This window comes from Streptomyces sp. NPDC014907 (assembly GCF_055562975.1).
In genome coordinates this window covers 517,825-633,167 of record NZ_JBVHEG010000002.1, presented here as the reverse complement: position 1 = coordinate 633,167, position 115,343 = coordinate 517,825, and the positions used below count along the sequence as shown (strand labels likewise).

Annotated in this window: 86 protein-coding genes, 1 tRNA gene, 1 pseudogene and 1 CRISPR repeat array (1 of these 89 running past the window's edge); of the genes and pseudogenes, 47 read left to right on the top strand and 41 right to left on the bottom strand. The window is 74.7% G+C overall.

Features of this window, described 5'->3' with window-relative positions:
- On the top strand, nucleotides 1-46 hold the end of the coding sequence (locus tag ACZ3IL_RS08215; protein ID WP_467387818.1) for a type II toxin-antitoxin system VapB family antitoxin. 164 nt of this gene lie to the left of the window's left edge; only the last 46 of its 210 coding nucleotides appear in the window; its start codon lies beyond the left edge, outside the window; the stop codon is at nucleotides 44-46.
- The gene (locus tag ACZ3IL_RS08210) at nucleotides 43-465 is read left to right on the top strand and encodes a PIN domain-containing protein (protein ID WP_467387816.1); all 423 of its coding nucleotides are present in this window, start codon (nucleotides 43-45) and stop codon (nucleotides 463-465) included. The genes ACZ3IL_RS08215 and ACZ3IL_RS08210 overlap by 4 nt, the downstream gene beginning before the upstream one ends.
- A 47-nt stretch (nucleotides 466-512) precedes the next feature.
- On the opposite strand, the gene ACZ3IL_RS08205 is transcribed toward ACZ3IL_RS08210, so the two are convergent.
- Entirely contained in the window at nucleotides 513-884 is a 372-nt protein-coding gene (locus ACZ3IL_RS08205) for a hypothetical protein (RefSeq protein ID WP_467387814.1), read from the bottom strand.
- A 212-nt stretch (nucleotides 885-1,096) separates the two neighbouring features.
- Between ACZ3IL_RS08205 and ACZ3IL_RS08200 the strand changes: the two genes are divergently transcribed.
- From ACZ3IL_RS08200 to ACZ3IL_RS08190, 3 genes are all read left to right on the top strand, one after another.
- Entirely contained in the window at nucleotides 1,097-4,870 is a 3,774-nt protein-coding gene (locus tag ACZ3IL_RS08200) for an ABC transporter ATP-binding protein (RefSeq protein WP_467387811.1), read from the top strand.
- Nucleotides 4,871-5,127: 257 nt separating this feature from the next.
- A complete protein-coding gene (locus tag ACZ3IL_RS08195) occupies nucleotides 5,128-5,538 on the top strand; it encodes a hypothetical protein (RefSeq protein ID WP_467388216.1) in 411 nt (136 codons plus the stop codon).
- A gap of 99 nt (nucleotides 5,539-5,637) precedes the next feature.
- Nucleotides 5,638-7,095: an aminopeptidase gene (locus tag ACZ3IL_RS08190; protein ID WP_467387809.1), complete on the top strand. Its 1,458-nt coding sequence runs from the start codon at nucleotides 5,638-5,640 to the stop codon at nucleotides 7,093-7,095.
- 60 nt (nucleotides 7,096-7,155) lie between these two features.
- Here the strand turns inward: ACZ3IL_RS08190 and ACZ3IL_RS08185 are convergent, their stop codons facing one another.
- Nucleotides 7,156-8,982 (bottom strand): glycoside hydrolase family 3 protein, encoded by a 1,827-nt coding sequence (locus ACZ3IL_RS08185; RefSeq protein ID WP_467387807.1) that lies wholly within the window; start codon nucleotides 8,980-8,982, stop codon nucleotides 7,156-7,158.
- Between the two features lie 187 nt (nucleotides 8,983-9,169).
- Nucleotides 9,170-10,084 carry a LysR family transcriptional regulator gene (locus tag ACZ3IL_RS08180; RefSeq protein WP_467388214.1) on the bottom strand — a complete coding sequence of 305 codons (915 nt, stop codon included), beginning with the start codon at nucleotides 10,082-10,084 and terminating at the stop codon, nucleotides 9,170-9,172.
- 102 nt (nucleotides 10,085-10,186) lie between these two features.
- Between ACZ3IL_RS08180 and ACZ3IL_RS08175 the strand changes: the two genes are divergently transcribed.
- Complete coding sequence (locus ACZ3IL_RS08175) at nucleotides 10,187-11,146, top strand: EamA family transporter (protein ID WP_467387805.1); 960 nt, start codon at nucleotides 10,187-10,189, stop codon at nucleotides 11,144-11,146.
- A 95-nt stretch (nucleotides 11,147-11,241) separates the two neighbouring features.
- Here the strand turns inward: ACZ3IL_RS08175 and ACZ3IL_RS08170 are convergent, their stop codons facing one another.
- On the bottom strand, nucleotides 11,242-11,433 hold the full coding sequence (locus ACZ3IL_RS08170) for a hypothetical protein (RefSeq protein ID WP_467387803.1): 192 nt from the start codon (nucleotides 11,431-11,433) through the stop codon (nucleotides 11,242-11,244).
- 18 nt (nucleotides 11,434-11,451) lie between these two features.
- On the opposite strand from ACZ3IL_RS08170, the gene ACZ3IL_RS08165 reads away from it, so the two are divergent.
- Complete coding sequence (locus ACZ3IL_RS08165; protein ID WP_467387801.1) at nucleotides 11,452-11,991, top strand: LppU/SCO3897 family protein; 540 nt, start codon at nucleotides 11,452-11,454, stop codon at nucleotides 11,989-11,991.
- A gap of 28 nt (nucleotides 11,992-12,019) precedes the next feature.
- A complete protein-coding gene (locus ACZ3IL_RS08160; RefSeq protein WP_467387799.1) occupies nucleotides 12,020-12,601 on the top strand; it encodes an AAA family ATPase in 582 nt (193 codons plus the stop codon).
- A gap of 256 nt (nucleotides 12,602-12,857) precedes the next feature.
- Here ACZ3IL_RS08160 and ACZ3IL_RS08155 read toward each other — a convergent pair whose 3' ends face one another.
- Nucleotides 12,858-13,904 (bottom strand): LacI family DNA-binding transcriptional regulator, encoded by a 1,047-nt coding sequence (locus ACZ3IL_RS08155; RefSeq protein ID WP_467387797.1) that lies wholly within the window; start codon nucleotides 13,902-13,904, stop codon nucleotides 12,858-12,860.
- Between the two features lie 120 nt (nucleotides 13,905-14,024).
- On the opposite strand from ACZ3IL_RS08155, the gene ACZ3IL_RS08150 reads away from it, so the two are divergent.
- Genes ACZ3IL_RS08150 through ACZ3IL_RS08140 form a run of 3 tightly spaced genes read left to right on the top strand, consistent with a single transcriptional unit; the run spans nucleotide 14,025 to nucleotide 17,124 of the window.
- Nucleotides 14,025-15,176, top strand: coding sequence for a Gfo/Idh/MocA family protein (locus ACZ3IL_RS08150; RefSeq protein WP_467387795.1), 1,152 nt, complete (start codon nucleotides 14,025-14,027; stop codon nucleotides 15,174-15,176).
- A gap of 26 nt (nucleotides 15,177-15,202) precedes the next feature.
- Complete coding sequence (locus tag ACZ3IL_RS08145) at nucleotides 15,203-16,324, top strand: dihydrodipicolinate synthase family protein (protein ID WP_467388212.1); 1,122 nt, start codon at nucleotides 15,203-15,205, stop codon at nucleotides 16,322-16,324.
- The gene (locus ACZ3IL_RS08140; protein ID WP_467387793.1) at nucleotides 16,321-17,124 is read left to right on the top strand and encodes a sugar phosphate isomerase/epimerase family protein; all 804 of its coding nucleotides are present in this window, start codon (nucleotides 16,321-16,323) and stop codon (nucleotides 17,122-17,124) included. Before ACZ3IL_RS08145 ends, ACZ3IL_RS08140 begins: the two co-directional genes overlap by 4 nt.
- Nucleotides 17,125-17,312: 188 nt before the next feature.
- Here the strand turns inward: ACZ3IL_RS08140 and ACZ3IL_RS08135 are convergent, their stop codons facing one another.
- Nucleotides 17,313-17,819, bottom strand: coding sequence for a DUF937 domain-containing protein (locus tag ACZ3IL_RS08135; RefSeq protein ID WP_467387791.1), 507 nt, complete (start codon nucleotides 17,817-17,819; stop codon nucleotides 17,313-17,315).
- A gap of 168 nt (nucleotides 17,820-17,987) precedes the next feature.
- On the opposite strand from ACZ3IL_RS08135, the gene ACZ3IL_RS08130 reads away from it, so the two are divergent.
- The 4 genes from ACZ3IL_RS08130 (at nucleotide 17,988) to ACZ3IL_RS08115 (ending at nucleotide 23,898) form a co-directional block, all read left to right on the top strand.
- Nucleotides 17,988-19,376, top strand: a complete 1,389-nt coding sequence (locus ACZ3IL_RS08130; RefSeq protein WP_467387789.1) for an AAA family ATPase — start codon at nucleotides 17,988-17,990, stop codon at nucleotides 19,374-19,376.
- A complete protein-coding gene (locus ACZ3IL_RS08125) occupies nucleotides 19,373-20,122 on the top strand; it encodes an HNH endonuclease (RefSeq protein ID WP_467387787.1) in 750 nt (249 codons plus the stop codon). Before ACZ3IL_RS08130 ends, ACZ3IL_RS08125 begins: the two co-directional genes overlap by 4 nt.
- Nucleotides 20,123-20,203: 81 nt before the next feature.
- Nucleotides 20,204-22,429, top strand: a complete 2,226-nt coding sequence (recD2, locus tag ACZ3IL_RS08120) for an SF1B family DNA helicase RecD2 (RefSeq protein WP_467387785.1) — start codon at nucleotides 20,204-20,206, stop codon at nucleotides 22,427-22,429.
- A gap of 179 nt (nucleotides 22,430-22,608) precedes the next feature.
- Complete coding sequence (locus ACZ3IL_RS08115) at nucleotides 22,609-23,898, top strand: citrate synthase (protein ID WP_388692963.1); 1,290 nt, start codon at nucleotides 22,609-22,611, stop codon at nucleotides 23,896-23,898.
- 586 nt (nucleotides 23,899-24,484) lie between these two features.
- Here ACZ3IL_RS08115 and ACZ3IL_RS08110 read toward each other — a convergent pair.
- Both ACZ3IL_RS08110 and ACZ3IL_RS08105 read right to left on the bottom strand, forming a co-directional pair.
- Complete coding sequence (locus ACZ3IL_RS08110; protein WP_467387783.1) at nucleotides 24,485-24,709, bottom strand: heavy-metal-associated domain-containing protein; 225 nt, start codon at nucleotides 24,707-24,709, stop codon at nucleotides 24,485-24,487.
- Nucleotides 24,710-24,868: 159 nt separating this feature from the next.
- Nucleotides 24,869-25,066 (bottom strand): helix-turn-helix transcriptional regulator, encoded by a 198-nt coding sequence (locus ACZ3IL_RS08105; RefSeq protein WP_467387781.1) that lies wholly within the window; start codon nucleotides 25,064-25,066, stop codon nucleotides 24,869-24,871.
- 457 nt (nucleotides 25,067-25,523) lie between these two features.
- Between ACZ3IL_RS08105 and iolC the strand changes: the two genes are divergently transcribed.
- The 6 genes from iolC (at nucleotide 25,524) to ACZ3IL_RS08075 (ending at nucleotide 34,715) form a co-directional block, all read left to right on the top strand.
- Complete coding sequence (gene iolC / locus ACZ3IL_RS08100; protein WP_467388209.1) at nucleotides 25,524-26,477, top strand: 5-dehydro-2-deoxygluconokinase; 954 nt, start codon at nucleotides 25,524-25,526, stop codon at nucleotides 26,475-26,477.
- A gap of 11 nt (nucleotides 26,478-26,488) precedes the next feature.
- Nucleotides 26,489-27,454, top strand: a complete 966-nt coding sequence (iolB, locus tag ACZ3IL_RS08095) for a 5-deoxy-glucuronate isomerase (protein WP_467387779.1) — start codon at nucleotides 26,489-26,491, stop codon at nucleotides 27,452-27,454.
- Nucleotides 27,451-29,304, top strand: a complete 1,854-nt coding sequence (gene iolD, locus ACZ3IL_RS08090; protein WP_467387777.1) for a 3D-(3,5/4)-trihydroxycyclohexane-1,2-dione acylhydrolase (decyclizing) — start codon at nucleotides 27,451-27,453, stop codon at nucleotides 29,302-29,304. Before iolB ends, iolD begins: the two co-directional genes overlap by 4 nt.
- Nucleotides 29,305-29,318: 14 nt before the next feature.
- Nucleotides 29,319-30,821 carry a CoA-acylating methylmalonate-semialdehyde dehydrogenase gene (mmsA, locus tag ACZ3IL_RS08085; RefSeq protein WP_467387775.1) on the top strand — a complete coding sequence of 501 codons (1,503 nt, stop codon included), beginning with the start codon at nucleotides 29,319-29,321 and terminating at the stop codon, nucleotides 30,819-30,821.
- A gap of 181 nt (nucleotides 30,822-31,002) precedes the next feature.
- A complete protein-coding gene (locus ACZ3IL_RS08080; protein WP_467387773.1) occupies nucleotides 31,003-33,822 on the top strand; it encodes an alpha/beta fold hydrolase in 2,820 nt (939 codons plus the stop codon).
- Entirely contained in the window at nucleotides 33,819-34,715 is an 897-nt protein-coding gene (locus ACZ3IL_RS08075) for an ABC transporter permease (RefSeq protein WP_467387771.1), read from the top strand. The genes ACZ3IL_RS08080 and ACZ3IL_RS08075 overlap by 4 nt, the downstream gene beginning before the upstream one ends.
- Before the next feature lie 51 nt (nucleotides 34,716-34,766).
- Here the strand turns inward: ACZ3IL_RS08075 and ACZ3IL_RS08070 are convergent, their stop codons facing one another.
- The gene (locus ACZ3IL_RS08070; RefSeq protein ID WP_467387769.1) at nucleotides 34,767-35,489 is read right to left on the bottom strand and encodes a helix-turn-helix domain-containing protein; all 723 of its coding nucleotides are present in this window, start codon (nucleotides 35,487-35,489) and stop codon (nucleotides 34,767-34,769) included.
- Nucleotides 35,490-36,012: 523 nt separating this feature from the next.
- Between ACZ3IL_RS08070 and ACZ3IL_RS08065 the strand changes: the two genes are divergently transcribed.
- The 5 genes from ACZ3IL_RS08065 (at nucleotide 36,013) to ACZ3IL_RS08045 (ending at nucleotide 41,252) form a co-directional block, all read left to right on the top strand.
- The gene (locus ACZ3IL_RS08065) at nucleotides 36,013-36,495 is read left to right on the top strand and encodes an anthrone oxygenase family protein (protein ID WP_467387767.1); all 483 of its coding nucleotides are present in this window, start codon (nucleotides 36,013-36,015) and stop codon (nucleotides 36,493-36,495) included.
- A gap of 334 nt (nucleotides 36,496-36,829) precedes the next feature.
- Nucleotides 36,830-37,711, top strand: coding sequence for an AfsR/SARP family transcriptional regulator (locus tag ACZ3IL_RS08060; protein ID WP_467387765.1), 882 nt, complete (start codon nucleotides 36,830-36,832; stop codon nucleotides 37,709-37,711).
- A gap of 256 nt (nucleotides 37,712-37,967) precedes the next feature.
- Entirely contained in the window at nucleotides 37,968-39,995 is a 2,028-nt protein-coding gene (locus tag ACZ3IL_RS08055; RefSeq protein ID WP_467387763.1) for a helix-turn-helix domain-containing protein, read from the top strand.
- 235 nt (nucleotides 39,996-40,230) lie between these two features.
- Nucleotides 40,231-40,962, top strand: a complete 732-nt coding sequence (locus ACZ3IL_RS08050) for a dienelactone hydrolase family protein (RefSeq protein ID WP_467387761.1) — start codon at nucleotides 40,231-40,233, stop codon at nucleotides 40,960-40,962.
- 164 nt (nucleotides 40,963-41,126) lie between these two features.
- Nucleotides 41,127-41,252, top strand: a complete 126-nt coding sequence (locus tag ACZ3IL_RS08045; protein WP_467387759.1) for a hypothetical protein — start codon at nucleotides 41,127-41,129, stop codon at nucleotides 41,250-41,252.
- Here the strand turns inward: ACZ3IL_RS08045 and ACZ3IL_RS08040 are convergent.
- Both ACZ3IL_RS08040 and ACZ3IL_RS08035 read right to left on the bottom strand, forming a co-directional pair.
- Entirely contained in the window at nucleotides 41,249-42,547 is a 1,299-nt protein-coding gene (locus ACZ3IL_RS08040) for an IS701 family transposase (RefSeq protein ID WP_467387757.1), read from the bottom strand. The genes ACZ3IL_RS08045 and ACZ3IL_RS08040 overlap by 4 nt on opposite strands.
- A gap of 503 nt (nucleotides 42,548-43,050) precedes the next feature.
- Nucleotides 43,051-44,199, bottom strand: coding sequence for a winged helix DNA-binding domain-containing protein (locus ACZ3IL_RS08035; protein WP_467387755.1), 1,149 nt, complete (start codon nucleotides 44,197-44,199; stop codon nucleotides 43,051-43,053).
- A gap of 54 nt (nucleotides 44,200-44,253) precedes the next feature.
- Between ACZ3IL_RS08035 and ACZ3IL_RS08030 the strand changes: the two genes are divergently transcribed.
- Both ACZ3IL_RS08030 and ACZ3IL_RS08025 read left to right on the top strand, forming a co-directional pair.
- On the top strand, nucleotides 44,254-46,257 hold the full coding sequence (locus ACZ3IL_RS08030) for a DUF2079 domain-containing protein (protein ID WP_467387753.1): 2,004 nt from the start codon (nucleotides 44,254-44,256) through the stop codon (nucleotides 46,255-46,257).
- 157 nt (nucleotides 46,258-46,414) lie between these two features.
- On the top strand, nucleotides 46,415-47,275 hold the full coding sequence (locus ACZ3IL_RS08025; RefSeq protein ID WP_467387751.1) for a hypothetical protein: 861 nt from the start codon (nucleotides 46,415-46,417) through the stop codon (nucleotides 47,273-47,275).
- A gap of 305 nt (nucleotides 47,276-47,580) precedes the next feature.
- Here the strand turns inward: ACZ3IL_RS08025 and ACZ3IL_RS08020 are convergent, their stop codons facing one another.
- Nucleotides 47,581-48,201 (bottom strand): TetR/AcrR family transcriptional regulator, encoded by a 621-nt coding sequence (locus tag ACZ3IL_RS08020; protein WP_467387749.1) that lies wholly within the window; start codon nucleotides 48,199-48,201, stop codon nucleotides 47,581-47,583.
- A 102-nt stretch (nucleotides 48,202-48,303) separates the two neighbouring features.
- Between ACZ3IL_RS08020 and ACZ3IL_RS08015 the strand changes: the two genes are divergently transcribed.
- From ACZ3IL_RS08015 to ACZ3IL_RS07990, 6 genes are all read left to right on the top strand, one after another.
- Nucleotides 48,304-48,891, top strand: a complete 588-nt coding sequence (locus ACZ3IL_RS08015) for an NADPH-dependent FMN reductase (protein ID WP_467387747.1) — start codon at nucleotides 48,304-48,306, stop codon at nucleotides 48,889-48,891.
- Nucleotides 48,888-50,453: a serine hydrolase domain-containing protein gene (locus ACZ3IL_RS08010; RefSeq protein WP_467387745.1), complete on the top strand. Its 1,566-nt coding sequence runs from the start codon at nucleotides 48,888-48,890 to the stop codon at nucleotides 50,451-50,453. Before ACZ3IL_RS08015 ends, ACZ3IL_RS08010 begins: the two co-directional genes overlap by 4 nt.
- Nucleotides 50,454-50,494: 41 nt before the next feature.
- Complete coding sequence (locus ACZ3IL_RS08005; RefSeq protein ID WP_467387743.1) at nucleotides 50,495-50,737, top strand: hypothetical protein; 243 nt, start codon at nucleotides 50,495-50,497, stop codon at nucleotides 50,735-50,737.
- Between the two features lie 256 nt (nucleotides 50,738-50,993).
- Complete coding sequence (locus ACZ3IL_RS08000) at nucleotides 50,994-51,188, top strand: hypothetical protein (RefSeq protein WP_467387741.1); 195 nt, start codon at nucleotides 50,994-50,996, stop codon at nucleotides 51,186-51,188.
- A 64-nt stretch (nucleotides 51,189-51,252) separates the two neighbouring features.
- Nucleotides 51,253-51,609: a transposase gene (locus tag ACZ3IL_RS07995; protein ID WP_467387739.1), complete on the top strand. Its 357-nt coding sequence runs from the start codon at nucleotides 51,253-51,255 to the stop codon at nucleotides 51,607-51,609.
- A 195-nt stretch (nucleotides 51,610-51,804) separates the two neighbouring features.
- Nucleotides 51,805-53,151 (top strand): esterase-like activity of phytase family protein, encoded by a 1,347-nt coding sequence (locus tag ACZ3IL_RS07990; RefSeq protein WP_467387737.1) that lies wholly within the window; start codon nucleotides 51,805-51,807, stop codon nucleotides 53,149-53,151.
- Between the two features lie 119 nt (nucleotides 53,152-53,270).
- On the opposite strand, the gene ACZ3IL_RS07985 is transcribed toward ACZ3IL_RS07990, so the two are convergent.
- Nucleotides 53,271-54,929, bottom strand: coding sequence for an IucA/IucC family protein (locus ACZ3IL_RS07985; protein WP_467387735.1), 1,659 nt, complete (start codon nucleotides 54,927-54,929; stop codon nucleotides 53,271-53,273).
- Nucleotides 54,930-55,006: 77 nt separating this feature from the next.
- On the opposite strand from ACZ3IL_RS07985, the gene ACZ3IL_RS07980 reads away from it, so the two are divergent.
- Nucleotides 55,007-56,797 carry an IucA/IucC family protein gene (locus tag ACZ3IL_RS07980; protein ID WP_467387733.1) on the top strand — a complete coding sequence of 597 codons (1,791 nt, stop codon included), beginning with the start codon at nucleotides 55,007-55,009 and terminating at the stop codon, nucleotides 56,795-56,797.
- 113 nt (nucleotides 56,798-56,910) lie between these two features.
- Nucleotides 56,911-57,306: direct repeats of the CRISPR family, unit length 30 nt; unit sequence GGGACCATCCCCGCATGCGCGGGGACCACA.
- A gap of 269 nt (nucleotides 57,307-57,575) precedes the next feature.
- Here ACZ3IL_RS07980 and ACZ3IL_RS07975 read toward each other — a convergent pair.
- The 5 genes from ACZ3IL_RS07975 to ACZ3IL_RS07955 form a co-directional block, all read right to left on the bottom strand.
- Nucleotides 57,576-58,559 (bottom strand): RNA polymerase sigma-70 factor, encoded by a 984-nt coding sequence (locus ACZ3IL_RS07975; protein ID WP_467388207.1) that lies wholly within the window; start codon nucleotides 58,557-58,559, stop codon nucleotides 57,576-57,578.
- A 200-nt stretch (nucleotides 58,560-58,759) separates the two neighbouring features.
- Nucleotides 58,760-60,001 (bottom strand): NAD(P)/FAD-dependent oxidoreductase, encoded by a 1,242-nt coding sequence (locus tag ACZ3IL_RS07970; RefSeq protein WP_467388205.1) that lies wholly within the window; start codon nucleotides 59,999-60,001, stop codon nucleotides 58,760-58,762.
- 974 nt (nucleotides 60,002-60,975) lie between these two features.
- Nucleotides 60,976-62,085, bottom strand: coding sequence for a hypothetical protein (locus ACZ3IL_RS07965; RefSeq protein WP_467387731.1), 1,110 nt, complete (start codon nucleotides 62,083-62,085; stop codon nucleotides 60,976-60,978).
- 460 nt (nucleotides 62,086-62,545) lie between these two features.
- On the bottom strand, nucleotides 62,546-64,393 hold the full coding sequence (locus tag ACZ3IL_RS07960) for a TerD family protein (RefSeq protein WP_467387729.1): 1,848 nt from the start codon (nucleotides 64,391-64,393) through the stop codon (nucleotides 62,546-62,548).
- A gap of 248 nt (nucleotides 64,394-64,641) precedes the next feature.
- Nucleotides 64,642-64,714: transfer RNA gene (locus ACZ3IL_RS07955), tRNA-Arg, on the bottom strand.
- Nucleotides 64,715-65,006: 292 nt separating this feature from the next.
- Between ACZ3IL_RS07955 and ACZ3IL_RS07950 the strand changes: the two genes are divergently transcribed.
- The 7 genes and pseudogenes from ACZ3IL_RS07950 to ACZ3IL_RS07920 all read left to right on the top strand — a co-directional run bounded on the left by ACZ3IL_RS07950 (nucleotide 65,007) and on the right by ACZ3IL_RS07920 (nucleotide 74,207).
- Nucleotides 65,007-66,626: a dynamin family protein gene (locus ACZ3IL_RS07950; protein ID WP_467387728.1), complete on the top strand. Its 1,620-nt coding sequence runs from the start codon at nucleotides 65,007-65,009 to the stop codon at nucleotides 66,624-66,626.
- A 1-nt stretch (nucleotide 66,627) separates the two neighbouring features.
- Nucleotides 66,628-68,655: a GTPase gene (locus tag ACZ3IL_RS07945; RefSeq protein WP_467387726.1), complete on the top strand. Its 2,028-nt coding sequence runs from the start codon at nucleotides 66,628-66,630 to the stop codon at nucleotides 68,653-68,655.
- A gap of 195 nt (nucleotides 68,656-68,850) precedes the next feature.
- Nucleotides 68,851-69,213: pseudogene (locus ACZ3IL_RS07940) on the top strand (single-stranded DNA-binding protein); the annotation flags it as partial.
- A 456-nt stretch (nucleotides 69,214-69,669) separates the two neighbouring features.
- The gene (locus tag ACZ3IL_RS07935; RefSeq protein WP_467387724.1) at nucleotides 69,670-71,175 is read left to right on the top strand and encodes a Cys-Gln thioester bond-forming surface protein; all 1,506 of its coding nucleotides are present in this window, start codon (nucleotides 69,670-69,672) and stop codon (nucleotides 71,173-71,175) included.
- Between the two features lie 265 nt (nucleotides 71,176-71,440).
- The gene (gene ettA, locus ACZ3IL_RS07930; RefSeq protein ID WP_467387722.1) at nucleotides 71,441-73,105 is read left to right on the top strand and encodes an energy-dependent translational throttle protein EttA; all 1,665 of its coding nucleotides are present in this window, start codon (nucleotides 71,441-71,443) and stop codon (nucleotides 73,103-73,105) included.
- Nucleotides 73,106-73,110: 5 nt separating this feature from the next.
- On the top strand, nucleotides 73,111-73,536 hold the full coding sequence (locus tag ACZ3IL_RS07925; protein ID WP_467387720.1) for an acyl-CoA thioesterase: 426 nt from the start codon (nucleotides 73,111-73,113) through the stop codon (nucleotides 73,534-73,536).
- A complete protein-coding gene (locus ACZ3IL_RS07920; RefSeq protein WP_467387718.1) occupies nucleotides 73,533-74,207 on the top strand; it encodes a DUF8010 domain-containing protein in 675 nt (224 codons plus the stop codon). Before ACZ3IL_RS07925 ends, ACZ3IL_RS07920 begins: the two co-directional genes overlap by 4 nt.
- A gap of 13 nt (nucleotides 74,208-74,220) precedes the next feature.
- On the opposite strand, the gene ACZ3IL_RS07915 is transcribed toward ACZ3IL_RS07920, so the two are convergent.
- The 19 genes from ACZ3IL_RS07915 to ACZ3IL_RS07825 all read right to left on the bottom strand — a co-directional run bounded on the left by ACZ3IL_RS07915 (nucleotide 74,221) and on the right by ACZ3IL_RS07825 (nucleotide 102,416).
- Entirely contained in the window at nucleotides 74,221-74,772 is a 552-nt protein-coding gene (locus tag ACZ3IL_RS07915) for a hypothetical protein (protein WP_467387716.1), read from the bottom strand.
- A gap of 166 nt (nucleotides 74,773-74,938) precedes the next feature.
- Complete coding sequence (locus tag ACZ3IL_RS07910) at nucleotides 74,939-75,919, bottom strand: ABC transporter ATP-binding protein (RefSeq protein ID WP_467387714.1); 981 nt, start codon at nucleotides 75,917-75,919, stop codon at nucleotides 74,939-74,941.
- Nucleotides 75,916-78,756, bottom strand: coding sequence for an FtsX-like permease family protein (locus ACZ3IL_RS07905; RefSeq protein WP_467388203.1), 2,841 nt, complete (start codon nucleotides 78,754-78,756; stop codon nucleotides 75,916-75,918). The genes ACZ3IL_RS07910 and ACZ3IL_RS07905 overlap by 4 nt, the downstream gene beginning before the upstream one ends.
- Nucleotides 78,757-79,082: 326 nt before the next feature.
- Nucleotides 79,083-82,448, bottom strand: a complete 3,366-nt coding sequence (locus tag ACZ3IL_RS07900) for an FtsX-like permease family protein (protein WP_467387712.1) — start codon at nucleotides 82,446-82,448, stop codon at nucleotides 79,083-79,085.
- Nucleotides 82,449-82,796: 348 nt separating this feature from the next.
- Nucleotides 82,797-83,201 carry a globin gene (locus ACZ3IL_RS07895; RefSeq protein WP_467387710.1) on the bottom strand — a complete coding sequence of 135 codons (405 nt, stop codon included), beginning with the start codon at nucleotides 83,199-83,201 and terminating at the stop codon, nucleotides 82,797-82,799.
- Nucleotides 83,202-83,275: 74 nt separating this feature from the next.
- Complete coding sequence (locus ACZ3IL_RS07890; protein ID WP_467387708.1) at nucleotides 83,276-84,592, bottom strand: FHA domain-containing protein; 1,317 nt, start codon at nucleotides 84,590-84,592, stop codon at nucleotides 83,276-83,278.
- A gap of 41 nt (nucleotides 84,593-84,633) precedes the next feature.
- Nucleotides 84,634-85,959, bottom strand: a complete 1,326-nt coding sequence (locus tag ACZ3IL_RS07885) for a vWA domain-containing protein (protein WP_467387706.1) — start codon at nucleotides 85,957-85,959, stop codon at nucleotides 84,634-84,636.
- Between the two features lie 59 nt (nucleotides 85,960-86,018).
- Nucleotides 86,019-87,503 carry a PP2C family serine/threonine-protein phosphatase gene (locus tag ACZ3IL_RS07880; protein ID WP_467387704.1) on the bottom strand — a complete coding sequence of 495 codons (1,485 nt, stop codon included), beginning with the start codon at nucleotides 87,501-87,503 and terminating at the stop codon, nucleotides 86,019-86,021.
- A gap of 2 nt (nucleotides 87,504-87,505) precedes the next feature.
- Nucleotides 87,506-90,031, bottom strand: coding sequence for a serine/threonine-protein kinase (locus ACZ3IL_RS07875; RefSeq protein ID WP_467387702.1), 2,526 nt, complete (start codon nucleotides 90,029-90,031; stop codon nucleotides 87,506-87,508).
- The gene (locus tag ACZ3IL_RS07870; RefSeq protein WP_467387700.1) at nucleotides 90,028-91,332 is read right to left on the bottom strand and encodes a coiled-coil domain-containing protein; all 1,305 of its coding nucleotides are present in this window, start codon (nucleotides 91,330-91,332) and stop codon (nucleotides 90,028-90,030) included. Before ACZ3IL_RS07870 ends, ACZ3IL_RS07875 begins: the two co-directional genes overlap by 4 nt.
- A gap of 84 nt (nucleotides 91,333-91,416) precedes the next feature.
- Entirely contained in the window at nucleotides 91,417-92,466 is a 1,050-nt protein-coding gene (locus ACZ3IL_RS07865; RefSeq protein WP_467387698.1) for a glutamate ABC transporter substrate-binding protein, read from the bottom strand.
- Nucleotides 92,463-93,890 carry a hypothetical protein gene (locus ACZ3IL_RS07860; protein ID WP_467387696.1) on the bottom strand — a complete coding sequence of 476 codons (1,428 nt, stop codon included), beginning with the start codon at nucleotides 93,888-93,890 and terminating at the stop codon, nucleotides 92,463-92,465. The genes ACZ3IL_RS07865 and ACZ3IL_RS07860 overlap by 4 nt, the downstream gene beginning before the upstream one ends.
- A gap of 421 nt (nucleotides 93,891-94,311) precedes the next feature.
- Complete coding sequence (locus tag ACZ3IL_RS07855) at nucleotides 94,312-95,286, bottom strand: N-acetylglucosamine kinase (protein ID WP_467387694.1); 975 nt, start codon at nucleotides 95,284-95,286, stop codon at nucleotides 94,312-94,314.
- Nucleotides 95,277-96,542, bottom strand: coding sequence for a 6-phospho-beta-glucosidase (locus ACZ3IL_RS07850; RefSeq protein WP_467387692.1), 1,266 nt, complete (start codon nucleotides 96,540-96,542; stop codon nucleotides 95,277-95,279). Before ACZ3IL_RS07850 ends, ACZ3IL_RS07855 begins: the two co-directional genes overlap by 10 nt.
- Nucleotides 96,543-96,549: 7 nt before the next feature.
- Nucleotides 96,550-97,422, bottom strand: coding sequence for a carbohydrate ABC transporter permease (locus ACZ3IL_RS07845; protein ID WP_467387690.1), 873 nt, complete (start codon nucleotides 97,420-97,422; stop codon nucleotides 96,550-96,552).
- Complete coding sequence (locus ACZ3IL_RS07840) at nucleotides 97,419-98,423, bottom strand: carbohydrate ABC transporter permease (protein WP_467387688.1); 1,005 nt, start codon at nucleotides 98,421-98,423, stop codon at nucleotides 97,419-97,421. Before ACZ3IL_RS07840 ends, ACZ3IL_RS07845 begins: the two co-directional genes overlap by 4 nt.
- A gap of 16 nt (nucleotides 98,424-98,439) precedes the next feature.
- Nucleotides 98,440-99,783, bottom strand: coding sequence for an ABC transporter substrate-binding protein (locus ACZ3IL_RS07835; RefSeq protein WP_467387686.1), 1,344 nt, complete (start codon nucleotides 99,781-99,783; stop codon nucleotides 98,440-98,442).
- An 87-nt stretch (nucleotides 99,784-99,870) separates the two neighbouring features.
- A complete protein-coding gene (locus ACZ3IL_RS07830; protein ID WP_467387684.1) occupies nucleotides 99,871-101,112 on the bottom strand; it encodes an ROK family transcriptional regulator in 1,242 nt (413 codons plus the stop codon).
- Nucleotides 101,113-101,336: 224 nt separating this feature from the next.
- Nucleotides 101,337-102,416 carry a mechanosensitive ion channel family protein gene (locus ACZ3IL_RS07825; RefSeq protein ID WP_467387682.1) on the bottom strand — a complete coding sequence of 360 codons (1,080 nt, stop codon included), beginning with the start codon at nucleotides 102,414-102,416 and terminating at the stop codon, nucleotides 101,337-101,339.
- A gap of 236 nt (nucleotides 102,417-102,652) precedes the next feature.
- Between ACZ3IL_RS07825 and ACZ3IL_RS07820 the strand changes: the two genes are divergently transcribed.
- Nucleotides 102,653-103,216 carry an HNH endonuclease gene (locus ACZ3IL_RS07820; RefSeq protein ID WP_467387680.1) on the top strand — a complete coding sequence of 188 codons (564 nt, stop codon included), beginning with the start codon at nucleotides 102,653-102,655 and terminating at the stop codon, nucleotides 103,214-103,216.
- Nucleotides 103,217-103,266: 50 nt separating this feature from the next.
- Here the strand turns inward: ACZ3IL_RS07820 and ACZ3IL_RS07815 are convergent, their stop codons facing one another.
- A complete protein-coding gene (locus ACZ3IL_RS07815; protein ID WP_467387678.1) occupies nucleotides 103,267-106,614 on the bottom strand; it encodes a beta-N-acetylglucosaminidase domain-containing protein in 3,348 nt (1,115 codons plus the stop codon).
- Between the two features lie 249 nt (nucleotides 106,615-106,863).
- Between ACZ3IL_RS07815 and ACZ3IL_RS07810 the strand changes: the two genes are divergently transcribed.
- From ACZ3IL_RS07810 to ACZ3IL_RS07800, 3 genes are read left to right on the top strand one after another with little or no spacing between them, the layout of a single operon-like run.
- The gene (locus ACZ3IL_RS07810; RefSeq protein WP_467387676.1) at nucleotides 106,864-107,109 is read left to right on the top strand and encodes a hypothetical protein; all 246 of its coding nucleotides are present in this window, start codon (nucleotides 106,864-106,866) and stop codon (nucleotides 107,107-107,109) included.
- Nucleotide 107,110: 1 nt separating this feature from the next.
- The gene (malQ, locus tag ACZ3IL_RS07805; protein ID WP_467387674.1) at nucleotides 107,111-109,411 is read left to right on the top strand and encodes a 4-alpha-glucanotransferase; all 2,301 of its coding nucleotides are present in this window, start codon (nucleotides 107,111-107,113) and stop codon (nucleotides 109,409-109,411) included.
- Nucleotides 109,357-109,584 carry a hypothetical protein gene (locus ACZ3IL_RS07800; RefSeq protein ID WP_467387673.1) on the top strand — a complete coding sequence of 76 codons (228 nt, stop codon included), beginning with the start codon at nucleotides 109,357-109,359 and terminating at the stop codon, nucleotides 109,582-109,584. The genes malQ and ACZ3IL_RS07800 overlap by 55 nt, the downstream gene beginning before the upstream one ends.
- Before the next feature lie 78 nt (nucleotides 109,585-109,662).
- On the opposite strand, the gene ACZ3IL_RS07795 is transcribed toward ACZ3IL_RS07800, so the two are convergent.
- Nucleotides 109,663-110,181 carry a MarR family winged helix-turn-helix transcriptional regulator gene (locus ACZ3IL_RS07795; protein ID WP_467387671.1) on the bottom strand — a complete coding sequence of 173 codons (519 nt, stop codon included), beginning with the start codon at nucleotides 110,179-110,181 and terminating at the stop codon, nucleotides 109,663-109,665.
- A 170-nt stretch (nucleotides 110,182-110,351) separates the two neighbouring features.
- Between ACZ3IL_RS07795 and ACZ3IL_RS07790 the strand changes: the two genes are divergently transcribed.
- Nucleotides 110,352-111,287: an EamA family transporter gene (locus tag ACZ3IL_RS07790; RefSeq protein ID WP_467387669.1), complete on the top strand. Its 936-nt coding sequence runs from the start codon at nucleotides 110,352-110,354 to the stop codon at nucleotides 111,285-111,287.
- Between the two features lie 81 nt (nucleotides 111,288-111,368).
- Here the strand turns inward: ACZ3IL_RS07790 and pepN are convergent, their stop codons facing one another.
- Together pepN and ACZ3IL_RS07780 are read right to left on the bottom strand one after the other, a co-directional pair.
- The gene (pepN, locus tag ACZ3IL_RS07785) at nucleotides 111,369-113,948 is read right to left on the bottom strand and encodes an aminopeptidase N (RefSeq protein ID WP_467387667.1); all 2,580 of its coding nucleotides are present in this window, start codon (nucleotides 113,946-113,948) and stop codon (nucleotides 111,369-111,371) included.
- A 53-nt stretch (nucleotides 113,949-114,001) separates the two neighbouring features.
- Nucleotides 114,002-115,189: a TerD family protein gene (locus ACZ3IL_RS07780; RefSeq protein WP_467387665.1), complete on the bottom strand. Its 1,188-nt coding sequence runs from the start codon at nucleotides 115,187-115,189 to the stop codon at nucleotides 114,002-114,004.
- Nucleotides 115,190-115,343 lie beyond the last annotated feature (154 nt).

The window sequence follows — 115,343 nt, the reverse complement described above, 5'->3', positions numbered from 1 at the left end:
CGGGGACTTCGACATCCTCATGGACAAGAAGAACTACCGCCGGTGAGCCCGGTCACCCATCTCGTGGACACGTCCGCCGCCGTCAGAATCCTGGCCAGGAAGCACGTCCAGGAGGAGTGGGTCAAGCACCTGACGGAAGGCACCGTCGGCCTCTGCGACCTCACCGAGCTGGAGATCCTCCACTCGGCCCGGTCCGCCAACGACCGGCTCGCGAAGGAAGACCTCCTCGCCCAGCTCTTCAACTGGACCCCCGTCCCCGACGGCGTCTACACCCGTGCCCGCCGCGTCCAGCAGATGCTGACCAACCGGGGCGAGCACCGCAGCGCCGGCCCGGTCGACCTCCTCGTGGCCGCCACCGCCGAACTGACCGGCCTCACGCTCCTCCACTACGACAAGGACTTCGAGACCGTCGCCCGCGTCACGGGCCAGCCGACCCAGTGGGTCGCCCCACCGGGGACGGCCTGATCCGGACGGCCTGATCCGGGCGGCCCGCCGCCCGCCGCGACGCGCCCTCAGAGCACCAGCGCGCCCCACTTCTCGCGGTACAGGCCGAGCTGGTGCGCGTACCCCTGGTGGAACTCGGCGACCTCCCGCTGCTTCAGGCCGTCGCGGGACATCCGCTCCGGGGCCACCAGCCTGGCCACGTCCCCGAAGACCACCGCGGCGGCCTCGGCATGGGGGCCGCCCCTCTCCCGGGCGAGGAGGAGATGCCGCCCCGCTTTTTGCAGGAGGAGCTCGAAGTTGTTCCTGGGGGTGTTCGTCGTCTTCTTCAGCTCCGGGGGCAGGCCCAGGGCCGTCCGCCCCTCCCCCAGCCCCTCCAGGACCCGGAGCGCCGCGTGCAGCCGCCCCCATCCGTACGGCCTGCCGTCCTCGACCCGTCCCACGTGCTCCCCTCCGGTCCGTCCGCGAGGCCGCCGGTCGGCGGCTCCGGGCCTCCCTACCCATCCCGCGCCGCCGCCACCCGTCCGTCCGGAGGGACCGGGACCGGAGACCGAGTCCTCCTCCGACTTCCGTCCCGGCTTCGTGACGGCGGGATGAAATCGCACGTCGGCCGCGTTGGGCCTTCCGGCAGAACAGGACGAACGGGAGGCACCACGTGGCGGCGGTCGGCGAGAAACAACAGGGCTGGGCCCGGCGGCTCGCGGGCTACGCCTGGCGGTACAGGACGAACGTGATCCTCGCGCTCGGGTCGTCTCTCCTCGGCATGGCCGTGCTCGCCCTCGTGCCGCTCGTCACCAAGGTGATCATCGACGACGTCATCGGGACGAGGACCCGGTCCCTCACCACCTGGACCGGGCTCCTGATCGGCGCCGCCGTCCTCGTCTACCTCCTCACCTACGTCCGCCGCTACTACGGCGGACGGCTCGCCCTCGACGTCCAGCACGACCTGCGCACCGACATGTACGCCACCATCACCCGGCTCGACGGGCGGCGGCAGGACGAACTGTCCACCGGGCAGGTCGTCGGGCGGGCCACCAGCGACCTCCAGCTCATCCAGGGCCTCCTCTTCATGCTCCCGATGACCGTCGGGAACGTGCTGCTCTTCCTCATCTCGCTGGCCGTCATGGCCTGGCTGTCGGTCCCGCTCACCCTCGTCGCGCTCGCCGTCGCCCCCGCGCTCTGGTACATCGCCAAGCGCAGCCGTGCCCGCCTCCACCCCGCCACCTGGCACGCGCAGCAGCAGGCCGGCGCCGTCGCCGGCGTCGTCGACGGGGCCGTGACCGGCGTCCGCGTCGTCAAGGGCTTCGGCCAGGAGGAGCAGGAGACCGGCAAGATCCGGGAGGCAGGGCGGAAACTGTTCGCCGGCCGGCTGCGGACGATCCGGCTGAACGCGCGGTACACCCCGGCCCTCCAGGCCGTGCCCGCCCTCGGCCAGGTCGCCGTCCTCGCCCTCGGCGGCTGGCTCGCCTACCGCGGCGAGATCACCCTCGGCACCTTCGTCGCCTTCTCCGCCTACCTGGCCTCCCTCGTCGGCCCGGTCCGCATGCTCGCCATGGTCCTCACCGTCGGCCAGCAGGCCCGCGCCGGCGTGGACCGGGTCCTCGACCTCATCGACACCGAGCCGGTCATCCGGGACGGCACCGAGGAGCTGCCGGCCGACGCCCCCGCCACCGTCGCGTTCGACGACGTGTCCTTCGCGTACGAGGGCGGCACCCCCGTCCTCGACGGCTTCTCCCTGGAGATCCGCTCCGGCGAGACCGTCGCCGTCGTCGGCGCCTCCGGCTCCGGCAAGTCCACCCTCTCGCTCCTCCTGCCCCGCTTCTACGACGTCTCCCGGGGCGCCGTCCTCGTCGGCGGCCACGACGTCCGCGACCTCACCCTGGAGTCCCTGCGCGCCGCCGTCGGACTCGTCCCCGAGGACTCCTTCCTCTTCTCCGACACCGTCCGCGCCAACATCGCGTACGGATTCCCGGAGGCCACCCAGGAGCAGGTCGAGGCCGCCGCCCGCGCCGCCCGCGCCGACCGGTTCATCGCCGAGCTGCCCCAGGGGTACGACACCAAGGTCGGCGAGCACGGCCTCACCCTCTCCGGCGGCCAGCGCCAGCGCGTCGCCCTCGCCCGCGCGATCCTCACCGACCCCCGGCTGCTCCTCCTCGACGACGCCACCTCGGCCGTCGACGCCAAGGTCGAGCACGAGATCCACGAGGCCCTGAAGTCGGTGATGGCGGGCCGCACCACCCTGCTGATCGCGCACCGCCGCTCCACCCTCCACCTCGCGGACCGCATCGCCGTCCTCGACGGCGGGCGCCTCGCGGACATCGGCACCCAGGCCGAGCTGGAGGAGCGCTCCCCGCTCTTCCGCCGCCTGCTCACCGACCCCGAGGAGCTGGGCGCCGCCTCGCCCGGCCACCCCGCGCCGACCGGGCCCGCCGAGGACGACCACGCGCTGCGGGACGAGCTGGACGCCGAGTTCGACGCCGAGCGGGGCATCACCCCCGCCCTGTGGGAGCGGGACGGGGCCGCGGACCGGGAGAGCGCCCCGCCCGGGGCCACCCCCGAACTGCTCGCCGCCGTCGAGGCCCTGCCGCCCGCCACCGACACCCCGGACGTGGACGAGGCGCGGGCCGTGGCCCCCGAGGACTCGTACGGACTGCGCCGGCTGCTCCGGGGCTTCGGGCTCCCGCTGCTCGTCAGCCTCGGCCTGGTCGCCCTCGACGCCGGTGCGGGACTGCTGCTGCCCGTCCTCATCCGGCACGGCATCGACGAGGGCGTGAACCGGCTCGCGATCGGCGCCGTCTGGGCGGCGTCCGCGCTCGCCCTGGTCACCGTGCTCGTGCAGTGGGCCGCGCAGACCGCCGAGATCCGGATGACCGGCCGCACCGGCGAGCGGGTGCTCTACGCGCTGCGCCTGAAGCTCTTCGCCCAGCTCCAGCGGCTCGGCCTGGACTACTACGAGCGCGAGCTCACCGGCCGGATCATGACCCGGATGACGACGGACGTGGACGCCCTGTCCACCTTCCTCCAGACGGGCCTGGTCACCGCCTTCGTCTCCGTCGTGACCTTCTTCGGGATCATGGTCGCGCTGCTCGTGCTCGACCTCCAGCTCGCCCTGGTCGTCTTCGCGACCCTGCCGGTCCTCGCCGTCGCCACGTACTTCTTCCGCCGCTCCAGCGTGAAGGCGTACGAGCTGGCGCGCGAGCGGATCAGCGTCGTCAACGGCGACCTCCAGGAATCGGTCTCCGGGCTCCGGATCGTGCAGGCGTTCCGCCGCGAACGGTCGGGCGCGGCCCGCTTCGCCGGACGCAGCGACTCCTACCGCGAGGCCCGCGTCCGGGGCCAGTGGCTCATCTCGGTCTACTTCCCGTTCGTGACGCTGCTGTCCTCGGTCGCCGCCGCCGCCGTCATGATCGTCGGCGCGCACCGGATCGAGGCGGGCACGCTCACCACCGGCGCGCTCGTCGCCTACCTCCTCTACATCGACCTGTTCTTCGCCCCCGTGCAGCAGCTCTCGCAGGTCTTCGACGGCTACCAGCAGGCCACCGTCTCGCTCGGCCGGATGCGGGAACTCCTCCAGGAGCCGACCTCGACGGCCGCCGCCGACGCGCCCCTGGAGGTGCCGCCGCTGCGCGGCGAGATCGCCTTCGAGGACGTCTCCTTCGCGTACGGGGGAGAGGACGGGACCGCGAAGAAGGAGACCGCCCTCACCGGCGTCGACCTCCGCGTCCCCGCCGGGCAGACCGTCGCCTTCGTCGGCGAGACCGGCGCCGGGAAGTCCACCCTGGTCAAGCTGGTCGCGCGGTTCTACGACCCGACGGCCGGCCGGGTCACCGTCGACGGCACCGACCTGCGGGACCTCGACCTCACCGGGTACCGGCACCGGCTCGGCGTCGTCCCCCAGGAGGCGTACCTCTTCGCCGGGACGGTCCGCGACGCCATCGCCTACGGGCGTCCCGGGGCGACCGACGCCGAGGTGGAGGCGGCGGCCCGCGCGGTCGGCGCGCACGACATGATCGCCACGCTGGACGGCGGCTACCTCCACGAGGTGGCCGAGCGCGGCCGGAACCTCTCCGCCGGGCAGCGCCAGCTCATCGCCCTCGCCCGCGCCGAACTGGTCGATCCGGACATCCTGCTCCTGGACGAGGCCACGGCGGCCCTGGACCTGGCGACCGAGGCCCAGGTCAACCGGGCCACCGACCGGCTCGCGGGCCGCCGGGCCTCCGGTTCCGCGCCGGGCGGGGGGCCGCGCACGACCCTCGTCGTCGCCCACCGCCTGACCACGGCGGCCCGCGCGGACCGGGTGGTCGTCATGGACCACGGCCGGGTCGTGGAGGACGGCACCCACGGCGAACTCCTCGCCCGGGGCGGGCGGTACGCGGAACTCTGGAGCACCTTCGCCGGGGAGGCGGAGCCGGAGCGGGTCCGGGCCTGACGGCGGGCGGGTCCGGGGCCGACGGCGGGCGGGCCGGGGTCCGACGGTGGACGGGGCCGGCCCCGACGGCGGGCGGATCGGGGCCCGACTACGGGCGGGCCGAGGACCCACGACGGACGGATCGGGGCCCGACGGCGGGCGGGCCCGCCCGGTCCCGGGGCCGGGCGGCAGGCCCCGGGGCAACCGTCCGGGTCCCCGGCGCGTCGTAGATCCGTACGCCTGTACGGCGTTTCACACGGGAGGGGACCCGCATGGCCATGGACGACGCGACCGCACCGACCGGTCGGCGGGGGCCCGCCAGGGCCCTCGTGACCCTCCTCGCGGCGCTCGCGCTCCTCCTGCTCCCCCTGCCCTGGACCGGCTCCGGCACCGCCGGGGCCGTCCCCGTCTGCCAGGGGCGGCCCAGCCGGACGGTCGCCTTCCCCACGGGGGAGCTGCGCCTCTACCGGACCCGGCAGTACGTGTGCGCCGTCACCGTCGCCCGGCGCCCCGGGGCCCGGGTGCCGATGGCCGTCTCGCTCCAGCCGCGCGGCGGGCGCCCCGCCGTCCGGAGCGGCCGGTTCGACCGGCAGGCCGGTCCCGTCACCGTCCACGCCCTGCACCGCTGCGTCCGGGCGTCGGGTTCGGTGGCCGGGAAGGGGACGTCCACCGGGTGGATTCTGTGCTGATGTGCGGGAACGTCCCGCCGTAAGGACCAACTGGGGCTGGCGGTCCCCACGTTGCCCCCGCTAGGTTCACGTCACCGTTGTGAACCAAGGGGAGGGTGCATGCGCAAGTCGCTCAGGTTGCTGCTGTCGCTTTCGGTGCTCATAGGCACCGTGGGCTCGGCCGGCGTGGCCACCGCCGCGGACACGGACACCGACAGCACGTCCGTCGCCGGCTCGCAGAACAAGGACACCGCCGAGGACATCAAGGACCGCATCCTGGCGATCCCCGGGATGACCCTGATCGAGGAGAAGCCGTACGCCGGGTACCGCTTCTTCGTCCTGAACTACGAACAGCCGGTCGATCACGCGCGCCCGTGGGCGGGCACGTTCCAGCAGCGGATCTCGGTCCTCCACAAGGACACGGACCGCCCCACCGTCTTCCGCACCAGCGGCTACGGGCTGAGCACCACGCCGAGCCGGTCCGAGCCGACGCGGATCGTCGACGGCAACCAGATCTCCATGGAGTACCGCTTCTTCACCCCGTCCCGGCCGCAGCCGGCCGACTGGTCGAAGCTGACCATCTGGCAGGCCGCCAGCGACCAGCACCGGATCTTCACCGCCCTGAAGAAGATCTACGGCAAGAAGTGGCTCTCCACCGGCGCCTCCAAGGGCGGCATGACCGCCACCTACTACGAGCGCTTCTACCCGCGCGACATGGACGGCGTCGTCGCCTACGTCGCCCCGAACGACGTGGTGGAGAAGGAGGACTCGGCCTACGACCGGTTCTTCGCGAACGTCGGCACCAAGGAGTGCCGCGACCGCCTGAACGCCCTGCAGCGCGAGGCCCTCGTCCGCCGCGCCCCGCTGCAGAAGAAGTACAAGGAGTGGGCCGAGACCGAGGGCGCCACCTTCAACACGGTCGGCACCCTCGACAAGGCGTACGAGGCCGTCGTCCTCGACTTCGTCTGGGGCTTCTGGCAGTACTACGGCGAGGACGTCTGCGACCAGATCCCGGACGCGAGGACCGCGAGCGACGACGCCGTCTACGACACGATCGACGCCTACTCCGGCTGGGCGGCCTACACCGACCAGGGCCTGGAGGGCTACACGCCGTACTACTACCAGGCGGCGACCCAGCTCGGCTCGCCCAGCATCCGGCAGCCGCACCTCGACGGCCTCAGCCGCTACGGCTACCAGCCGGCCCGCAACTTCGTGCCGCGCGAGATCCCGATGAAGTTCCAGCCGCAGGCCATGCGGGACGTCGACAACTGGGTCCGCAACAACGCGCACCAGATGCTGTTCGTCTACGGCGGCAACGACCCGTGGGGCTCCGAGCCGTTCCACCTCGGCAAGGGCGCGCGCGACAGCTACGTCTACACCGCGCCGGGCGCCAACCACGGCGCGAACGTGGCCGGGCTCGTCGACGCCGAGCGCGAGAACGCCACCGCCCGCATCCTGGCCTGGGCCGGCGTCCCCGCCCCGGCCGTCCGGGCGGCGCAGCCGCTGGCGCGCTTCGACGCCCGTCTCGACAGGGCGGTCGACGAGGAGGCGACGCGGGAGCACGGCCTGAGGCCCTGATCCCCACCGGTACGGAGTGAGGGGGTGCGCCCGGCCCGGGCGCACCCCCTCACCCGTCCGTCAGCGGTACGAGAGGCCGTGGCCGACCGGGTACAGCGTCCGGTCCGGGTCGTCCGCGCTCCGCACCGGCACCGGGAGCCGGCCCCGGGGCTCCGCCCGCCCGGCCAGGACCCGCGCGGCGGCCCGGAGTTCGACGTCGGTCCAGGAGTACGTGGCGAGGGCCGCCCGCTGGCCCGTCAGGCGGGCGACGTCGTACGGGTTGCGGATCGCGATCGTCACCACGGGCACCCCGGTCGCCGCCAGCCGTGCCACCAGGGTGCGCTGGCCGCTGGTCGCGGTGACGTTGTACGTGCCGACGACCACCACGTCCCGGCCGGCCGCGGCGGCCACGGCCTCCTCGATGCGCGCGGCCGTCGGCGCGGTCCCGGTGGAGAGCGCGGTCGCGTCGAAGCCCAGCTCGCGCAGGGCCGTCGCCAGGGTGGTGGTGGGCGGCCCGGTGGTGCCGGAGGGCGAGGCGGGGTCGGCGCCGACGACCAGGACCGAGCCGTGGCGGGAGGGCCGGAGGGGCAGGAGGCCGCCCTCGTTGAGGAGCAGGGTCGTGGTCGTCTCGGCGATCCGGTCGGCCCGTGCCCGGTGGGAACGGGTGCCGACGGCCCGGTCGACGCCCTCCGGGGACACGTACGCCTGCCGGAACAGGCCCAGCCTCTCCTTCAGGCGCAGGATGCGCAGAATCGATTCGTCGAGCCGGGCCTCCGTCAGCTCGCCGTCCCGCACGGCCTTCAGGACCGCGTTCAGGGCCACGTCGAGCCTCGGCGGGTTGAGGAGCTGGTCCACCCCGGCCCGCAGGGCGAGCACCGGGACCCGCTCGTCGCCGTACTTGGTGCGCACGCCCTCCATGCCGAGCGCGTCGGTCACCACCACGCCGTCGTAGCCCAGCCGCTCGCGCAGGATGCCGGTCAGGACGGGCCGGGACAGGGTCGCCGGGTCCTCGCGGGGATCGAGGGCGGGGACCACGATGTGGGCGGTCATGATCGCGTCGACGCCGGCCGCGATCGCGGCCCGGAACGGCGGGGCGTCCAGCTCCTCCCACTGCTCCCGGGTGTGGGTGATGGTCGGCAGCCCGTAGTGGCTGTCCACGGCGGTGTCGCCGTGGCCCGGGAAGTGCTTGGCCGTGGCCGCGACCCCGGCGCTCCGGTACCCCCCGACCTGGGCGGCGACGAGACCGGAGACCGCGCCGGGGTCGGAGCCGAAGGAACGGACGCCGATGACCGGGTTGGCCGGGTTGACGTTCACGTCGGCGTCCGGGGCGTAGTTCTGGCGGATGCCGAGGGCGGCGAGTTCGGTGCCCGCGATCCGGGCCGCCTCGCGGGCGCGGGCGCGCGACCCGCCGGCGCCGAGGGCCATCGCGCCGGGCAGCAGGGTGGCCGGCTCGCCCACCCGGCAGACGATGCCGTGCTCCTGGTCGGTTGAGATGAGCACCGGCACGGGGTTGCGCCGGGCGAGGGCGGCCCGCTGGATGCCGTTGGACAGCTCGGCGATCTGGTGCGGGTCGCGGGTGTTGTGGGCCCAGGAGAAGTAGATGATCCCGCCGACGTGGTAGCGCTCGACCAGCTCGGCGGCCGTACGGACCCCGATCTCGGCGAGGTTGGCGTCGACGTCGGCCTGGTCGGGGTCGGTCGCGGAGTGCCCGTACACCCGCATCACGAAGAGCTGGCCGGCCTTCTCCTCCAGCGACATCCGGTCGATGATCCGCCGGAGCCGGCGGTCGTCCGTCTCCGCGTGGGCCGCGGGGACGGTGGCGCCGGTGACGGCAGCCGCGGCGGCTGCGGCGGTCACCGTGAGGAGGGTGCGTCGGGAGGGGGAGGGTGCGGGGGCGCGGTGGTGCACTGGTGCTCCTTCCGGCCGTGCGAGGTTGAAGGAAACTTCCAAGGAGTCACGGATAGCCCGAAAGTAACTGCCAGGTCAAGGACCCGCGCAGGAATCGCCCGCGCGCACCTCACCCGGCGGACGCCCGGCCCGCGCGGAGGGCACCCGGCGCGGGCCGGACTCACCCGGCGGAAGAGGCGATCACGACTCACCCGGCGGAGGAGGCGATCACGGGCCAGAGCTCCCGGAGCGTGCGGACCGTCTCCCGGATCGCCGGGCGCCGCGCCGCGCCCGTCCGCCACACGGCGTGCAGCCGGCGCGTCGGCACCGGGTCGAGCCGCACCGGCACCACCTCCGGCGGCAGCGCCCCCCGGCCCAGACGGGGGACCAGGGCGATGCCCAGACCGGCCGCCACCAGGGCCACCTGTGTGTGGTTCTCCTCCGCCCGATGGACGATCAGCGGCTCGTACCCCGTCGCCCGCAGCGTCCGCACCAGCCAGTCGTGGCAGACCGTCCCCGGCGGCTGCGAGATCCACCGCTCCGCCGCCAGCTCCTCCCGGCGCACCGACTCCCGCACCGCCAGCCGATGGTCCCGGTGGACGAGGACGTCGCACGGGTCGTCGCCGATGACGGCCTGCTCGACCCCCGGGGGCGCCGGGAGCGGCGCGATGTCCCAGTCGTGCGCCACCGCCAGGTCGATCGCGCCCCGCGCCACCAGGTCGACCGAGAGGTGCGGTTCCACCTCCGACAGGCGGGCGTCCAGCCCGGGGTGGCGCCGGGCCAGTTCGGCGAGCGCCCGGGGCATCAGGCCGCGCGCCGCGCTCGCGAAGCAGCCGATCGAGAGCCGCCCGGACGGCTGCCCGCGCCGTTCTTCGAGCCGTACCTCCGCCTCCTCGACGAGGGCGAGCAACTGACGTGCGGTGGAAGCCAGTTGATGGGCCTCGTCGGTGAGCCGGACGCCGCGCCCGCTGCGTTCGAGCAGGGTCGTGCGGGTCTCCCGTTCCAGCTTCGCGATCTGCTGCGAGACCGCGGACGGGGTGTAGCCGAGGGCGGTCGCGGCGGCGCCGACGCTGCCGTGGACGGCGACGGCGTGCAGGGCGCGAAGGCGGCCGAGGTCCAGCACGGGCATCTCCCGGGTGGAGGAGGATGATGAAGGAACGCTTCATCCCACCATGAAGGAACCCGTGCTGGTGCTGCACGGTCGGCGGCGGCCATGCTCGACCGCATGCACCCCGCACGTACCGCTCCGGCCGGTTCCGGCCCGGGCCGCCTCGCCCCCGCCCACCTCGCCCTCGCCGCCCTGGTCGCCGCCGTCTGGGGCGTCAACTTCGTCGTCATCGAGATCGGCCTCGACCACTTCCCGCCGCTGCTCTTCTCCGCCCTCCGCTTCCTCGTCGCCGCCCTGCCGGCGGTCTTCCTCGTCGGCCGCCCGAAGGTCGCCTGGAAGTGGATCGTGGGCGTCGGACTCGTCCTGGGCGTCGCCAAGTTCGGGCTGCTCTTCACCGGCATGGACCTCGGCGCCCCGGCCGGGCTCTCCTCCCTCGTCCTCCAGGTCCAGGCCGTCTTCACCGCCCTCTTCGCCTTCGCCGCCCTCGGCGAACGCCCGGGACGGCTCCAGGTCGCCGGGATGGCGGTCGCCCTCGCCGGCATCGGCGTCGCCGCCGTCGACGAGGGCGCGGCGGGCTCCGCGACCGGCTTCGCCCTGGTGATCGCCGCGGCGGCCTGCTGGGGCGTCTCCAACGTCCTGACCCGCAGGGCCGCCCCGCCCGACGCGCTCAACTTCATGGTCTGGGTCAGCACGGTGCCGGTCCTGCCGCTGCTGCTCCTCTCCCTCCTCCTGGAGGGTCCCGAGCGGGACCTCGAAGCCCTGCGGGCCCTGGACCCGGCCGGCGTGGGCGTCGTCGTCTACGTCGCCTGGATCACGACCGTCTTCGGCTTCGGCGCCTGGGGCTGGCTCCTCCGCCGCCACCCGGCCTCCTCCGTCGCCCCCTTCTCCCTCCTCGTCCCCGTCTTCGGCATGTCGTCGGCGGCGCTGTTCCTGGGGGAGGGCGTGAGCCCGCTCCGCTGGTGCGCGGCCGTGCTGCTCGTGGGAGGGGTGGCGCTGACGTCCGTACGGGGGAGGGCCGTTCGCGAGCCGGAGGTTAAGGTGCCGGTGCCGATGTCGAACGGGGGAGCGAGACCATGACCCATCCGCAGCCACAGCCGTACGGGCAGCCACAGCCGTACGGACAGCCGCAGCCGCAGCCGCAGTCACAGCCGTACGGGCAGCCGCAGCCGCAGTCACAGCCGTACGGGCAGCCACATCCCCAGTCGTACGGGCAGCCGCACCCGCAGCCGTACGGGCAGGGGCAGCCGCAGGGAGGGCCGGGGAACCCGTACGGGCAGCCGTATCCGCCCCACGGCGCGGCCGCCCCGCAGGGATGCGAGGTGTGCGGTGCGGGGCCCGCGGCGGCGGCGACCGTCCGCGCGCACCAGGGCATGATCCTCCTCATGCGCACGGTCACCCGGCGCGGCGTCTTCTGCCGCACCTGCGGCCTCGCCGTCTACCGGCGGATGACCTCGAACACCCTGGTGACCGGCTGGTGGGGCCTCCTGTCGTTCTTCTTCACGCCGTTCGTCGTCCTCGGGAACGTCTTCGGCGCCCGCGCCGCGTTCCGGCGCCTGCCCGAACCGCACGGCGCCTGGGGACCGCCCCTCGACCCGGGCCGGAGGGTGCTGCTCCGCGCGCCCGCCCTGCTGGTGCTCGTCCCGCTCGCGCTCCTCGCGGCCGCCGTCCCGGTGCTCTTCCTCATCGGACTGCTCGTGGGCTCCGAGGGCGACGGCGACGGGCCGGGGCTCTCCGTCGGCGACTGCGTGGAGAACACGGTCGACTGGCCCGACCAGGCGCTCCGGAAGGTGGACTGCGGTTCGGCGTCCGCCGAGTACCGCGTCGAGGACGGACCCTCCTGCGGACCGGGGGACTACCTCCTGCGCCCCGAGTACGTGACCGGCTCCCCGGGGAGGCCGGGCCACTGCGTCAAGCCCCTGTGACCGTGCCCCGCCGGGAGGGGCACCCCGCATGACCTTCGAGAACGTCACCGTCGACAGCGCGGCGCCCGCCCCCGGCGCCGTCCTGCTGTCCGGCATCCCCGGGAGCGGGAAGACCACCGTCGCGGCGGCCCTGGCGGCCCGTTTCGCCCGCGCCGCGCACATCGAGGTGGACCGTCTCCAGGAGCTGATCGTCCGGGGCTGCCACTGGCCGGTCCCGGACGGCGACCCGGAGGCGGACCGCCAGATCCTGCTGCGCGCCCGCCACGCCTGTCTGCTCGCGGGCAGCTTCGCCTCGGCGGGCTTCCTGCCGGTCCTCGACGACGTGGTCGTGCGCCGTTCCCACCTGGACTTCTACCGTGCCCACGCCGGGGCGCTCCCGCTCCACGCGGTGATCCTGGCCCCGGGCCCGGACAAGGCCTGGGAACGCAACAACGCCCGCCACAAGAAGCTCACGACGAACTGGGCCTTCCTGGACGGGGCCATGCGCGCCGAACTCGCCGGCGAGGGCGTCTGGATCGACAACGCGGACCGGACGGTCGAGGAGACGGTCGACGCGGTCCTCGCGGCGACGGGCCTGATGCCGGACGGACGCCCCGGCCCGGACGCGTAGCCCACGGCCCGGGGCCGTACGCTCCGGGTCGGTACCTTCCGGGGCCGTACGCTCCGGGTCCGTGTCCTCCAGGGCCGTACGCTCCGGGTCCGTGCCCTCCGGCGCGCCCGGTTCCGACCGGTGGACCGGCCCCGCCGTCCCCGGCCGCGCCCTCCCGGCCCCGGCCCCACCGCCCCCGGCCCCGCCGGAACCGGGGCGCCCTCCCGGCTGAGCCGTCCCCGGCCCCACCGGAACCGAGCCGTCCCCGGCCGCCCGTTCAGCCGCGCGGGCGGGCCGTCGAGCCCCGCACCACCAGTTCCCCCGGGACGGTCTCCCCGCCCCCCGCCGGCGGCTCCTCCGCGCCCACCGCCAGACGGCCCGCGCGGGCGCCCGCCTCGTGCAGGGGCAGCCGTACGGTCGTCAGGGCCGGGACGGCGTCCACCGCGCAGGGGAGGTCGTCGAAGCCCGCGACCGACACGTCGCCGGGGACGGACAGGCCCCGCTCCCGCAGGGCCGCGCAGACGCCGAGCGCCACCGTGTCGTTGGCCGCGACGACGGCCGTGAGGTCCGGGTCGCGGGCGAGGAGCCCGGCGACCGCCTCGTGGCCGGAGCGGCGGTCGTACGGCCCGTGGACCGTCGGCCCCCCGGCGATCCCGGCCGCCGCGAGCGCCTCCCGGTGGCCCTCCAGGCGGTGCCGGGTGGTGGTGCGGTCGGCCGGGCCCGCCACGTAGCCGATCCGCCGGTGGCCGAGCCCGATCAGGTGCTCGGTGAGCCGCCGCGCCCCGGCCCGGTTGCCGAAGACGAGCGCCGCCGCGCTGGCGTCGCCCTGCACCGGGGGCCGCCCGCACAGCACGACCCGCGTCCCGGCCTCCGCCAGCTTCGCCAGCTTTCCGGCCGTCGCCGCGAGGTGGCCGGGGTCCTCCAGGGAGCCGCCCATGAGGATCACGGCCGCGGCCCGCTGCCGCTGGAGCAGGGTGAGGTAGGTCAGCTCGCGCTCGGGGGAGCCGCCGGTGTTGCAGACGACGGCGAGCTTCTCGCCCCCGCCGCGCCCGGTGGAGCCCTCCCCGATCGCGCCCTGCGCCGCACTGGCCATGATCCCGAAGAACGGGTCGGCGATGTCGTTGACGAGCACGCCGACCAGGTCGGAGGTGGCGGCGGCGAGGGAGCTGGCGGGGCCGTTGAGGACGTAGTCCAGCTCGTCCACGGCCCGCAGCACCCGCTCGCGGGTCGAGGCGGCGACCGGGTAGTTGCCGTTGAGGACGCGGGAGACGGTGGCGGGGGAGACCCGCGCGCGGGCGGCCACGTCCGCCAGGGTGACGGTCATCGCGTGCGTACCTCCGGGGCCCTTGTCGACGGCGATGTCGGCAGGCTAGCGTCATCGCCGACAGAAAGCGCTTTCTATCCGAGGATCGGAGGCGCGGAGCACCCCGGAGAGGAACGTTTCGTGACACGCAGGACAGTCCGCATCGCCATGAACGGCGTCACCGGGCGCATGGGCCACCGCCAGCACCTCGTGCGCTCGATCCTCGCCCTGCGCGAACAGGGCGGCCTCGACCTCGGCGGCGGGGACATCCTGTGGCCCGAACCCGTCCTCGTCGGCCGCCGGGAACACGCCCTGCGCGCCCTCGCCGAACGCCACGGCCTCACCGAGTGGTCCACCGACCTCGACGCCGTCCTCGCGGACGGGACGATCGACGTCTACTTCGACGCCCAGGTCACCTCCGCCCGCGTCGACGCGCTCACCAGGGCCGTCGCCGCCGGAAAGCACGTCTACACCGAGAAGCCCACCGCCACCGACCTCGCCGGCGCCCTCGAACTCGCCCGCCTGGCCCGGGAGAAGGGCGTCAAGCACGGCGTCGTCCAGGACAAGCTCTTCCTCCCCGGCCTGCTCAAGCTCAAGCGCCTGATCGACGGCGGGTTCTTCGGCGAGATCCTGTCCGTGCGCGGCGAGTTCGGCTACTGGGTCTTCGAGGGCGACTGGCAGGACGCCCAGCGCCCCAGCTGGAACTACCGCGCCGAGGACGGCGGCGGCATCGTCGTCGACATGTTCCCGCACTGGGAGTACGTGCTCCACGAGCTCTTCGGCCGGGTCACCTCCGTCACCGCCCACGTCACCACCCACGTCCCGCGCCGCTGGGACGAGCACGGCGAGCCCTACGAGGCCACCGCCGACGACGCCGCGTACGGCATCTTCGAGCTGGAGGGCGGCGCCGTCGCCCAGATCAACTCCTCCTGGGCCGTCCGCGTCCACCGCGACGAACTGGTGGAGTTCCAGGTGGACGGCACCCACGGCTCCGCCGTCGCCGGACTGCGCGGCTGCCGCGTCCAGCACCGCTCGGCCACCCCGAAGCCGGTCTGGAACCCCGACGTCCCCGTCACCGAACCCTTCCGCGACCAGTGGCAGGAGGTCCCCGACAACACCGGGTTCGACAACGGCTTCAAGGCCCAGTGGGAACTCTTCCTGCGCCACGTCGTGCTCGACGAGCCGTACCGCTGGGACCTCCTCGCGGGCGCCCGGGGCGTCCAGCTCGCCGAACTGGGCCTGCGCTCCGCCGCCGAGGGCCGCCGCCTGGACGTCCCGGAGGTGACCCTGTGATCCGGCTCCCCGGCCCCGGCGGCGGCATGCGGGAGTACGTGCCCCGCGCCGACCCGCTCGTGTTCGCCCCGGCCGCCCCGCCCGCCTCCCGCACGGTCTTCTCCGCCGCGCACGTCGTCGCCGACCCGTACGCCGACACCACCCCCGACGGCCCCGCCGCCGTCGACTGGGACGCCACCCTCGCCTTCCGCCGCCACCTCTGGTCCCACGGCCTCGGGGTCGCGGAGGCCATGGACACCGCCCAGCGCGGCATGGGCCTCGACTGGGCGGGCGCGGCGGAGCTGATCCGCCGGTCGGCGGCGGAGGCGCGCGACGTGGGCGGCCGCATCGCCTGCGGCGTGGGCACCGACCAGCTGACCGGCCCGGCCGGCCTCCCGGAGATCCGCGCGGCGTACGAGGAACAGCTCGCGGTCGCCGAGGAGTCGGGCGCGCAGACCATCCTCATGGCCTCCCGCGCCCTCGCCGCCGCCGCGACGGGCCCGGACGACTACCTCGACCTGTACGGGCACCTCCTCCGGCAGGCGGGCGAGCCGGTGATCCTGCACTGGCTCGGCCCGATGTTCGACCCGCCCCTGGAGGGGTACTGGGGCTCGGCCGACCTCGACGGGGCGACGGAGACCTTCCTCGACGTGATCGCGGCCCACCCCGACAAGGTCGACGGCGTCAAGGTCTCCCTCCTCGACGCCCGGCGCGAGGTCGCGCTGCGCCGCCGCCTCCCGGAGGGCGTCCGCTGCTACACGGGCGACGACTTCCACTACCCGGAGCTGATCGCGGGCGACGAACAGGGCTTCAGCCACGCCCTGCTCGGCGTCTTCGACCCGCTGGGCCCGCTGGCCGCCGAGGCGGTCCGCCTCCTCGACACCGGCGACGTGGCGGCCTTCCGCGCGACGCTCGACCCGACGGTCGCGCTCTCCCGGCACCTCTTCCGGGCCCCCACCCGCTTCTACAAGACGGGCGTGGTGTTCCTCGCCTGGCTCGCCGGCCACCAGGACCACTTCACGATGGTCGGCGGCCTGCAGTCCGCGCGCTCCCTCCCGCACCTCGCCCGCGCGTACGAACTGGCCGACGGACTCGGCCTGTTCCCGGACCCGGCGCTCGCCGAGTCCCGGATGCGCTCGCTCCTCACCGTGTACGGAGTCCCGCGATGAACCCCGACCGCTTCAGCATCAACCAGATGACGGTGAGGCAGCTCCCCCTGCCCGACCTCGTACGGGAGTGCGTCCGGCTCGGAATCCCGGGCGTCGGCCTGTGGCGCGAACCGGTCCGGGAGTACGGGGTGGAGGCGGCGGCCGGCCTCGTGCGGGACGCGGGCCTCACCGTCACCACCCTCTGCCGGGGCGGCTTCTTCACCTCGGACGGCTGGGAGGCGGACAACCGCGCGGCGGTCGACGAGGCGGTGGCGCTCGGCACCGACACCCTGGTCCTGGTCTCCGGCGGCCTCACCCCCGCCTTCCCCGACCTGCCCTCCGCCCGGGCCCGCATCACCGAGGCGATCGGCGCGCTGGCCCCGTACGCGGGAGAACGGGGCGTCCGCCTGGCGATCGAGCCCCTGCACCCGATGTACGCCTCCGACCGCTGCGCGGTCTCGACGCTGGACCAGGCCCTGGAGATCGCGGAGCGCTTCCCCGCCTCCCAGGTCGGCGTCACGGTCGACACCTACCACCTCTGGTGGGACGACCGGGCGCCGGCGGCGGTGGAACGGGCGGGCGCGGCCGGCCGCCTCCACGCCTTCCAGCTCGCGGACTGGACGACCCCGCTCCCCGCCGGGGTCCTCAACGGCCGGGGCCGGCCGGGCACGGGCGCGATCGACCTCCGGGCCTGGGCCGGCCTGATGGAGGGGGCCGGATACACGGGCCCGGTGGAGGTGGAACTCTTCAACGACGCGCTGTGGGCCCGGGACGGCGTGGAGGTCCTGGAGGAGGCCCTGGAGGACTTCCTGGCGGTGTGAGCGCCCCTCCTCCGGCCCCGGCGGGAGGGACCGCGTCTCCCGGCCCCGGCGGGACGGGCCACGCTTCCCGGCCCGGGGGCCCGCGCCGCTCGGCCCCGACGGGACGGGCCACGCCTCCCGGCCCCGGTGGCCCGCGCCTCCCGGGGCCGTCGATCCCAGCCGCCCCGGCCCCGCCCAGGGTCGGCCGTTCACCCCGACCCCGACTCCGACCCCGATCCCGCTCCTACCTTCCTCGTCCCGCCGTCCTCCAGGAGACCGGCGATCCCGTCCGGCGCGCCGCCCCTCTCCGCCGCGCGCCGGGCGAGGGCCGCGAGGACGGCGGGGACGAGGAGTTCGACCGCGCGGTGCGCCGTGGCCCGCGGGATGCCGGTGCGCCGCGCGACGGCGTCCGCCGCCGGCTTCGCCAGCCCGGAGAGCACCCCGGCCATCAGGCCGCCGCTCATCAGCGCGCCGAGCGGGGCGACGCCCCGCGGGGGCGGCCCGGACGGGGCCACCTCCCGCACGGCGGCGCGCACCTCGTCCGCGCTGCCGGGCCCGGCGGCGGCCCGCCGCAGTCCGCCGGACAGCTCCGCGACCGAACCGCCCACGACCTCCTGCGCCCCGGCGGCGTCCGTACCGAGCAGCCCGGCGATCTCGTGGAGCCGGTCGGCGCCGAGTTCGTCCAGGACGTCGTCCCGCAGAGATCCGTCGCTCATGCGGACCACGCTAGGACGGGCGCCGCGCGTCGGCACGCCGGGGGCGTGACGCGGACGCGCGGGTCCAGGTCGTTCGTACGGTCTTCCGTAGAATCGGCCGTCCGGGTCGGCAGGTCGTCTCCTGCCCTGGTTCCGCCCCCAGGACCGAGCGAACGGACAGCGACTCCCATGTACGTCAGCAGGATCCACGTCGAGAACGTCAAGTCGTTCCACGGTCCCCGCACGGTCGATCTGTCGCTGACCCGGCCCGACGGCGGTCATGCCGGCTGGACGGTGCTCGCAGGCCGTAACGGATCGGGCAAGACGACGCTGCTGCGTGCGCTGGCGCTGGCGCTGAGCGGACCGGTGGCGGCGCGCGGACTCGTCCAGAGCTTCGAGAACTGGATCGCACGGGGAGCGGAGGTCGGCCGGGCCGAGGTCGGCATCGTGAGGGACAGGAACTTCGACAGGTTCGGCGCCGGGGGAAGGACCGTGGACGAGTTCTGGGCCGGACTCAAGTGGACCGCGCCGGACGAGGCGAGCGGCAGCCGCCGGGGCGCGCAGCCCGCGCTGGAGGAGGTCCGGTACCCGAGGGGACGGGCGACCAGCGCCACCCCGGCCCGGCGCGGCCCGTGGGCCGACAACCCGGCGGGTTGGTTCTGTGCCGCGTACGGGCCGTTCCGGCGCATGGCGGGCGGCTCCGGAGACGTGCAGCGGCTGATGCTGGCCGCCGGCCCGGTCGCCCGTCAGGCCAGTCTCTTCCACGAGGATGCCTCCCTCGCGGAGGGCGTCGCCTGGCTGATCGAGCAGCACCTGCGCGCGCTGGAGGGCAAGGAGGGCGCTGCGGCGCTGAAGAAGGCGGCCCTGTCCGTTCTGGGCGACGGGCTCCTGCCGGACGGATACCGCGTGGACGACGTGGACTCCGAGGGACTCTGGGTCACCCGTGACGGACACCGCTTCCCCCTGCGGGAGATGAGCGACGGCTTCCGTACGGTCGCCTCCCTCGTCGTGGACCTGCTCAAGCAGATCCACGACGCGTTCGGTGACGCGGCGTTCCCCGGAGACGGGGAGGGCCTCCGGGCGATCCGCGTGCCCGGAGTGGTGATCATCGACGAAATCGACGCCCACCTCCACATCACCTGGCAGCGTCGTATCGGGCCGTGGCTGACCTCGCGCTTCCCTCTGATCCAGTTCGTCGTCACCACCCACAGCCCGTACATCTGCCAGGCGGCCGATCCCGGAGGCCTGATCCGCCTTCCCGGAGTGGACGAGGAGGCCGCGCCGGAAGTGGTGACACAGGACCTGTACGAGCGCGTGGTCTTCGGCAGCGGGGACGACGCGGTCCTCTCCGAGCTGTTCGGCCTGGACACTCCCTACTCCGCACGGGCCGAGCGGCTCCGCGCGGAGTTCGTGGACCTGGAAGCGAGCGTCTACGACGGCGACGCGTCAGCGGAGACGCTCTCCCGCTACAAGGAGCTGAAGAGCCGGCTCACCAGTTCGCCCACGGCCCGTCTCGACGAGATGTCCGCCCGTCTCCGGCGCCTCTCCAGCGAGATCGCCGAGGGCGAGGCGGAATGATCCGGCTCCGGCGTGTCGCGCTGCCGCCGGGGACGGCGGCGCGGCTGGAGGAATACACCGGGGAGATCGCGCGGGAGACCACGGAGAAGGCCCGGAAGAACAGGGCCAAGGACCTCTGGGGCGCCCGGCGGAGCGTACGCCCCGCGCTCCTCGCCGCACTCGCGGAGATGGCGCCCGGTCACGAGCGGTGCATGTACTGCGGTGACAGCCAGGGCACGGACATCGACCACTTCGACCCGAAGAGTCGCACCCCTCTCCGGACCTTCGACTGGCTCAACCACCTGCTCGCCTGTTCGTACTGCAACAGCAACCGGAAGCGGAGCCTGTTCCCGACCGACGGTGACGGCGCTCCGCTCCTGGTCGACCCGACCCTGTGGGACCCGCTGGACCACCTGCGCCTGGTGCTCCCCCTCGGGGAGTACCGGGCGAGGACGCCGCAGGGCCGGGCGTGCATCGACGTGTTCGGCCTGAACAGCAGGCCGGTCCTGGTCAAAGGGCGTGTGGACGCCTACGCGACGGCCCGGCATTCCCTGGAACTGTGGCGCATCGCCACGGACAGGGGACAGCACGACAAAGCGGGGGAGATCGTCCGGGTCTCCTGGAACCGTCCCCTCGTCGACGTACTCGTCGCGATGTTCCACCAGTCCGAGCACCCCGCGGCGGCGGCGCTCTTCGCCGGCGAGGAGGATGTCCTGGCCCTCCTGGAGGACCCGGAGCTCCGGAGGGGCTTCCTGCGGGAGGAGTGAATCCGCCCGCGCCCCGGCGGGCCCCCGCCCGGCCTCCCCGCCGGCGCCCGCGTTGTCCGTCCCCTTCGCTACGGTCGGTGCATGTCCAACGAAGGCCGCGGTCCGGCAGTGGTCGAAGGGGTCCTGGAGCGGATCACCTACGCCAACGAGGAGACGGGGTACACGGTCGCCCGGGTCGACACCGGGCGCGGTGCCGGGGACCTCCTCACGGTCGTCGGCGCGCTGCTCGGCGCCCAGCCGGGGGAGTCGCTGCGGCTGGAGGGCCGCTGGGGGTCCCATCCGCAGTACGGGAAGCAGTTCACCGTCGAGAACTACACGACCGTCCTGCCCGCCACGATCCAGGGCATCCGCCGCTACCTCGGCTCCGGCCTGGTCAAGGGCATCGGTCCCGTCTTCGCCGACCGGATCACCCGGCACTTCGGGCTCGACACCCTCGACGTCCTCGAACGGGACCCCGGCCGCCTGATCGAGGTCCCGGGGCTCGGCCCCAAGCGCACCAGGAACATCACCGCCGCCTGGGAGGAGCAGAAGGCGATCAAGGAGGTGATGGTCTTCCTCCAGGAGGTCGGCGTCTCCACCTCCATCGCGGTGCGGATCTACAAGCAGTACGGGGACGCCTCGATCTCCGTCGTGAAGAACCAGCCGTACCGGCTCGCCGCCGACGTGTGGGGCATCGGCTTCCTCACGGCCGACCGGATCGCGCAGTCCGTCGGCATCCCGCACGACAGCCCCGACCGGGTGAAGGCCGGCCTCCAGTACGCCCTGTCGCAGTCCAGTGACCAGGGGCACTGCTTCCTGCCCGAGGAGCGGCTGATCTCGGAGGCCGTGAAGCTCCTCCAGGTGGACACCGGGCTCGTCATCGAGTGCCTGGGCGAGCTGGCCGAGGACCCCGAGGGGGTCGTGCGCGAGACGGTGCCGGGGCCGGAGGGGACGCCCGTCATCGCCGTGTACCTGATCCCGTTCCACCGGGCCGAGCTGTCCCTCGCCGGGCAGCTCCGGCGGCTGCTGCGGGCCGAGGAGGACCGGATGCCCGCCTTCCGGGACGTGCCCTGGGACAAGGCCCTGGCCTGGCTCGCCACCCGCACCGGGGCGTCGCTCGCGCCCGAGCAGGAGGAGGCCGTGAAGCTCGCCCTCACCCGCAAGGTCGCCGTGCTCACCGGCGGCCCCGGCTGCGGCAAGTCCTTCACGGTCCGCTCCATCGTGGAGCTGGCCCGCGCGAAGAAGGCCACGGTGGTGCTCGCCGCGCCCACCGGCCGGGCCGCCAAGCGGCTCGCGGAGCTGACCGGCGCCGAGGCGTCCACCGTCCACCGGCTCCTGGAGCTCAAGCCCGGCGGGGACGCGGCCTACGACCGGGACCGGCCCCTGGACGCGGACCTGGTCGTCGTGGACGAGGCCTCCATGCTCGACCTGCTCCTGGCGAACAAGCTGGTCAAGGCGGTGGCCCCGGGCGCCCACCTGCTGCTCGTGGGGGACGTGGACCAGCTCCCCTCGGTCGGCGCGGGCGAGGTCCTCGGTGACCTCCTCGCCCCCGGCAGCCCGGTGCCGGCGGTCCGGCTGACCCGGATCTTCCGGCAGGCCCAGCAGTCCGGCGTGGTCACCAACGCGCACCGGATCAACGCCGGGACGCCCCCGCGCACCGACGGCCTGCCCGACTTCTTCCTCTTCGCCGAGGAGGAGACCGAGGACGCGGCCCGGGTCGCCGTGGAGGTCGCGGCCCGCCGCATCCCGGCCAGGTTCGGTCTCGACCCGCGCCGGGACGTGCAGGTCCTCGCCCCCATGCACCGGGGCCCGGCGGGCGCGGGCGCGCTCAACGGCCTCCTCCAGCAGGCCATCACCCCGGCCCGTCCCGACCTCCCGGAGAAGCGGTTCGGCGGCCGTGTCTTCCGCGTCGGCGACAAGGTCACCCAGATCCGCAACAACTACGACAAGGGGGCCAACGGCGTCTTCAACGGCACGGTCGGCGTCGTCACCGCCCTGGACACGGTCGAGCAGCGCCTGACCGTGCGGACGGACGAGGACGAGGAGGTGCCGTACGACTTCGACGAGCTGGACGAACTGGCCCACGCGTACGCGGTGACCATCCACCGTTCGCAGGGCAGCGAGTACCCGGCGGTGGTGATCCCCGTCACCATGAGCGCCTGGATGATGCTGCAGCGGAACCTGCTCTACACGGCCGTCACCCGGGCCCGGAAGCTGGTCGTCCTGGTCGGGTCCCGGCGGGCGATCGCCCAGGCGGTGCGCACGGTCTCGGCGGGCCGCCGCTTTACCGCACTCGCCCACCGGCTCGCGGGACCCGCTCTCGTGTGAAAGATCACGGAGGGGTACCGGAACCGGGGCGAACGGGGCAGGATATGAAGGTTGGCGGCACTGAGTGCCGCCGATTGGCCCAATGGTCGACCCCGAGTGCACTCTCCTGAGCCAAATGGGGGATGGTAGAGACAGTCAGGGCACCTCGAAGAAGAGGCACTACGTCGGTGAGGGATGACGTGAGCGACAACTCTGTAGTACTGCGGTACGCGGACGGTGAATACACCTACCCGGTGGTCGAGAGCACCGTCGGCGACAAGGGCTTCGACATCGGAAAACTCCGGGCCCAGACCGGGCTGGTCACCCTCGACAGCGGATACGGCAACACCGCCGCCTACAAATCCGCGATCACCTACCTCGACGGTGAGCAGGGCATCCTGCGGTACCGCGGCTACCCCATCGAGCAGCTGGCCGAGCGCTCCACCTTCCTCGAGGTGGCGTACCTGCTGATCAACGGTGAGCTGCCCAAGGTCGACGAGCTCGCGACCTTCAAGAACGAGATCACGCAGCACACGCTGGTCCACGAGGACGTCAAGAACTTCTTCCGCGGCTTCCCGCGGGACGCCCACCCGATGGCGATGCTGTCGTCGGTGGTCTCCGCGCTGTCCACCTTCTACCAGGACAGCCACAACCCGTTCGACGAGGAGCAGCGTCACCTCTCCACGATCCGGCTGCTGGCCAAGCTGCCGACGATCGCGGCGTACGCGTACAAGAAGTCGATCGGCCACCCGTTCGTCTACCCGCGCAACGACCTCGGGTACGTCGAGAACTTCCTGCGCATGACCTTCTCGGTCCCGGCGCAGGAGTACGAGCTCGACCCGGTCGTCGTCTCGGCGCTCGACAAGCTCCTCATCCTGCACGCGGACCACGAGCAGAACTGTTCGACCTCCACCGTGCGCCTGGTCGGCTCCTCGCAGGCGAACATGTTCGCCTCGATCTCCGCCGGCATCTCGGCCCTCTGGGGCCCCCTGCACGGCGGCGCCAACCAGTCGGTCCTGGAGATGCTGGAAGGCATCAAGGCCAACGGCGGCGACGTCGACTCCTTCATCCGCAAGGTGAAGAACAAGGAGGACGGCGTCCGCCTGATGGGCTTCGGCCACCGGGTGTACAAGTCCTTCGACCCGCGCGCCAAGATCATCAAGGCGGCGGCGCACGACGTCCTCTCGGCGCTCGGCAAGTCCGACGAGCTGCTCGACATCGCGCTCAAGCTGGAGGAGCACGCGCTCTCCGACGAGTACTTCGTGTCGCGCAACCTCTACCCGAACGTGGACTTCTACACGGGTCTGATCTACCGCGCCATGGGCTTCCCGACCGAGATGTTCACCGTGCTCTTCGCGCTCGGCCGCCTTCCCGGCTGGATCGCCCAGTGGCACGAGATGATCAAGGAGCCGGGTTCCCGCATCGGCCGCCCGCGCCAGATCTACACGGGCGAGGTTCTGCGCGACTTCGTGCCGGTCGAGGGCCGCTAGTCCGGCAGTCCGGCCGGCTCGCGGAAGCGAAAGAGAAAGCGCCCCGCCGCCGATCCCCCCACGGGTCGGCGAGCGGGGCGCTTTCCATATCCCCGGTGCGGATTCCCCCCACGGGATCCGGGCCGGGTGTCTGCCGGCGTCGGCCGGAGGCCACGCGGTCGGGCGCGACGCGGTCTGCCGGGGTACGTACGTACGGGAGGGCCGCTCAAAGCTCCCCGGTGCACGTGCCCCGGCCAACGCTTGCCTGGAACGTCCCCCAAGACATCCCACGAACGTCCCCCAAGACGTTCTTCGGCGTCGTCCACTTAGACCCACGAACAGCCCAGATGGTTACCCCACAATATCTGTGATCTAGATCTCGGTGTGAAGGTTCTGTGCGTCACACCCGGATGAATTCACGGGGAACACCGCTGTCGCGGACCGTCGAACGCGACGAACAGGGGCGAAAGGTCCATCGCGAACGCCGCGGGTTCCGCGATCGCCGGATCGGCCGGTCGGCCGCCGCGGACGCCGTGGGCGGTCCCCGACGGGAGCAGGGCCGTACCGGAAAGCGGTACGGCCCTGCCCGGCGTCGGCGTCCGGACGGTCAGACCAGCTCGTAGCCGGCCTCGTCCACGGCGGCGCGCACGGCCTCGCGGTCGAGCGGCGCCCCGGAGACGACGGTGACCTCGCCGGTCGTGGCGGCGGCGGTGACGGAGGTGACGCCGGGGAGGGCGGAGATCTCGGCGGAGACGGCGCCCTCGCAGTGCCCGCAGGTCATGCCCTTGACCCGGTAGACGGTGGTGAGTTCGTTCTTCGTCTCTGCGGTCATGGCGTTGCTCCTTCTGGGATTCGGGGCCGTACGACGCCAGGTTATACCCCTAGGGGGTATGAATTCCAGTCGGGACGGCCCCTGCCGCGCGACGTGTCCCCCCGGCAGGGGTGCCGGGCCCCGGAGGAGGTGCGGGGCCCGGCACCGGGCGGGACGGGGTCAGTCGCGCCGGGCCCGGTTGCCCGGCCGGTTCGCGACCCAGGCGCGGATCGTGCCCGCGTACCAGAAGGGCTTGCCCGACTCGACGTGGTCGGGCGGCGGCAGCAGCCCGTGCTTCCGGTAGGAGCGGACCGTGTCCGGCCGCACCTGGATGTGCGCCGCGATGTCCTTGTACGACCAGAGTCTTCTGTCCGTCATGCCTGGAGCCTCCCTGCCCACCGCGCGGCGGCGGCGGGGTGCCGTTCGGGGGCGCCGCGCGGGGACGTCGGTGATCACAGGGCCTGTGCCCCCCGCGGCCGGCCCTTCAGACCGGAGGGGAGCGGCTGTCGAGCACCCGTGACGGAAGACCCGCGTAACGGAGACATCGGTGACGGAAGGGCGAAGAACGTGACGGAAGCGGAGCAGTGCGACTTCGGCGTGTCCGCGCGTTCCGTCGCGGTCCGGCAGGGTATGCGCCGACCGGAACGGCACGCGCCGGCCGGGGCGCCCCGCGTGCGCCGGGGGAGCGGAGGGGGCGCCGGGCGTGGCGCGAGCGGTCCGGTCGTCCGGATGTCCGAACATATCGTTGACACGCCTCCCGGGGGACGGCTAGACCTGGGGCGGGCCCGAGGGCGGAAGGTGACGCGTGGAGACCGAACCGTACGACCTGATCACCATGGGACGCCTCGGCGTGGACCTGTACCCGCTCCAGACCGGCGTCGGTCTCGACCGGGTCGAGACCTTCGGCAAGTTCCTCGGCGGCTCCCCGGCCAACGTCGCCGTCGCCGCCGCCCGCCTCGGCCTCCGCACCGCGCTCGTCTCCCGCACCGGCGCCGACCCCTTCGGCACCTTCCTGCGCCGGGAGCTCAGGGGCTTCGGCGTGGACGACCGCTGGGTGACCGAGGTCGCCCCCTACCCCACCCCCCTCACCTTCTGCGAGGTCTTCCCGCCCGACGACTTCCCCCTCCACTTCTACCGGCTGCCCAAGGCCCCCGACCTGGAGATCCACCCGCACGAACTGGACCTCGGCGCGATCGGGGCCGCCCGGGTCTTCTGGGCCACCGGCACCGGCCTGTGCGCCGAACCGAGCCGCACCGCGACCCTGGAGGCCCTGCGGGCCAGGTCCGGCCGGGGGACGACCGTCCTCGACCTGGACTGGCGGCCGGCGTTCTGGGCGGACCCGGCGGAGGCCCGCCCGTACTACGCCGAGGCCCTGCGCCACGCCACCGTCGCCGTCGGCAACCTCGACGAGTGCGAGGTCGCGACGGGGGAGCGTGACCCGGAGGCCGCCGCCCGCGCCCTGCTCGCCTCTCCCGGCGGCACCGTCCGGCTGGCCGTCGTCAAGCAGGGGCCGAAGGGCGTCCTCGGGCTCGCCGCCGACGGGACCCGCGCCGAGGTGCCGCCGCTGCCGGTGGAGGTCGTCAACGGCCTGGGGGCGGGCGACGCGTTCGGCGGGGCGCTCGTCCACGGCCTCCTCGCCGGCCCGGACCTCGCGGAGACCCTGCGCCGCGCCAACGCCGCCGGGGCGATCGTCGCGGGCCGGCTCGCCTGCTCCTCCGCGATGCCGGACCCGTCCGAGATCGACGGGGCCCTGGCCCGGGGCACGGGCACGACCCCGGAGAGGGGGTAGGGATGTCCGGCATGAGCCCGCACCCCGAAGACCCCGCGCACCCCGAAGACCCGGCGCGCCCCGAAGACCCGGCGCGCCCCGAAGACCCGGCGCGCCCCGAAGACCCGGCGCACCCCGTGGACGCCGGACGCCCCTCCGCCCCCGGACGCCCCTCCGCCCCCGGTCGGTCCGGCTCCCTCCACCTGCCCGCCGGGGCCGCCGCGCGCGGCCCCTACGCGGTGGACATCGACCCCGGGCGGGCCGGATGGGCGTACTCCGCGCTCCGCGTCCTCGTCCTCGGGCCGGGGGAGAGCCATTCCTTCGCGAGCGGGGATTCCGAATGGGCCGTGCTTCCCCTCGCCGGTGCCTGTAGCGTGCGCGTCGACGGCGAGACCTTCGAACTCCGGGGCCGCGCGGGCGTGTTCGCCGGGGCGAGCGACTTCGCCTACGTGCCGCGCGACGCCCACGCCCAGATCGCCTCCGGCGCGGGAGGCCGCTTCGCTTTGGCAGGAGCGAAGTGCGAGCGACGACTCCCCGCCCGCTACGGCCCCGCGCCGGAGGTTCCCGTCGAGACCCGGGGCAGCGGCAACCGCGCCCGCGAAGTGCGGAACTTCGCCTCCGCGGACGCCTTCGCCTGCGACCGGCTCATCGCCGTGGAGGTCGTCACCCCCGGCGGCAACTGGTCCTCCTACCCGCCGCACAAGCACGACGAGCGCCTTCCCGGCGCCGAGTCGGTCCTGGAGGAGATCTACTACTACGAGGTCGCCGGCCCGCACGGCCTCGCCTACCAGCGGATCTCGCCCTCCCGGCCCGGCGGCGCGGACCTGCTCGCCGAGGTCCGCGACGGCGACGCGGTCCTCGTTCCCGACGGCTGGCACGGCCCTTCGATCGCCCAGCCGGGCCACGACCTCTACTACCTCAACGTCATGGCGGGCCCCGGGCCCGAACGGGAGTGGAAGATCCGCTTCCACCCGGAGCATCCGGAGGGATACGCATGAGACTGACCGTCGCCCAGGCCCTCGTCCGCTTCCTCGCCGCCCAGTACACGGAGCGCGACGGCGAACGGCACCGCCTGATCGCCGCCACCTGGGGCGTCTTCGGCCACGGCAACGTGGCCGGGATCGGCCAGGCCCTGGTCGAGAACTCCCCGCGCATGCCCTTCCACCAGGGCCGCAACGAACAGGCCATGGTGCACGCCGCCGTCGGCTACGCCCGCCAGTCCGACCGGCTCTCCACACACGCCGTCACCACCTCCATCGGCCCCGGCGCCACCAACCTCGTCACCGGCGCCGCCCTCGCCACCGTCAACCACCTGCCGGTCCTGCTCCTCCCCGGCGACACCTTCGCCGCCCGCCCCGCCGACCCCGTCCTCCAGCAGCTGCAACTCCCCCACGCGGGAGACGTGTCGGTCAACGACTGCCTGCGCCCCGTCTCGGTGTACTTCGACCGGATCACCCGCCCCGAGGCCCTGGTCCCGGCCGCGCTCGAAGCCGTACGGGTCCTGGCCGACCCCGCCGCGACCGGCGCCGTGACCCTCGCCCTGCCCCAGGACGTCCAGGCGGAGGCGTACGACTGGCCCGAGGAGTTCTTCGCCGACCGGACCTGGCACGTCCGCCGCCCCCGTCCCGACGCGGCCGAACTCGACGCCGCCGCACGGGCGGTGAGGTCGAGCGTCCGCCCGGTCGTCGTCGCGGGCGGCGGAGTCCGGTTCAGCGGCGCCGAGGACGCCCTGCGCGTCTTCGCCGAAAGGACCGGCATCCCCGTCGTCACCACCCAGGCCGGCAAGGGCGTCCTGCCGTACGACCACCCCTGCGAGGCCGGCGGCGTCGGCCACACCGGCAGCTCCACCGGCAACGCCCTGGCCCGCACCGCGGACCTGGTCATCGGCGTCGGCACCCGCTACACCGACTTCACCACCGCCTCCGGCACCCTCTTCCCGGCGGGCACCCGCTTCCTCAACCTCAACATCACCGCCTTCGACGCCCACAAGCAGAACGCCCTGCCGCTCGTCGCCGACGCCCGCGAGGGCCTGACCGCCCTCACCGGCGCGCTCGGCGACCACCGGCAGGACATGTCGCAGTGGATCTTCTCCAAGGAACACTGGCAGGAGTGCGTCGACGCCGCCTACGCCGTCCCCGACGAGGACGCCCGCCCCACCCAGACCCAGGTCCTCGGCGTGCTCGACGCCCTGGTGGACGGGACCGACATCCTGGTCAACGCCGCCGGATCGCTCCCCGGCGACCTCCACAGACTGTGGCGGACCCGCTCCCGGGACCAGTACCACGTCGAGTACGGCTACTCCTGCATGGGATACGAGATCCCCGCCGCGATCGGCGTCCTCCTCGCCGCCCCCGGCCGGCCCGTCTGGGCGCTCGTCGGCGACGGGACGTACCTGATGAACCCCACCGAGATCGTCACCGCCGTGCAGGAACGCCTCCCGCTGAGGCTGATCGTCCTCCAGAACCACGGCTACGCCTCGATCGGCGGCCTCTCGGAGGCGGTCGGCGCCGAACGGTACGGCACCGACTACCGCCACCGGGACGCGGACGGGGGCTTCACCGGACCGCCGCTCCCGGTCGACCTCGGCGCCAACGCCGCCTCCCTCGGCATGCGGGTGCTGCGCCCCCGCACCGTACGTGACCTGCGGCGGGCCCTCGCGGACGCGCGGGCCGCCACGACCCCCACATGTGTCTACGTCGAGACCGAAACGGCAGACACAGTGTCGGGCGCGCCCCCGGCCCAGGCGTGGTGGGATGTGCCCGTGGCCGAGACCTCGACCCGCCCGTCCGCGGTCAAGGCCCGGGAGGAGTACGACCGGCACGTCACCGCCCGGCACCGCCATCTCTGAAGGAGCATTTCGTCATGACGCACACCGTCGGCCACTGGATCGGTGGCAAGACCGTCGAGGGAACGTCGGGCAACTGGGGGCCGGTCACCGACCCGGCCACCGGTGCCGTGACCACCCGGGTCGCGCTCGCCTCCGTCGAGGAGGTCGACGCGGCGGTGGCCGCCGCCAAGGCCGCCTTCGCGACCTGGGGCACCTCCTCCCTCGCCCAGCGCACCACGATCCTCTTCAGGTTCCGCGCGCTGCTCGACGCCCACCGCGACGCCATCGCCGCGCTGATCGTCGCCGAGCACGGCAAGGTGCACTCGGACGCGCTCGGCGAGGTCGCCCGCGGCCTGGAGATCGTCGACCTGGCCTGCGGCATCACCACCCAGCTCAAGGGCGAGCTCTCCACGCAGGTGTCGAACCGCGTGGACGTGGCGTCGATCCGCCAGCCCGTCGGCGTCGTCGCCGGCATCACGCCCTTCAACTTCCCGGCCATGGTGCCGATGTGGATGTTCCCCATCGCCATCGCGACCGGCAACACCTTCGTCCTCAAGCCCAGCGAGAAGGACCCCTCCCCGTCGCTGAAGCTCGCGGAACTCCTCGCCGAGGCGGGCCTCCCGGACGGCGTCTTCAACGTCCTGCAGGGCGACAGGACGGCCGTGGACCGGCTCCTGGAGCACCCGGACGTCGCCGCCGTCTCCTTCGTCGGCTCGACCCCGATCGCCCGCCACATCCACACCACCGCCTCCGCCCGCGGCAAGCGCGTCCAGGCGCTCGGCGGCGCGAAGAACCACATGCTGGTCCTCCCGGACGCCGACCTCGACGCGGCGGCCGACGCGGCCGTCTCGGCGGCGTACGGCTCCGCCGGCGAGCGCTGCATGGCCATCTCGGCGGTCGTGGCGGTCGGTTCCGTCGGCGACGAACTGGTCGCGAAGATCCGCGAACGCGCCGAGAAGATCAAGATCGGCCCCGGCACCGACCCCACCTCCGAGATGGGCCCGCTCATCACGGCCGCCCACCGCGACAAGGTCGCCTCCTACGTCCGCGGCGCGGCCGACGAGGGCTGCGAGGTCGTCCTCGACGGCACCGGGTACACCGTCGAGGGCCACGAGGGCGGCCACTGGATCGGCCTGTCCCTCCTGGACCACGTGCCGGCCACGGCCACGGCCTACCGGGACGAGATCTTCGGCCCGGTGCTCTGCGTGCTGCGCGCCGAGACGTACGAGGAGGGCCTCGCCCTCATCAACGCCTCGCCGTTCGGCAACGGCACCGCGATCTTCACCCGCGACGGCGGTGCGGCACGCCGCTTCCAGCTGGAGGTCGAGGCCGGCATGGTCGGCGTCAACGTCCCGATCCCGGTCCCGGTGGGCTACCACTCCTTCGGCGGCTGGAAGGACTCGCTCTTCGGCGACCACCACGTCTACGGCAACGACGGCGTGCACTTCTACACCCGGGGCAAGGTCGTCACCACCCGCTGGCCCGACCCCTCCGAGGCCCCGGCCGGCGTCGACCTGGGCTTCCCGCGCAACCACTGACGGGACGCACGACGGCGGGCGGCGGCCCCGGGGCGCGGTGTGCCCCGGGGCCGCCGCCGCACCGCGACCGCGCGGGGGACGCGGGAAGGCGGGGGTTCCGGCGAGGCGCGGTGCGGCGGGGCGCCGTGCCGGGTCCCGGGCCCCGGCCGCGTTCCACCGGGCACCGCCTAGGCTCGGCGGCATGCGACTTCGACTTTCCCGGTGGGCCGCGGCCGGTGCCGCGCTCGCCGTCCTCGGGGGTGCCGGTACCTGGGCCGCCGTCGCCCCGGACGATCCACCGCCCGTGCACCGTGCCGACCGGGCGCTCGACGTCGACGGAGTACGGCTCGACACCTCCTACTTCACCGGGGGCGGCGACGGGCGGCGGCCCGCCGTCCTCCTCGGGCACGGCTTCGGCGGTTCCAAGGAGGACGTCCGCGCCCAGGCCGAGGGGCTGGCCCGGAACGGATACGCCGTACTCACCTGGTCCGCCCGGGGGTTCGGCGCCTCCACCGGCGAGATCGGACTCAACGACCCCGCGCACGAGGTCAGGGACGTCAGCCGGCTGATCGACTGGCTCGCCGCCCGCCCCGAAGTCCTGCTCGACGGGGCCGGCGACCCGCGCGTCGGCGTCACCGGCGCCTCCTACGGCGGCGCGATCTCCCTCCTCGCCGCCGGGCACGACCCGCGCGTGGACGCGATCGCCCCCCGGATCACGTACTGGAACCTCGCCGACGCCCTCTTCCCGGACGGCGTCTTCAAGAAGCTCTGGGCCGGGATCTTCTTCTCCTCCGGGAACGGGGCGGGGGCCGGAGCCGCCGGCCGGACCGGCACGGACCCCGGCACCGGCACGGACCCCGGCACCGGCACGGGCCCCGGCACCGGTGCCGACACCGGGCCCGGCCCGGGGGAGGCCCCGGCCTCCGGCGGCGGAAAGGCCCCCGGGGCCGGCACCGGCAGGGCTTCCGCCCCCGGAAAGCCCGCCGCCTGCGGGCGGTTCACCGCCGAGCTGTGCTCCCTCTACCAGCGCGTCGCCGTCTCCGGGAAACCCGACGCCGCCGCCCGCGCGCTCCTCGAAGCCCGCAGCCCCTCCGCCGTCGGCTCCCGCGTCAAGGTGCCCGCCCTCCTCGTCCAGGGACAGACCGACTCCCTCTTCACCCTGGCCCAGTCCGACGCCGCGGCCCGCGCCCTCACCGCCAACGGCGCCCCCGTCGCCGTCGACTGGATCGCCGGCGGCCACGACGGCGGCGACGGCGAGACCGCGCGCGTCGAACGGCGGATCGGCGCCTGGTTCGACCGCTGGCTGAAGCGGGACGCCTCCGTGGACACCGGGCCCGCCTTCCGCGTCAGCCGCACCGGCGGCGTCGACTCCACCGACGGCCGGGCCACCCTGCGCGCCGCGACCGCCGACCGCTACCCGGGACTCGTCTCCGCCCCCGTGCGCCTTCCCCTCGACGGGCCGCCGCAGACCTTCGCCAACCCGCCGGGCGGCGCGCCGCCCGCCGTCTCGGCCGTCCCCGGCCTGGGCGGCGGACTCTCCGGCCTCTCCTCCGTCGGCGTCGGCCTCTCCCTCGACCTCCCCGGCCAGCACGCCCGCTTCGACACGAAGCCGCGGACGGAACCGGTGCGGATCACGGGCACGCCGACCGTCCGCGTCAGGGTCGCCTCGACCGCCGGGGACGGTTCCGCCGTCCTCTTCGCGAAGGTGTACGACGTCGGACCCGACGGGCGGCAACAGGTGCTGCCCGCCCAGCTCGTCGCCCCCGTCCGCGTCGAGGACGCCGGCGCGGGCCGCGGGGTCGTCCTGACGCTGCCCGCGATCGACCACGAGGTGGAGGCCGGGCACCGGCTGCGGCTCGTCGTCGCCGCGACCGACCTCGGCTACGCCTCCCCGGCCGCCCCCGCCGCGTACACCGTCTCCGCCGAAGGGCCGCTGACCGTCCCCACCGCCCCCGGTCTCACCACCCGGGCCGCCGCCCTGCCGTGGTGGGTGTGGGGCCTCCCGCCGGCCGGCCTCGCGGTCGCCGCCGTCCTGCTGTTCACGGCCCGCCGCCGGACCACCGCGCCCGCGCCCGACCCGGAACTCGCCGCCGTACCGCTCCTGATCACCGGCCTGTCGAAGAAGTACAAGGGCGGAGAGCGGTACAGCGTCCAGGACCTCTCCTTCCGGGTCGAGCGGGGCCAGGTCCTCGGCCTCCTCGGCCCGAACGGCGCCGGAAAGACCACCACCCTGCGCATGCTGATGGGCCTCATCACCCCCGACGAGGGCGAGATCCGGGTCTTCGGCCAGGCGATCCGGCCCGGCGCCCCGGTCCTCTCCCGCGTCGGCGCCTTCGTCGAGGGCGCCGGCTTCCTGCCGCACCTGTCGGGCCGGGAGAACCTCGACCTGTACTGGAAGGCCACCGGCCGTCCCGCCGGGGACGCCCACGTGGACGAGGCCCTGCGGATCGCGAACCTGGGCGGCGCCCTGGACCGCGCCGTGCGGACCTACTCGCAGGGCATGCGGCAGCGCCTCGCCCTCGCCCAGGCCATGCTCGGCCTGCCGGACCTGCTGATCCTGGACGAACCGACCAACGGGCTCGACCCGCCGCAGATCCGGGAGATGCGGGAGGTGATGATCCGGTACGCGGCCGGGGGCCGCACCGTCATCGTCTCCAGCCACCTCCTGGCCGAGGTCGAGCAGTCCTGCACCCACCTCGTCGTCATGGACCGGGGGCGGCTGGTGCAGGCCGGGCCGGTCGCGGAGATCACCGGCTCCGGGGACACCCTCCTCGTGACCCTCGCCGGCGGCGGGCCGGACGGCGCCCGCGTCCCCGACGCCCTGGTCGAGAAGATCGGGGCCCTGCCCGGCGTCGGCTCGGCCGCCCGCACCGACGGCGGTCTCCTGGTCCGCCTCGACGGCGCCGACGCGACCGCCCTCATCACCGAACTCGTCCGGCTGGACGTGCCGGTGACCGGGGTCGGCCCGCACCGGCGCCTCGAAGACGCGTTCCTGACCCTGATCGGAGGAGGAGCCGCATGAGCAGCACCGTCCCCAGCACCCCGCCGCCCCGGAGCGCCGCCGGCGCGGCGGAGTCCGCCCCCGGCTACCGGCCCGGCCACACCCTGCCCCTGCGGGTCGAGGCCCTGCGCCAGTGGAAGCGCCGCCGCACCCTGGTGATGGGCGCGGTCCTGGCCGCCCTGCCCTTCGTCCTGATCGCGGCCTTCGCGATCGGCGGCGCGGGGGACGACGACCGCGACGGCCGCGTCACCCTGATGGACACGGCGACGGCCTCGGGCGCCAACTTCGCGGCCACCTGCCTCTTCGTCTCGGCGGGTTTCCTCCTCGTCATTCCCGTGGCGCTGTTCTGCGGCGACACCGTCGCCTCCGAGGCGAGCTGGTCCTCCCTGCGCTACCTCCTCGCCGCGCCCGTGCCCCGGTCCCGGCTGCTCGCCTCCAAACTGGCGGTCGCCCTCGGCTACAGCGCGGCCGCGATGGTCCTCCTCCCGCTGGTGGCCCTGATGGCGGGCACGGTCGCCTACGGCTGGGGGCCGCTCCGGCTGCCGACCGGAGGCGCGGTGCCGGCGGGTGACGCGCTGTTCAGGATCGCCGTCGCCGTCGCCTTCGTCTTCGCCTCCCAACTGGTCACCGCCGGGCTCGCCTTCTGGCTGTCCACCCGCACCGATGCCCCGCTCGGCGCGGTGGGCGGCGCCGTCGGCCTGACCGTCGTGGGCAACGTCCTGGACGCCGTCACCGCGCTCGGCGACTGGCGCGAGTTCCTGCCCGCGCACTGGCAGTTCGCCTGGATCGACGCGCTCCAGCCCCGGCTGGAGTGGGGCGGCATGGTGAAGGGGACGGCGGTCTCCCTGACGTACGCCCTGGTCCTCTTCGCCCTCGCCTTCCGGGGCTTCGCCCGCAAGGACATCGTGTCGTAGGGCACGGTGGGAAGGCCCGGGGACGCGGGGTCCCGATGGTCCCGGGGCCCGTCACAGCCACCCCCTCCGAGCCGCTTCCGCGCCCGCGCGGAAGCGGCTCGTCGTGCCGAGGGCGGCCATCAGCTCGCCCACCCGGCGGCTGTACGTCCGCGCGGACATGCCGAGCCGGGCCGCCGCCGCCTCGTCCGTGAGCCCCGACAGGAGGGCGTCGAGCACCGGACGGAGCTGGGGCGGCAGGTCGTCCGGCGGCGGTGACGGGGACGGCACCGGGTACGCCGGTTCCTCGGCCGCCGCCCAGCAGACGTGGTGGACCCGGACGAGGGCCCGCACCACCACCGGGTCGCGGATCAGCAGCAGCCCGTTGTAGAGCAGTTCCAGGTCGAGCGGGATCGCCGCCACCGTCCGGTCGACCAGGATCATCTTGAACGGGATCGCCTCCACCAGACGGGCCCGCCCGGGAAGGCGAGGCTCCCCCTCGATCCGGGGCAGGGCATGTCGAGGAACGATCCTTCTCACCTCGTCGGCCCGTTCCGCCGCGGCCCGCATGCACGCTCCCGCCAGCTCCAGGAACGGTTCGGGGATCGCGTACGCGGCGGACGCGACCGGGTCGTCGAAGGTCAGCAGCTCGTGCCGGGTGGAGGCGGCCAGTCCGGCGAGCGCGGCGCTGATGCGCCGTGCGCCCCGGACCGGGCGCCCCGCGGGCCGTTGTCCCTCGGCCGTGGCCCGGTTCATCGCCGAACGGGCGAGCGTCACGGAGCCCGCGTTCTCTGCCACCGCTGACCTCCCCCGTCGATCGGTGTCCACTCCATGTACGCATGTGACTGCACACGGTGACAACCCCTGTTGGGGAGGATGGCGAATCCATGCCACGGGGGTCCCGTCCGTCGCGGTGGGAGCCTCCCGTCCCCCTCGCCGGCGCCTCCTCCCGGCCGTGTGCCGACCCCCGGTCCAAGTCCCTTGACGCGGCGGGCAGATGGAGCGGAACCGTGCGGTCCGCGGGCGCCCGGCGCCGCCTGGTCCGGCCCCCTATCACGGGAACGGGCGCCGCCCGGTGCGGGCCCGGCCCGCACCGGAGCGGGCGCGCCGCCCGATACGTACAGCCGTCGCATCGGGTGACGCGTACGGCTGACGCGCGCGGTTGACGTGCCGGGCGGGACGGCGGCCGGTGAGGGCGGGCGCCGACCCTGCCCGGGAGGTGCGCCGGCCCGGTCCGCCCTGCCCGGGAGGTGCGCCGGCCCGGCCCTCGGCTTGACGCGTACGGATCACGCGGAGGACGGCCGGCGGCCAGAATGACCGCATGGCCACCCTCGTCCTCGCCCTCGCCGTCGTCTCCACCGGCCTCTACGCCGGATTCATGCTGATCTTCCTGACCGGGATCATGCCCGCGCTCGCCCGGCTGACGGACGCCGGGTTCGTCACGGCGATGCGCCGCGTCAACGAGTGCGTGCCGAGGCCGGTGTTCCTCACCGTCTTCCTGGGCGTGATCGTCTTCCCCGCCGCCGCGTTCCTCGTCCCCGCCGACGGGCGCACGGACGCGCAGGGGCGGCTCGTCCTCGCGGGACTCGTCTGCGCGGTCCTCAACCACCTGGTCACCATCGGCGGCAACGTCCCCCTCAACACGGCCCTCGCCGCCTCCGGAAGCTCCCCCGACGGGGGAGCGGGGGAGGACCCGTCGGCGGTCCGGGCCGCCTTCGAGAAGCGGTGGAACGGTTTCCACCGTGTCCGCACGGCCCTGATCACGCTCTCCTTCGGGCTCCTCACCGCCGCCGCCGTGCTCTAGGGAGCGGCCCCCGGGGGGCCGCCGCGCCCCCGTCCGAAACCGACCGGGACGACTGTTCCTGGCGCGAACCGGCCTTCCGCGACTCCACGGCGTCCCGCGAAGAACACGCGAAAGCGTACCTGTGAGTCCGGAAACCGTCTTTCAAGTAGGCGCGTTCTGAGCCAGTGACGAAAATCTATCGCCGCCATAGACGGACAAAGGGGGTGAATCACCCTGATATCCGGGAGTGTGGTTCCGTACCTCACGGTTTCTTATTGACATGCCTACGGGGGTCTTTTCTAATCATCGAGAGTCATCCCGCGCGCAGACACCGCACAGGCATGGAGGGGGCAAAGTGGACGTCCGGATCCTGGGGGGGCTGTCGGTCCGTGAGAACGGGGTGTCGATCACCCCGACGGCCGCCGCTCCCCGGCAGCTCCTCGCCCTGCTCACGGCCAGCGCCGACCAGGTCGTCCCCGTGACGGTCCTGACCGAGGAACTGTGGCCGTCCGGCGCGCCGCGCGGGGCCCGCGCCGAACTCCAGTCCCACATAGCCGGGCTGCGCGCACTCATCGCGGGCGCCCTGCGCGGGGCCGCGCCCGCCGAGCCCCGGCCCGGCTGGTCCGACCGGCGCACCGCCGAGGCGATCCTCGTGTCCCAGCCCGGCGGCTACCGGCTCGACACCGGCGGCGGCGCCCACGACGTCTGGCAGTTCGAGCGCGCGGCCGGCGCCGGCTACCGGGCCATGGAGGCCGGCGACCTCCCGCGCGCCGCGCTCCGCCTCGGCGAGGCCCTGACCCTGTGGCGCGGAGACCCGTACGCGGGCGTCGCCGCGGGCCCCCGCCTCCGCAGGGAGATCGAACGGCTCAAGGCCTCCCGGCTCAGCGTCCTCGACCAGTGGATCGAAGCCCAGCTGGGCCTCGGCCGGCACGCCGAACTCGTCCCGGAACTCACCGGCCTCGTCGCCCGCCACCGCACCAACGAACCCCTCCACGCGCACCTCATGGCCGCCCTGACGCGCTGCGGCCGGCACGACGAGGCGCTCACCGTGTACGAGCGGCTGCGCCTCGCCCTCCAGGGGGAGGGCGGCACGGAACCCTCGGCGCGGCTGCGCCGCCTCCAGCGCTCGGTCCTGACCGTGCGGGACGCCGAGGCGCGCCCCGTGTTCGGCTTCCGCGTCCCCGGCCAGTACGCCCCCGCCCGGCCCCGGCTCGTCCCGGTGGGCTCCTTCGGCTGATCCGGCGGGGCGCCCCGGACCGGCCGCGTACCCGCCGGGGACCGGCGCCCGGCCCGGCCCCCGGTCGCCGCGCGACCGTCCCGGCCCCGGTCCGCGACCGTCCCGGCGGCACCGTGCTGCCGCCCTCGCGGAGGGCCAAACGGAATGAAGTGCCGCAACTCACCGTTGACCCACTTCCGAAGCCGAATTAGTTTCGGCGGGCAGGACGGGTTTCCTCCCAGGTGCCCGATTTCGCTCGACTACGGGGGTCCGGACCATGACCACGCACGGCGCGGACGGAGCCGGTGGTGCCGACGCGCTGCTCACGGTCCTCGAACTCCTCGCGGGACAGGCCCCGCAGGCCCGCTTCGACGCGCTCCTGGACGAGGCCCGGCGCGACGGCCTCGGCGACGACGACCTCGACCGCCTGGAGCGGGCCGTCGCCCTCGCCGGCCGGGTCCGCGCCGAACGCGCGCAGGCCGCGCACCGCGAGGCCGGACTCACCGCCCTCACCGACACCGCCCGCGACCTGACCCTCTCCTACGACCTCGACAGCCTGCTGCGCGTCATCACCCGCCGCGCCCGCCGGCTCCTCGGCCTCGACCTGGCCTACGTCACGCTGCGCGGCCCGCACGGCACCTGCTACGTCCACACCACCGAGGGCACCCGCGCCGGCCGCGCCGAGGGCCCGCGCCTCGCCCCCGGGCTCAGGATCGCCGAGGGGTACGGACTCGGCGGCGCCGTCCAGTTGCACGGCGAGCCCGTCTGGACCCCGGACTACCTCGCCGACGAACGGTTCGCCCCCTCCGGCTCCCTCGACGCCGGCGTCCACGCCCCCGCCTTCGACGAGGCCGCCGAGTCCGCCCTGCGCGCCGAGGGCCTGCACGCGATCGTGGCCGTCCCGCTGCGCAGCGGCGACACCGTCGTCGGCACCCTGTTCGGGGCGGACCGGCGCGTCCGCCACCACACCTCCGAGGAGATCGGGCTCCTCGCCGCGCTCGCCGACCTCGCCGCCCTCGCCGTCGAGAAGGCCGGCCTCCTCGACCGGACCCGGGCCGAACTCACCGAACTGGAGCGGGACAGCGCCCGGGCGCGCACCCGGCTCGCCCGCGTGCGGCACATCAGCGAGACCCACGGCCGCATCATGAACCTCGTCCTCGCGGGCGGCGACCTGTGCAACGTGGCCAAGGCCGCCGCCGACGCCCTCGACGCGACCGTGCTGATCCGCGACCCCGGGGGCCGGTGCCTCGCCGCCGCCGGGGACATCCCCGGCCTGGACGAGGAGGCCGTCGCGAAGGCCTCGCTCGACGCCCACGCCCGCCGCCGGCCGGTCCCCGCCGGCGACGGCACCTGGGTCGCACCGGTCATCGCCGGCTCCGAGGACCTCGGCGGCCTCGTGGTCCACGCCGCCACCGGGCTCACCGGCGAGGACGAGAGGCTCCTCGAACTCGCCGCCCAGGCCGTCGCCTTCCTCCTCCTCATGCGGCGTTCCACGGCCGTCGCCGAAGGACCCGTCCGCGACGAGCTCCTCGACGACCTCATCGCGGACCCGCCGCACGCGCCGCAGCAGATCGCCCAGCGGGCCCGCCGCCTCGGGGTCGACCTGCGCCGGCCGCACATCCTCGTCCTCGCCCGGCCGGAGGGCGGCGAGCAGGGCCGGGCGGTCGTGTGGGCGTCCTCGTACGCGTACCGCCTCTCCGGCCTGAAGACCGTGCAGGGCGGCTGCATCGTGCTGCTGCTGCCGGGCGTCGACGCCTCCGCCGCCGCGAAGGCCGTCGCCGCCGAACTGTCCCCGCTGCTCGGGCACCCCGTCTCCGTCGCCTCCGCCGGCCCCGGCTGGAGCCCGGACGGCGTCGGCCGGATGCACCGGGAGGCCGGGCGCTGCCTCGACGCCATGAGCGCCCTCGGCGGGACCGGTTCGGCGGCCTCCGTGCAGGACCTGGGCTTCCTGGGACTGCTGCTCTCCGACGACAACGACGTGGACGGCTTCGTGGAGGCGGCGATCGGGCCCGTACTGGACTACGACGCCGAGCGGTTCACCGACCTCACGCGCACCCTGGAGGCGTACTTCGCCTCCGGCGGCAGCCCGACGAACGCGGCCGAGGCGCTGCACGTCCACCCCAACACGGTCTCGCGCCGCCTGGAGCGGATCGGCGAACTCCTCGGCCCGGAATGGCAGAAGCCCGGACAGGTCCTGGAGGTCCAGCTGGCGCTGCGCCTCCAGCGCACCCGGGAGGTCCTGGCCCGGGGCAGGGTCGTTCCCGACCGGACCCGGCCGCCGGCCCCGCCGGAGCCCGGCCCCTGACGGGCGGGCCCTGAAGGCCGGGCCCGCCGTCCTGGTGCCGCATCGGACAACGTTCGCCCTGCCGCACTCCCCGCCCGGGCCAGGGCGGAGTCCTTCGTGCGTGGTACGTTCCTGCCGCCGTGCACCGCTGCGAACCGAGGAGGTGAGACCGATCAACGCTTTGACAGGTCGGGCCTCCCTCCCCCGCATGGCTTGGGGAGTGCCCGCAGAGGCATCCCGAAAGGCATGAACCGCTATGCGCTTCGTATCTGATGTGTCGTCCGACGGCGTCCGCGAACAGCTCTTCACCCTCGGCGACGTTCCCGGTGTGTTGTGGACGCCGGAAGGCGCCGTCGCCACTCGTCCGCTCGTCCTGATGGGACACGGTGGCGGTCAGCACAAAAAGGCCCCTGACGTCCTGGCTCGCGCACGCCGCTTCGTGACCGAATGCGGTTTCGCGGCCGTGGCGGTCGACGTTCCCGCCCATGGCGACCGGCCGAAGGTCGAGGAGTACGACCGGATCGTGGCCGAGAACCAGGCCCGCGTGGAAGCCGGTGAAGAGTTGGCCCCGCTGATCGCCGGCTTCCAGGCGCTCGTGGCCCGCCGGACCGTGCCGGAATGGCGGGCGGTCCTGGACGCGGTTCAGCGACTCGCGCACGTGGGCGCCGGCCCGGTGGGCTACTGGGGGGTTTCGCTGGGATGCGGACTCGGTGTTCCGTTCGTCGCCGCCGAACCGCGGGTCCGCGCGGCGGTACTGGGCCTGGGCGGGGTGTCGGCATCGGCCGAGGCCGCCGCGCGGATCACCGTCCCCGTGGAGTTCTTGGTGCAGTGGGACGACGAGCGGGTGCCGAGGGTCCAGAGCTTGGCGCTGTTCGACGCCTTGGCCTCGGCCGAGAAGACGTTGCACGCCAACCCCGGCAAGCACGGGGAGATCCCCGCGTTCGAGCTGGAGAGCACGCTGAGGTTCTTCGCCCGGCACCTCGGCTGACACCGCCGCCCGCGGTCCACGACGCGCCGGTCGGGAACCGGCTCCCGACCGGCGCGTTCACTGAAACCGGTCGGCGTGGCCGGCGGAGTTCGGGTTCGGCACATCGACGACGAGCGACAGCGCCTGCTGCGGATCATCCGCGGAGGCACCGGACCCGTGGTGACATGGCGGCGGGCCCAGACGGCCCCCTGCTCAACCGCGACGAAGCCCGGTTCACCGTCCTGCGCTACCTCACCCCCGACGGCACCGACCACACCACCCACGGTGAACGCCGCCTGACGCGGCACTAGCTCGCCGAGCGCCGCGATCCGTAGCCGGAGACGCCGTAACCGGAGGAGCCGTACCCCGGCCCGTACCCCGGTCCGCGCGCGTGGCCGGCGGTCCACCCGGCCGCCAGGGCCGTCGCCGCGTGGGCCGCCGAGGCCAGGGTGATGTGGCGGTGCCAGCCGCGGAACGAGCGGCCCACGAAGTCCCGCAGTCCCGCCCCCTCCCCGATCTCCGCGAAGTCCCGCTCCACCCGGCGGGCCAGCTTCGTCAGGCGCAGCAGGGAGCCGACCGGAGACCCCGTCAGATCGCTGATCCACACCCGGGACGGGGGCCGCCGGGGGTCGTCCCACTCGCCGAGCAGCACGAGCGGACGCATCCGCTCCCCGCCCGGCGAGGGCAGCGCGACCCGGACGGCCGCCGCCAGCGAGGTCCGCGAGGTCCGCGCACCGGCCACCGTGTCCACCCAGCTCACCGGCCTGCGCAGCCCCTTGAGGGACTCCAGTATCTGCGCGGCGGGAAGCGGGCCCGCCCCGAAGCCCGGCAGCGAACGGTCCGCGAGCGCGAGCCGGGAACCCGGCCCGATCCGGGCCACGACCGGCACCCCGGCCCCGGCGAGCCGGGCCAGGGCCGACCGGCCCGCCCCGCCCCGTATGTCGATGAGGACCGGCCTGCGGGTGACGTCGGCCCAGCGGGCCGTGTCGAGCGCCGCCGCGACCGCGCACTCCTCCAGGGTCTCCCCGCCCGCCTCGTCGGGAACCTCGGCGCGGTCGCGCCGCGTGCGGTCGTTCACCCAGGGGTCCGGCAGGAAGAGGCGCCAGTTGACCGGGACGCTCAGCTCCTCCCCGGCGAACCACACCCCGAAGGCCTGCTGGCCGTGGAAGGCCTGCCCGCGCTCGGGGTCGAAGCTCCGGACCACGCCCACGGAGTGCTCGCCGGCCTTCGGGATCGGCATGGGCCGCACCACCCAGGCCTGCGGGTGACCGGACCGCTCCAGGTACCGGGCGAGCGCCGCCCGCATGGGCTGCCAGTCCCAGGTGGAGCTGGAGACGAAGTGGTGCAGGCTCTGCTCGACCGCCGGCCCGCCGATCTGCGCGGCGATGTTCCGGATCGACTTGCGGCCCTGGGCCGTGAGCAGGCCGTGCAGGTACTGCTCGGCCTTCAGGCGCTGGTCGCGGCGCGGGAAGCCGGAGAAGAGCGCGGCACACAGCTCGGCGTAGACGTCCCCGCGCGGGCCGGCCGGCCCGGCGACGCCCAGGGGCACGGCCGGGGCGACGGCCCCGGTGACGGCGCTGCGCTTGGTTGCGACGGATGTACTCACGACACTCCTGCCCGAAGGTTGAGCAGCTCCCTCCCGCTGCCCCACCACCGTCGCCCGCCACCGCCCCCGGGGGCGAGGTGTACCCGGCACCCGAATCGGCCGCCGGATGGTGGCCGGACCACCTCTCCCGGTCTCCGCGCAGGTCAGAGCGGTCCCCGCCACCCCCGCCGGGGCCGTCCGGAACGGCCCCGGCGGATCTGACGGACTCGCGGTTCCGCCTTTGACCCGTCGCCCTGCGTGGCCGGACCATCGCGGAGCGAGGCGATACGGGCCGGCCGCGGTCAACGCCCCGGTCCGAGAGCCGGCCCGTACGCCTCGCCCCGTCACCTCCCGGAAGCCCGCGCCGGACGGCCCGCGCGGTGCCCCGGCGGAGCCGTCCGGCCGGCCGTGCGTCCGGCCGGCCGTGCGTCCGGCCGGCCGTGCGTCCGGCCGGCCGTGCGTCCGGCCGGCCGTGAAGCGCCCCCCGTCGCCGTACCGGGACCGGACGGCTTCCGGCCCGCCCGTCAGGACCCCGGCAGCAACCGCGTCTCGGCCGCCGGAAGCCCCTTGGCCCACCAGTGGTCGTAGCGGCGGTGGACGAGCGGGTCCCGGGCGGCGAGGAGCCCGGCCAGCGCCCCGGCCTCGGCCGCGATCTCCTCCCAGACCCCGGCGGGCAGCGGGTGGAAGGCCGCGACCTCGATCCCCTCGCCGGACGGCCGCCAGACCCCGGCCACGTACCCGTCGACCAGGAGCGTCGGCAGGGTGTCGCCGTTCACGCGGATCACCTGCCGGCGGTACGCGGGCGGGATGATCCGGGCGCGGTCCGCGTACGCCAGCAGGGTGCTGTCCCACATCGCCATCAGGCGCGGCGGAGCCGGGGTCTCCTCGTCGGGGAGCGGCGCTCCGGGCACGTCGTACAGCACCGTGCCGCCGTCCCCCTCCCTCCGCTCCAGCTCCTCCTCCAGGGTCCGCACGGCCTCGCGCACCAGGCGCCGGGGCGCGAGCGTGAACTGCGCCATGTCCGCCACGGACGCCGGGCCGAACCCCTCCAGGTAGCGCCGGACCAGGACGGCCAGGCCGGCCGCGGACGCCTCCGGGTCGGCGAGTGCGACCGGTCCGGCCGCCGCGACGAAGGACGGCGCGGTCCCGAACGACCACGGCGGACCCGAGGGCACGTGCCACAGCGGCGCGTACTGCCGCACCATCCGCCACACCACGGACTCCACCGGCCCGCCCCGGCTCCGCTCGATCAGCCCCCGCAGCTCGGCCCCGCTCCTGGCCACCCCGGCGTGCGCGAGCAGCCCGGGGAGCAGCGCGTCGGCGTCGGCGGCGGTGAACCCCGCCGCGACGAACCGGGGATCGTGCAGCCGCGAGCCGCGCAGCGTCGGCTCCATGGCCTCCCGGAAGGACCGGTAGTCCCCGGCGTGCACCAGGTGCAGGGTCAGCCGCATCAGCGTCGACCGGACCACCCGGAAGCCGTCCACGGCCCGGTCGAGCTCCTCCGGGTCGAAGTCCGCCGTCCTGTTCCACAGCGCCACGTACGGCGAACCCGGCAACTGCGCCTGGAGGGCCACCACCCGCCGCACGGCCTCCTCGACGCCGACCGGTTCGCGGGAGAGGAGCAACTGCCGTGCCAGAGTGGCCCGGTTGAGGGCGCGTGCGGTGATGACCATGGCCCGATTCTGCCCCCCAGGGACGGCGGGGGGCGCACCGTTAGGGTCGGGCCCATGGAACTCGCGCCCCCGTCCACCCCGCCCGGCCCGCCGAACGGGACCGCCGGCGTGCCGCGTCCGCGCGGGGAGGCGCCCGGACCGCCGGAGGAGACGGGGGACGGGCCCCGGGGCCGCCGGGGCGGGGTCCCGCTCCCGTACCTCCCGCGCCGCCGGGGCGAGGCCCCCGCCCCCGGCGGCGGGGACGCGGCCCCGGCCGCCGGCCGTCGTGGCGCGTTCCCGCTCCTGCGCCGCCGGGGCGCGGCCCCGACCCTCCTCTGCTTCCTCGTCTGCGCGGGCCTCGGCATGCAGTCGTGGACCGCGCTGCGGGTCACCGGCTTCGACCTCGGCATCTTCGACCAGGCGGTACGGGCCTACTCCCACCTCGAACCGCCCCGGTCGCCGATCAAGAACACCCACCACGAGTTCCCGCCCGGGTTCTCGCTCCTGGGCGACCACTTCACCCCCGCGCTCGCGCTCCTCGCGCCGCTCTACCGGCTGTGGGACGACCCCCGGGTCCTGATCCTCGCGCAGGCGGCGCTGTTCGCGGCCGGCGTGCCGGTGGTCCGGCGCATCGCCCGGCACTCCTTCGCGGGCGCCGGGCCGCTCGCCGCCCGCCGCGCCGCCGGCCTCGGCGCGCTGGTGTACGCGGTGGGCTGGCCGCTCCTGAACGCCTCCCACAACGGTTTCCACGAGGTCGCCTTCGCGGTGCCGTTCACGCTCCTGATGCTGGAGCGGGGCCTCGCCCACCGGTACGGCGCGGCGGCCTGCTGGGCGGCGGCGCTGTGCACGGCGAAGGAGGACATGGGCCTGGTCGTCGGCGCGTTCGGCCTCGTCCTCGCGGTACGCGCCCACCGCGCCGGCCACCGCCGGGGCCGGGCCACGGGGGCCGTCCTCGCCGTGGCCGGGCCGCTGGTGTCGGTGGCCGTGATCACCTGGTTCCTGCCCGCGATGGGCGGACCGGAGGGCTACTACTGGTCGTACGGCCGCCTCGGCGCCGACGCGGGCGAGGCCCTGGCCCACGTCGCCACCGCTCCCTGGGTGCTGCTCCAGGTCGCCGTCACGCCCTTCGTGAAGGTCGTCATGACGGCCTGGATCCTGGGCACCCTCGCCCTCCTCCCGCTGGGCTCCCCGACGTTCCTGCTCGCCGTCCCCCTCCTCGCGGAACGGGTCCTCTCCGACAACCCGAACCACTGGCCGGTGATCAACCACTACGACGCCTTCCTCTGGCCGATCCTCCTCACGGCGGCCCTGGAGACGCTGGGGAGGATGTACGGGGAGCGCGCCGCGACCGGCCGCCGGCCGCTGCTGCCGCGCCGCAGACCGGACGCTCCCGCCGGCCCGGGACGGGGGCCGTCCGTACTGGGACGGGAGTCGTCCGTACCGGAGCGGGGGCCGTCCGCCCCGGGACGGAAACCCTCCGCGCCGGAGCGGGAGCCGTCCGCCCCGGGACGTCACGGACCCCCCGTACCGGAACGCCGCGAACCGGCCGCCCCGGAGTGCCGCGAACCGTCCGCCCCCGACCCGCGCGGGGCGCACGCTCCGGCCCTGCGCTGGACCGTCGCCGCGGTCGTCCTCTCCTCGGCGGCGGCCGTGCTCCTCGGCCTCGGGCTCCTGGTGCGGCCGGACTCCTGGCGGCCGTCCCCGGACAAACGCCCGCTCGCCGCGGCGGCGGAACTCGTCCCGGACGGCGCGACCGTGGAGGCGGACAACGCCGTCGCCCCCCGGCTGACCGCCCGCGCGGACCTGGTGATCGCCGACGGCACCCCCCGGGGCGCCGACTGGGTCCTCCTCCGCACGGAGAACAGGACCTTCCCCTTCGCGTCCACCGGCGACCAGCGGCGGCGCGTCGCACTCCTCCTGGCCCACGGCTACACGGAGGTCTGGCGGCAGGACGGGACGGTCCTCCTCCGCCGCACCGGGCGCGTCCCGGTCCCCGGCGAGCGCCGTCCGGGCCCCGGCAGCACGCCGGTCCGCGAGGCCGTCCCGGAGGACGTCGGCACGAACCCGCTGCTGCGGTAGGGCGCGTGCCGAAAGCCCCGCCCGGCGGCGCCCGGCACGCACGCCCCGGCCGCGTACGCCGCGACCGGCCCCCGGTCCGTTCCCGGACGCCCCCGGTTCACCGGCGCCACGCCCCGGCGCCACGCGGTCCTCACCCGGCGGCGCGAGGATCACCCGCATGACCCTCACCTCCCGGGCCCCGCGCCCCGCCGCCTCCGCCGTCGTCCTCGCCGCCGCCGCGGCGCTCCTCGCCCCGGCCGCCCCGGCACACGCCGCCGCCAACGCCGTCCCGACGTACGAGGTGAAGATCAACCTCACGGCGGCGGCCCTCGACGCCTCCCACGCGCCGAGCGCGGCCGTGAAGGCGGCCTTCGGCATCACCGGTTCCGCCAAGGCCCGTTCGTACGCCTACTACGACACCGACGGCCTCGCCCTCGACGCCCAGGGATGGAGCGTCCGGCTGCGCCACAAGGACGGGTCGTCGTTCGAGGAGACGTACAAGAAGCGCTTCCCCGTCACGAACGGCGACATCGGGGCCGCGCTCGACGCCGCCAACGCGGCGGGCTTCGACAGCGGCGACACCGCCTACAAGGCCGAGGTCGACTGGGGCTACGCCAAGCAGACCCTCAGCTTCAGCACCGAGAAGAGCCACAGCGCCAAGGGCTACACGGGCACCGCCCTCCCCACGAGCACCACCGGCCGCACCTGGCTGGTCAACGACGTCCCCGGCGAGCTGGAGAACTGGGGGAGCGCCGGCTGGGGCGAGGGCGTCCTCCAGCAGTCCCGCGCCCACGGACCGGTCACCGCCAAGGTGTACGGCGGGGAGTGGGGCGCCTCCGACGACGCGAGCATCGAGGTGCTGCCGGTGGTCGGGGCGGACGGCACCGGCACGGAGTACGTCGTGGAGCTGTCCTTCAAGACCGACTCCGCCGCCGACGCCGCCGAACTGCACGCGGACGCCATCGCCCTCGCCGACTCCAAGGGCTGGCTGTACCACGGCGACATCCTCAAGACGCAGCTGATCCTCGACCGTTATTAGGACCTGTCGTCCGGATCAGTGTGTGGCACCCCGTGGCGCCCGGACACCAGGCAGAAGTACCGGGTCCGCGGAGACCCGGTAGCGCCCTTCCCGCTCTTCGGGATCTCGTTGGCCGGCACGGGGTGGTGTCAGGTGCCGGGCGCCGCTGGGCGTAGGACTTGACCGTGGCGCAGAAGCGACGACGGGTGCGTGGCCCCGGCGTGGGCTGTCCCCGGTCCCGCGGGAGCACCACCCGTCCGGGAGCGGCGTGCGGCGGGGGTGCGTGCCGTGCGGCGCGGGTCCCGGCACGATCCGGGAGAAAGGCACTAGCTCGCCCGGTAGTACGCCAGGAACATGTCCACGCCCCGCTCGATCAGCCGCTCCGTCAGGTCCGGTGACAGGCGGTCGCCGTATGTGCTGTGGACGAGGTGCGGGTACAGCACGAGGGCGTAGAACTGGATGATCGCGACCTCCAGGTCGGGGATCTCCAGATCCGGCGTGCCGTGCAGCGCGGTGCCGAGGGGCTCCGCGAAGCGTTCCGGGCCCTGTTCGCGCCAGGCGCGTCCCAGGCCGGGGAAGCGGCGGGTCTCCGCGGCGATCAGGGTGCGCAGCCGCAGGACGTCGTCCTGGGCGATGCCCCGCACCCAGCCGCGGGCGGTGGCGATCAGGACCTCGCGGATGTCGTCGTCCGCCTCCAGTTGCCGGCCCATCTCCTCGGCGGTGGCGCCCAGCGCCCGCTCCAGCGCGTCGCCGATCACGTCGGCGAAGAGGTCCTCTTTGCTGCCGAAGTGGTTGTACACCGTCATCTTCGACACGCCCGCCTGAGCGGCGATCTGATCGACGCCGGCGCCGAAGCCGTGCTCGAGGAATTGTGCGCGCGCGGCGCCGATGATCGCCGCGCGCTTGCGGGCGGCGCGGTCGCCGGAGGGGCGGGTGCGTTCGTTCATCGGAGTCAGCGTAGCAGCCGAAGTGGACTCTTGAGTCCAACTGGACTGTGCCGTACAGTCCAGTTCTGTTCGAGTGACACCGACCCGACGGAGCAGCCTGCCGTGAATCACCTCAACGTCCTTGCCCTCTCCGGAAGTCTGCGCACCGGCTCCCACAACACGGCGCTGCTGCACGCCGCCGCCGAGCTCGCTCCCGAGGGCGTCGCCGTCGACATCTACGGCGGGCTGCGCGCCATCCCCCCGTACGACATGGACCTGGACACCCCGGACGCGCGCCCCGCCGCCGTCCGCGAGCTGCGCGAGCGGATCACCGCCGCGGATGCCCTGCTGATCGCGACCCCCGAGTTCAACTACTCGATACCCGGCGTGCTGAAGAACGCCATCGACTGGGTCAGCACCGACTGGACCGGCACCGAGGGCCTGCCGCTGCGCCGCAAGCCGGTCGCGATCGTCGGCGCGTCCCCGTCGGCCTTCGGCTCCGTACGGGCCCAGCTGGCGCTGCGGCAGGTGTTCGTGTGGACCGACTCGGATCTGGTCGTCAAGCCCGAGGTCATGGTCTTCCGCTCGCACGAACGCTTCGACGGGTCCGGCCGGCTGGCCGACCCCGTCACCCGCGAGCTGCTGTCCGACCTGCTCCGCGCCCTGGTGGCCAAGGCCGCGGGCCGGCAGCCGGCGGGGGCCCGACGATGACCACCACGACAACGGACACGACGGTGGTGCACGGCACCGCGGCCGAGGAGTTCGGCGCGGTACGGGACGCCTTCGGCGCCGTCGCGGCCGGTGAGCCCGGGCTGAGCGCGCAACTGTCCGTGCGGCTGCACGGGCGAGACGTCGTCGATCTCTGGACGGGGCCCGGGGTGACCGGGGACTCGCTGCTCGCGCTGTACTCGTCCGGCAAGGGCGCCGCCCATCTGCTGGCCGCGCTGCTGGTGCAGGACGGCGCGCTGGAGCTGGACCGGCCGGTCGCGCGCTACTGGCCCGAGTTCGCCGCCGAGGGCAAGGGCGGGATCACCGTCCGCGAGCTCCTCTCGCACCGGGCCGGCCTGATCGGCGTCCCGGAGGGCTTCAGCACCGCGGAGCTCGCCGACGACCAGCGGCTCGCCGAACGCCTCGCGGGGGCGCGCCCGTACTGGGCACCGGGGGAGGGGTACGGCTACCACGCCTTCACCATCGGCGCGCTCATCGGTGAGGTGGCGCGGCGGGTCACGGGCAAGAGCCTGCAGCGGCTGTACGACGAGCGGTTGCGGGAGCCGTACGGGCTGGACTTCCACCTCGGGCTGCCGGAGGCCGAGGAGCCGCGCCATCTGCCCGTACAGCCGCTGCCGCCCGAGCGGCAGGCGCAGGCGGACGCGCAGGCCCCGGCGCCGGACTCGCTCACCGGCATCGCCTTCAACCTGCACGCCGACCCGCCCACCGACCTGGCGGACTTCGCCGGCGTCCGGTCCGTACGGGCACAGGGGCCGGCGTCATCCGGCAGCGTCGGCACCGCGCGCGGCCTCGCCAAGCTCTACGCCGCCGCGATCTCGCCGGTGGACGGGCGCCCGCCGCTGCTCACCGCCGGCACGCTCGCGGAGTTCACCACCCCGCACACGCCGGGGGTGGACCTGGTCACCGGAGAGGAGGGGCACTTCCTGCTCGGATTCGAGGCCCAGCACAAGCGCTATCCGGGCCTGGGCACCCGGGCCTTCGGCCACAGCGGGGCGGTCGGCGCACAGGCCCTCGCCGACCCGGACAGCGGGATCGCGTACAGCTACACGCGGCGGCGGTTCGCGTACGGCGGGGGCGGGGGCGCCGCCGAGAACCGGCAGCTGGTCGCGGCCGTGGCGAGCAGCCTCGCGGCGCTGCGGCGCCGAGTGCGGGGGCGGGCCGCCCGGACCGAGGCGGCCCGCCTCCGGCATCAACCGCGCGCGCCGGCGGCTTCCTCCGGCGCCGTACCCGCCGACCGTGCCGCCGCGTCCCCGCCCGGCGTCCGCCCGAGGCGCCCGGCGACCACCAGCAGCACCGCCGTCGCCGCCGCCGCGACGAACACCGCCGTGCGGATGCCGTCCGTCGCCGCCGACCGCAGCGCCTCGCCGGTCCGGTCGCGCACACCGGAGTCGGCGATGGCGACCAGCACCGCGAGGCCGACCGCGCCGCCGGCCTGCCGGCCGGTGGAGGCCATGCCGGAGGCGACGCCCTGCCGCCGCGCCGGCACGGTGGCGGCCGCGGCGGCGAACAGCGAGGTGAAGACGATGCCCAGGCCGAAGCTGTAGAGCGGCGTCGGTCATGGACGACGGGCGTTCAGGCGGTGAGCATGGCCGGCTGGAGCCTCCGAGGAGGCGGGGACTCCGTGGCGATCTGCGGCCTCGTGGGCGCGCTCGCCACTTGGTACGCGGCGCGCGGCAGCGTCGTTGCCCTGCGGCGGGTGGCGCTCCTCGTCCCCGCCGCAGGTCTTGTCCTTTGTCTCCTCACCGACAACCACGGCGTGGGCCTTCTTGTCGGCAGCGCGCTGGGAGCCGGACTGGCGGCTCCTGCCCGCTCGCCCCTGGCGGTCTGACTCGGCGTGACGGCCGTCGGCCAGACGGTTCCCCAGGAATTGGCCACCTGTGGGGAATTGCAATTGGCCACTGGCACCGCCCCTTCGAGTGGCGACGAGAACACGCGTCCGACAAGTCGGCCGTGTTCTCGCGCCGGTATTCAAGGCGCAACAGCGAGCGTGCAGATCCAGCGGCCGGCGAGATTCACCACGGAACGGCTGCGCTGGTTCGTTTGGATCGCTTCCGCCCGGCAAGGTCATCGTTGATGATGTCCGTGTGACTCGCCGCATCAGCGCTCTGATCTCGGCCTTCGGCGTTCTTGTCAGCGTGGTGCTGCTGGTTCTTGCCGTTCGTGAGTACCGCTCCGGGGCCTCGGTTCTCTGGCTCGTCGCCGGAGCCATGATCTTCCTCAGCGCTTCGTACACGCTCGTGCGGGACGCGCGGCGACTCCGCCCCGGGCCGACCGCCTGACAGCGGCGCCGTTCCGGCCAGCCCCGCCCGTCGTTGTTCTTCGTGTGCCGTTGACCGACGCGCGGTGGGCGCGAATCGAGCCGTTGCCCCGGATCGGACGCCACGGTGGGGTGGCCGGTGGCGGGATCACCGAGAAGTGATCGACGCGATCGCCGGGAAGTTCCAGACGGGATCGCAGTGGACCCGCCTCCCGGAGAAGTACGGTAACCGGCGAGGCGTCTACAACCGGCTGCGGCGCGGTAGCCGGGGCGGCAGGCCACCCGCCTTCGACCGCGAGGCGTACAAGCAGCGCAACACCGTCGAACGCCGCATCAACCGCTTGAAGCAGTGGCGGGGCATCGCCACCCGCTACGAGAAGACCGCGACCGTCTACCTGGCCGGACTCCACATCGCGGGCACCTTTCTCCGGTCGGCGCGGTGATCCGAACGAAACCGCCGAGGAGGGGACCGGGCGGCGGGCCGGTCCTCGCCGCCCGGCCCGGACCCGCGCCGCCCCCGGGCGTTCACCCAGGGCTCGCCCCGGCGTCGCGGACGCGTCGCCCCGCGTTGTGGCCGGAAATGGACCATGGGCCCGCCTTCACCGGCGACCACCATGTGTACGAGGGAGTTCACCCAGATGATTCCGCGCCTCCTGCGCCGCCGACCCGCCGCCGCGGTCCTGCCGCTGTCCGCCGCGCTCGCCCTCACGGTGGCCGGGGGGACGGCGGACGGGGCGCCGGCGCACCGCGGCCACCCCGCTCCCGCAGGCCGCGTCGTCTCCACCGCGACCCTGCCCGACATCCCGCTGTCCGCCTTCAGCAACGCCCTGATCCGGGGCAGCGTCACCGACGACCGGGGCGTGGACCTCGGCGGCATCGGCAGCGACCTCTACCCGGCCGAGCGGCCCGGCGAGTACTGGACCGTCACCGACCGGGGCCCCAACGGCCAGATAGCCGTCGGCAAGGACAAGCGCCGCACCTTCCCCGTGCCCGGCTTCGACCCGGCCCTCGTGAAGGTCCGCGCCACCGGCGGCCGCCTCCGCGTCCTGGAGGCCGTCCCGATCACCACCTCCCACGGCGCCCCCGTGACCGGCCTGCCCAACCAGCCCGGCCGCGACGAGGCCCCGTACACCCACGACGCCTCCACCCCGCTCCCGTACGACCCGAACGGCCTCGACACCGAGGGCGTCGTGCGGGACCGGGACGGCAGCTTCTGGCTGGCCGACGAGTACGGGCCGTCCCTCGTCCACGTCTCCGCGAAGGGCCGGGTCCTCGCCCGCCACGTCCCCAAGGGCCTGAACCTCACCGGCGCCGACTACCCGGTGGTCGAGTCGCTGCCGGCGGTCTTCCTCCAGCGCAAGGTCAACCGCGGCTTCGAAGGACTCGCCCTGCTCCCCGGCGGCGACCTCGTCCTCGGTCTGCAGAGCCCGCTGCTCAACCCCGACAAGGCCACCGGCGAGGAGTCCCGCACCACCCGCCTGCTGCGCTTCTCCCCGCGCGCACAGCGGGTCACCGCCGAGTACGCCTACCGCTTCGACCCGGTCGGCACGGTCGAGCCCGGCCAGACCAAGACCTCCGAACTGAAGCTGTCCGCGCTCGTCGCGCTCGGCGGCGACCGCCTCCTCGTCCAGGAGCGCACCGACAGGGCCGCCCGCCTCTACGAGGTCCGCCTCCGCCGCTCCGACGACATCCTGGGCTCCGTCCGGGACACCGCGAACGCGCCCACCCTGGAGCAGCTCGACGACCGGGCGGCGGCGCGCGTGGTCCTGGAGAAGGACCTGGTGATCGACCTCACCACGGTGAACGGCGTCCCCGGCAAGATCGAGGGCGTCGCCGTCAGGGGCTCCTCGACCCTCGTCCTCCTCAACGACAACGACTTCGGGATGACGGACGGCCCCGGGGCCTTCGACGCCCGGGGCCGGCTGGTCGACAGCGGCGTGGAGACCACCCTCGTCGAGGTGAGGCTGAACCGCCCCGTTCGTTGAACCGCCCCGTCCGCTGAACCGCCCCGTCCGCCGGCCCGCGCACCGCGCCGCCCGCCGGTTCCGTGGACTCCCGCCGGTCCCGTGGACTTTCGTCGGCCTCCGTCCCGTGGGGGCGCCTCCTACCGGGAGGCGCCCCCACGCAGCGGATTGGCCAGCGGCACGTAACGGGCGTCGGCCCCGTCCGCGTCCAGCCAGCGCAACAGCAGGTTGGCCTTGGCGGGCACGTGGGGCGCGTCGAGCAGCGCGCGCAGCTCCGCCGGACCGCCGTGTTCCGCCGCGTACCCGGCGAACACCGCCCGGGCCGACGCCCAGAGTCCGGCCTCCAGCCCCCGACGGTCCGGGCAGCGGTCGGCGAGGGCGCCGGCGATCCCGGAGAGGTTGTTCGTCACCAGGCAGTACACCAGCCGCTCCCAGGCGTCGGCGGCGCGCAGGGCGGGGGCGGACGGCCCCCGCCGTTCGAGGAGGCCGCGGTGCCGCTCGGCGACGAGCCGCACCCCCTCGTGGTCGCGGAAGACCACCCGCGCGGGCAGGCCGGACCCGTCCACGCCGACGAGGACGTTCTGCAGGTGGCACTCGATCACCAGGCCGTGCCGCTGCCAGGCGCGCAGTACGGGCGGCACCAGCAGGTCGAGGTAGCCCCGCCACCAGAGGAGGGCGCGCTCCGGGGTCAGCCCGTCGAGCGGATCGCCGGGGAAGCCCTCGGCGACGCCCGCGGCGAGCAGCGGCGTCACCCCGGGCGGCAGGTGGGACCGCAGCCCTTCCCGCACGACGACCGCGAACCCCTCGTAGGCGCGGCGCCCGCCGAGGTCGGCGGTGCGGTACCCCCGGTCCGCGAGGACGGACGCCGCAGGCATCCCGTCGAAGACCGGCGCGAGGAGGTCGCGGACCGTCCGCAGCCACCGCAGGTCGCGCAGTTCGAGCCGCCGGTTCGCGTTGGTGATCCGCACGTCCAGGCCGAACTTGCAGAACAGGTCCGTGTCCGGCAGGTACACCGTCCGCACGGAGGAGGTCGGCACGGCCCGCTCCGTCCCGGTCCCCAGCCGCACCAGCCGCCCGTCGCGGAAGGCGGGCACGTCGCCGAGGAGTTCGAGCTCCCAGGGGTGGGCGGGCAGGGCGACGTACCCGTCCGGGAGGACCCCGACGCGCGGCCCGCCCCGGGCGCCCCCGGTGCCGGGGTCGGCCGGGCCCGCCGGGGCGTCCGGGGCGTCCGCGACGGCCCGGGAGACCAGGGCGTCCAGGTCCGACGCGTCGCCGTCCTCCGCCACGGCGTCGGCCCGCACGCCGAGCATCTCCAGCGGGAAACGGGCGTGGGCCTCCGGGGCGTAGGGCAGCCAGGACCCGGGCGCGCCCGCCCCCCGGGCCTTGGGCGCCGGATGGTACCGGTGACCGGCGAGCAGCGCCTGCTCCGACCGCAGGTACGGATCGTCCGGCGGGGTCGCGGAGGCCCGCGCGTCCCCCAGGGCGGCGATGGCGTCCCGGCTGCCGGCCATCTCGGCGAGGAGGGCCCCGTTGGTGACCCCGGTGCCGCGTTCGAGTTCGCCGGCCGTCAGCGCCACGAGGTCCTCGAAGGTCAGCGGGAGCCAGCCGTCGCGGGTGCGGACACAGGGCTCGGCGGGCCACCGGCCGGCCCGTACCCGCAGCAGACGACCGGTCGCCGGCAGCAGGAGGACGCGGTGACCGGCGCTCCCGCCCGGCGCCGGCCGGGCCACTTCGCGGATCAGGCAGTTGAGGAGGGCGGTGGCCGACAGGGCGTCGGCCCGGTCCCCGGCATCACTCACGACAGCGCCTTCCCGGTCCGTTCCGGCGGACCGGTGCCCGCCGGTAGGGACCATCCTGCGCAGGGTAGGGAGCCTTCGTGCACCCCGACGACCCGACACCCCGTACCCCGGAGGAGGCCTTCGCGACCGGCCGGGAAGCGGCCGCCACCGGCCCGGAACCGCTCTTCGCCACCGGCCCGGAATCGGCCTTCGGCACCGGCCCGGAACCGCTCTTCGCCACCGGGCTGGAATCGGCCTTCGCCGCCGAACTCGGGGAGACGGCCCCGGCCCTCGCGGCCCCCTACGCCGAGGCGCTGCCGGCCGCGCGGGCGGCGGTGCTCGGCAGGCTGTGGAGGGCGCTGCTCCACGAACCGCTGCCGGGCACGGCCGCGCGCGACGGGCACGCCGGGCGCGTGGAACTCTCCGACGGCCGGGTGCTGACCGGCCCGCCGCGCGGGGCCAGAGACCTGGTGGTGCCGGGCGAGGAGACGGCCGTGCGGCTCGCCGGCCGCGCGTACACCCATCCGGCCGTCCTCATGACCGCGCTCGGCCTGCCGGGCTCCGGCACCCTCGTCGCCGAACTGGACCACAGCACGGCCTCGCTGGCGCTCTCCCGGGCGGGCGCGGCACGGAACCGCGGAACACCCGGGGGAGGGGCCCCGGAGGGGGAGCCCCCGGAGACGCGCTCCCTGGAGGACGCGGAACAGAGCGTCGTCGACGGCCACCCCTACCACCCCTGCTGCCGCAGCCGCCCCGGCTTCTCCGTGGCGGAACAACTCGCGTACGCGCCCGAGCACCGCCCCCTCGTCGGCCTGGACCTGGTGGCGGTCCCGGCGGCCCTGTGCCGGGTCGCGGGGGAGTGGCCCGACCGGCTGCGGGACGGCGACCGGCTGCTGCTGCCCGTACACCCCTGGCAGAGCACGCACGTCCTGCCGGAACTGGGGCACCGGCCGTACGCCACCGGGGCGATCCCGGCGCGCCCCCTGATGAGCGTGCGGACCCTGTCCCCGCTCGGCGGGGGACCGCACCTCAAGACGGCGCTCCGCCTGCGGATGACCAGTGCGGTCCGCGACATCTCACCGGGCGGGGTGGCCGGCAGCGCCCCCGTCTCGGCCCTCCTGGCCGAAGTGACGGCGGACCTGTCCGGCACCCTGCGGATCACGCGCAACGTGGCCGGGGCGACGGCCGTCGTCGACGGGGAGCCCAGCGCGGACCTCGCCGTCCTGCTGCGCGAACCGCCGACCGGGGCCGCGCGCCCGGGACCGGGGGAGCGGATCGTGCCGGTGGCGGCCCTCACCGCGCGCCCCGCCGACGACGGACCGCCCCTGATCCGCAGGCTCCTGGCGCCCACGGACCGCCCGGAGACGGCCGCGGACTGGCTGGCCGCCTTCGCGGACCTCGCGGTGCCCGCCCTGGTACGGCTCCTGGGACGGGGCGTGGCGCTCGCGGCCCACGGACAGAACCTCCTGGTCGTCCTCGACGCCCACGCCCGCCCCCGCCGCCTCGTCTACCGCGACCTCGCCGACGTCCGCCTGAACCCCGCGCGCCTGGCCCGCCACGGGTTCGATACGTCCCGGATCACCGGCCGGGTCGTCGAGGACGATCCGGCGGCGCTCCGGACGATGCTCCTCGGCCAGCTCTTCGGCACCACGTTCGCGAGCCTGGTCTCCGCCCTCGCCGGACAGGACGGGACGACCGGGACCCGCCTCTGGTCCACGGTCGCCACCGCCACCCGCCGCGCCTGCGACACCCTCCGGACGGCCCCGGAGGACCGGGCGGCCCTCTTCGCCCCGGAACTCCCGGTGAAGGCCCTCACCCTGATGCGGTTCGACACCACCGCCGGGGCCGGAGACCGGTGGGTGTTCCTGCGCAACCCCCTCGCGGGCTGAGGGGGAACGGGGCGGGGCGGGGAGGGGAGGCCCGGGTCCCACCGGCCGACGACCGACACCGGCCGAGGCGGCACGGTGACCACTCATGTGGGCCGCGACGGTGCCCGAGTGCGGGGACCATCCCCGCATGCGCGGGGACCACATCGACGTGTACAAGGTCGCCGACGGCGGCCTGGGACCATCCCCGCATGCGCGGGGACCACAGGAGCGAGTGCGTGACGTAGATCGTCACGTCGGGACCACCCCCGCATGCGTGGGGACCACCGCGCGCTCCTCGACCCGGGCTACCCGGCGCAGGGACCACCCCCGCATGCGCGGGGACCACTCCTGGCCGCCGCCGGGCCACTGCCCGACGCCGGGACCACCCCCGCATGCGCAGGGACCACAATCGGGCTCGATCGAGCAGGATGCGGATATCGGGACCACCCCCGCATGCGCGGGGACCACAGGCTGCCGTCCGGGTTGCGCGGCCGTGTGGCGGGACCACCCCCGCATGCGCGGGGACCACAGGAACTGACCTGCGGCTTCACATAACAGGGCAGCGAATTTTACCCACTTTGCCAAGGCTCGACTTGACGCGGATAAGGGGGTGAAGGCGCATTCTCGCCCTCCTCCTTGTCGTCCAGCCGACTCGTTCCATTCTGTCCGGGATGCTTGGTCCGATGGTAACGAGCTGCCCCCGAGGCGGTATTGGCCAGGCGCGGCCGACCGGTGGGTGTCCCCGCCAGGTCCCCACCCGTCTCCCGCCCGGCGGGTAGGCGGGCAGGCGGGCCTGGGTTCACCGGAGGGAGAGCGGGGTCTCGGACGCGACGCGGGTCAGTTTTTCGGGGTTGCGGACGTAGTAGAGGGCGGTGATGCGCGCGTCCTCGACCCGGATCGTCATGACGCCGTCGAACTCCCCGTCCAGGAGGACCGCGAGTGCCGGCCCGCCGTTGACGGTGGTGGGTTCGCAGGTGACGGTGACGCCGGTCCTGCGGGTGCCGCCGAGGTAGAAGCGGGCCACCTTGTCGGCGCCGACGACGGGCCGTACCGCCGCCTGCTTGATGCCGCCGCCGTCGCTGACCAGGACGACGTCGGGGGCGAGCACGTCGAGGAGGCCCTGCAGGTCCCGTGTTTCGAGGGCGCGCCGGAACGACTCCGTGGCCGCCCGGGCCTCGCGCGGGGAGACCACCCGGCGCGGGCGGCGCTCGTCGACGTGCAGACGGGCCCGGTGTGCGACCTGGCGGACGGCGGCGGTGCTCTTGCCGACGGAGGCGGCGATCTCGTCGTACTCGAAGCCGAAGACCTCGCGCAGGACGAAGACGGCGCGTTCGGTCGGCGACAGCGTTTCGAGGACGAGCATCATCGCCGTCGACACGCTCTCCGCGAGTTCGACGTCCTCGGCCACGTCCGGCGCGGTGAGCAGCGGCTCGGGCAGCCACTGGCCGACGTACGCCTCCCGGCGGCGGCTCGCCGCGCGCAGCCGGTTCAGGGCCTGCCGGGTCGTGATCCGGACGAGGTAGGCGCGCCGGTCGCGCACCCGCTCCAGGTCGACCTCGATCCAGCGCAGCCAGGTCTCCTGGAGGACGTCCTCGGCGTCGGCCGCCGATCCCAGCATCTCGTACGCGACGGTGAAGAGCAGGTTGCGGTGGGCGACGAACGCCCCGGTCGCGGGATCGACGGTGGGGTCACCCGTGTCCACGGTCTCCTCTCCGCCCCTCCCGCCGTCCGTTCCCCCGCCGGTCCCCGTCCTTCCGGCCGCGGCCACCGCCCCCTCCTCCATCACCGGCCCGGCGCCTTCCTCACGCGGCTGGGCATCCTCCGTGCCCGGCCCCGCGCTCTCCCCACGCGGCTCGGCGTCTGCCGCGCCCGGTTCGGTGTCCTTCCTGTCCGGCCCCGCGTTCTCCGGCCCCGCGTCCTCCGCGCCCGGTTCGGTGTCCGCCATGCCCGTCCCCGTGTTCTCCACGCCCGATCCCGTGCCCTTCATGCCCGGCTCCGTCCGTCGGCGGCCTCCGGAAGGGCGTCCGCGGCGAGATCCTTCCGCCGGAGGTCCGCCGGGGCAAGCCCCGTCCGTCCGGCGCGCAGCAGCCGCCGGCGCCTCGTCCCGCCCGGGAGGCGGTGCAGCCGGTACGAGCCGGGCCGGGCCGCCTCACCGGCCAGGTGCCCCACGATGCCCGCGCACACGGCCTCCTTGAGCTTCGCGCCGGCGCCCCCGTCGATGTGGAACCACATCGCGGTGTCGTCGCGGGCGAACTGGAAGATGCCGTCGTTCCGGCCCAGGCTGATGCACTGGCCGGCGAACAACTCGCGCAGCGGCCGGGGCCGTTCCCCCGCGATCCGGTCGAGCACCGTGTCGGCGGCCCGCGCGCCCAGCGGGATCGCGGCCTGGCAGCTCATCCGCAGCGGCAGGCCCGACGGCGCCGCCGAGTCCCCGGCCGCGACGACACGCGGGTCGTCCACACTGGTCAGCGTCTCGTCCGTGAGCAGACGTCCGAGGGGGTCGGTGCTCAGCCCGCTGCGCGCGGCCAGGTCCGGCACCCCGAACCCGGCCGTCCAGACGGTCACCGCGCTCGGCAGCTCGCGGCCGTCGGCGAGCCGCACGGTGTCACGGGCCACCGCCGTCACCTTCGTGCCGGGCCCGTCGAGCACGGTCACTCCGAGCCGGGCCAGCCGCCGGGCCACGGACCGCCGGCCCCGGGGGTGCAGGTACGGTCCGAGGGGCCCGCCGCAGACGAGGGTCACGGGGCGTCCGGCCCCCGCCAGCTCGGCGGCGGTCTCGATGCCGGTCGGGCCGCCCCCGACCACGACCACCGGGGCCGTCGCGGGCGCGGCGCCGAGCGCGGGCCGCAGTCGCTCCACCTCTTCCAGGGTGGCGAGCGGATGGGCGAACTCGGCCGCTCCGGGCACCTGCGGATCGGCGCTCCCGCTGCCCACGGCGTAGACCAGGTAGTCGTAGCCGACGGTCCCGCCGTCCGCCAGCGTCACGGTGCGCCCGGCCGCGTCGATCCGTACGGCGGTGTCCACCACAAGGCGGACCCGTTCGCCCAGCACTTCCCGGTACTCCACGACCGCCTCACCGGTCCCGCCCGCCAGCTGGTGCAGGCGTACCCGGTGCACGAACGAGGGCCGGGGGTTGACGAGCGTCACCGCCACGTCGCCGCGCAGCGTCAGGCGGTTGGCCGCCATGACACCGGCGTACCCGCCGCCGACCACGACCACGCCGATGCGTCCGGCGGCCTCGGCGTTCTGGGTGTTCTCGGCCTTATTGGTCTTCCCAGCGGTACCGGTGTTCTCAATGTTCCCGGTGTTCCCGGTGTTCCCGGTGTTCCCGGTGTTCCCGGTGTTTCCGCTGATTCCACTGGTTCCGTTGTTCCGGGTCACGATGTCTCCTCCGCTCCAGGGGGTTCGACCTCAAGACACCGCCCGGCCGTCCCCTGTGACAGGGAGTGGCGCGGATCACTTCAGCGGCGGTCACTGCGGCCCGTCCGCCGTCGGGCCTGCCGGCGCACCTGGAACCGGGCGGCGAAGTCCCCGGCGCCTCCTTCGGCCTTCTCCGGGGGATCGGAGGGCCCTGACGGCCGTCGGCCCTGGGGCGGTGCCGCCGGGGCCGGAGAAGAGGAAGGAGGTGAGGGGCCCGGCCCCCTGGCTTCGGTCCGACCGGTCCGCGCGGGGGTGCGACCGCTCGATGCGAGCGAACGGTCTCCAGCGAGTCGCGCGGGGAACAACCCCTGCGGGCCTGCGCCCCGCCCCGTATGCCGAAGGACCCCCGGCCGCTGCCCGGTGCACCGGCGCCCAGGAGCGTCGTGCTTCCCCGCGGACCGCCCTCGGGATCGCCCAGAGGCATCCGCGTCTTCCGGGGGCGCGGCGGGGGACTCGCCACCGACTGTCCGGCGACCGTCTTCGGCCCTGACGGAACCCGTCTCCACCCCCGACGGCGCCGGGGCCGTCCCCACCCTCAAGAGGCAACGCTGAAGATCCTTGCTCGTAGCTCGTAGCTCGTAGCTCGTAGCTCGTAGCTCGTAGCTGCGCGAGGAGTACGGGCGTTGTTCTCGGCCGTGCACCTCGGCGTCCGGTCCGAAGGACGCGGCGGCACCGTATCCGGCGGTCCGGGGAGGGAGCCCGTTCGATGTCATGTGGTTCGGCGTGTGGGAGTGGGAGACGTGCGTGTGTCCGGACGTGGCACTGCTCCCGGGGGCCCGTCACCCGTCGAAACACCGCCAGGGGATGCCGAGCCGATCGAGCGGCTTCAGCGCACTGCGGTGAGAAGCGCCGATCCAGACGTCGATCTTCCCCTCCTCCCCGCTCGGGCCGATGCTCGCGACAAGGCCGCGGCCGACCAGGAAGTCCGTGGGCGCGTCGGCGGGCAACAGGAACGGCCGCAGGGGAACGCGCTGGAGGCAGCCTTCGAGTGCCGGAAGGAAATCACGGGGAAGGTTGCCGCAACCGGCCTGGTAGTCGGCGGAGATCGCGGCCTCGTACAGGGAGAACTGCAGCAGGAACCTGCTCAGTGGTTCCGGCTCGGGCACCGGACGGCTGTCTTCGAACCATACGGTGGGATCGGTGTCGATCGACCCTGGCTCCCAGGGGATCGCCCAGGTCCAGCCGCCCTGACACTCGACGCCGAAGACGAGGTACCGGCCGCTGCGATCGGGATGTATCCCGTTGACCGGTTTGATGCGATGGTGGCGGCCGAGGACGGCCGGACGCCGCACGGCGAGGCGGTAGAAGTCGGCCAGTGCTCGCGGGACGGAATCGGACGTGTCGGCGACCGGCTCCTGGGAGCGGGTTGCCGGGTACCAAGTCGTCAGGAAGCGCTCGAGGGCCCGACCGGTGTTCGTCTGCACGTCGTCGAGCCAGTCCACGGGCGGGATCGGAGACGCCGCGGCCGTTGGCCGGACCCGGTCGAGGACCTCGCGGCTCAGTGGTGGACTGATCCGCAGGTGGCAGCGGAGGATCACGCCCTCACTCGCTTCGCACCATGAGACCTGAACGACGCCGAGGTACAGGCAGCTGCCGTCAAGCCGGACGAAGAGGTGTACGGGCGGCTGTGGAGGTGCGTCCGCCGCGGTGAAGGGCGTGGGCCCCATGAAGCGTGAGGTGACCGCAGCAGGGGCCGGACCGACCAGACGGAACTCCTGATCGCTCCATACGCCACTGCTTCCCGCCGCGCCGCCGGGGTCAGCGATGATCACCGTCGACGAAGGGCCGGCAACGACCATTGCGCCGGGAACCGGGACTGCCTGGCCGTCTGGACCGGCAAGACCGAGAGCCGCATCCACATCGACCCGGGTGAGGAGGTCAGGGTTCATCGCCGAAGCGTATGCGTCGGAACGATCAGCCGGGGGCGGCGCCGGGGAACCCCGGCCCGGGATCTTCGACCGACGGGGTCCCTCACGGGGGCGAGCGCCTCGCCGCGTGCCTGACCAGGCCTGTCCGGAGGCGGGCCGACGGACGTTCGCCCCGATGCCGTTCCTCGCAGGGGGCGTTACCCGGACCTGGCGCCGTAGGGGAGGACGTCCTTCCGGCCGCCGGCGGATCCGGCGGTGTGAACGGTGGACAGCGGTCCCGTGCCGTCGTCGGCGCCGCACCGGCGCGCTCCCCCGTGGCCCTTCGGGCGCGGGGGTGCCTCCGGTCGCGTTGCCGCATCGCCCCGGTACAGCCGGTACCGGGGCGGCCCTCCGCCTTGCGATCGCACGCACCGGGCGCCGCCGGGCCTGCCCTCCGGGCAGACGACGCCACTTCCGGCACACGCCTGGCAGGCGACGAGGATTACTCCACGTCGACCCCGTATCCGCGTACGAGGGTTTCCAGATCATGGTCGTAGCCCTGGCCGACGGCGCGGAAGCGCCACCTCGGGCCCCGGCGGTAGATCTCGGCGAGGAGCAGGGTGCGTTCGCTGGTGGCGGCGTCCAGGGTGGCTCGGGCCGTGGCCGGAGCATCCACACCCGGTGCGAGGGTCATCTGGACCGCTCCGATGTCCCCGAAGGTGGCGGCACCGTCGATGGCGGCGGCGATCGCGATCCTGTGGGCGGCGGGAGGCAGTGCCGCGAGGTCGATGGCGATGGTCTGCTCCGTCGGACCGTCACAGAGGAGACGGACGGCTCCGTCGGGACTTTCCGGCGCGCTGTAGAAGACGAAGTCCCCGTCGCAGGAGGCTTGCTCGTCCCCGTCGAGGACGAAGGCGACGACATCGACCTCACAGTTCGTCTGCTGTGCCCAGGAGGCACTCACGTGCCAGTGGTCGACGGGGGGAAGTGCGGGGAGGTCGACGACTCCGCCGCGCGGCAGGACATCGGTCACCGCACCGTCCTGGGTGGGGACGTCGGGCGGCTCGGAGACGGGGGCACCGAGCCATCCGTGTGCGTGGACCGGAAGCTCCAACGCGGTGATGCGGGGCATGCGGCGGTCGAGTTCGCCCCCGGGCAAGAGGACGACGTCGGTGACGCTCGCCGAGAGGTTGATCGCGGCGGTCCCACCCAGCTCGACGACTCTGGCCCGGGCAGCGGACGCCTCCTCGTGGGTGCCGCCCAGGATCAGGATCCGCCGACGGCCGAACGGCTTGGCGGAATGCCTGGGTTCGGGCTGCCTGGGCGCAGGCACGTCCGCGACAACCGCGGTCGCGGCGGGGGACGACGTCGGCGTAGTGGGCGGTGTGGACGGGGCCGCCGCTACCGGGGTCTTCTTCGGAGTCTGATTTTCGTGCGGTGTTCCGGGACGCACCTCTCCCAGCAGCTTGAGGAACGCGTGCTCGTCGATGACCGTGACGCCTTCGGTGACCGCGCGCCGCGCCTTCGCCGAGCCCGAGGCGGTGTCATTGGTGACGAGAGCGCTGGTGTGCCGACTGACCGACGACATGATGTTCAGGCCGGCGGTGACGGCCCGGGCCACCAGCTCGGCCCGGGACGTCGCCGTCTCGCCCGTGATGGCGATCTTCATGCCCTGGACGAGCGGACCGCCGGGTGCCAGGCGACCGGGGTTCCGGTAGGCGCATGGAGTCTTCGGTGGATTGGGCGCGAACTGTGGATCCTGCCGAGGGGGGCAGGACACCAGTGGCAACGGGACGTCCAGCCGTGCGGCTTCGGAGAGGGAAGACCGGAAGATCCCCGCGAGGACGCGCGTGTCGTCCAGCGCGTCATGGGCGCGGGTCTGCGGCACGCCGTAGTGGGCGGCCAGCGACGCCAGGCTGAGGTCGACGGAAGGCGGCTCCACGCGCCGGTTCAACGCCAGGGTGCACAGCCGCTGGGTGACGGGGAGATAGAGCCGGGCGCGGGCGAATTCATGGGCCAGGAAGTCGTAGTCGAACTGTGCGTTGTGGGCCACCATGACGCGGTCCTGCAGGAGCGCTCCGATCCGTCCGGCTACCTGCTCGAAGGTCGGGGCGCCGCTCAGCCGTTCCGCGGTCAGGCCGTGGATGTGCACGGGGCCGGGGTCGCAGCCGGGGTTCAGCAGGGTGGAGTACTCGTCGGTCTGGGTCCCGTCCGGCCCGAAGGTCAGCACCGCGATCGAGAGGATCCGGTCACGCCGGGCGATCAGGCCGGACGTCTCCACGTCGACCAGAGCCCAGTCGTACGCGTAGTCGGCCAGGTGTGACACGTCGGGTGCGGCGGCGAGGGACATGACGCTAAGGATGATCCGGGCACGATCGTGGATTCAACCCGAATGCCGATTTGTCCACTCGGCCCTGTCGGACGGCTGTCCCGGAACTTCGGGCCGTTTTCGGGCCGTCCGGCCGCCGAAGGCCGCTTCCGACCGGTTCCAGGCGGATGGATCAAGCCGCCGGGGCCGCCCGTTCCGGCCCCCTCGTCCCCGGCCGAAAACCGCCCCGACCAGTAAAAGGACCCTCCCGAGGGAGGGTCCCGATCTTGCGCCCCCGGCAGGACTCGAACCTGCGGCCAAGCGCTTAGAAGGCGCCTGCTCTATCCACTGAGCTACGGGGGCCGGTGGTGATCGTGCGGCCGGAGCCCCTGGTGGGTGGGGTGTGGCCTCGCCGGGACAAGGATAGGGCTCCGATCGCCTTGGCCCGGTTGCTTCACCTGCGTGGCACGATGTGGAGGTTCGGTGAAGCGGAACGATAATCGCAGGCAGGTGCGATTTGCGCAGCGCTTTTCGCATCGCTCGGGGCGGGTGTTGTGCACTCGTTATGCCCGAGGTTCCGGTCACCGTCCTTTTCCCCGGCGCGCAGGACCCCCATACGCTTCAAAAACACTCGTAAATTGGGCATTCTTCGCATGTGGTGACCTTGGACGAACGGCCTCAGCTGATCGACGCACTCTCCGCCCTGCGCGACCGTGTCGCCGCCGTGCGCCTCCCCCTCCCCCTCCCCGACGCACCACGCGCCCGCCAGAACCGGGCCGAACTGCTGGCCCAGCTCGACGACTACCTGGTCCCCCGCCTGAAGGACCCGGGCGCCCCGCTCCTCGCCGTCGTCGGCGGTTCCACCGGGGCCGGGAAGTCCACCCTCGTCAACTCCCTTGTGGGACGGCGCGTCAGCGAGGCCGGCGTGCTCAGGCCGACCACCCGGACGCCCGTCCTCGTGTGCCACCCCGAGGACCACCACTGGTTCGCGGGAACGCGCGTCCTCTCGCAGCTCACCCGCGTGTGGCTGCCCCAGACCGACGAGGACCACCCCGTCGAGGAACCCGCCCCCGAGGAGAACGCCCTGCGCGTCGAGACGGCCTCCGCCGTGCCCCGGGGCCTCGCCCTGCTGGACTCCCCCGACATCGACTCCCTCGTCGTGGAGAACCGTCTCCTCGCCTCCGAGCTGATCTGCGCCGCCGACATCTGGGTCATGGTCACCACCGCCTCCCGGTACGCCGACGCCGTGCCCTGGCACCTGCTCCGCACCGCCAAGGAGTACGACGTCACCCTCGTCACCGTCCTCGACCGCGTCCCCCACCAGGTCATCGGCGAGGTCTCCCGCCAGTACGGGGCGCTGCTCGACAGGGCGGGGCTCGGCGACGTGCCCCGCTTCACCATCCCCGAGCTGCCCGAGTCGACCGGCGGCGGCAGCGGACTGCTGCCCGACAGCGCCGTCGCCGCCCTGCGCGGCTGGCTCGCCCACCGCGCCGGGGACCCCGCGGCCCACCAGCAGGCCGCCGACCGGACCGCCTCCGGCGTCATCGACTCCCTCGACGTCCGGCTGCCCGAGCTGGCCGCCGCGGTCGCCGCCCAGTACGCCACCGCCGTCCGCCTCGGCGGCGTGGTCGAGGCCGCCTACCGCGAGCAGGGCGGGCGGGTGCGCAAGCAGCTCGGTCGCGGTGCCGTCCTCGCCGGCGACGCCCGCGCCCGCTGGCGCGCCTACCCCCGCGACAGCACCTCCGAGGAACTCCTGGACGCCCTCGCCGAATCCCTCGCCGCCCTCCTCCACTGCGCCGTCTCCGCCGCCGAGGAACGCGTCCGGGACGGCTGGCGCCACGAACCCGCCGCCGACGCCCTCGGCCCGGTGCGGACCTGCGCCGACCGGGAGACCGGGGAACGGATCGGCGTGGAGGTGCGCCGCTGGCGCCGCGTCCTCGAAGAGCTGGCCGAGGACGAGGTGAGGAACGTGGAGCGCCCCGCCGGCGCCCGCGGCGTCCTCCCCGAGGCCGACACCGTCGCCGCCCTGCTCGCCGCCTCCCTCCTCGGCGGGCGCCGCGCCCGGCCCGCCGGCGAACGCCTCGCCGAGCTCCTCGGCGCCCGGACCGCCCTGCGGCTCCGCGACAAGGGCGGCGAACTGGTCCTCTCGTACGTCGACCGCGTGCTGCGCGCCGAGCGCGACCGGCGCCTCGCCCCCCTCGACGCGCTCGACGTGACCCCCGAGCCGCAGGCGGAGCTGATCGCCGCGCTCTCCGTACTGCAGAAGGAGAAGTGACGTGCTGCTGGACGACAGCCGGGAGAAGAACGCCGCCCGGGACCACGAAGGAGGGTCCGGACGGGGCCGCGAAGGAGGGTCCGGACGGGTGCGCGAAGGAGGGTCCGGACGGGACCGCGAGCGCGCGGACGGCGGCCGTGAAGGGGATTCCGGGCGGGTGCGGGAGCGCGCGGGCGGCGGCAGCGGACGCCGTGGACGACCGGACGGCGGCCGCGGGGAAGACCCCGACCGCGGCCGCTGGGACGACGGGCTGATCGCGCGCCGCGCGGCCGAACGCGCCGTCGCCCTGGAGAAGGAGGCCCCGGGCGGGACCGGCCGGGAGACGGACGGGGGAGCGGACGGCGAGGAGGAGACGCTGCCTCCCCTCGGCGGGCACTTCGACGGCCCCCTCCGCGCCCGCCTCGACGCCCTCCACGAACTCGTCGGGCTGTCCCGCGCCCGCGTCGAGGGCGACGTCCTCGCCGAGGCCGGGCGGGTCCTCGACGAGGCCGCCGCCCGCCAGCGGCTCTCCTCCCGGCACACCGTCATCGCCATCGCCGGACCCACCGGGAGCGGCAAGTCCACGCTCTTCAACGCCTTCGCCGGCGTCCCCGTCTCCGAGACCGGGCTGCGCCGCCCCACCACCTCCGCCCCCCTCGCGCTCAGCTGGTCCGAGGGCGCCGCCGGACTGCTCGACCGGCTCGCCGTCCCCAACCGGCTGCGCCGCCGGCCCCTCGCGGGCGGGGCCGCCGACACCGGTCTCCAGGGCCTCGTCCTCGTCGACCTGCCCGACCACGACTCGGCCGTCACCTCCCACCGCGACCAGGTCGACCGGGTCCTCGGCCTCGTGGACGGCGTCATCTGGGTGGTGGACCCCGAGAAGTACGCCGACGCGATCCTCCACGAGCGCTATCTGCGCCCGCTCGCCGGGCACGCCGAGGTCACCTTCGTCGTCCTCAACCAGATCGACCGGCTCGGCACCGAGGCCACCGACCTCGTCCTGGACGACCTGCGCCGCCTCCTGGACGAGGACGGCATGGCGCTCGGCGAACACGGCGAACCCGGCGCCACCGTCCTCGCCCTCTCCGCCCTGACCGGCGAGGGCGTCCCCGAACTGCGCGAACTCGTCGCCCGGTTCGTCCAGGAGAAGACCGCCCCCGCGCGCCGGCTCGCCGCCGACGTCGACGCCGCCGCCACCCGGTTGCGCCCGGCGTACGTCACCGAGGGACGCTCCGGCCTCGACGAACGCTCCCGGGACGCCTTCACCGACCGGCTCGCCGTCGCCGTCGGCGCCCAGGCCGCGGGCGAGGCCGCCGAGCGGGTCTGGCGCCGGGGCGCCATCCGCGCCTGCGGCACCCCCTGGCTGCGGCTCTACCGCTGGTACGAGCGGTTGCGCGCGCACGGTTCCACCGACCCGCGCCTCGTCTCCCCGGTCGAGGACGAGCTGACGGCGCGCCAGCGCGTCGAACAGGCCGTGCGGATCGTCGCCGACGACGCCTCGCGCGGGCTCCCGGCGCCGTGGGCGCAGGCGGTGCGCGAGGCGGCGGCGCGCGGCGCGGACGGACTCCCCGAGGCCCTGGACGAACTCGCCGTCTCCATGGGGGACCCGGCGGCCCGGCCGCCCCGGCCCGCGTGGTGGCCCGCGGCCGTCCTCGTCCAGGCGCTGATGACGCTCCTGCAGATCTTCGGCGCGCTCTGGCTGCTGGGGCAGGTCGTCGGCGTCCTGGAGCCGGGACTGCTTCCGCCGGTCCTCGTGATGACCGCCGGCATCGCGGGCGGTCCGCTCGTCGAATGGGCCTGCGAGGGCGCCGTGAAGGGGCCGGCCCGCCGGTACGGGCAGGAGGCCGAGCGCCGTCTGCGCGAGGCGGCCGCCGCCTGCGGCCGGGCCCGGGTGCTCGACCCGGTCGCCGCCGAGCTGGTGCGGTACCGGGAGGTGCGCGAGCAGTACGCCACGGTGGTGGGTACGCGGCCGCCGGCCCGCATCGTGGGCGGGAGCCGCTTCGGTACGACGCGGTTCGGCGCCACGCGGGCGGGGGCGCGGGCGCGTTAGGCGCGGGCGCGCCGGCCGGAGTCGGCCGGTGCCGTCGTGTCAGAGTGCCCCGTTCTCGCCCCGGTTCACCTGTCCGGGCGAGCGGGTTGTCCCCCGGCGCGGAGTTGTCCACAGGCGCGAGCGGGACGTGCCGGTCCGTTCCAGCATGGTGTCCATCCGGAGGACAGGCCTCGCGGGCACAGATGGGGGCGGACCATGAACGACACGACCGTGACGCTCGTCGGCAATGTGGCGACGGCGGTGGAGTACCGGGACACGGTGACGGGCGGGATGGCCCGGTTCCGTTTCGCGGTGACCGCGCGCCGCTGGGACCGGGAGCGGGGAGCCTGGGTCGACGGGAGCACCAGCTTCTACACGGTGTCGGCCTGGCGTTCGCTCGCGGCCAACCTCGCGGCCTCGGTCTCGGTCGGGGAACCGCTGGTGGTACAGGGCCGGTTGCGGGTGCGGGAGGACGAGCGGGAGGGGCAGCGCAAGACCTTCGTGGACGTGGACGCGCTGGCCGTGGGCCATGACCTGAACCGGGGGACGGCGGCCTTCCGGCGCGCGGTGAGGACGGAACAGCGGTCGCGGCCGGGCCAGGAGCCGCCACCGGGTACCGCGTCCGGTGCCGATCGTGCCCGCGTCCCCGGGGCCGACCCGTGGACGACGGCGGTGGCGGAGGCGGTGGGGGAGGGGGCGGCCGTGCCGGGGGTGGAAGCGGGAGAAACGGCCGAAGGCGTCGCAGTGCCCGCAGAGGCCGTGAAGGGGAAGGAAGCGGGCGCGAAACACCGGCTGGTAACTGCGGGTTGACCTTGCGTTGTAGCGATTTGTCGACCGGCTCATCGTGTGTGATAACGATTCCGATTCGGAATGGTTATCTGGTCGTATGCCCGGGCACCGGGGGGCCTCGCGTCCCTAGGATTCCCGAGTACTCGTGTGGCACATGAGCCCATCGAGTCTGTGAGTTGTTGGCGTGCGCTCCCCCCACGCGGACCATCGCCGGTTCGCGGAGCCGCCCGCCCGGAGGGGAATCCAATGTTTTCAGTTCGTGGGCGGGGCACTGCGCGCCGCCTCGCCGCAGCCACTCTGGTTTCGGGGCTCGTCGCCGTCGGTGCGATAGCCACCGCGGGACCGGCCGCGGCCGAAGACGGCCCGGCCGGCAACGGCGGCGCCACCGCCGAGCTCGGCCACCTGAAGATCTTCGCCAAGGTGCGGGTCGTCGACACGGTCAACGGCAAGAAGGAGGTGACCACTCCCGACGGCGGCCTCTTCGACATGAAGGTCGACAACGGCGGTCACCTGCAGACCTACTGCATCGACTTCCGGACCGACGCGGTCTACAAGAACAAGTACAAGGAAGTCGGCTGGGACCAGTCGTCGCTCCACAACAACCCCGACGCGGGCAAGATCCTCTGGATTCTGAAGAACTCCTACCCGAACGTCCCGGTCGACTCGCTCGCGGGGACGGTCAAGGCCAAGGGCCTGACCAAGGAGACCGCCGCCGCCGCCACGCAGGCCGCGATCTGGCACTTCTCGGACAAGGTCGACGCCGCGCCGGTCGACAAGCAGGCGCGGAAGCTGACCGCGTACCTGATCGAGAACGCCCAGGCGGTGGCGGAGCCCAAGCCCTCCCTCAACCTGACCCCGTCCTCCGTCTCGGGCCGGCCCGGTGAGCGCCTCGGCCCGATCAAGGTCGGAGCCAGCGTCCCCCAGGGCGGCGAGAAGAACCCCGTCGCGCTGTCCGTGGCGCCGGGCGCCGCCGCCGGCGTCGGCATCGTCGACAAGGACGGCAAGGCGGTCACCACCGCCAAGGACGGCGACGAGGTCTACGTCGACGTCCCGAAGGGCACCGCCGACGGCGGCGCCGAGGTCAAGGCCGCGGTCACCACGCAGGTCCCCCTCGGCCGCGCCTTCGTCGCCGCGGGCGACGACCCGAGCCAGACCATGATCCTGGCCGGCTCCAGCAACTCCACCGTCACCGCCGCCGCCAACGCGACCTGGGCGAAGAAGGGCGCGGTCCCGGCCGTCACGGTCGCCAAGGACTGCGCCAAGGGCGGCCTGGAGGTCATCGCCTCCAACGAGGGCGACGAGGACTGGACCTTCGACCTGAAGGGCACCTCGTACACCGTCGCCGGCGGCGAGACCAAGACCATCACGGTCCCGCTGGCCGAGGACGAGGCCTACAACTTCACCATCACGGGCCCGAACGAGTTCAAGGAGACCTTCGAGGGCGTCCTGGACTGCAAGACGGCCGAGCCCGGCCCGAAGCCCAGCGAGACCCCCGGCACCGAGCCCTCCGCCTCGGCCACGCCCTCCCCGTCCGCCCCGGCCGGCACCACCGGTGGCGACACCACGGGCGGCACCACCGGCGGTGACACCGCGGGCGGCACCACCACCGGCGGCACCACCGGCGGCGGCGACCTCGCCGAGACCGGCAGCTCCAGCGCCACCCCGATGATCGCCGGCATCGCCGCCGCGCTCGTCGTGGCCGGCGGCGCCGCGGTGTTCTTCCTCCGCAAGAAGAAGACCGCCGGCCAGTGAGCGGAGGCCGCAGGTGCCGGGCTCCCTCCCGGCACCCGGCCGAAGCCCGGCCCGCGGAGTGATGTGCGTCACATGACATCCGCTCCGTGACTCCCGCACGACCCCGGATCGCGCCCGCGACCGGGGTCGTCGCACGTCCGGGCCCCGGAGAACCCCGGGCCGCCCCGCCCGCCGCCCGCTCCCCGGGTCACCGGTTTCCACCCGGGGGCGGTGGTCAGGCAAGATGGGTGTATCTGCCCACTCACTCTTTGCCGGACGGTTTCTCTTGGCTGAGTACATCTACACCATGCGCAAGGCGCGCAAGGCGCACGGCGACAAGGTCATCCTCGATGACGTGACGCTGAGCTTCCTGCCCGGTGCGAAGATCGGTGTGGTCGGCCCGAACGGCGCCGGTAAGTCCACCGTGCTGAAGATCATGGCCGGCCTGGAGCAGCCGTCCAACGGCGACGCGTTCCTCTCGCCCGGCTACTCCGTCGGCATCCTCATGCAGGAGCCGAAGCTCGACGAGTCCAAGACGGTCCTGGAGAACGTCGAGGACGGCGTCTCCGAGATCAAGGGCAAGCTCAACCGGTTCAACGCGATCGCCGAGGAGATGGCGACCAACTACACCGACGAGCTCATGGAGGAGATGGGCAAGCTCCAGGACGACCTGGACCACTCCAACGCGTGGGACCTCGACGCCCAGCTGGAGCAGGCCATGGACGCCCTGGGCTGCCCGCCCGGAGACTGGCCGGTCACCAACCTCTCCGGTGGCGAGAAGCGCCGCGTCGCGCTCTGCAAGCTGCTCCTGGAGGCCCCCGACCTCCTCCTGCTCGACGAGCCCACCAACCACCTCGACGCCGAGTCCGTGAACTGGCTGGAGCAGCACCTGGCCCAGTACAAGGGCACCGTCGTGGCCATCACCCACGACCGGTACTTCCTGGACAACGTCGCGGAGTGGATCCTCGAGCTCGACCGCGGCCGCGCCCACCCGTACGAGGGCAACTACTCCACCTACCTGGAGAAGAAGGCCGAGCGCCTCAAGGTCGAGGGCCGGAAGGACGAGAAGCGCCAGAAGCGCCTCAAGGAAGAGCTGGAGTGGGTCCGCTCCAACGCCAAGGGCCGCCAGGCCAAGTCCAAGGCCCGTCTCGCCCGTTACGAGGAGATGGCGGCCGAGGCCGACAAGATGCGGAAGCTGGACTTCGAGGAGATCCAGATCCCGCCGGGCCCGCGCCTGGGCTCCGTCGTCGTCGAGGTCGAGAACCTCTCCAAGGCCTTCGGCGACAAGGTCCTCATCGACGACCTCTCCTTCACCCTGCCCCGCAACGGCATCGTCGGCGTCATCGGCCCGAACGGCGCCGGCAAGACCACGCTCTTCAAGATGATCCAGGGTCTGGAGACCCCGGACTCCGGCTCCATCCGCGTCGGCGAGACCGTCAAGATCTCGTACGTCGACCAGAGCCGCGCCAACATCGACCCGAAGAAGACGCTGTGGGCCGTCGTCTCCGACGAGCTGGACTACATCAACGTCGGTCAGGTCGAGATGCCGTCCCGGGCGTACGTCTCCGCCTTCGGCTTCAAGGGCCCGGACCAGCAGAAGCCGGCCGGCGTGCTCTCCGGCGGTGAGCGCAACCGCCTCAACCTCGCGCTCACCCTCAAGCAGGGCGGCAACCTGCTGCTCCTCGACGAGCCGACCAACGACCTCGACGTCGAGACCCTGTCGTCCCTGGAGAACGCGCTCCTGGAGTTCCCGGGCGCGGCCGTGGTCGTCTCCCACGACCGCTGGTTCCTGGACCGGGTGGCCACGCACATCCTGGCGTACGAGGGCGACTCGAAGTGGTTCTGGTTCGAGGGCAACTTCGAGTCGTACGAGAAGAACAAGATCGAGCGCCTCGGCCCGGACGCGGCCCGTCCGCACCGCGCCACCTACAAGAAGCTGACCCGGGGCTGAGACCTGTGGCCAGGCACCTCTACAGCTGTCCCCTGCGCTGGTCGGACATGGACGCCTTCGGGCACGTCAACAACGTCGTCTTCCTGCGGTACCTGGAAGAGGCGAGGATCGACTTCATGTTCCGGCTGGCGCCGGGGGACGGCTCCCCCTCGTTCTCCGGCGGGTCCGTCGTGGCCCGGCACGAGATCGACTACCTGCGGCCGCTGGTCCACCGGCACGAGCCGGTGACCGTCGAGTCGTGGGTCACGAAGATCGGCGCGGCGTCGCTGACGATCGCGTACGAGATCAAGGACCCCGGCGTCGTGTACGTCCGGGCGTCCACGGTCGTCGTGCCCTTCGACCTGGAGGCGCAGCGGCCCCGCCGCATCACCGCCGAGGAGCGCTCCTTCCTGGAGGAGTACGTGGACGACGGGATGACCGCCACCGCATGACCGTCCTCGCGCCGCTGCACTTCGCCGACGCCAGGGAGGCGGCGGCCCTCGCCGCCTTCCTGACCCGGCTCGTCCACTACGACCGGGCCGCCGCCGTCCGCCTCCAGGGCGGCGGCGGGGCGCTGGCCGTCTTCGGGCGGCCCCCGTCGTTCGAGGTGCTCGCCGTCCGCACGGCCCGGCTCGCCGACGCCGTGGACCTCGACGTCACCGTCTCGGCCGGCGAACTCCTCGACGGCGTCGAGGAGACGGCGGGCAAGGCGGTCGTGCCGGACTCCGTGACCGGGCCGCCCTGGGCGGGCGTGCTGCCGCCGCGCGCCGGCTGGCGGCCGGTCGCCGGACTGCCGGACGCCGCCGGGATGCGGGGCGCGGTGGCGGCGGCCGTCGCCGAGTTCCGCGCCCGGGACGAAGAACTGCCCGGGGAGCGGCGCACCCGGTCCGAGCGCGACCGGATCGGCCGCGAGATCTGGTCCCGGACCCTGGGCACCACCGGCCTGCCCCTGCGGGCCGTCCACGCCGCGCACTCCCTCGGCTTCCTGCCGCCCTCCGACCCGGACGCCGCCGTCGCGCTGTTCGCCTCCGGGCCGTGGCTGCGGCTCCGCACCCCGTACGGCTCGATCGCCCTGCGCACCGCGCCCGTGTCCCTGACCGTCGCCCCCGGGCGCCCGGCGTGACCGGCGGCCCGGCTCACGGCGCCGGGCGGGCCCACCGGTGGGACTTCCTCGCCCCCGCCGTGGCGGCGGCCAGCAGGAGCACGGCGAGGACCGCCTGGAGCCACGGCGTGCGGGTGCCCTCCGGCACCGGTTCCACCCGTCTCCGGGGATCGTAGGACACCCGGACCTTCCCGCCGTCGGGGGCGAGACGGCGGTCCTCCGTGAGGGACGAGGGGTAGCCGCCCGGGCAGCGCAGGGCGTGGACGTACTGGGTCCTGGTGGCACCGCCCTCGCCGACCGAGGTGGAGCTCTCCTCCCGGACGTTCACGACGGCGCAGTCGGCGACCGCCCCGCGCGCGGCGGTCCGGTCGGCGACGGCCACCGTCAGCAGGAGCGCGGCGACCAGCGCGAACGCGCCGAAGAGGCCCATGGCCCCGTCGACGAGACGGTGGTACGCCACCCCCGCCGCGAGGACGGCCGCTCCGCCGACCGCGACCGCGACCGCGACGGGCGGCGCGGAGTCGCCCCCGAAGCACCAGGCCGACCAGGCGTGGAGCGCGGCCGCGCAGAGCGCGGGCAGGGCCACGACTCCCCAGGACCGGACCTTCCGCGCCGGGCCCGCCGGGCCCGGCGGCTCCGCCCGGCTCGCCCGGCCCCCCGGTTCCCTCGATGACATGGACATCACCCCCCGGGGAGTGGGACGCGCGCCGCCGCCCCCCGGTTTCACCGGAGCCCGCGCCCGCCCCGGCCGCTCAGCGCTCCGCGTCGTCCGGCCAGACCCCGATGTGGTCCCGCTCCAGTTCGAGGGCCACCCGGTGCTCCATCCCGAGGGCGTGGGTGTACTCCGCCGGGAGCTGGAGCCGGCCCGCGCGGTCGAGCATCGCGTACTCCCGTGCCACCAGGGACTCCTGGCCCTGGTCGTCCACCTCCGTGCGGCGCAGGACCTCCGAGGAGGTACGGCCGTCGCGGATGGCGACCGTGCGGCGCACCTCGGAGGCGACCGCCTGGTCGTGGGTGACGATCACGATCGTCGTGCCCAGCTCCTCGTTGGCGCGGCGGAAGGCCGCGAAGACCTGCTCGCCGGTGGCCGAGTCCAGCTCGCCCGTCGGCTCGTCGGCCAGGAGCACGGACGGGTTGTTGGCCAGGGCCACCGCGATGGCCACCCGCTGCTGCTGCCCGCCGGAGAGCTGGTGCGGCCGCCGGTCGCGCGCCTCCGCGATGCCCAGCATGGCGAGCAGCTCCTCGGCCCGCTCCGCCTTCTGCCGTGCCTTCGACCGGCCCCGCAGCTGCATCGGCAGCGCCACGTTCTGGGCGGCCGTCAGATAGGGCAGGAGGTTGCGGGCGGTCTGCTGCCAGACGAAGCCGACGACCTCCCGGCGGTAGCGCAGCCGCGCCGCGCCGTCCATCGCGAGCAGGTCGCACCCCGCGACCCGGGCCGCGCCGGCGGTCGGCACGTCCAGGCCCGCCAGGATGTTCATCAGCGTCGACTTGCCGGAACCGGACGCGCCGACCAGGGCCATCAGCTCGCCCTCCTTCACGAGGAGGTCGAGCCCCTGGAGCGCCTGCACCTCCACCCCGTCCGTGGTGAAGATGCGGACCAGCCGGTCGCAGGCGATGAGCGCGTCATGACCGTACGAGGGCCGGTCGCGCCGTGCCGTCGCCCGCCGTTCCAGCTCCTCCAGCGTGGTGTCCGGGGCGGTCCCCGCCCCGTCCCGGGTCCCGGTCTTCGTCATCGTGCGTCTCCTGCCCTGAGTTCCTTGATCGAGCCCCTGCGCCCCGTCCACCAGGCCTGTCCGGCCGCCGCGAGCCCCGTCAGGACGACGACGGCGAGGGCGGGCACGAGCAGCGACCACGTGTCCGCCCGCAGCGGGGCGCCGTCGAGCGGGGCGAAGCCCGGGGCGGTCGCGAGCGCCAGCTGGAACAGGTCGATGCCCGGCGCCAGCAGCGGCACCGTCGCCCAGCCCACCAGCGTGCCGCCGAGCGCCGCGAGGAACGCCTGCGGCAGCGCCTCCAGGCCGAGCAGTCGCCGCCCCTGCTTCCGGGTCAGGCCCATCGTCCGCAACCGCGCGAGCAGGGTGTTCCGCTCCGGGGCGTTCTGCATGAGGGAGAGCAGCACGGCCACCACGGCGTAGCCGGCGCCCGCGCCGATCGCGCCCAGGTAGATCCGCTCGGCGCCCGACTGGAGCGGCGAGTCCACGTAGGTGTTCCGCTTCTCGCTCCGCATCGACACCGCGAGGACGTCCGACCTCGCCTTCACCGTCTTCCGCAGCGCGGCCCCGTCCACCGGTCCCGTGACGAGCAGCGCGGTGGCCGCCCGGCGGGTGAGGTCGGCGCCGTTGACGAGGAGGAAGTCCTCGCCGGGCAGGGCCGGGGTGACCGGCCGGACGCCGACCACCTTCACCTTGAACGACCCGGCCGCCGCCACGATCCCCATCGGCTCGCGGCCGAGCCGTTCGGCGACCGACGGCGAGGCGATCGCGGGCAGCACCCGTTCGGTGTCGCCCGCGGTGCTCTCGCCGCCCTTGCCCGTCGAGGCGAGCAGCTCCGCCGGGAACGGACCGAAACCGGTCCGCTCCGCGAGCCGGGTGTACGAGGCGGGATCGACGCCCACGAGCACCGTGCTCATCGGCTGGGCGGAGGTGCCCTCGTGGGACGGCAGGTCCATCCCGTACTCGATCTGCACCGGCGCCAGGTCCCGCACCCCCGCCGTGCCGCGCACGGCCTCGGTGAGGCCCGCCGGCAGCGGGGCCCACTCGACGGAACCGCCGATCCGGGCGTCCGCGCCCGTCGCCAGGAGCGCGGCCCGGTCGCGGGCGTCGGCGACACCGGCGAGGACGGAGCCGCCGAAGGCCGCCGTGGTCAGCGCGAGGACGAGGGCGAGCAGCGGGAGCGTCCCCGCCGAGGAGGAGCGTCCCGCGCGGGCCAGGGCCAGCGGGCCGACCACTCCGCGCAGCCGCCGGGCCGGGCGGCCCAGCCACCGCAGCGGCAGCGGATAGACCCGTACGAGCACCGTGGCGGCGATCAGGCCGACCAGGACGGGAGCGGCGCTCACCAGGTGGTCGCCCGCGTCGCCCGTGCCGCGCAGCCGCAGCGAGACGACCGCGCCCACGGCCAGGACGAGCAGGGTCAGTTCGAGGACCGTGCGGCGCCGGGAGGGGCGCGCGGTCAGCAGGTCGTCACGGCCGCCGTGCGGGCGCGGGCGCCGGTGCAGCACGACCGCCCGCAGCGGCAGGACCAGCATCGCGACCAGGGCGACGGCCGAGGCGGCGAGCAGCGAGGGCCCGAGGGGAATCCCGTCCGTCCCGGCGGGCGGCCGGACGGTCGCGGCGGCGAGGACGAGGGCGAGGACGGCGGCCGGCACGGCCACCACCGAGGTCTCGCCGAGCAGCCGCAGGCCGATGCCGGTGAGGGAGGCGCCGCGGGACCGGAGCAGCGACAGCTCGCCGTCGCGGCGGGCGGTGAAGAGGCCGCCGGTCATGGCGAGGACGACGGCGGCGACCGCGCCGGTGCCGAAGACGGCGACGGCCACGACCGAGTCGATCGCGTCGCGCATCGAACGGTACGAGCCGATGATCTCGTCGAGCCCGGTGGCGAAGGCGCCGTTGCCCCCCATGACCTGGCGCATCCTGACCAGGTCGGGGCCCCCGGCGGCGGAGTTGAGCGCGGCGGCGAGCCGGTCGGTGTCCCGGCCGGTGAGGTGGTCGGCCGTCGGCATGAACCGGAAGAAGGTCTCCTGCTCGCCGGTGGTGGCGGACAGCGCGGGCGCGGAGACGGGGGAGAGGATCAGCGCCGCCTGCCAGTAGCGCTTCACCTCGCCGTTGACGAGGATCGTGGCCAGCGCCGGAGCCCGCAGCAGCGGTTCCACCGCCCAGTACGCGGTCTCGGGGCCGAGCGGTTCCACGATGCCGGTGACCGTGACGCCGATCTGCTCGCCGCCGGTCCGGCTCGGCACGTGGACGACCGAACCGGGCTTCAGGCGCAGGGACGCGGCGGTCCGCGGGGTGACCACCGCCTCGGGGCGGGAGGGGGTGCCTTCGGCGAGCCGGCCCTGCCGGAGCGTCGCGTGGCGGGCCAGGTCGGACGGGCCGGAGAGGATGAACTCGGGCGGGATGCCGTCGGGCTGCGGCAGCCACGGGTCGAGCGCCGTGAGCCGGTCGAGCGTGCGGATGCCGTGGACGCTCTGCCCGGGATCGGTCCGGATCGGGGCGGGCAGCAGGGTCCGCAGCGCGTCGCGCTGCTTGCGGAGGACGGCCGGGGCCAGCACCTTCTCGTACCGGTCCGGGCCGATGAGGGGCACCGGCGAGGTCAGTTCGAGGACGCTGTTGCGGGGCGCGGCGTGCGTGATGTCGTGCTGGAGGCCCTCCGTCTCGTACCGGTCGACGGCGCGCGGCAGCGCCGCCGCGAGGTAGGCGGTGACCAGGACGAGCAGCGCGAGCGACGCGGCGGCCCAGGGCGCGGTCCGCAGCCGGGTCCGCACCCAGGGCGCGACGGCGCGGGCGGTACGGGCGGCGGGCGTGTCGGGCTCGCCGGGCCGGGAGGGCCCGGAGGGCCGGGGCCGGAGCCGGGGCATGTCGGGGGCCTTCCTGCGGACGTCGGGCTTGTCGGTGCCGTCCCCGTCGGGGGCGGTGGTGGCGGCAGTGCGCCTGGTGTCGTTCCCGTCGGGGGCGGCGGTGCGCCTGGTGTCGTTCCCGCCGGGGACGGGAGCGGTGGCGTGTCCTGCTCCCGCCCCGTCCGGGGCGGGAGCGGGGGTGGCGGCCCCGGCCCCGTCCGGGGCGGGCGGACGCTCCCCGCCGGGGCCTTCCGGGGCCGGGGTCCCGCTCGCGCCCGGGACCCCGCTCGCGTCCGGCTTCCCGTCCCCGCCCGGGGACCCCTTCCCCTTCCCGTCCGGTGCCGGCGTCACTGGACCCCCTGGTGGCGCAGGGTCACGACCGGGTCCGTGCGCCGCAGGGCGATCACGGCGACGATGGCCAGCGGGAGCACGGCGACCCCGGCGACCAGCAGGGCGACCTGGCCGGGGGGAAGTTCGACCAGGACCGGCGGGACGGGCCGGGTGGCCCGGCCGGTGAGGACGACGAGCGGGACGACGGCCCGGGCCAGGACGGCGCCGAGCCCGATGCCGATGAGCAGGCCGATGCCGATGAGCAGTCCCTGTTCGGCGGCGATCAGCCGGGCGAGCCGCCGCTGCGGCGTGCCGAGCGCCCGCAGCACCCCGAACTCGGCGGACCGTTCCCGCATCGCGCCGGCCGAGCCGACCGCGAAGCCGACGGCGGCGAGCGCGGCGGCGGCCGCGGCCACGGCCATCAGGGCCGCGTTGGGGCCCGCGCCGAGCGGGTCGCTCAGGAGCTCGGCGGCGATCTCGTCCCGTACGAGGACCTGGGCGGGGTCCGCGTCGGGGCGGTCGCGCAGGACCGCGGCGACCTCGTCCGTCTTCCCGGGCGCGGTGGTCAGCCACCACTCGGTGACCGGCAGGGTCGCGATCCCGTCCTCGGAGGCGGCCAGGTACCGGTTGACCGAGGCCAGGTCGAGGAGGATCGCGCCGCCGTCCTCGGGGGTGGTGACGGGCGTGGTGGCGGAGACCGTCCGGGCGCCCGGCCCGGTGGTCGGCAGTTCCCGGACCACCCGGCCGACGGCGACGCGGAGCCGCAGGCCGTTGACGCCGACCTCGACGAGTTCGCCGGGCTTGGCGCCCGCCGCCGCCATGAAGGCCTCGGTGGCCACGGCGGGCAGCCGCTCGGGCGGCTTCGGGGCGGGGGCCCTCAGGGCGAGGCCGTACGTCTCCGGCGGCGCGCGGAAGTCCCCGGCGGGCGAGCCGGTGACCCCGAACGAGACGGAGTACGGGGCGGGGCCGCCGCCGGGTCCGGCCGCGCCGGGGCTGCCGCCCGCGGTGCTCTCCCGGCGTCCCGCGCCGTTCTCGGTCTGCGTGGCGCGGAAGGACCAGGAGCCCAGGACCTCGCCGGGGGAGTGCGCGTGCGTGCCGCCGTCCGCCCGGGTGGTGGTGAGGCGCTCGACGCGGACGGCCCGGGTGTGGTGCGCGCCCTCGGCGATCCCGCCGTCGAACTCCAGGCCGGTGAGGGTGAGCAGGCCGCCGGAGCCCCGGCCGCCGCCGGTGCCGGGCGCCGCGGTGAGGACGCCGAGGTCGAGGGTCAGCCGGTGGGCGCGGTCGTCGGAGGGCAGCGTGCCCAGGGTCTGCCGGTAGGGGACGCCGCTCGGGTCCTCCAGGACGGCCGTGACCCGGGAGTCCCCGCTGCCCGCGGGCGCGGTGGCCCGCAGGTCGGCGGCGAGGGAGCGGGTTCCGGCGGGCAGCGGGAGACCGGGGCGGGCCGCGGCCCTCGGGGTCAGGGGGGCGAGCAGGTCCGGGGCGTCGGTGCCGGCGAGGTCGGGGCGCAGCAGCAGGCCGCCCGCGGCCTTCCGGGTGTCCACGGCGAGGACGGTGGCGTTCTTGCCGGACACGTCCGTGGTGGCGCGGTGCGCGGGGGCCACGGCCTCGACGCCCGGCACGGTGCCCAGCTGCTCGGTCCGCGTGGGTTCGCCGGGGCCGGCGCTCAGGACCCGGACGTCCGTACCGGCCCGGAAGTCGGCCTGGTCGCGCTGCGAACGCTCCCACGAGCCGCTCTGCCCGATGGCCAGCATGCCCATCGCCACGGCGAGGACCAGGAGGAGGACGGGACCCGCGCCGCGCAGCGGCCGGCGGCTGAACTGCCAGCCGGCGAGGGCGGCGGAGAGCCCGCGGCCGCCCGCCGCGCGCCGCTCGGCCAGCTTGGCGGCGGGCGGCAGCAGGCGCAGCGTCAGGACGGTGCCGGCGAGCAGGGCGAGGGCGGGTGCGGCGACGAGCACCGGATCGACGGAACCCCCGCCGGTCCCGTCCGCGCCGAGGGTGCCGCCGGTGGTGCCGGGCCGCTGGAGCTGCCAGTACGCGACGGCGGCGACGGCGAGGAGGCCGAGGTCGGCCCCGGCGCGCACGGAGCCGGGCAGCGAGGCCGACCGGGCCTTGCGCAGGGAGACGGCGGCACCGTCGCCGGCGGCGAGCGCGGGCGCCACCACGGCCGCCGCGCAGCACAGCGCCACCAGGGCGGCGACCAGCCACACCTGGAGCGAGGGCGAGGTGTCGACGCGCACGCCGAGCGAGGAGAGCGCGGACCGCTCGGCGAAGAGCCGGGTCAGCGGCCCGGAGAGGAGCGGGGCGGCGAGCGCGGCGGGCAGGGCGAGCAGCAGCGCCTCGGCGGCGGCGAGCCCGGCGATCCGGCGCCGCGAACCGCCGCGGGCCCGCAGCAGGGCCGTCTCCCCGGAGCGCTCGGTGCTGAGCAGCCGGGCGACGAGCAGCAGCGCGTACGCGGCGAGCAGCACCAGCTGCACGGCGACGATCAGCAGGGTGGAGCGGGAGACGAGCAGGGCCCGGTCGGTCTGGTCCAGGACCTCGGGGAGCGCGGTGGAGACCGAGAGCGTCGTGCCGAACGCGGCCCGGTTCTCGGCCAGCGCCTTCGGGCCGCCGGTCGCGGCGGCGCGCAGGGCGTCCATCCGGTCGGTGGTGAGGCCGGTGAAGTCGGCGGAGCCGAGCCAGGCCGTCTCACCGGGGCTCAGCGCCCCGGAGGTGAGGACGGCCGGGTCGGCGAGCAGCGGGCCGTACGTCGTGAACGCCACGGTCCGCACGCCGCGCCCGCCCGCCGGGTCCAGCTGCCAGTACAGGTCGGAGGTGGCGACGGGCCGGTAGACACCGGTGATCCGGGCCCGCACCCGCCGGTCGGTGAGCCGGTCGGAGAGGTCGAGGACGGTGCCGGGGCCGACCCGCAGCCGCCGGGCCGCCTCTTCGGGCAGCGCCGTCTCGATCACGCCGCCGGTCCGGGCGGCGGAGGGCCAGGCGCCCCGGACGAGCGCGAGCCGCGAGCGGTCGAGCGCGGCGAAGTGGGTCAGGTCGGGGTCGCCCTCGCGGGCGTCGGGCGGCTGGAGGTCCCGGGGCAGGGCGTACGGCCCCGAGCGTTCGAGCCGCCGTACGGTCACCGGCAGCCCGTCGAAGGTCTTCCGCGCCCCGTCGAGGACGGCGGCGTCGGCGCTCGCCCGTCTGTCGGGGGGCACCTGTCCGCTGACGAGCAGCGAGGCGGCCGCCGCCGACCTGCCCCGCAGGCCGGCCTGGAGCGCGGCGTCCCCGATCGCGCCGGAGAAGGCGGCGAGGGAGGCCAGCACCGAGGTGGTCAGGAGCACGGAGAGCAGCGCCGCGCCCAGCAGCAGCCGGTGCGCCCTGACGCGCAGAAAAACGAACCCCGTCACCCATCCCCCTGGCCATCCCGGTCACGGTGCGCGTGTCGAACGCTTTCCGAACGCCCCCGAAAGACTTCTCGGATGCTTTCAGAGGGTGTGGTTCGCTGGAAACCGCTTGCGGGCCCACCTTGATGGGATTGTGACCGTTATCCGGCGTCCGGACTCCGGAATGCGTCCATCCGGTCATCCGCGTTGCCCCCGGTCGTGCCCGTTCGTACATGCGCGGCCGCCCCCGGCCGTGCCGTGCCGGTCGCGTACCGCCGTTCCGGCCCCGGGTTCGCGCGGCGGGAGGGGCGGTCGAGGGGTGGCCGGGGGCGGCCGGGGATGGCCGGGAGGCGACCGGGGGAACGGTGGGTCTCAGCCCGCCGTGTTCACCATCGAGGCGGCGGCGTAGGTGAAGTAGCGCCAGAGTTCCGCCTCGTGCGCGGGCGCGAGGCCCAGCTCGTCCAGGGCGGTCCGCATGTGGCGGAGCCAGGCGTCGTGGGCCGCCCGGTCCACGGCGAACGGCGCGTGGCGCATGCGGAGGCGGGGGTGGCCCCGGTGCTCGCTGTAGGTGCGGGGGCCGCCCCAGTACTGCATCAGGAAGAGGGCGAAACGCTCCTCGGCCGGCCCGAGGTCCTCCTCCGGATACATCGGGCGCAGCAACGGGTCCTCCGCGACGCCTTCGTAGAAGCGGTGGACGAGACGGCGGAAGGTCTCCTCGCCGCCGACCTGCTCGTAGAAGGTCTGCTCCTGTACGGCTTCCCCGGGAATCTCGTTCACCGTTCCATCGTCTCAGATGCCCGGCCGAGGACCGGAGGACCAGGACCTCCGGCCCCGGCGGGGCCCGGACGGGGTCAGCCCAGGCGGATCGTGATCGTGGTCCAGGCGCCGACGTGCACCCGGTCGCCGTCCTGGAGCTGGACGGGGACGTAGGGCTGGATCGGCTCCTCGCCGCCGTTGATCGTGGTGCCGTTGGTGGAGTTCTGGTCCACCACCGCCCACGAACCGTCCGGCTGCTGCACCAGCACCGCGTGCTGGTGCGAGACGCCCGGGTCCTCCGGCGGCACCGACAGGTCGATGTCGGGGGACTCGCCGGTGGAGTGCCGGCGGCGGCCGATGGAGACCTGGTTGCCCCGGAGCGGCAGGTGCTTGTCCGGCGAGTACGCGGGCAGGTTCAGGCCCGTGGCCTCGGGGCCGCTGCGCTGCATCATCGCCATGAAGTACTCGCGGTCCGGACCGATGACCGCGGTCCAGTCCCGGGACGCCCGGGGCTGCTGCTGCGGCGGCGGTCCCTGGTGCTGATGCGGGGGAGGCGGCGGACCCTGGTGATGCTGCTGCGGCGGGGGCGGACCCTGGTGCTGCGCCGGCGGAGGCGGACCCTGGTGGTGCTGCTGCTGCGGGGGCGGACCCTGGTGCGGCGGCGCAGGCGGACCCTGGTGGTGCTGCGGGGGGCCCTGGTGCTGGGGGTCCTGGTGACGCGACGGGTCCTGGTGACGCGACGGGTCCTGGTGACGCGACGGGTCCTGGTGACGCGACGGGGGCGACAGCACCCAGTCGTCGTCCGCGCGCGGCTGCGGCGGCGCGGGCGGGGCCGGGGCCTGCGCGGGCGCCCGGTACGCGGGCGGCTGCTGCTGCGGGGTCCGGTGGTGGGTGGGCTCGGCGCCCAGCGGCTCGGCGCCCAGCGGCTCGGCGGGCCGGTTCACCTGCGACGGCCGTGAACCCTGGTAACCGAACGGGTCCGGCTGCTGCTGCGGCGGTCCCGGCGGCGGGGTCTGGAAGCCCGGCGGCAGGTTCAGGCCGGGCGGCGGTCCGGGCCGGCGCGGAGGGGAGTCGGGGGGCGCCACCGGCGTGTACGAGGTCGCCGTGTTCGTGAGGAAGTTCCAGCGGCACTCCTCGCAGAACGGCGCCATGTGCTCGCGCGGCGTACGGCACTGCGGGCAGAGCTGCGCCTGGGCCGTCGCGTTCGGGTCGCCCCCGGGGCCGAAGCCGCCGGAAGCGGCCGGCGGGGGGCCCGCCGGGGGCCGGCCGGCGCCGGGGTGTCCGTACGCGGGGGGCGGCGGGGGAGGCGGCGGTACGGCACCCGTCGGCGCGCCCGCCCCGGCCATGCGATGGCCACAGACCTCGCACCAGTCGTCGGAGACCGACTGGTGTCCGTTCGGGCAGGTCGGCATGTCGGTGCTTCCCCCTCTCGTCGTCCGGCCCGGTGGCCGGGCTACCTCTTGACGCGAACGGTCTTCGTGGAACGGGTCTCGAGTGTCATCTCGTCCGCTTCGGCGACCTTCGCCTTCAACCGCACAGTACCCGTCGCCGCGTCGACCACGTCGACCACCTTCGAAAGCAATTTCGCCGTATCCGCGTTGCCGGAGGCCGCCGCGAGCTGCACGGCGCGGCCCAGTTTGGCCGTCGCGCCGTCGTGATCGCCCGATTTGCGGGCATCCAGGCCCTGCTGGATGACGTCCGCCAGCTCGGCCTGGCCCGTGTAGTGCGCGACCTGCGGATTGATCGACGTGGACATCGCCAGGTCGTCCGTCCACACCGCCCGTACCAGCCCCTGGGACAGCGGGCGCGGATCGCCGCCCGCCGGGTCCGGAACGATCAGGGAGACCCGGGCGGCGAGCATCTCCTGGCCGACCGAGGCCCGTGGGACCCGCACGCTCACGTGGTAGTCGCGGGACTCGTCGCCCCACGAGCCCGTCGGGTAGTCCCCGGCGCGCGGCCCGGCCCCGGTGCGCCGCCCGGTGAGGTCCTCGACCGTCGGCGCCACCTGTTTCACGAACGCGATCTCCACCCCGACCGGCGTCCACAGCCGCAGCGCCACGTCCGCCACGCCCTTGCCCATCGCCTGCTCCATCATCGCCGTGAAGTCGGCGGCGAGTCCGGCCGGGTCGGCGACGATGTCGGCGGTGCCGAGGAGCGCCGAGGCGATCCCGGTGACCTCCTTGACCTCCCAGTCGGTGCCGACGCCCCGCGCGTCGCAGGTGAACCGGCCCGCGCAGGCGTCGAGCGCGGCCCGCAGCGCCTCCGGCGACTCGTGCTCGTTGCGCCCGTCGGTGAGCAGGATGCCGTGCCGGATGGAGAGGTCGGCGGAGGAGAGCAGCCGGTCCGCGAGCCGCAGCCAGGTGCCGATCGCGGTGCCGCCGCTCGCGGAGAGCCGGCGCAGCGCCTCCTTGGCCTCGCTCCGGGTGCGGTCGCCGGCGACGGCGAGCCGCCCGTTCCCCGGGTAGACCTCCTTCGCCACGTGCGTACCGGCGACGACGGCGAAGGAGGTGCCGTCGCGCAGGGTGTCGACGGCGGCGGCGGTCGCCTCCCGCGCCCCGCGCATCTTGGCGGAGGGGTAGTCCATCGAACCGGAGCAGTCGACCATGATCACGACGCCGGCGCCGCCGGAGTCCCTGATCCCGGCCGGGCCGCTGGTGCCGCCCCCGGTCGAGGTGACCGTGACGATCGCGCTGACGTCCCTGCCGCCCTCCGGCAGGAATTCGTTCTGGTAGACGTCCACCGAGAACTGGGGCACGGTCGGCTTGGAGAAGTTCGCCATCTGTTCGGCTCCTCGGGCAACGGCGGTGAGGCGGTGGAGGGGGCGGGGCGCGGGGCCGTTCAGGCCGGGCCCGCCGCCCCCGGGGCGGGGAAGGCGAACGGGACGAGGGCGACCGTGACGTTGTCGTGGCCCCCGCCGTCCAGGGCGTGGCCGACCAGGACGCGGGCGCCGTGCAGCGGCCGGTCCGCCGCGTCGGCCGGGACGACCCGGGCCATGTCGTCGGCGCCCTCCGCGTAGTTCCACAGGCCGTCCGTGCAGACCACCACCACGCCGGACCGGTCCGGCTTGAACGCGGAGGTGTGCGGGACGAGTTCGTACGCGTCGGCACCGAGCCAGCCGGTGATCGCGTGGGCGCGCTCGTCCGCGTACGCCTCGGCCTCGTTCATCAGGCCCGCCGCGACCATCTGCGCGGCCCACGAGTCGTCCTCGGTGAGCCGGACGGACGGGACGCCGCGGTCGTCCGGCACCCAGTAGGCGCGGCTGTCGCCGACCCAGCCCACCACGAGCAGGCCGTCCGCGACGACGGAGCCGACGATGGTGCACGCCGGGGCGTTGCGCCGGTCCTGCCCGTCGTCGCTCCCGGCCTCCTCCGCGAGGGAGTTGACGGCCTCGGCGGCGGCGACGATCGCCTCGTGCATCGCCTGGCGCGGGTCCGTGCCCCGGGGCAGCGCGGCGAGCAGCGAGGCGCCGGCCGCCTCGGCGGCGGCGGCGGAGGCCTCGTCGGGCCGGGTCGCCGAGGAGACGCCGTCGCAGACGATGGCGAGGGTGGCGGGGGAGCCGTCGGGCAGGGTGGTCGAGGAGACCGCGAACGCGTCCTCGTTGCGGTGGTGGCGCAGCCCCCGGTCGCTGACGGCGGCCACCCCCGCCAGTTCCCGTTCCATGTGGTCGCGCTCGCGGGGCTGCGCGTGCCCGCAGTTCTCGCAGTACCCGTCGGCGTCCACCCGCCCGGCCCGGCAGGCCACGCAGAACGCGGCGCGCGCCGCGGGGGCGGCCGGGACCGGGTCCGTCCGCACGGCCGCCCGGGGGTCCGGGGCCGCCAGCTCGAAGTCCCCGCCGGAAGCGGGAGAAGAAGGGGGAGCGGGGTCCGGCGCGGGAACGGAAGCGGGAGGGGCGGCGGGTACGGGAGGGACGGTGGGTGCGGGCGCGGGAGGGCCGGCGGGAACGGGCGCGGGCGCGGGTACGGTCGCGCCGGGAGCCGGGAAGCCCCCGTGGGCGGGCGCGCCGGGGGCCGGGTGGCCACCGGCCCCGGGTCCGCCCCCGCCGGCCTCCGCGGCGGGCAGCTCGCGGCCGCCGGAGTCGGTGCCCGGCAGGTCTCCGGGGTGCTGGGTCACGGTCGACAGCGAACCGGGGTCGCGCGGCGGCGCGTCCGGCCAGCTGACGGGGGTGCCGATCGCCACGGTCGGGCGGTCGGGACCGGCTCCGGCGGCCGGTACGGCCGACAGGTCGTAACCGCACGCCCCGCAGAACCGGTCGCCCGCGTCCAGCGGTTCCGCGCAGCCCGGGCAGGCGGCGAGTCCGTGCGACGGCTTCGGTTTCTGGGACATCCTCACACCCACGTCCGGGGGCGGAGACGGTTGGCCCGCTCCACCAGTTCGATCCGCTCCTCGCCCCGCTGGGCGAGCCTGGCCAGCACCCGGTACGAGCGTTCGAGGCCGAAGCGCAGTCCGCGCTCGTCCAGTTCGCTCCCGAGCAGCAGCGTTCCGCCGCCCGGTGCCGCACCGGGACTCCCGGAGAGTACCCAGTCGAGGGCCGTTCCGAGGACCTCCGTCGTCAGCCGCTCCCGGCGCACCGCGTCCAGGCCGAAGCCCCGGAGCGCCGAGACCTGCGCCGCGGCCGCCGTCAGGTCGGGGCCGAGCGGTTCGGACGGCGGGCGCCGCCGCAGCCGTGCCCGCACGGCCGCGATCCGGGCCGCCGTGTAGTGGATCGACACCTCCGGCACGGACTCCAGGGTCCGCACGGCCCCGGCGCGGTCGCCCGCCGCGAGCCGGACCCGGGCGAGCCCGAAGGCCGCGCTGACGAAACCGGGGTCGGTCGACCACACCAGGCGGTAGTACTCGGCGGCGTTGTCCAGCTGGCCGAGCACCTCGGCGCAGATCCCCAGGGCCAGCTTCGGCGCGGGCTCGCCCGGGAAGGCGTCGTACACCGCGTCGAAGGCCAGTGCCGCGTGCGCGTGGTCCCCGGTCACCAGGGAGGTGACGCCCCGGTACCAGACGACCCGCCAGTCGTCCGGGTCCCGCTCCTCCAGACCGGTCAGGGTCCGCACGGCGGACGGCAGGTCGCGCAGCTCCAGCTGGGCCCGCAGGGTGCGCAGCCGCAGTTCGGCGGAGGGCGCGGGCGCGGCCTGGAGCGCGCCGAGCAGTTCGGCCGGCTCGGCGGCGGCCAGACCGGCGAGGAAGCCGGCGTTGGGGTCGCCCGGGTCGACGTGCGGCACGGGCAGCGCGAGCGCGGTGGCGGGCGCGTCGAGCGGTGCGAGCAGCCCCCCGAGTCCGGCCCCCGGCGGCAGCGCGGCGGCACCGGCCCCCGCTCCCGGGGAGGCCTTCCGTCCCCGCCGGGCGCCCCGCGCGGACACGTCCTCCGTCCGTTCGGCGAACAGCGTGGTGTCCGTGACCCGCGTCTCCGTGCCGAACAGCGTCGACAGCGCCGGGCGCGGGAGCCCCGACTGGACCGCCACCACCTCGCGCAGGACACCGGTCAGCTGCTCGGCCATCTCCTGCGCGGAGGAGAAGCGGCGCGCCGGGTCCGGGTCGGTGGCGCGGACCAGGAAGCGGTAGAACGACTCGTACGTCCGGAAGACCGGGATGTTCTCCGGCTCGGGCAGCGAGTCCACGAAGACGTTCGTGTACCCCTGGAAGTCGAAGGTCATCACCGCGAGCGTGCGCGCCACCGTGTACAGGTCGCTCGCCACCGACGGGCCGGTCTCGGCCACCTCGGGCGCCTGGTAGCCGACCGTGCCGTAGATCGCCGACTCGTCGTCGTCCATCCGCCGGACCGCGCCCATGTCGATGAGCTTGAGCTGGTCCTCGGTCTGGATGGCGTTGTCCACCTTGAAGTCGCAGTACAGCAGGTTCCGGCTGTGCAGGTGCCCCAGCGCCTCCAGGGCCTCGATCCCGTACGCGCAGGCCTGTTCCACCGGCAGCGGGTCGCGCCGGCCGTCGGGGGCCCGCCGCTCGTTGGCGATCTCCTTGAGCGACTTGCCGCCGACGTACTCCATGACGATGTAGCCGTCCAGGGAGCCGGTCCGCTGGTCCAGGTGCTCGACGAAGTTGTAGATGCGGACGATGTTGGAGTGCTCGATCTCGGCGAGGAAGCGGCGTTCGGAGATCGCCGCCGCCATGGCGTCCTGGTCGCCGGTGTCGAGCAGGCCCTTGAGGACGACCCAACGGTCCGAGACCGCCCGGTCCACGGCGAGGTAGACCCAGCCCAGACCGCCGTGCGCCAGACAGCCGGCGACCTCGTACTGGCCGTGGACGATGTCCCCGGCCCTCAGCTTCGGCACGAAGGAGTACGGGTGTCCGCAGGCGGTGCAGAAGCCCTCCGTGCGGCCCGGCCGGTCGCCGCGCGCGCGGCCCACCGGGGCGCCGCAGTCGGAGCGGGAGCAGAAACGCTTCCGCTCGGGGACCTCGGGGTTCTCCATCACCGCGGCCCGCGGATCGGGGCGCGGCACCCCGGGCATCGTGACCAGGCCCGCGCCCAGCCGGTTCCGCGCGGACCGCCCGGTCGACGTGCCCGAACTGCGCACCGACACCGAACGGCTCGTGGAGGACCCGGACAGGGACCGCGAGAGCCGGCCGGAGACCGACCGGCGCGAGGTCGAGGAGCGGGACGAGGCCCGCGAGGAGGCCCGGGACGAGGCCCGGGAGGAGGCGGAGTCCGGTCCGCCGGCCCCCGTGCCCGTGCGGGAGGACCGGCCGGGCACGGCCACGCCGGTGGGCATCGAACCGATCCCGCCCCCGGGCGCGACGACGGGCGCCAGCCCGCAGGTGTCGCAGTACAGCTCCCCGCCGCCCACGTCCTCGTACGCGCCGCCGCACGCGGGGCGCTGGCAGCTCCCCGCCCCCGTCTCCCCGTTCACCACTGCCGCCCTCCCGCGTTCTCCGTGCTCCCCGTGCCCTCCGTGTCTCCGGGACCGGACAGCACCTCCGCCACCGCCCGCTGGTAGCGCAGGACGGCCTGCTCCGCGACCCGCAGGTCGCAGGGCGCGCTCCACAGCATCCGCCGGGCCGCGTCGTACCGCTCGACGAGCAGCGGGTCCTCCGCCGCGCCGAGCCGCGCCACCTTCGCCCGGTACGCGTCGAGCCGGCCGCGCAGCTCCGCCCGGACCGCGAGCGGCGCGGTGACCGCCGTCAGCGACTCGCGGGCCCGCCGCAGCTCGTCCTCCGCCTCCCGCTCCAGGGAGTCCAGGAGCGGGGAGAGCCGGTGCCACCGGGCGTGCCTGCGGTGCTCGGCGGCGACGGCGAGCCGCTCCTGGAGCGCGGTCGGCGGTCCGCTGACGGCCGGCACCTCGGAGGCGGCGATCTTCGCCAGGACCTCGCCGCGCGCGGCCCGCGCCTCGGCGAGCGTCCGGTCCGCCCGCGAGAGGACGTCGCGCAGCCGGAGGAGCCGGTCCTCGGAGTCCTGCCGGACCGCGAGGACCGCCTCGATCTCGCGCCGGACGTCCTCCAGGGCCAGGGCGGCCCGGTCGTACCGCGTGGTGTCGGGCCGGCCCCCGCCCGGCGCCGAACTCCCCGCCGCCGGGCGCCAGAAGGCCAGCGGGTCGGTCACCACCCGGGAGCGCAGCCCGGCCAGCTCGGCCGTGATCGCCTCCAGCTCGTCCCCGGCCGGGTGCTCGCCGGGCCGCACGCCCACGGAGTGCGCCAGGGAACGCGTCCGGCCCAGCTCGGCGGCGAGCAGGTCTATCCGGGCGGGCAGCGCCGACCAGACGGCGTCGGCGGTGACGACCAGGTCGAGCGAGGAGGCGTACAGCTCGTTCATCCGCCGGACCAGTCCCTCGAGCGTGAACCGCTCGGTGAGCAGGGCCCGTTCCCCCGCCCCGCCCGGGACGACGACGCTCTCCCCGCGCAGCCGTTCGGTCAGCTCCGCCAGCTCCTCCCGGCCGGGCCAGCGGCGCCGGGCGCGCACCTCACGGGCGTCCCGCAGGGCGGCGGTGTACACGTCGAAACAGGTCCAGAGCAGGGTGATGGTCCGTTCCGCCGCCGCCCAGCGCTCCCGGGTGACGCCGGTCAGTTCGGCCCCTTCGAGGAGCCTGCGGCCCGCGTGGTCCTGGAGTGCGAGGAGCGAGTCCTCGACCGCCTTGTGCTCGGCTCCGAGGCGCGCCAGCACACGGTCCACCTCGTCCCGGTCCATCACCGGCCCAGGGGGCTCCGTGACGCCCATCGGTCACCTCTTCCGCCCTGTCCGCAGGGGCTGTTCGTCGGGGTTGTCGGCGGCCCGGTGCCCGGAGCCGCCCGTCCATCGGCGCTACTTGTACAGGGGGGCGGGCGGCCCCGGTATGCCGGGCAGGTCCTTCTTCAGCCACTTCTCGTACGCCTGCTGCCAGGGGCCCTGCCGGTATCCCACCAGGACGTGGTTGACCCGGCGCACCAGGTCGTCGTTGCCCAGTTTGGCCGCCACCCCGTAGTACTCCTCGGTGAACGGCTCGCCCTTGAGCTCGACCGCCGGGTCCTGGGCGGCCTGGCCGGCCGCGAGGGCGTTGTCGGTGACGACCGCGTCCACCTCGCCCAGCTGGAGCCGGGCCAGGCAGTCGAGCTGGTTGGGGACGGTCAGCAGGTCCCGGTCGTCCTTCGTGCCGTCGCCCTCGTCCTTGTAGAGCGCGCCGAAGGAGTTCCTCTCCAGGGCCTCGTAGGCGGTGGAGCTCTCGGCGGTGCAGACCCGCTTGCCGCGCAGCGAGGAGTCGTAGCCGGTGATGCTCCTGTCGAGCCGGGGCGCCAGGACCTGCTGCCCGGCCCGGAAGTAGGCGGTGGAGAAGGCGACCTGCCGGATGCGCTTGCAGTTGATCGTCATGGTGCGCACGACGAGGTCGACCGTGCCGTTGTTCAGGGCGTCGACCCGCTGGTTGGTGGGGATCGCGCGGAGGATGACGGCCTTCTCGTCGCCGAGGAGGTCCTTGGCGATGGCCCGGGCCAGCGTGATGTCGAACCCCTCCAGGACGCCCTTCTCCGGATTCCGGTAGCCCCAGCGGTAGCTGGACTGGTCGACGCCGACGACCAGCTTCCCGCGGGCCTTGATGGCCCGGACCGAGGGACCGTCCTCCGTGGAGGGGGTGAGGGAGGCCTCCGGGTTCCGGCAGGTGTCCGCCCTGACCCGGACGCCGGCGCCCGCGCCGGGCCCGGCCGTCCCGGACGGGGGCGCGGTGCCGTCCCCGCCGTGCGCCGCCGGGAGCAGGGTGAGCGAGCCGGCGGTGAGCCCGCAGGCCAGGGTCATGGCCGCCACCCCGCCCCAGCCGCGCAGCCGCCGTGCCGTCCGCCGCACCAGCGGCTCCGTCCCCTCGGACACCTCTCCCCCTCTCACCGGTACTCCGACAGTCTGCGGTTGACGCCGAGCACGGCGCCCGCCGCTCCCAGGACCGCGAGGGCCGCCGCGCCCAGAGGCAGCGGCGCCAGCGTGTCCCGGGCGTCCTCGGCGGAGCGGGTGAACTCGGCCTGCTCGTGCGCGAGGGCCCGCTCCAGGGCGGCGTCGATCCGGTCGAAGGACTGTCCGGTGGAGTCCTCCGGGCCGATGATCCGGTCGAGGGCGCCCTCGTAGTCGCCGGCGTCGTCCTTCGCGCGCGCGTCCTTGTGGCGCTGCCGCCACTCCGCCGCGCTGCGGACGGAGTCGCCGACCGGGGCCCGCCCGGCCTCGTCGTCGGCGAGCCTCCCCGCCCCGGCGAGCGCGGCCTCCAGGGCGGCCATGCCCGCCGCGTGGTCGGCCTCGTACTTGTCGCCCTTGCCGTCCTCGGTGAGGACGGCGCCCCGGGCGACCAGGGTCAGGTTCTCGTTGGCGCGGGCGGTGAGCGAGCTGATCCGGGCGGTGTTGAGGACCTGGAGGGACTCCTGCCCGTGCGCCCGCGCGTCGTCCAGGCCGGCCCGGGCGACGGTGTGCGCGGCGACGAGCCAGAGCAGGACGGCCGCCGTGGCGGCGGTGGCGGCGAGCAGTCCGTGGTTGAAGACCCGGTGGGTGCGGAGGTACTCGCGGCGCTGGGCCCAGCCGAGGACGGCGAGGGTGAGGAGACCGAGCGCGAGCGACAGGTGGGGCCGGGCGCGGGCCGCCGCGTCGTCCCGGTGGAGCCGTTCCGTCTCCGCCGCGTACAGCCGCTCGGCGGCGGGGAGCAGGACGGTGGTCATCCGCTGGTTGGCGTACCGCAGGTAGGCGCCGCCCAGCGGCAGGCCCTGCCGGTTGGCGGCCCGCGCGCGCTCGACGAGCCCCGTGTAGTGGGGGAGCTGTTCGTTGAGGACGGTGATCTCGCGGGCGGACTCCGGCGAACCGCCCGTGTTCGCGGCGGCCTTGACGAGGAGCCGGGAGGCGGTGGATATGTCCGCGGCGTACCGCTTGCGGGACGCTTCGGGCTCCAGGGTGCCGGCGAGGAAGCCGCCGGCCGCGGTGGTGTCGGCGTCGGCGAGGGAGCGGTAGACGGCGGCGGCATCGGCGCTCAGCGGCTGGCTGCGGCCGACCACGTCGTCGGCGACGGAGAGCCGGTCGTGGACCTCCAGGGCGGTGACGGCCCCGAACGCGACGACCAGCAGCGCCAGTACGGCTCCGATGACGCGGAGCCGGCCGGGCTCGGTCGTCGCGGCCGTCCGCAGCCGCTCCCGCCCCACGGCCCAGGCCCCGTGTCCGGCGGGCGGGGGCCCGGCGGGAACGGGCGACGGCTGCGCGGGCACGCCGGCCGGGCGCGCGGGCGCCGGTGCCGTGCTCCGCGCCGCCGGCGCGGCGGGCGCGTTCGGCGGGTGTGCCATGTGACCTCCCCCTCGGTCGTCGACATCGGCCGGTCCGCCCGGAACGCCGGCGGGAACCGGCTCCGGCGCGGGACCGCCCGGCCAGCAGTATGGCCGCAGGGGGCCTTCCGCACACCGGGATTGACCCGATCTTGTTCCTGCTCGCCCCCATCGTGCCCCACGCCTCTTCCGCGCCGGCGGGAGAACCCCCTCGTCATGAATACGCCGCCCGGCCGCGATCGGTTCCGCTCCGGACGTCGCCCGAACAGGTGAACGTGGGCGCGGGCGTCCCGGGGCCGGCCCGGACCGGCGTGCGGCCCCGGGCCCCACCCCCTCCCGCACACGGCGGCGGGGCGTCCCGCCGGACCGGCCGGGACGCCCCGTGCGCCCGGGGGCCGCGCCCCCGTCCCACCCCCGGCACACGGCCGGGGGCCCACCGTTCTCACGCCGCGTAGTGCTCCCGCAGCCGGGCCGCCGCCTCCGGCCCCTCCGCCCACTCGTCCAGGGCGAGGAGCCCCGCCCCCAGGACCGGCGGCGCCGTCACGAAACCGACCGTCGCCTTCGGCGCCCGCTCCGCGAAGAGCGCGCGGACGCGCTCCTCCAGCTGCGGGTGGCGCGCGGCCAGCACGCTGCCGCCCAGCAGCACCGGAGCCGGCTCGTCGAGCAGCCCGAGCCGCCGGAGCGCCACCGTCGACATGACCACGACCTCCTCGGCCAGCCGGTGCACGAGCGCCAGCGCGACCGGGTCGCCCGCCGCGCTCACCCGGAACAGCACGGGCGTCAGCTCGTGCCGCCGCTCGGCGGGCACCAGGCCCAGGTGCAGCGCCTCGATCAGCGCGTACATGGTCTCCAGGCCGAAGTGGGCGGGCAGCGCGCGCGACAGCTCGGTCGGTTCGCCGCGCCCGTCCTCACCGCGCGCCGCGAACCACAGGGCCTCCTCGGCCATGCCGCCGCCACCGCCCCAGTCCCCGGAGAGCTTCCCGATCGCGGGGAAGCGCGCGGTCCGCCCGTCCGGGGTCATCCCGACGCAGTTGATCCCGGCGCCGCACACCACGGCCACGCCCCGGGGCTCGTCGATCCCGGCCCGCAGTATGGCGAAGGTGTCGTTGTGGACGCGGACCGACCCGCTCCAGCCCCGGGACAGCAGCTCGTCCCGGAGCCCGGTCTCCTCGACGGGCAGGTCGGCGTTGGCCAGGCACGCCGTGACGTGCGCGAACACCGGCGGGACAGCGGCTTCGGCGCACGCCCGCGCGACGATCTCCGCGAGCGCGTCCACGGCCGTCCCCACCCCCACCACCGGGGGCTGGAAGCCGCCGCCGCGCGCCGCCCCGAGGACGGCGCCGCCCCGGGAGAGGACCGCCACGTCGGTCTTGCTGTTTCCCGCGTCGATCGCGAGCAGCACTCCGTTCACGCCCACGGGAGGTGCTCCCGGTTGTGGGCGATCAGCCGGTCCGTCAGGCCGTCGGCGTACGCGTACTGGCCCACCAGCGGGTGCGCGAGCAGCGCCTTGAAGACCCGGTCGCGGCCACCGCGCAGCGCCGCCTCCAGGGCCAGGTCCTCGTAGGCCGTGACGTTCGCGATCAGACCGGCGTACAGCGGGTCCACCGGCGCGACCGGCAGCGGGGTGGCGCCGTGGGCGCCGACCGCCGCCTGCGTCTCGACGACGGCGTCGTCCGGCAGGAACGGCAGCGTGCCGTTGTTGTACGTGTTCACCACCTGGTACGGCGAACCGCCCCCGCCCAGCAGGGCGGCCGCCAGGTCCACGGCCGCCTCCGAGTAGAAGGCGCCGCCGCGCCCGGCGAGCAGGGCCGGCTTCTCGTCGAGCGCCGGGTCCCCGTACATCTCCAGGAGTTCCTTCTCCATCGCGGCCACCTCGGCGGCCCGCGACGGCTTGGTGGCCAGCTCCCGCACCACCTCGTCGTGCGCGTAGAAGTAGCGCAGGTAGTACGAGGGGACGACGCCGAGCCGGTCCAGGACCGGGCGCGGCAGCCGCAGGTCGTCCGCGATCGCGTCGCCGTGCCCGGCGAGCAGCCGGGGCAGCGCGTTCTCGCCCTCGGGGCCCCCGATCCGCACCGCCCGCTCCCACGTCAGGTGGTTGAGCCCGACGTGGTCCAGGTGCACGTCCGACGGGGCCACGCCGAGGAGCGCGGCGAACTTCCGCTGGAAGCCGATGGCCACGTTGCACAGGCCGACGGCCTTGTGCCCGGCCTGGAGCAGCGCCCGCGTCACGATGCCGACGGGGTTGGTGAAGTCGATGATCCAGGCGTCCGGGTTGGCGCGCCGGACCCGCTCCGCGATGTCCAGGACCACCGGGACGGTGCGCAGCGCCTTGGCGAGGCCGCCGGCGCCGGTGGTCTCCTGGCCGACGCAGCCGCACTCCAGCGGCCAGGTCTCGTCCCGCTCGCGGGCGGCCTGCCCGCCGACCCGCAGCTGGAGCAGGACGGCGTCGGCGCCCTCGACCCCGGCGTCCAGGTCGGAGGTGGTGACGATCCGCCCGTCGTGCCCCTGCTTGGCGAAGATCCGCCGGGCGAGTCCGCCGACCAGCTCCAGCCGGTCGGCGACCGGGTCGACGAGGACGAGTTCGGTGACGGGCAGGGTGTCGCGCAGCCGCGCGAACCCGTCGATCAGTTCGGGGGTGTAGGTGGAACCGCCCCCCACGACAGCGAGCTTCATGTGTGGTTCAGCCCTTCACTCCGGTCAGTGTGACTCCCTCGACGAACGCCTTCTGGGCGAAGAAGAAGACGAGGATCACGGGGGCCATGACCAGGACGGTCGCGGCCATGGTCAGATTCCAGTCGGTGTGGTGCGCGCCCTTGAAGGACTCCAGGCCGTAACTGAGGGTCCAGGCACCGGGGTTCTCGGAGGCGTAGATCTGCGGCCCGAAGTAGTCGTTCCAGCAGTAGAAGAACTGGAACAGGGCCACCGCGGCGATGCCCGGTCTGGCCATCGGGACCACGACCCGGAGCAGGGTGCGCAGTTCGCCGCACCCGTCGATCCGCGCGGCCTCCACGTACTCGTCGGGGATCGTCAGCAGGAACTGGCGGAGCAGGAAGATGGCGAAGGCGTCCCCGAACGCCATCGGCACGATCAGCGGCCACAGGGTGCCGGAGAGGTCCATCTGCTTCGCCCAGAACAGGTACATCGGGATGATCACGACCTGCGGCGGCAGCATCATCATCGAGATGACGAGGAGCAGCGACAGGTGCCGGCCGCGGAAGCGGAACTTGGCGAGCGCGTACGCCACGGGGACCGAGGACACCACGACGAGGACGGTGCCGAGGCCGGCGTACAGCAGGGAGTTCCTCCACCAGGTGAGGAAGCCCTCGGTCTCGAAGACCTTGACGTAGTTGTCCCAGTGCCAGGAGTTCGGCGTGAGGTCCCGGGTGAGCGCCTGGTCGTCGCTCATGAGGGAGGTCAGGAGGACGAAGACGAACGGGAGCACGAAGAACAGGGCGGCGGCGACGCCGAGCGAGTGCACGGCGATCCAGTGCAGCAGGGCCCTGCGGCGGGCCCGCGTCCCGGCGGGGTCCGGGACCGTGGCGGTGGGGGTCATGTGCGGTCACCCGAGCCGATCAGGCCGCCGCGCCGGCGCATCAGGAGCGCGGTGAAGGCCATGGAGAGGACGAAGAGCACCAGTGCCACCACGCAGGACGCGCCGTAGTTGAACTGGCTGAAGCCGAGGCTGTAGACGAGCTGCGGCAGGGTGAGCGTGGAGTCGTCCGGGTGGCCGGGGACGAAGGTGACGCCGGTGCCGCCGATCACCCCCGAGGCGACCTTGGCGGCCACGATCGGCTGGGTGTAGTACTGCATCGCGCCGATGATCCCGGTGACGACCGCGAAGAGGATGATCGGGGAGATGTTCGGCAGGGTGACGTAGCGGAACCGCTGCGGTGCCGAGGCGCCGTCCAGCTCGGCGGCCTCGTACTGCTCCTTCGGCACGTCGAGCAGCGCGGCCATGAAGATGACCATGAGGTCCCCGACGCCCCACACGGCGAGGAGCGTCAGGGCCGGCTTGGACCAGGACGCGTCGTTGAACCAGGAGGGGGCGGGCAGGCCGACCGCCTCCAGGAGCGAGTTGACCGGGCCGGTGCCGGGGTTGAGCAGGAAGACGAAGGCGAGCGTGGCCGCCACCGGCGGGGCCAGGTACGGCAGGTAGAAGAGGGTCCGGAAGATTCCGGCGCCCCTCTTGATCTTCGTGATCAGCATGCCGATGCCGAGCCCGAAGAGCACCCGGCAGCCGACCATGACGACGCAGAGCCAGAGGGTGTTCCGCAGGGCCGGCCAGAACTGCGGGAAGTCGGTGAAGACGTACGACCAGTTGTCCGTGCCCCGCCACTCCGGGGGGTTGAGGCCGTCGTACTTCATGAAGGAGAAGTACAGGGTGGAGACGAGCGGATAGACGAAGAAGACGCCGAATCCGATCAGCCAGGGCGACATGAACGCCAGGGCGCGCAGCGCGTCGCGCCGGCGCCTCGACCGGGACGTGTTCCGTCCCCGGGGGGAGGGGGCGGCCGGGGCGGCCGCCTCCTTCGCGGGCAGGGTGTCCGTGCTCATGGGCGGTGTCCGGCCGTCACTTCGCCGCGGCGATGTCGCGGTCGATCTGGGCGGCCGTGTCGGCGAGCCCCTTCTTCAGGTCGGCGACCTGGCCCTTCTCGTACTGCTGGGCGAACTTCTGGAGGGTGTCCTCGTAGGAGGAGCCGTTGACCGCGCCGTCGGAGGTGCTGGAGGCGGGGTGCCGGGCGATGTCCAGGAAGGTCTTGAAGCGCGGGTCGAACGCCAGCTTCGGGGACTTCAGCGCCTCCAGGGTGGAGGGGACGTTGCCGATGTCGTTGGCGAAGCCCACCACGGCGTCGGTGTCCGTGGTCATGTACTTGACCAGCTCCCAGGCCGCGTTCTGCTTCCTGCTCTGCGGCGCGATGCCCATGATCGTGCCGGAGAGGTAGCCCTTGCCGTACTCGGCCACCTCGTCGTCGGCGACCGGCAGCGGCGCGACGCCGATGTCGAAGCCGACCTTGTGCTGCTGGGTGAACTTCAGCCGCCACTCGCCGTCCAGCTGCATGGCGACCTGGCCGGTGTGGAAGGGGTGCTTGGCGCCCCACTCGTCACCGAAGGAGGTGCGGTACCTGTCGAGCTTCCGGAACCCGCCCAGGGCGTCCACCAGGGACTTCTGGTACGTCATCATCTTCGCGAACGCCGGGTCCCGGGCGACGTTCGACTTGCCGTCCTCGCCGAAGTAGGAGTGCTTCCACTGCGACATGTAGTGCGAGAAGGAGGTCTCGTAGCCCAGGTAGTTCGGCATGAAGCCGAGCCGCTCGTAGGAGTCGCCCCTGGGCTTGGTGAGCCTCTTGGCGACCTCGGTGAACTCGCTCCAGGTCTTCGGCGGGGCCTCGGGGTCGAGACCGGCCGCCCGGAACGCGTCCTTGTTGTAGTAGAGCCCGTACGCGTCGGAGAGCAGCGGCAGGCTGCACCGCTTGCCCTCGAACTGGGTGTAGTCCCGGAGGACCTTGGGGAAGGTCTTCTCCAGGTCCAGCTTCGACTTCTCGATGAAGGGCTTGAGGTCCGCGAGCGCGCCCGAGGCGCAGAACTTGCCGACGTTGGACGTGGTGGACGAGGAGATGACGTCCGGCCCGTTCGAGCCGCCCGCGCGCAGGGCCTGGCCGAGCTTGGCGTCGTCGATGCCGCCGACGGTCTTCACCTCGATGTTCGGGTGGGCCTTCTCGAAGCGGGCGACGTTGGCCTCGATCGCCTTGACCTCGGCGGGGTCCGACCAGCCGTGCCAGAAGGTGATCGTCGTCCTCGCGTTCGGGTCGTCGGCGGCCGCGTTGTCCGCGGAGCCGGTACAGGCGGAGGCGAGGAGCGCGATCGAGGCGGTGGCGGCGAGCGCGACGGCGGCTCTGCGCGGACGTACGGGCATGGTGGTCTCCCTGGGCGGAGGGGTGTGGGACGGGGGACGTGCGGGACGGGGGCGGTGCCGGTTCGCGGGCCCCGGACGGGCGGGGGTTCAGCGGGAGGTGTCGAAGACCTCGTCACGGGTGGCGGCGAGGGCGCTTTCGAGGGCGCCGCGCAGGACGGGGTGCCGGGGCACGGAGGCGAGGACGAGACGCGGCCGGGAGGCGGCGAGGTCGGCGAGTTCGGACTGCACGCGGGCGCGCAGCGGCTCGCCGCCGGCGACCAGGACGTCGCCGGACAGGACGATCAGCTCGGGGTCGAGGACGGCGACGACGGAGGAGAGCCCGATGGCGACGCGCTCGGCGTAGCGGTCCAGCAGGGCCGCGTACCGGGGGTCCTCGTCCGCCGCCCCGCCCGCGTGGGCGAGCAGTCCGGCCGCCACCGGCGCGTACGGCTGCTCGGGGGTCTCGATGCCGAGCGAGCGGGCGATCCGGGGCACGGCCTGCGCTCCCGCCAGTTCCTGGTAGCCGCCCGAGTTGGCCTTGGTGACCTGCCGTACGAGCGGGGTTCCGGGCACGGGCAGGAAACCGACCTCGCCGGCGCCGCCGGTGAAGCCCCGGTGCAGCCGGCCGCCCAGGACGAGGGCGGCGCCGATGCCCTCCTCGTTCCAGAGCAGGACGAAGTCGGAGTGGCCCCGGGCCGCGCCCAGGCGCTGCTCGGCGAGGGCGACCAGGTTGACGTCGTTCTCGTACTCGAACGGCATGGGCAGGGCGGCGGCCAGTTCCTCCAGGAGGGTGGGGGAGTGCCAGCCGGGCAGGTGGGAGGCGTACCGCAGCCGGCCGGTGGCCGGGTCGAAGGCGCCGGGGGTGCCGATGACGAGGCGCCGCACGTCCTCGCGGGCGATGCCGGCCGCCTCCACGGCCCCGTCGAGGGCGTCGGTGACCTGGCGGACGACCCCGGCGGCGGAGCGCCCGGGGGTCGGCAGTTCGGACTCGCCGACGATCTCGCCGGTGACGTCGGCGACGGCGGCGCGGATGCGGCGGGTGGTGACGTCGAGTCCGGCGGCGTACGCGGCGTGCGCGTTGACCGCGTAGAGCTGGGCGTTCGGCCCGGGGCGGCCCTCGGTGGTGCCGGTGGCGACGACGAGCCCGGCCGCTTCGAGGCGGGCGAGGAGCTGGGAGGCGGTCGGCTTGGAGAGGCCGGTGAGCTTGCCGATCCGGGTGCGGGAGAGGGGGCCGTGCTCCAGGAGCAGGTCCAGGGCGGCCCGGTCGTTCATGGCCCGCAGCACGCGGGGCGTGCCCGGGGTTCCCGGAGTGCCCGGGACGCCCGGGACCCTCTGGGTCGTACCGGCCATGACGCACGCACCTGCCCTTGCATTGTTAGGAAAGTTTCCTATTGCGTGGGAGGAAAATAAGGCGCCCGTCGCGGAGCCGTCAATACCCGGGCACGCGCAGGACCCCCGAAGGCAACCGAAGCGTTACCCGCGGGGGCCCGCGCGCGGGACGGCGGACGGCCCCTCCGGGGGGCCGGCCGGGGAGAACCGGCCGGGCGGAGGAGCCGCCCGCCCGGGAGGAACGGCTACTTGGAGAGGTCCGACCTCGGCAGCGGGGTCGCCGCCGCCGACTGCGGCGAGGCCGTGTTGGCGAAGACCGAGGGCGCCGCCACGCCCGCCGCCGGGTCGGCCGCCTCCTCCTCGGCCTGCGCCGGGAGACCGCCCACGATACGGATGCCCGCCTCGTCCAGGCCCCGCTTGATCCGCCAGCGCAGCTCGCGCTCCACGCCCAGCGCCTTGCCCGGCATCGTCTTCGCCGCGACCCGGACCGTCATCGAGTCGAGCAGCACCTCGTTGAGGCCGAGCACCTCCACCGGACCCCAGAGGCGCTCGTTCCACGGCTCCTCCTTCGCCATGGCCTCCGCCGCCGCGGTGATCACGGACCGCACCCGGTCCAGGTCCTCCGTCGGGCGGACCGTCACGTCGACGGCGGCCGTGGCCCAGCCCTGGCTGAGGTTGCCTATCCGCTTGATCTCGCCGTTGCGCACGTACCAGATCTCGCCGTCCACCCCGCGCAGCTTGGTCACCCGCAGGCCCACCTCGACGACCTCGCCGGAGGCCACGCCCGCGTCGATCGAGTCACCGACGCCGTACTGGTCCTCCAGGATCATGAAGACGCCGGAGAGGAAGTCGGTCACCAGGTTCCGGGCGCCGAAGCCGATCGCCACGCCGGCCACACCGGCCGAGGCGAGCAGCGGCGCCAGGTCGATCTTGAAGGCGCCGAGGACCATCAGCCCGGCCGTGCCGAGGATCAGGAACGACGCGACCGAGCGCAGCACCGAGCCGATGGCCTCCGAGCGCTGCCGCCGCCGCTCGGTGTTGACCAGGAGACCGCCCAGGGCCGTCCCCTCCACGGCCTGCGCCGAACGGTTCATCCGCTCGATCAGTTTCGTCAGGGCCCGGCGGACCGCCATCCGCAGGAGCAGCGCGACGACCAGGATGAGGAGGATGCGCAGCCCGGTGTTCAGCCAGGTGGACCAGTTCTCCTCCACCCAGGTGGCGGCGTTCGTGGCGCGCTCCGCGGCTTCGTCCAGGGTCACCGGCATGGGTTCGGGTTCGGTGGCAGCCGCCAGGGCGGACCAGGACACGGGACAACCTCCAGGCATCGCGTACGCAAGTCATCCACAGTAACGGGGCGGCGGGTGTGGTCCGGCTGCCGTGTTCGAGGGAGAGACGGACCTCACCCGGGCATGAGGGAGGAGATGCCGATGTGGCCGGGAACACCTCCGGGTCCCCCACCCGGGTCCCGTCACGTGGTGGCGCTCCGGCCGGGCATGAGGAGAGACTGAGGGCAGTTCGTCCCGGCGCGAGCCACGCGCCGCCGGCGTCATAGGAGGCATCCGTGCCGCACGTCCTGGTCCTCAACGCGTCGTACGAGCCGCTCGGCGTCGTACCGCTCCGCCGCGCACTCGTCCTCGTACTGGAGGACAAGGCCCTCTGCCTCGAGGAGTCCGGCGCCTTCCTGCACAGCGAGACCCAAGTCGTCCCCGCGCCCAGCGTGGTGCGGCTGAAGCGCTTCGTACGGGTCCCCTACCGGGGGCCCGTTCCCCTGACCCGCCGGGCCCTCTTCGCCCGCGACGGCGGGCGCTGCGCCTACTGCGGGGGCGTCGCGACCAGCGTCGACCACGTCGTCCCGCGCAGCCGGGGCGGCACGCACGCCTGGGACAACGTGGTGGCGGCCTGCCGCCGCTGCAACCACGTCAAGGCCGACCGGCACCTGCGCGAACTCGGCTGGCGGCTGCGCCACCAGCCGGCCCCGCCGACCGGCCCGGCCTGGCGGATCATCGGAACCGGCCACCGGGACCCCCGTTGGCTGCCGTACCTGGAGGCGTACGGCGCCCAGGACGTGATGGCCCGGATCGACTCCGTCGCCGAGACCCCCGCGGGGGCGCTGACGACGGGCTGAGCCCGTGCGCGGCGGTCCGGGACCCGGCGGTCCGGAGGGCGGTGCGCCCCTCAGGGGGCGGGCCGCTCCTCCGGCGCGCCCGCGCCCGTCGCCCCGCCCGCGTTCCCGTCCGCGTCCGCGTTCCCGTCCGCGTCCGGAGGCGTGGGCGCGGACGTGGCCTCCCGTGCCTCCCGTGCCGGCGGGGCCTTCGGGGCGGCCGTCGCCGGAGGCGCGGGGGGCGCCGGGCGCTTCGCCGCGCCCGGCCGCGGAGGCGGCGTCCCCGGCGTGCTCCCCGGCGCCACCGCGTACGCCTCCACCGTCCAGAGCGAGTAGCCGAAGCGGGTCGCCCGCTTCTCCCCCCGCACCCGCAGGAAGCGCGTGCCCGGCGCGTCCGTGCGGACCGACTCCCGGCCGCCCCGGCCGTCGGTGACCGCCGCCGCCGTGCGCCACGTCCGGCCGTCCGCCGAGACCTCCACGCGGTAGCGGGAGGCGTACGCGTCCTGCCAGTGCAGCACCACCTGGCCCAGCCGGACCGGCGCGGGCAGCTCCAGCCCCCACCAGGCGCCGTCCTCCGCCGGGGAGGACCAGCGGGTGGCCGGGTCGCCGTCCACCGCCGAGGAGGCCGGGAAGTCCGGGGTCTCGTCGCCCGACGAGGAGGCCGTCGCCGCCCGCGCCAGGTCCGGGCCGCCCGTCCGGGGGAACGCCCGCACCGTGAGCACCCGCTCCTCGCCGGCGAAGGACACCGGCACCCGGTACGCGCCGACCGGCACGTCCGCCGCCACCGACACCTCCAGGGGGACGCGCGTCCGGGCGCCGCGCTCCACCGCCGCCCGTTCCGGCAGCCGGACCGCGATCCCCTTCGGGGCCCTCGCCGTCAGCGCGCCGCGCACCTCGTCCGCGCGCCGCCCCGTCAGCTCCACGTCCACCCGCCGCGCCGGCCCGCCGATCTCCGCGTCCGTCTCCGTACGGGCGAGGGCGAGACCGGCGCGCGGCCCGTCCGCGAACCACGGCACCAGGGAACGCACCGCGGGTGCCGGTCCGTCGCCGTCCCACACCACCCGCAGCGCCCCGGCCCGCAGCCCCTCCGGCCGGACCTGCGTCCACCCCGACGGCGACAGCGGGCCGAGCGGCCGCCAGCCCCCGCCGGGCACGTACGCCTCCACGCGCGCCTCCGGGCGCGCCCGCCCGTCCTCCGGGAACGGCTCGGTCATCACCGTCAGGGCCTCCAGGGGCCGGGCCCGGCCGAGGCGCACGGTGTACGAGCCGGGGGCCCGTTCGGCCCGCGCCGACCGGACCCGGTCGGCCCCGGTCCAGGCCGCCGCCTCGTCCGCCGCGCGCGCGAGGAACGGGTCGAGCACTCCCGCGCCCACCGTCGCCCGGCTCGTCCCCAGGGCCTTCCGCAGCGATTCGAGCTCCCGCTGCGCCCGCCAGGCCGCCGCGCCGTCGCCGCGCCCCTGGGCGAGGAGCGCGTCGACCGCCGTCTCGCCCGCCCGGCCGTACCGGGAGAGCTGTTCCAGCCACGGTTCCGCCTCGTCGCCGAGGGCGCCTCCGGCGGTGGCCGCGAGCCGTTCGGGGGCGGTGCGCATCACGGTGAACGCGGCCCGCAGCCCGCGCGCCGTCCTCTCCCGCGCCTCCCGCGCGCGGGGGTCCGGGACCGCGCTGGCGCGCGCGTCCCAGAAGGCGGTCAGGAGCGGCTTCAGATAGGCCGATTCGCCCGCCGGGGCGAGGAGCGAGGAGGCGCCGTTCCCGGCGAGCGCGCGCAGCGCCTCGCGGGCGGCCGGGTCCGGGCCCGCGAGGTCGTCCACGGCGGCCCGCCAGGACTCCTCCGGCCGGTAGCCCCTCGGGTTCCACGCGTAGTCGGCGGCGGTGAAGAGCGGGACGCGGGAGGCGACGGGCTGCTCCATGGCGAGGGCGAGGTAGGCGGCGGAACCGGCGGCCACGGCCGGTTCCCGGCCCGTCGAGGGTCCGAGGAAGAGCCGGTCCTGCGCGTAGTCGTTGACCGGGTAGTTGTCCAGGGTGACCAGCGGGTGGCCCAGCGCCTCGCGCGCGCCGGCCAGTTCGCCGCCGGTGATGGCGGCCGGCACGACGCCGACGCCGGTCCACGCCACCCGCACGTCCGCGTCGAGCTCCTCGGCGAGCTTCGCGCGGTACGCGGTGGTCCCCTCCTGGTAGTACTCCGTCGGCATCACCGTCAGCGGGTCGCCGCCCGGGTGCCGTTCGGCCAGGTGCCGGGCCACGGCGTTCGCCACGCGCGCGTGGGCGGTGGCCGCCGCCTCGGGGCCGCGCCCGAAGGCGTCGGCGTCCCGGGAGCAGTGCCACTCGTCGTACGAGGCGTCCTGGAACTGGAGGTGGAAGGAGCGCACGCCGAGCGCCCACATCGCGTCGAGCTTCCGCGTCAGCGCCGTCACGTCGGCGGAGGAGGCCAGGCACATGGACTGGGCGGGCGACACGGCCCAGCCGAGCGTCACGTGACGGGCGCGGGCCCGTTCGGCGAGCGCCCGGAACTCCGCCCGCCGCGCCGCCGGGTAGGGCTCGCGCCACAGCGTCTGGCGGTACGGGTCGTCCCCGGGCGCGTACAGGTAGCGGTTCTGTTTGGTGCGGCCGAGGAAGTCGATCTGGGCGAGCCGCTGCTCCCGCGTCCAGGGGCTCCCGTAGAAGCCCTCGGTGACGCCGCGTTCGGCCGTGCCGGGCCAGTCGCGGACGACGACGCCCGGGACCTCCCGGCCGGTGCCGCCGGTACCCGTGGCGCCGAGGAGCTGACGCAGCGTCTGCACGGCGTGGAACAGGCCGTCCTCGCCCACCCCGTCCAGGACGACGGTGTCCCGGCCCCGGAAGCGGCCGGTCGCGAGCCGGTAGCCGCCGTGCGGCAGGTCGAGGCGTTCGGGCACGCGCAGTGCGGTCAGCGCCTCGGCGGCGCCGTCCCCGGAGGGCCCGGCGGCGCGGATCACCGCGCCCCGGCCCGGGAGCCCGGTGTGGACGGTCCGCACCCCGGCCGCCCGCAGCAGCCCGCGCAGGGCGTCGAGGGCGTACGGGTCGGCGTCGGTGCTCGCGAGCAGCGTCACCTCGTCCCCGAGCCGCACGGGGGGCCCGGCGGCCGTCAGGGACTGCGGCCGGGGCCAGACGGCGGGCACCCGCGCGGCGACCGTCCCGGCGCCGGCCGGGGGCGCCCCGGACGGAGCGGGGGGCGCGGGCACGCGCGCGGGTGTCTCCGGGGACGTCCGGGCGCCCGGCACCGCGGACGCCCCGGGGCGCGCGGACGTCTCCGGGGACGTCCGGCTCCCCGGGAGGGCGTGCGCCCCCGGGAGGGTCCGGGCCGCCGGGAGCGCCTGGGCCGCGCCGGGGGTGCCGCCGCCGAGGAGGCCGCCGACGACGACGGCGACGAGGGCCGTCGCACCGCGTTTCCTGGGTCCGGGGCGCACGGGTTCTCCCTTCGGCCGCTCCGCCGTTGGTCACGAGTGGGTCACGAGCCCACCATCGTCGCACGCACGTGTCAACGCACATGGCCGATGTGTCGGGTTTGCCCGGCGAGCCGTCGGCGGGGTGACGCCACTTCGTCCCGCTCCGCCGGTAAAACGAGGTGCGGTGGGTAGGTGTCAGAGGTTGCCCGGATCCCACCCGTCCGGGCCCGTCCGTCCGGACCCGCCCGTCGAGACGAACCGGGAGCCCCTGTGACCACGACCGCCCACCGGCCCGGAGGGATACGGATTCCCGGTCCGCCGGCACCGGCCGCCGGCCCGCCGGCCGGCCCGCCCCCGCCCGGCGCGCCGCCCGGCGGCGAACCGCTGACCGGCGAACCGCCCCTGCCCGACGCGTCCCCCCTCACCAGCGAGCCGCCGCTGATCGCGGAGGCCCCCCTGACCAGTGAACCCACCGCCCCCGTCAGCGCGGGCGGCCCGGAGTGCCCCGGAGTGTGAAGTGACCCTGGCCCGTCTCGCCGCCCGTCACGGCGTCGCCACCGTCCACAGCCCCGCCGAGGGCCACGACGTGCCCGTGCCCGAGGCCACCGTGGTGGCCGTCCTCGCGGCCCTGGGCGTCGACGCCTCCACCCCGGAGGCGGTCGCCGCGGCCCTCGACGCGGCGGAACGGGCCGACCGCGAGCGCCTGTTGCCCCCGACGCTGGTCCACTGGCGGACCGGGGACACGGACGACGGGCGCGACGCGGCGGACCCCCGCGGCGCGGACGCGGAGACGGACCCGTGCGACGCGGACGCCGGGACGGCCCCGTACGAGGAGGTCGCCACCTGCGAGGGGTTCGCCCCTCAGCAGGTGACCGCCCCCCGGTGGGAGCCTCCCCTGCGTCCCCCGTCCGGCCTTCCGCCCGGCACCCGCCTCCAGGTCACCACCGAGGACGGCGCGGTCGTCATCGGCGAGGACTGGGCGCGGCTGCCCCTCGGCGTCCACACGGTCGAGGCCGAGGCCCCCGACGGGCGCACGGCCACCAGCACCCTCGTCGTGAGCCCCGCGCGCGCACCGGGGCCCGGCCGGCGCGTGTACGGGCTGCTCGTGCAGCTCTACTCGCTGCTCTCCACGCGCTCCTGGGGCATGGGTGACCTCGGCGACCTGCGCGAGCTCGTCACCTGGGCGGGCCGGACGCACGGGGCCGGGTTCGTCCAGGTCAACCCGCTCCACGCGGCCGTGCCCGGTGCGCCGACGGACCCCTCCCCGTACCGCCCCTCCTCGCGCCGCTTCCCGGACCCCGTCCACCTGCGGATCGAGGAGGTCCCCGAGTACGCCCTGCTCGGGCCCGAGCGCCGCGAGGAACTCGACCGGATCCTCGCCGACGCGGCCGAGCTGAGGGAACGGGTCCTCGGCAAGGGCGCCCTGATCGACCGGGACGCGGTCTGGGAGGTCAAGCGGCGGGCCCTGGAACTGCTCGTCACGGGCGTCGAGCCGGGCCCGGGCCGGCGCGCCGACTTCCACGACTTCCTCGCCGCGCGGGGCCGCGCCCTGGAGGACCACGCCACCTACCAGGCCCTCGCGGAGCGGCACGGCCCCCACTGGCGCACCTGGCCGGAGGGACTGCGCACCCCGCGCGCGGCGGAGGCCGCCGTGCGCGCCGACCCCGCCCTGGCCGCCCGGGTCGACTTCCACTGCCGGCTCGCCTGGCTGACGGACCGGCAGCTGGCCGACGCCGCCCGGGCCGCCCGCGAGGCCGGGATGGAGATCGGGATCGTCCACGACCTGGCGGTCGGCGTCCACCCGGAGGGTTCGGACACCTGGGCCTGCCAGGAGGCCTTCGCGGCGGGCATGTCGGTCGGCGCCCCGCCCGACGCCTTCAACTCCCGGGGCCAGGACTGGGGCCTGCCGCCCTGGCGGCCCGACGCCCTCGCCGCCGCGGGCTACGCCCCGTACCGGGGGCTCCTGCGCGAACTCCTCCGCCACGCGGGCGCGCTGCGCATCGACCACGTGATGGGCCTCTTCCGGCTCTGGTGGGTGCCGGAGGGCCGCGAACCCACCGAGGGCACCTACGTCCGGTACGACGCCGAGGCGATGCTCGCCGTCCTCGTCCTGGAGGCGCACCGCGCCGGCGCCCTGGTCATCGGCGAGGACCTGGGCACCGTCGAACCGGGGGTGCGGGAGGAGCTGGCCCGGCGAGGGGTGTTCGGGACCTCCGTGCTCTGGTTCGAGCGGGACTGGGAGGGCACCGGTGCCCCCCTGCCCCCGGAGGAGTGGCGCGCGGAGTGCGTGGCCACCGCCACCACCCACGACCTGCCCCCCACCGCCGCCCGCCTCTCCGGGGACCACGTCGTCCTGCGCCACCGGCTCGGGCTGCTCCCCGGCGACCTGGAGCGCGAGCGGGCGGCGGACCGGGCCGGGACCGCCGAGTGGCGGGGCCTCTTCGAACGGCTGGGGCTGCTCCCGGAGGGTCCGGGGGAGGAGGCCGAGATCAGGGCCGTCCACCGCTACCTGCTCGCCACCCCGGCCCGGATGGTGGGCGTGTGGCTGCCGGACGCCGTGGGGGACCGCCGGCCGCAGAACCTGCCGGGCACCTGGGACGAGTACCCCAACTGGCGGCTGCCGCTCGCCGGTCCCGACGGGCAGCCGGTCACGCTGGAAGAGCTGGCCGCCTCGCCCCGCGCGCACGCCCTGCTGAGCGAGCTGCACGCCCGTACGGCACCCCCGGGCGCGCGGCGCCTCCAGGCGTTCGCTACGTTTGCACCGTGGACAAGAAGAACGCCCTGCGCGCCGGCTCCGTCGCGGCCGGCACGACGCTGATGATGCTGCTCATGTCGTCCCCCGCGCTCGCGCTCACCCGCGACGACGGTGACGACCCGGCCCCCAAGCTGGAGGTCATCGAGACCCTCGGCCTGTTCGTGGCCGCCCCGCTGGTGCTGTTCCTGGTCATCGCCGGCCTGGTGATGGTGCTCGACAAGTCCAAGAAGGTCTGACCCCTTCCTCCGTCTCCGCCGGGGGCGCCGCACGGCACGACACGCCGTGCGGCGCTTCCGTGCGTCTCCGGCCGCCCGTCACGCGGTGGCCGCGAGCAGTTTCCGCAGCAGGACGGAGAGCTGCTCCGCCTCCTCCTCGCCCAGTGCCGCCTCCAGGGCCGCCCTCTGCCGCGCGAGGCCGTCCGCGACCGCCAGGTCCACCAGCTCCCTGCCGCGCGCGCTGAGGGTGACCCGCAGTCCGCGCCGGTCGTTCGGGTCGGGGCTGCGGCTGAGCAGCCCGGCCTTCTCCAGCCGGTCGAGACGGCCCGTCATGCCCCCGGTGGTGATCATCAGGGTGGCGGACAGTTCGCGCGGCGAGAGCGTGTACGGCTCGCCGGACCTGCGCAGGGTCGCGAGCACGTCGAACTCCCCGAGGCCCATGCCGTAGGGCGCGTACGCCTCGTTCACCTGGCCGCGCATGGCCTGGGCCAGCCGGTAGATCCGGCCGAAGACGGCCATCGGCACCGTGTCCAGGTCGGGCCGGACGGCCGCCCACTGGTCGGTGATGGCGTCGACGGCGTCGTGGGCGGGGCCCGGGCCGGGGGTGTGGGTGTCCATGCGTCCAGTCTCCCCTTCCGTCCGGTCGCTCGGCAAAGAGTGACTTGCCGAAAAGCAGCTTTCCAAAAAGTAGCTTGCCAGGAAGTAGCTTAGTGCTAAGTTAATTGGCGCCAAGCCGCTTCGGGACCCCCGGGAACCGGCCGCCGGCATCCGCACCGAGGGGAAACGCCATGTCCCGCAGAGCCGCCACCGTCGCGCTGACCGCGCTCGCCCCGATCTCCTGGGGCTCCACCTACGCCGTCACCACCGAGTTCCTGCCGCCCGACCGGCCCCTCTTCACCGGCCTGATGCGCGCCCTGCCCGCCGGACTCCTGCTCCTCGCGCTCACCCGCAGGCTCCCGCGCGGCGCCTGGTGGGGGAAGGCCGCCGCCCTCGGAGCGCTCAACATCGGCGCCTTCTTCCCGCTGCTCTTCCTCGCCGCCTACCGGCTCCCCGGCGGCGTCGCCGCCGTCGTCGGCTCCGTCGGCCCGCTCTTCGTCGTCGGCCTGGCCGCCCTCTTCCTGGGCGAACGGCCGACGGCGAGGACCCTGCTCACCGCCGTCGCCGCCACCTTCGGCGTCAGCCTGGTGGTCCTCAGGGCCGGGGCCGCGCTCGACCCCGCCGGCGTCCTCGCCGGACTGCTCTCCGCCCTCTCGATGTCGGCGGGCATCGTCCTCACCAAGCGCTGGGGCCGCCCCGAGGGCGTCGGCGCCCTGACCCTCACCGGCTGGCAGCTCACCGCGGGCGGCCTGGTCATCCTGCCCGTCGCCCTCCTGGCCGAGGGCGCCCCGCCGGCCCTGACCGGCACCCACCTGGCCGGCTACGCCTACCTCGCCCTCGGCAACACCGCCGTCTCGTACTACCTCTGGTTCCGGGGCATCGAGCGCCTCGGCGCCTCCTCCGCCACCTTCCTCGGCCCCCTCTCGCCGGTCACCGCCGCGGTCATCGGCTGGGCGGCGCTCGGCCAGGCGCTCGGCCCGGTCCAGCTCCTCGGCATGGCCGTCGCCACCGGCGCCACCCTGGCGGGCCAGCTGGGGCCCCGCGCCCCACGGGTCCCCACCGGGTCCGGGACCCCCGGCCCCCGGACCCCCGGCGCGCCCGCCCGGTGCGCGGCGTCCGGCGGCTGACCGCCGGGGCACGGGAAAGGGGCGCCCCCCCCGGGGGGGAGGGCGCCCCTTCTCACGCGTTCACACGCGGCCCGGACGGCCTCAGACCGCCGCCGCCGCGTCCGCCGCCTGTGCCTTCAGGGCGCGCTCGACGCCCGCGCGGCACTCCGTCACCAGACGCCGCAGCGCCGGGGCCGGGCGGTGCTCCTCCAGCCACGCGTCCGTGGCGTCCAGGGTCTCCCGCGAGACCTGGAGCGCCGGGTAGAGGCCGACCACGATCTGCTGGATCATCTCGTGGCTGCGGGTCTCCGAGACGCCCTTGATCGCCGCGAAGTACTTCGCCGTGTACGGGGCGAGCAGTTCACGCTGGTCGGACTGGACGAAGCCGCCGATCACCGCCTCCTGCACGGCGTTCGCCAGCTTGTCGTCCTCGACCACCGACGCCCAGGCCTCCGCCTTGGCCGCCTCGGCCGGACGGGCCGCCCGCGCGGTCGCCGCGTGCCGCTCGCCCGCCGCCGTGCGGTCGCGCTCCAGCTCGGCGGCGATCTCCGGCTCGTCGTAGACCCCGGCCGCCGCGAGCCGCTGCACGAACGCCCAGCGCAGCTCGGTGTCCACCGCCAGGCCCTCGATCGTCTCGCGCCCCTCCAGGAGGGCGGCGAGCAGATCGAGCTGCTGCGGGGTGCGGGCGGTCGCCGCGAAGGCGCGCGCCCACGCGAGCTGGTGGTCGCTCGCCGGCTCGGCCGCGCGCAGGTGCGCCAGCGTCGCCTCCGTCCAGCGGGAGAGCCCGGTCTCGCGCCACGCCGGCGACGCGTACATGTCGAGGGCCGCCTTGACCTGGCCCTGGAGCGACTGCACCACGCCGATGTCCGACTCCTTGGCGATGCCCGAGAGCACCAGCTCCAGGTAGTCGCGGGCGGCCAGCTCGCCGTCGCGGGTCATGTCCCAGGCCGAGGCCCAGCACAGCGCGCGCGGCAGCGACTCGGCGAAGTCGCCCAGGTGCTCGGTGACGTTCGCCAGGGACACCTCGTCGAGGCGGACCTTGGCGTACGACAGGTCGTCGTCGTTGAGGAGGACGACCGCCGGGCGGGCCTTGCCGACGAGCTGCGGCACGTCGGTCAGCCCGGCCGCCGCGATGTCCAGCTCCAGGCGCTCGGTGCGCACGAGCCGGCCGGTCCCGTCCAGGTCGTAGAAGCCGATCGCGATCCGGTGCGGACGCAGGACGGCCTCGCCCTTGGCTCCGGCGGGCAGCACCGGGGCCTCCTGCCGGACCGCGAAGGCGGTGATGACGCCGTCCCCGTCGGTCTCGATCTCCGGGCGCAGGACGTTGATGCCGGCCGTCTCCAGCCACGCCTTCGACCAGGCGGTCAGGTCGCGGCCCGAGGTCTTCTCCAGGGCGCCGAGCAGGTCCGACAGGCGCGTGTTGCCGAAGGCGTGCGCCTTGAAGTACGCCTGCACGCCCTTGAAGAACTCGTCCTGGCCGACGTAGGCGACGAGCTGCTTGAGGACCGAGGCGCCCTTGGCGTACGTGATGCCGTCGAAGTTGACGAGCACGTCCTCCAGGTCGTTGATGTCGGCCATGATCGGGTGCGTCGACGGCAGCTGGTCCTGGCGGTAGGCCCAGGTCTTCTCCGCGTTGGCGAAGGTGGTCCAGGCGTTCGGCCAGCGAGTGCCGGGGACGGCGGCCTGGCAGGCGACCGAGGTGTAGGTGGCGAACGACTCGTTCAGCCACAGGTCGTTCCACCACTCCATGGTCACGAGGTCGCCGAACCACATGTGGGCCAGCTCGTGCAGGATGGTCTCGGCGCGCCGCTCGTACGCCGCGTCCGTCACCTTCGAGCGGAAGACGTACTGGTCGCGGATGGTGACCGCGCCCGCGTTCTCCATGGCGCCCGCGTTGAACTCCGGCACGAACAGCTGGTCGTACTTGGCGAACGGGTAGTCGTACGCGAACTTCTCCTGGAACCAGTCGAAGCCCTGGCGCGTGACGTCGAAGATGTGGTCCGCGTCGAGGAACTCGGCGAGCGACGGGCGGCAGTAGATGCCCAGCGGGACGGTCTGCCCGTCCTTGCCCTCGTAGGTCGCGTGCACGGAGTGGTACGGGCCGGCGATCAGGGCCGTGATGTAGGTGGAGATCCGCGGCGTCGGCGCGAACTCCCACACGCCGTCCTTCGGCTCGGGCGTCGGGCTGTTGGAGACGACGGTCCAGCCGGCCGGGGCCTTCACGGTGAACCGGAAGGTCGCCTTCAGATCGGGCTGCTCGAAGGAGGCGAAGACCCGCCGCGCGTCCGGCACCTCGAACTGGGTGTACAGGTAGACCTGGTCGTCGACCGGGTCGACGAAGCGGTGCAGGCCCTCACCGGTGTTGGTGTACGCGCAGTCGGCGACCACCCGCAGCTCGTTGCGGCCCCGCTTCAGGTGGGGCAGGGCGATCCGGGAGTCCCGGAAGACGGCGGCGACGTCCAGGGCGTGCCCGTTCAGGACGGCCTCGTGGACGGCGGGGGCGACGAGGTCGACGAAGGTCTCGGCGCCCTCCTCGGCGGAATCGAAGCGGACGGTGGTGACGGACCGGTAGGTGCCGCCCTCCTGCGCGCCGGAGAGGTCGAGTTCGACCTCGTACGCGTCCACGGTCAGCAGCGCCGCCCGCTGCCGAGCCTCTTCACGGGTCAGGTTCGTGCCAGGCACCCGGTCAACTCCTCTGTTTCATGACGATGGCGCCCATCCTTCCACGGGGCGGCTCACGGACGCACGGTACATTTCCACGGCCCGTCGCCGCCGATCCGCAGCAGCCCGGGGCCCGGGACCGGGACGGACGCGCGCACCGGGCCGACCCCGTCGACCAGCAGCTCCCGCTCCTCGTCGTCGTGGAGCGGGTCCCGCGGCGGGGCGTGCCGGTGCACGGTGAAACGGGACTCCCCGCGGTGCGCGAAGGCCAGGACCGCGGCCGGCCCGTCGTAGAGCACCAGATCGTGCGCCAGGCCCTCGACGTGGCTGTCGAACCGGCGCACCTGGGAGAGCGGCAGCACCCGCAGCGTCCAGGGCGCGTCGGCCTCCACCCGCAGGGAGAGCGGGCGGGCGCGCGGGACGAGGGCGACCGTCCGGGCGCGCACGTCGTCCTCGTACGCCGCGAGCAGGTACTCCTGGGGCCGCCCGCGCGCGTCGCAGGCCTCGACCGTGGTGGAGAGCGAGTGGTACGACTCGATCTCCACCAGCACCCAGCGCCCCGCCGGCAGCCCCGGGCCGCAGCACACGGTCTCCCTGCCGCGCCCCCGGTACACGGCGGGCCGGAACTCCCCGCCGTACGGGTCGGACGTCCGCGCGGGCGGCGGGGGAGGGGGCGGCGGAGGAGCGGGCGGGGGCACGTACCCGGGGCCGGGGACGGGCGGCGGCGGGGGCTCCGCCACGATCCCGAAGTCCGTCGCGAGCCCGGCGAGCCCCGACGCGTATCCCCGGCCGTCCGCGCGGAACCCCCAGCCGCCGCCGTCCCGGCGGAACTCCCCGACGACGAGGGCCGTCCCGGTCGTCGCGTCCCCGATCGCGCGGTACACCAGGGGCGCCCCGGCCGCGTCGGTGACCCGCACGTCGAGGCAGGGCACCCGTCCGAGGGCTCCCCCGTCGGCGGAGGCGGCGATCACGAGCCGTTCCACCTCCGGCTCCACGCGCGCGGGGTCCAGCCACAGCCAGTCGGCGGCCGGGCCGCCGGGCGCGCAGGGGGCGGACCTCCCCAGGTGCCGCACGGCCCCGGAGGGGTGCCGGACGTGGTTGTGGAAGACCAGGTCGGCGTCGCCCCGCACCCGCCCCCCGGCCCCCAGGAGCAGCGCCGACAGGTCCACGTCGGGCACCCCGTGCCCGGTGCGCCAGCCGACCGCCACGTGGAGGGCCCCCGGGGGCAGCGGGACGTCGCCCCACTCGGGTATCCGGTTCATGGGGGAACTCTGGCACGGACGGACACGCCGGAGGGGGGGGGGGCCCCCCCCGGGGGGCGCCCCCCCCCCCCCCCCCGCGCCCCCGGGGGGGGGGCCCCCCCCGGGGGGCCCCCCCGGGGGGGCCGCCCCCCCCCCGGGGGGGGCCCCCGCCCCG

Bases quoted from the DNA above. Each gene is read 5' to 3' on its own strand.
- ACZ3IL_RS08160 (WP_467387799.1), top strand. From the start codon at position 12,020: ATGACCTTCGAGAACGTCACCGTCGACAGCGCGGCGCCCGCCCCCGGC.
- ACZ3IL_RS07870 (WP_467387700.1), bottom strand. From the start codon at position 91,332: ATGGGCGTCACGGAGCCCCCTGGGCCGGTGATGGACCGGGACGAGGTG.
- recD2 (WP_467387785.1), top strand. From the start codon at position 20,204: ATGTCCAACGAAGGCCGCGGTCCGGCAGTGGTCGAAGGGGTCCTGGAG.
- ACZ3IL_RS08030 (WP_467387753.1), top strand. From the start codon at position 44,254: ATGGAACTCGCGCCCCCGTCCACCCCGCCCGGCCCGCCGAACGGGACC.
- ACZ3IL_RS07935 (WP_467387724.1), top strand. From the start codon at position 69,670: ATGTTTTCAGTTCGTGGGCGGGGCACTGCGCGCCGCCTCGCCGCAGCC.
- iolC (WP_467388209.1), top strand. From the start codon at position 25,524: ATGGGACGCCTCGGCGTGGACCTGTACCCGCTCCAGACCGGCGTCGGT.
- ACZ3IL_RS08020 (WP_467387749.1), bottom strand. From the start codon at position 48,201: ATGAACGAACGCACCCGCCCCTCCGGCGACCGCGCCGCCCGCAAGCGC.
- iolD (WP_467387777.1), top strand. From the start codon at position 27,451: ATGAGACTGACCGTCGCCCAGGCCCTCGTCCGCTTCCTCGCCGCCCAG.
- ACZ3IL_RS07795 (WP_467387671.1), bottom strand. From the start codon at position 110,181: ATGGACACCCACACCCCCGGCCCGGGCCCCGCCCACGACGCCGTCGAC.
- ACZ3IL_RS08195 (WP_467388216.1), top strand. From the start codon at position 5,128: ATGGACGACGCGACCGCACCGACCGGTCGGCGGGGGCCCGCCAGGGCC.
- ACZ3IL_RS08080 (WP_467387773.1), top strand. From the start codon at position 31,003: ATGCGACTTCGACTTTCCCGGTGGGCCGCGGCCGGTGCCGCGCTCGCC.
- ACZ3IL_RS08140 (WP_467387793.1), top strand. From the start codon at position 16,321: ATGAACCCCGACCGCTTCAGCATCAACCAGATGACGGTGAGGCAGCTC.
- ACZ3IL_RS07975 (WP_467388207.1), bottom strand. From the start codon at position 58,559: ATGGAGGAGGGGGCGGTGGCCGCGGCCGGAAGGACGGGGACCGGCGGG.
- ACZ3IL_RS08025 (WP_467387751.1), top strand. From the start codon at position 46,415: ATGACCCTCACCTCCCGGGCCCCGCGCCCCGCCGCCTCCGCCGTCGTC.
- ACZ3IL_RS08130 (WP_467387789.1), top strand. From the start codon at position 17,988: ATGTACGTCAGCAGGATCCACGTCGAGAACGTCAAGTCGTTCCACGGT.
- ACZ3IL_RS07835 (WP_467387686.1), bottom strand. From the start codon at position 99,783: ATGCCCGTACGTCCGCGCAGAGCCGCCGTCGCGCTCGCCGCCACCGCC.
- ACZ3IL_RS08010 (WP_467387745.1), top strand. From the start codon at position 48,888: ATGACCACCACGACAACGGACACGACGGTGGTGCACGGCACCGCGGCC.
- ACZ3IL_RS07920 (WP_467387718.1), top strand. From the start codon at position 73,533: ATGACCGTCCTCGCGCCGCTGCACTTCGCCGACGCCAGGGAGGCGGCG.
- ACZ3IL_RS07890 (WP_467387708.1), bottom strand. From the start codon at position 84,592: ATGCCGACCTGCCCGAACGGACACCAGTCGGTCTCCGACGACTGGTGC.
- ACZ3IL_RS08045 (WP_467387759.1), top strand. From the start codon at position 41,127: ATGGCGGCGGGCCCAGACGGCCCCCTGCTCAACCGCGACGAAGCCCGG.
- ACZ3IL_RS08190 (WP_467387809.1), top strand. From the start codon at position 5,638: ATGCGCAAGTCGCTCAGGTTGCTGCTGTCGCTTTCGGTGCTCATAGGC.
- ACZ3IL_RS08110 (WP_467387783.1), bottom strand. From the start codon at position 24,709: ATGACCGCAGAGACGAAGAACGAACTCACCACCGTCTACCGGGTCAAG.
- ACZ3IL_RS08105 (WP_467387781.1), bottom strand. From the start codon at position 25,066: ATGACGGACAGAAGACTCTGGTCGTACAAGGACATCGCGGCGCACATC.
- ACZ3IL_RS08175 (WP_467387805.1), top strand. From the start codon at position 10,187: ATGCACCCCGCACGTACCGCTCCGGCCGGTTCCGGCCCGGGCCGCCTC.
- ACZ3IL_RS08165 (WP_467387801.1), top strand. From the start codon at position 11,452: ATGCGCACGGTCACCCGGCGCGGCGTCTTCTGCCGCACCTGCGGCCTC.
- ACZ3IL_RS07860 (WP_467387696.1), bottom strand. From the start codon at position 93,890: ATGGCACACCCGCCGAACGCGCCCGCCGCGCCGGCGGCGCGGAGCACG.
- ACZ3IL_RS08145 (WP_467388212.1), top strand. From the start codon at position 15,203: ATGCGGGAGTACGTGCCCCGCGCCGACCCGCTCGTGTTCGCCCCGGCC.
- ACZ3IL_RS08075 (WP_467387771.1), top strand. From the start codon at position 33,819: ATGAGCAGCACCGTCCCCAGCACCCCGCCGCCCCGGAGCGCCGCCGGC.
- ACZ3IL_RS07885 (WP_467387706.1), bottom strand. From the start codon at position 85,959: ATGGCGAACTTCTCCAAGCCGACCGTGCCCCAGTTCTCGGTGGACGTC.
- ACZ3IL_RS07960 (WP_467387729.1), bottom strand. From the start codon at position 64,393: ATGTCCCTCGCCGCCGCACCCGACGTGTCACACCTGGCCGACTACGCG.
- ACZ3IL_RS07990 (WP_467387737.1), top strand. From the start codon at position 51,805: ATGATTCCGCGCCTCCTGCGCCGCCGACCCGCCGCCGCGGTCCTGCCG.
- ACZ3IL_RS08005 (WP_467387743.1), top strand. From the start codon at position 50,495: ATGGCCGGCTGGAGCCTCCGAGGAGGCGGGGACTCCGTGGCGATCTGC.
- ACZ3IL_RS08035 (WP_467387755.1), bottom strand. From the start codon at position 44,199: ATGGTCATCACCGCACGCGCCCTCAACCGGGCCACTCTGGCACGGCAG.
- ACZ3IL_RS08055 (WP_467387763.1), top strand. From the start codon at position 37,968: ATGACCACGCACGGCGCGGACGGAGCCGGTGGTGCCGACGCGCTGCTC.
- ACZ3IL_RS07880 (WP_467387704.1), bottom strand. From the start codon at position 87,503: ATGTCCCAGAAACCGAAGCCGTCGCACGGACTCGCCGCCTGCCCGGGC.
- mmsA (WP_467387775.1), top strand. From the start codon at position 29,319: ATGACGCACACCGTCGGCCACTGGATCGGTGGCAAGACCGTCGAGGGA.
- ACZ3IL_RS07830 (WP_467387684.1), bottom strand. From the start codon at position 101,112: ATGGCCGGTACGACCCAGAGGGTCCCGGGCGTCCCGGGCACTCCGGGA.
- ACZ3IL_RS07965 (WP_467387731.1), bottom strand. From the start codon at position 62,085: ATGAACCCTGACCTCCTCACCCGGGTCGATGTGGATGCGGCTCTCGGT.
- ACZ3IL_RS07840 (WP_467387688.1), bottom strand. From the start codon at position 98,423: ATGAGCACGGACACCCTGCCCGCGAAGGAGGCGGCCGCCCCGGCCGCC.
- ACZ3IL_RS08125 (WP_467387787.1), top strand. From the start codon at position 19,373: ATGATCCGGCTCCGGCGTGTCGCGCTGCCGCCGGGGACGGCGGCGCGG.
- ACZ3IL_RS07780 (WP_467387665.1), bottom strand. From the start codon at position 115,189: ATGAACCGGATACCCGAGTGGGGCGACGTCCCGCTGCCCCCGGGGGCC.
- ACZ3IL_RS07850 (WP_467387692.1), bottom strand. From the start codon at position 96,542: ATGAAGCTCGCTGTCGTGGGGGGCGGTTCCACCTACACCCCCGAACTG.
- ACZ3IL_RS07910 (WP_467387714.1), bottom strand. From the start codon at position 75,919: ATGACGAAGACCGGGACCCGGGACGGGGCGGGGACCGCCCCGGACACC.
- ACZ3IL_RS07825 (WP_467387682.1), bottom strand. From the start codon at position 102,416: ATGCCTGGAGGTTGTCCCGTGTCCTGGTCCGCCCTGGCGGCTGCCACC.
- iolB (WP_467387779.1), top strand. From the start codon at position 26,489: ATGAGCCCGCACCCCGAAGACCCCGCGCACCCCGAAGACCCGGCGCGC.
- ACZ3IL_RS07845 (WP_467387690.1), bottom strand. From the start codon at position 97,422: ATGACCCCCACCGCCACGGTCCCGGACCCCGCCGGGACGCGGGCCCGC.
- ACZ3IL_RS08050 (WP_467387761.1), top strand. From the start codon at position 40,231: ATGCGCTTCGTATCTGATGTGTCGTCCGACGGCGTCCGCGAACAGCTC.
- ACZ3IL_RS08135 (WP_467387791.1), bottom strand. From the start codon at position 17,819: ATGAGCGACGGATCTCTGCGGGACGACGTCCTGGACGAACTCGGCGCC.
- ACZ3IL_RS07790 (WP_467387669.1), top strand. From the start codon at position 110,352: ATGTCCCGCAGAGCCGCCACCGTCGCGCTGACCGCGCTCGCCCCGATC.
- ACZ3IL_RS07905 (WP_467388203.1), bottom strand. From the start codon at position 78,756: ATGCCCCGGCTCCGGCCCCGGCCCTCCGGGCCCTCCCGGCCCGGCGAG.
- ACZ3IL_RS08155 (WP_467387797.1), bottom strand. From the start codon at position 13,904: ATGACCGTCACCCTGGCGGACGTGGCCGCCCGCGCGCGGGTCTCCCCC.
- ACZ3IL_RS08065 (WP_467387767.1), top strand. From the start codon at position 36,013: ATGGCCACCCTCGTCCTCGCCCTCGCCGTCGTCTCCACCGGCCTCTAC.